This is a genomic window from Bradyrhizobium sp. USDA 4504 (assembly GCF_054063995.1).
The window spans coordinates 6999739-7111028 of the sequence record NZ_JBSSGV010000001.1 but is presented as its reverse complement, the minus strand read 5'-3'; the positions used below and the strand labels follow the sequence as shown (position 1 = coordinate 7111028).

The window sequence follows — 111290 nt, the reverse complement described above, 5'->3', positions numbered from 1 at the left end:
CGGGTGTTGCTGAGTATCCCGGCCGTCAGTCGGGCGCCATTTACAGTCCCGCCCAAGGTCAAGTCAAGAACGGTGAAGGCGCGGTTTTCGGCCCGTCCCGCAGGGAACTTCCCTTGTTTGCGGGGGGATGAACCGATATCTAGGGCGTGATCCCGACCCGGCGGACCGCGCGAGCGCCCAGCGCATAGCGGTTTTCCGAAACGATCCCGCTCAAACAAGAAGCGCGATGGCGGCTCAGTCCGGTCTCGTTGCGCCTCAATCGGTTGTCTTACCCGCGAGCCCCCCTCATATGCGCGCTGTTCTCGACATCGTCATCATCATCCTCGACCTCTATGTCTGGCTGCTGATCGCCTCCGCCATCCTGTCCTGGCTGGTCGCCTTCAATGTGGTCAACACGCGCAACCAGTTCGTTTCCGCGGTGGCCGAGTTCCTCTACCGGATCACCGAGCCGGTGCTGCGGCCGATCCGCAACGTGATGCCGAATCTGGGCGGGCTCGATATTTCACCGATCATCGTGATCCTGATCATCATGTTCATCCAGCGGGTGATCGCCTATTACATCTATCCCAACGTGATCTGACCCTTTCTCGACGGGGCCTTGATGGATCCGTGGCGCTATTCCACCGAGGGCATCAGCATCGCGCTGCGCGTGACGCCGCGCGGCGGCCGCGACGACATCGACGGGATCGAAACGCTGGCCAACGGCCGTTCGGTGGTGAAGGTGCGGGTGCGCGCCATCGCCGAGGGCGGCGAGGCCAACCGTGCGGTGACTGAGCTGCTGGCCAAGGCGCTCGGCGTGCCGAAGGCCAGGGTTAAGCTGCTGTCCGGGGCCACCTCGCGGCTCAAGCAGGTCGCGGTGGACGGCGATCCGAAAGGGCTCGGCGATACATTGAGGAAGCTGACGGCGGCCAAGCCGAACCAGCAGACAAGGGACTGACATGACTGCCCGCATCATCGACGGAAAAGCCATCGCCGCCGAGCTTCGCGCCCGCGTCGCCGACGAGGTCGCCCGCGTCAAGCGCGACCACCAGCTCACGCCGGGGCTCGCCGTCGTGCTCGTCGGCCATGATCCCGCGAGCGAGGTCTATGTCCGCAGCAAGCACACCCAGACCCAGGCCGCCGGCATGGCCTCGTTCGAGCACAAGCTGCCGGATGATGTGTCGCAGGCCGATCTGCTGGCGCTGATCGCGCGGCTCAACCGCGATCCCATGGTGCATGGCATCCTGGTGCAGCTGCCGCTGCCGAAGTCGCTGCACACCGAGACCATCATCAACGCGATCGATCCGGCCAAGGACGTCGATGGCCTGCACCCCAACAATGCCGGCCGGCTCGCCGGGGGCTTGGCGGCGCTGTCGCCCTGCACGCCGCTCGGCTGCATCATCCTGACCAAGAGCGTGCACGCCTCGCTGGAGGGCATGAACGCGATCGTGATCGGCCGCTCCAATCTGGTCGGTCGTCCGCTGGTGCAATTGCTGCTGAACGAGAACGCGACGGTGACGATCGCGCATTCGCGCTCGCGCGATCTGCCAAAGCTCTGCGCCCAGGCCGATCTGGTCTATGCCGCGGTCGGCCGGCCCGAGATGGTGCGGGGCGACTGGCTGAAGCCGGGCGCGACGGTGATCGATGTCGGCATCAACCGCATTCCGGTGCCCGGCGGCAAGCCGAAACTGGTCGGCGATGTCGCGTTCCAGGAAGCCCTCAATGTCGCCGGCGCAATCACGCCGGTGCCCGGCGGCGTCGGGCAGATGACGGTGGCGTGCCTCCTGGTCAACACGCTGCGCGCCGCCTGTGCGATTGCCGGCTTGGCGGCGCCGGCGGTGTGAAATGCTCCCTCGCCCCGCTCTTGCGGGGAGAGGGTTGGGGTGAGGGGCCCCTCTCCGAGATGGGACTGTCGAAAGACCTGTACCCCCTCACCCGGATCGCATTCCGCTCCGCTACATGCGATCCGACCTCTCCCCGCAAGCGGGGCGAGGATAGTCACTTCTTCTTCGCGCGCTCGATGCCTTCGAGGATCAGCCTGCGGGCTTCGTCGGCGTCGCCCCAGCGTAGCACCTTCACCCACTTGCCCTTCTCGAGGTCCTTGTAGTGCTCGAAGAAGTGCTGGATTTGCTGCAGCGTGATGTCGGGCAGGTCGCTGTAGTTCTGCACCTTGTCGTAGCGCTGGGTCAGCTTCGATGACGGCACCGCGATGATCTTCTCGTCGCCGCCGGCCTCGTCCTCCATCAGGAGCACGCCGACCACGCGGACGCTCATCACCGCGCCCGGCACGATCGCGCGGGTGTTGACGATCAGCACGTCGCAGGGATCGCCGTCGCCGGACAGCGTGTGCGGGATGAAGCCGTAATTGCCGGGATAGCGCATCGGCGTGTAGAGGAAGCGGTCCACCACGAGCGTGCCGGCTTCCTTGTCCATTTCGTACTTGATTGGCTCGCCGCCGACGGCAACCTCGATGATGACGTTGACGTCGTGGGGCGGATTTTTTCCGATCGATATGGCGTCGATACGCATGGATTGCTCCGCGTGGCCTTTGGAAGTTGAGAACGATGTGATTTTTTGGTTGGCGCCGCCGGGCCGCGAAACGGCTCCCGGCCCGGCCTTGGGGCCGGGCTGGCCGACGCGCGCAGCGCTGGAGGCTGGTTTAGCCTTGCTGCAGCTGCGAGAGAAGCAGGATTTTCAGTTGGCCCAGGCGAAAGCGACCTTGTCGAGCGACTTGGGCCCGAACCGCTCCGAAGAGCGCGCCACCATCCGGCCGCCCAGCGCACGGTAAAACTCGGTCGCCGGCTCGTTGTCGGAGAGCGCCCAGATCACCATGCTCTTGAGGCCGCTCTGCATCAGGTCGCGGCGGGCGGAGGCGAACAGGCGCCGGCCGAAGCCAAGCCCCTGGAATTCCGGCCGCAAATAGAGCTCGTAGATCTCGCCTTCGAAATGCAGGCTGCGGGCGCGGTTGCGGCCGTAATTGGCGTAGCCTGCGATCCGGTCGCCGAACACCAGCACGCTGACGCGGCTGCCCTTGCGGATGGCGCTGTCCCACCACTGCGGGCCGCGGCGATTGATCAGCTTTTCGAGTTCGGCGCCGGGGATGATTCCCTGATACGCCGAGCGCCAGGCTTCGTCATGGGTAGACGCCACCGCCGCCGCGTCTGCAGCTTTGGCCGGCCGGACCTCGATTAGCGTTGTGCTCATGCCTGTAATCAAAGCAAGTCGGCGGGCCGCCTTCAAGGTCCATCGTTAATTATCGGTTAATCTGTGGATTTTTTGCATCAGTGTCGTGAGAACTTGTTCCGAAAGAGGACACTTGCCGGAGTTCAAGCGGCCAACCGCCGATCCGGAGCTGTGCAAAGCGTGGATCGCGAGCGCAGTATGACACTGCCATAGTTGGAAAAAGCTCATTCGGGGGCTGATTCGCGGCCAGGATTCTGCGAGCGAATCCAGACGCGATGTGGGTACTCCGACCGCGCCACGCCTGCCCCGCCGCAGTGGATTTTCGCGCCCGACCGGCCTATGGCAGCGGCGGTATTTGTGCGCGCCGAAGTTGGCCTGATCACGAGCGGACTGCGATGACGCTCTACTTCCTGATCAAATATCTGCACGTGCTCGGGGCCATCGTGATCCTGGGCACCGGGACCGGCATCGCCTTCTTCATGCTGGCGGCGCATCGCACGCAGGATGTGGCGTTCATCGCGCGCACGGCGGCGACCGTCGTGATCGCGGACATGATCTTCACGCTGAGTGCCGTGCTGCTTCAGCCGGTGAGCGGCGGACTGCTGATGCTGTTGTCGGCAACGAGCATCACCGAGCGCTGGCTGGCGATTTCGCTTGCGCTCTATGTGCTGGCCGGCGTGTTCTGGGTTCCCGTCGTCTTCATGCAGATGGAGATGCGCAATCTTGCGCAGGCGGCCGTCGAAAAAGGTCTTCCGCTGCCGCCGCGTTATTTTGCGCTGTTTCGCCGCTGGATCCTGTTCGGTATTCCCGGCTTCGGCTCGGTGATGATCATCCTCTGGCTGATGATCGCGAAACCATTTTAGCGCAGTGTCGTCATTCCGGGGCGATGCGAAGCATCGAACCGCAGATGCGCAATTGCGCATCGAGGAATCTCGAGATTCCGGGTTCGCTTCGCACCCCGGAATGACGCCAAATAGTCTGGGGCCTCATGAGTGACGACGCATCACACAACATCCTCGTGCTCGGCGCCTCGGGCCTGATCGGGCGCACCATCACCGACGATCTGAGGGCGCGCGGCTTTCACGTGATCGGGGTCGCGCGGCATTTCACGCCGGCGCAGAAAATCAGCGCGACCGACATCGAGCTGCCTGTCATGTCGATGGATGCCGCGGCGCTGACGCAGCTGCTTCGCACGCACGAGGTCAACATCGTCGTGAACTGCCTCGGCGTGCTGCAGGATGGTCCGGGCAGCGACACAAGCGCGGTGCATTGCGACCTCGTCGCGCGGCTGTTGCAGGCGATCCGTGACAGCCACCGCGTCATCCGTCTCGTCCACATCTCGATTCCCGGCACGGCCGAGGCGGACCGCACCGCCTTCAGCACCACCAAGCGCGAGGCCGAGCGGCTGATCGCGGCGTCCGGGATTCCCCATGCGATCCTGCGTCCGGGCTTCGTCATCGCGCCGTCGGCTTATGGCGGCAGCGCCATGCTGCGCGCGCTGGCGGCGCTGCCGGTCGATCTGCCGGCCGAGGAGGCGGCGACGCCGTTCCAGCCGGTCGCAGTCGAGGATATCGCCGCCACCATCGCCTGGCTTGCGGCGCGCGATGTCGCCGATGAAGCGGTGCGATCGGTGACATGGGACCTGATGCAGGAGCAGCCGATTTCGCTCGGCGGCGTCATCGCCCAGTTCCGCCGGTCGTTCGGCACGGCAAAGCATGTCCGCATCGCGACGCCGCCGGTCCTGATCGATCTCGGCGCCCGCCTCGGCGATCTCGCGAGCCGGCTCGGCTGGATGCCGCCGCTGCGCTCCACCGCGATCGCCGAACTGCGCCGCGGCGTCACCGGCGATCCCGCAGGCTGGATGCAAGCGACCGGCATCGTGCCGACGACAATCGCGCAAGCGGTCGGCGGCCGCCCCGCGACCATTCAGGATAAATGGTTCGCGCGGCTGTTCCTGATCAAGGCGCTGATCTTCGCAAGCCTCGTGCTGTTCTGGGTCGCATCCGGCTTCATCGCGCTGGTGATCTCCTATGACGCCGCGGCGGGCATTTTGCGTGCGCACCATTTCCCGGCGGCGCTGGTCGGGCCGGTGACGGTGTTGACCAGCCTGATGGACATGAGCATCGGGGTGCTGATCGCGATCCGTCGCACCGCGGCGTTCGGTCTGATCGCAGGCATCGTCGCCTCGCTCGGCTACATGGCGGGATCGGCGATCCTGACGCCGGATCTCTGGATCGAGCCGCTCGGCGCGCTGGTGAAGACGGGACCTGCGATCGTGCTGATGCTGGTCGCGCTGTTGATCCTGGATAACCGGTAGCGTTTTCGAGCGAAGTGGGAACCGGTTCGCGTGAAGAAAACGCGTTGAGGGAATCGAGATGAGCAGTTGGCCCGACGACGACGTGATCCTCTATGACGGCGTCTGCATCTTCTGCTCGCGCTGGGTCCGCTTCGTCATCGCCCGCGACACGGCACGCCGCTTTCGCTTCACGCCGATCCAGTCCGGCTACGGCACGCGGCTGGCGAAGAGCTTCGGCATCGATCCTGACGACCCCGACACCAACGCCGTCGTCCATGGCGGCGTCGCCTACATGAAGTCCGACGCGGCGCTGACGGTGCTGAGCCATCTGCCCGGCTGGCGCTGGACCCGCACACTGTTCGCGGTCCCCAAGCCGCTGCGCGATGCCGTCTACAGCCTGATCGCCCGCAACCGCTATCGCATCTTCGGGAAGTACGAGACGTGCTTCGTGCCCGACGCGGATATGCGGGCGAGGGTGCTGGAGTGAAGTCTGGTCGTTCGGACCATCCCGGAATGACCAATCTGACGGCTACCCCTTATGCGGAAATCCATCCGCCACTTCCCTCGCCGCCCGCTCGCCCGAGTCCCGCGCGCCGTGCGCCGTCGAGAAAAACTCCGGCGACGTCGCTTCGCCGGCGAAGAACAGCCGCCCGTCGACCGGCGCGGCCAGCACGGCGCGCTTGTCGGCGTGGCCGGGCAGTGCGTGCGAGTAGGAGCCGCGGGCGAACGGGTCATGGGCCCAGCGGGATTCGCTGAGCGGCTTCAGCTTGCGGCGGAAATCGCTGCCGAGAAAGGAGACGATCTCGTCGATACTGTGCGCGGCGATGGCGCCGTCGCCGGCATCTTCAAGCTGTCGCGCAAAACGGCCGCCGAAGAAACCTTCGATGCAGGGCTGGCCGAACGGGCGGATGTGATAGGTGCCCATCTCGGTGCGCATGGTGGCGCCGCGCAGATTGCCTTCCTTCGGCAGCGCCTCGGGCTCGGCGAGCGCCAGCGTCACCTTGTCGGCAAGGCCGAGCGGCAGGCCGCGCGCGGCGTCGAGCTTGTCCGGCAGCGCAGGTAAAAAGCGGATCGTCTGATCGGCGATCAGGTTGGTCGGCACGGTGACGATCACCTTGTCCGCCTCAAGCGCGCCGCGCGAGGTCTCGATGCGGATCCGCTTGCCGGAGTGATCGATCAGGCTGACCTCGCAGTTCAGCGCCACCGGCACCTGCGCGCCATAGGCCGCGACCAGCGCGCCATAGCCGCGCCGCACCCGCCAATTGACGTCGGTGTCCTCATAGGCGTCGACGTCGAGGATCGAGACCTGGTCGAGCTCGCAACCGTTCACATAGGTGGAGATCGCATCGATCATCGGGTTCCAGCGGTTGCCAGGCTCGAGGTACAGGCTGGCCGGGCAGTCCTTGCCGTGCCGCGCCGCCTGCTCGATGCGGTCGTAGAATTGGTCGAGTGCGTGCGTGAAGTCGTCGCGAGCGGCCTGCGGGAACGCCTCGCCGTAGGCGCGCTCGCGCCACGGCGGCAAGTCCTTGTTGAGCTCGAAGTTGAGTTGCCGGGCGATGCCGACAAAGCTGTTCCGGTCGGCCGAGTGCAGCCAGCCGCAGCCGACGTCGAACACCACGTCAGGCGCGGCCTGAATCGTATGCGCGCGGCCGCCGAGGCGGTCGCGGGCTTCCAGCACGATCGTGGAGAGGCCGGAGTCCTTCAGCGCATTCGCGGCACCGAGGCCGGCGGCGCCGGCGCCGATGATGGCAACATCGACCGTGGAGGGAGGGGAAGTCATGTCCCGGCTCTAGCACGTCCGCCGCCGGGCCTGAAGCCGCCACATGCATGACTGTCATCACCCGCGCAGGCGAAGGCGGGTGATCCAGTATTCCAGAGACAGTAGCGATTGAACTGATGGGCCGCGGCGTACTGGATGCCCCGGTCGAACCGGGGCATGACAGCTTACGCCACCGCTTCCTTGGCCTTTTCGGCGCGCTTGCGGTCGTTCGGGTCGAGGTGCTTCTTGCGCAGTCGGATCGACTTCGGCGTCACCTCGACGAGCTCGTCGTCCTCGATATAGGCGAGCGCCTTTTCCAGCGTCATCCGGATCGGCGGCGTCAGGCGCACCGCCTCGTCCTTCGAGGTGGTGCGGATGTTGGTGAGCTGCTTGCCCTTCAGCACGTTGATCTCGAGGTCGTTGTCGCGGGTGTGCTCGCCGACGATCATGCCCTTGTAGACCTTCCAGCCCGGCTCGATCATCATCGGGCCGCGGTCTTCCAGCTTGAACATCGCATAGGCCACCGCTTCGCCCTGGTCGTTGGAGATCAGGACGCCGTTGCGGCGGCCCTGGATCTCGCCCTTGTAGGCGGCATAGCCGTGGAAGATGCGGTTCATGATCGCGGTGCCGCGGGTGTCGGTCAGCAATTCGCCCTGGTAGCCGATCAGGCCGCGGGTCGGCGCGTAGAACACCAGCCGCAGGCGGTTGCCGCCGGAGGGGCGCATCTCGATCATCTCGGCCTTGCGCTCGCTCATCTTCTGCACGACGACGCCGGAATGCTCCTCGTCGACGTCGATCACGACTTCCTCGATCGGCTCCTGCCAGGCGCCGGTCGCCTCGTCCTTCTGCAGCACGACGCGCGGGCGCGACACCGAGAGCTCAAAGCCCTCGCGGCGCATGGTCTCGATCAGGATCGCGAGCTGCAATTCGCCGCGTCCGGAGACTTCCATGGAATCCTTGTCGGCGGCCTCGACGACGCGCAGCGCGACATTGCCCTCGGCCTCGCGCATCAGGCGGTCGCGGATCATGCGCGAGGTCACCTTGTCGCCCTCGGTGCCGGCGAGCGGCGAGTTGTTGACGATGAACGACATCGACACCGTCGGCGGATCGATCGGCTGCGCCGGCAGCGGCGTCTCGACGGTGGGATCGCAGAAGGTGTCGGCAACGGTGCCCTTGGTGAGGCCCGCGATCGCGACGATGTCGCCGGCCTCGGCCTCCTCGAGCGGGGTGCGCTCAAGGCCGCGGAAGGCGAGGATCTTGGTCAGGCGGCCGCTCTCGATCAGCTTGCCGTCGGCGGACAGCACCTTGACCTGCTGGTTCGGCTTGATCGAGCCCGAGGAGATGCGGCCGGTGATGATGCGGCCGAGATAGGGGTTGGCCTCGAGGATGGTGCCGATCATGCGGAACGGACCTTCCTCGACCTTCGGCGGCTCGACGTGGCGCACGATCAGGTCGAACAGCGGCTGCATGCCGAGGTCCTTCGGACCCTCCGGGCTCTCCGCCATCCAGCCCTGCTTGGCCGATCCGTACAGGATCGGGAAGTCGAGCTGCTCCTCGCTGGCGTCGAGCGCCGCGAACAGGTCGAACACCTCGTTGATGACCTCGGTCGGGCGTGCGTCGGGACGGTCGACCTTGTTGATCACGACGATCGGCTTCAGCCCGATCTTGAGCGCCTTCGACACCACGAACTTGGTCTGCGGCAGCGGGCCCTCGGCGGCGTCGACCAGCACCAGCGCGCCGTCCACCATGTTGAGGATGCGCTCGACCTCACCGCCGAAGTCGGCATGGCCGGGGGTGTCGACGATGTTGACGCGGATGTCCTTCCACTGCACCGAGGCGGCCTTGGCCAGGATGGTGATGCCGCGCTCGCGCTCCAGGTCGTTGGAGTCCATGGCGCGCTCGGTGACCTTCTGGTTCTCGCGGAAGGTGCCGGATTGCTGCAGCAGGCGGTCGACGAGGGTGGTCTTGCCGTGGTCGACGTGGGCGATGATGGCGACGTTGCGAAGGTTCATGGCTCTTCTTCTGGTCGTGCAATGGTCAGATGCGCGATCTCGCCGGACCAGTTTGGCCGGCCGCTCGCTCGCGTGGCCCATTCGGGCCCGGATCACGCTCATACCCAAGAAATTTGACGGGGACGCATCACCCCAAAAAGGAAGCCCGGTCAGAGGACCGGGCACCTTGCGCGTTGCGGCGCAATATAGTCAGAAAACGCCAAAAAACAATGATTTATTGGCTGTTTGGAGGGCTGATTTTGGTTCCAAAGGCGGGTTTTGAGGGGCTTTCAGGTCCTACTTCCGGGTAATCGCGAACACGATCAGGCCAAGCCCACCCAGCGCCACCATCATCACGAACATGGTGATGGGGTCGCCGCCGGCCCCGGCGCCCATCTTGGCGTTGAGAATGGCGCACAGGACGCCAGGGATCAGCAGGATCACCCCTACCACCAGCATGAGGGCGGTCAGGCAGCCGTTGCGCTGTCTCTGTTCCGGGTTTTGCAGAAAACTGCTCACGATACCCCGGACTAGCGTCCCTTAATCGCGGCGCGGATCAGCATCACGCCGGCGAAGCAGACCGCGAGCCCGAGCAGGATCAGGAAGAGAATGGAGGGATCGGTTTTCGACTCGCTCAGGACGCCGAACCCGAACAGCAGGGCGCAGAGCCCCGGCAGCAGCAGGACCAGCCCGAACAGCACCATGAACGCGGTGGCGCAGCCGCTGCGTGGTGACGGTGGCGGCGGGACGTATTGGTAGGGTGGCTCCGGTGGTGCAGGCGGGATGGGCGGTGGATTGGTCTCGCTCATCGCGGCGCCTCCTCGCTTTGCCGGGCTTCACGATAGGTCTGGCCGGCCAGCGCGGCGCGGATGCCGTCGATCTTTCCGTCACGGTAGAACAGATTGTAGGTGTCGAACGGGATGATCGCGCCGCTTTCGGTGACGAAGTGGATGCAGCTTCGCTTGACGTTGCCGACACAGAAATTGAAGCGGTCGAGAAACTGCACGATGGTGACGCGGAACACGTTCTCGTAGGTCAGCCCCTCCGGCACCTCGAAGCTCGGCAGGCAGCACAGCAATTCGCAGACCCGCTCCGATGTGTTCAGCGGCCCCGACGACAGCGAGAACAGGTCGACAAACTTCTCCCGCAACACCGGATACTTCTCCGGGCTGATGGTGTTGGGCATCACGGCGATGAGCTGCTCCTGCGGGATCAGCGAGGTCAATGGCAGCACCTTGTCGCCGTTGCGCAGGCCGTAGCCGATCGAGATGCTCTCGGGATTGCAGGGCAACGGGATCATGTCGTCAGCGCCGAACACCCCGGTCTCGATCACGCGCCGGCGGATCTCCGACAGCATGATGCGGTCGGTGTCCTTGTTGAAATGCTCGTTGCGGCCGGCATCCTGCACCGGCTGCAGCGTGACGCCGCGGACGCACTTCCAGGTCAGCGCGTGGCGGACGATGTCGCCGGTCTCGCCGTCGTTGATGCCGCGCTTGATGGTCGCGACCAGCGTGGTCGAGACGCCCTCGCGCTCGAGACTCTCCAGTGCCTGTTGGCGGATCTTGCGTAAGTCCGCGCCGCGCAGATTGACCAGCGCCTCGCGCTGCAGCGAATCGAACTGCAGATAGACCTCAAGCCCGCGCTTGTTCTCGGCGAGCTTCGCCACGAAGTCGGGCTCGCGCGCGATCCTGAGGCCGTTGGTATTGATCATGACATGGCGGATCGGGCGGGCACGCACCGCATCCAGAATGGCGAAGAAATCCGGATGCAGCGTCGGCTCGCCGCCGGAGATCTGCACCAGGTCGGGCTCGCCCTCGCTCGCGACCAGCGCGTCCAGCATCTTCTCGATCTTCGCCAGCGGCGTGAAGCTGGTGCGCGCCGGCGAGGAATCCGCAAAGCACACCGGGCAGGTTAAATTGCAATGCTCGGTAATCTCGATCAGCGCCAGGCAGGAGTGCTGCTCGTGGTCGGGGCACAGCCCGCAATCATAGGGGCAGCCGAATTCGGTGTGGCGCTGGAACGCGAGCGGCCGGTCGCCGGGCTTGATGAAATCCTTGCACAGTCGCCAATAGGCCGCATCCGTCGAGACCAGCGTCGACTGCACGCCATGCTGCTTGCAGCGCTTCTCGTACCAGACCTCGTTGCCTGATATCTGGATCTTGGTCGGCACCAGGGTGAGGCAAGTTTCGCATAGCGACTGGGTCTGGCCCCAGAAGATGTAAGGGCGGGCCTTACGCAGCGGCGCGTTCATGCTTCAAGCTCACATTCGGCGCCGTCGCCAGCATGACGGCGGCGTAAATCATGACAAACAGCGACAGCAGGTGAAACAGCGAGAATGGTCCGATCAGCGCGCCATAGGGCTTGATGAATTCCCACAGGAAGCGCTGCAGCCCGTAGTAGAACAGCACGAGGTAGAATCCGTTGGTGATGACGGCGGCATTTCGGTTCAATACGGCCCAGACATAGAATGCCGCGAACCCCGCCATCGCCAGGCTTTCATAGAGCTGCACCGGATGGCGCAGCACGCCGTCGCCGAAATCATGGCCCCAGGGCAGCATGGTCGGCGTGCCATAGGTGAAGTCCTCGAGCCCCGCGAAATAGCAGCCGAGACGGCCGACCGCGACGCCGATCGCAAGCGGCAGCGCGAACCGCGCGCCGGTGCGCAACGAAATCCCGTGTCGCCATTTGTAGAGCTCGATCGCGACGATGCCGCCGGCCAGCGCGCCCTCGACCGAGCGGGCGATGCCGGACATGCCGGAGAACCACAGGTTCAGCGTGCCGAGGATGTAGGCGCCGATGCCGGCGCCGAATACCAGCGCGGCGATGTAGGTGAGCTCGAAGGATTGCCGCGGGAATTGCAGCCCCCGCACCCGGGACAGCCACCACATCGCGATGGCCGCCGCGCCCCATGCTGCGACGTCGAAAACGGCGTGAAGTTCAGCCCCACTCATGAGGCGAGTGTAGCGCGGTTTTCGCGGTCCGCGATAGCGGCTTCCCGATTGCAATGGCGGAACGAGGTTATAACCCGTCCGCCTGGGAGCGGCGGGCTGATGGACCACACCGGCGACGCCAGCCCGCAAAACGACAAAGGCTGTAACCGCGCCAGAACGGATATAGCCGATGTTACGGCGTCCATCCGAAGCGCTATATCCGAACTGACGGCTGGGCTTTCGACCTTACCAAGATGACATTCTGTCCGGAGTGCAAAACCCGTCCCGATTGCGCGGAGCGATTGCGATGAGGAAGGCTACGATGGATTTTTCGCGGATGTCGGACGGGATCCGGCTGCATCACGCCTTTCATCGCGACGATGGGCACGATGGTGACGACGAGTCGGGTCCGGCACCGAGCAGCCCGTTTGCAGGGCTCTATGCGCATCCCGCGACGTCGAATTCCCCGCCCTATGACTCTGGCCCAGGCCAATCCGACCATCCCACCGCGTCGGGGGTCGACACGTACGGCCACGTCGGCAACCACACTGCGGCGAGCCTGGATGCTTCGGCAACGAAGCCTGCTGCCGGCGCATCCCATTCCGCGACGGGCATCGTTTCGATCGAGAGCGGGGCGAACACCGCCGGGAACGGCGGAGACGGTTACTTTTACGGAGGTATCATTCACGCGTCCCTGTTGATCTATGAACCGATCAACATTTCGGTGAGTTTGGGATACGGCTCGGCCGCCGTGGCCAACCAGTCCAACGATTTGAATGTCGATCAATCCGCCTTTCAGATCGCCGGCGTCGGCGGACATGGTGGGAATGACAACCTTGCATCGGGGGGCAGCATCAGTGCTTCCCTGGGCCCCGGCGTGATCGGGAGCGGCGACAACGGCGCCGGAAATGGCGGCAGCGGCCATTTCTCGGGTGCGTTGGTGGACGCTCCCGTGGTGATCTATCATCCGATCAATATTGCGGTGGCGAGCTCAGGCGGCACGGCCCATGCAAGTCAATCGAACACAGTCGACATCGATCAATCGGCTACGCAGGTCGCGGGCGTCGGCGGCAGTGGCGGAAATGGCAATGTGGCCGTCGGCGGCAGCATCATCACGCTCGACCCCAGCTGGGGATCAAGCAACGGAGGGAGTGTCTGGGACGTTCAAACGGGCGGGAGTCAGGCCGGCAATGGCGGCGACGGCGCGTTCCACGGGAGTCTCGTGCATTCCTCGATCTTGGTGTACGACCCGATCAACATCGCAGTCGCGGGCTATGGCTCCAACGTTCATTCAGTCCAGACGAATGACGCTAACGTGGATCAATCCGTAGTTCAGATCGCCGCTATGGGCGGGCACGGCGGCAATGGCAACGCCGCGACGGGCGGCCATGCAAGCCTTCTTTCCCACGGCTTGTGGGGCGGCTCCGACACGATTGCGACCGGCTCGAACGGCGCAGGCAACGGCGGCAACGGCTATTTTGCCGGCAGCCTGATCGATGTCAGCGTCGCGATCTATGCACCCATCAATATCGCAATCGCGGGGCCCCATTCGACGGCCGTGGCCGATCAGGTCAACAATGTGCACATCGACCAGAGTGCGGTCCAGATTGCCGGACTTGGTGGGGACGGCGGCTACGGCAATCTCGCGCTGGGTGGCGATCTTTCCGCCCATCTTCTGTCCGATCTTCACCTGTTGGCATAGCGAAACATCGCACCGCTCGCGCAGGCCGGTCGCAAGGTAGCGGACTCCCTGCGCATGCAAATCTCGCGCAGGGGCGCCTCCCGATGTTTCGAGCTCCGATGTTGCGCGACGAATGTCATACTTTCGTACGTAGGTCGACCAAGCCGGATGGTGTCCGATTTGACATCTATCGGCAGCGCGCATCGCCGGATCAGACTCGCCCGTGCGCGTCCGCCTGATCGGGATGGATGATGCACGACAGCCAACACAAGGACGGAGGCTCAAATGTTGCCCAAGGCGATCAGCATCTCGGATTCGATCGAATTCAAATCGATCAACACCGGTGGTCAAAGTGTCGGAAATGGCGGCGACGGTACCTTCAAGGGAGCTATCATCAGCAAGCCGACCCTCAACTTCGATCCAACCAACAAGGCAGAAGGCGCCGATGTGCATGTGAACACCGGCGACCACGTCACTCAGACCGCAGATTGGGACGCCGGCGGCGCAAACGCGACGGCCTCGGTGTTTGCGAAGGCCCATGGCGGAAGCGCCGAGTCGAACGGAAGCCAGAAATCCTACAGCGGCCACGATACCTCCAAGGTATATGCCAATACGGATGCCACTCAGATCAACAAGCTCGCGGTGGACCAGCACCAGGAGGTCCTGGCCGGCATCGGCGGCAATGGCGGAGACGGCAACGCCGCGCTGGGTGGAGAAGTGAGCTTCCACCTCGATACATTCTGACCATCGGCTCGTCCGACCACGGCGGGACCGGCGGCCATTGCTGCCGGTCCCGCAGTTCAAGCCGATGCCCGCCGATGCCCTGCCGATGCGCTTCTTGGCAGATCGCGTTGGCCGTCGGGCAAGTGCGCCGGACTCCGATTTCAGGCGGTGACGATCATGCTGATGCCGCCCATTCGGTTGCCTGTCCTGCCGCAGATCTCGACGCCACTGCACGCGGCCCTTTGGTCCTGTGCGGGACCGCTTGGTCTCGTATTCGCGTATAGCTGCAGCTACAACCTGCTTTTGTTTGCGCCCTCCATCTACCTTCTTCAGATCTATGACAGGGTGTTGTCGAGCCGGAGCGGCGACACGCTGCTCCTGCTCACGCTCATTGTCGCGATCACGGTCGTGGTCGGCGGCGTGTTCGATGCCTTGCGGCGCGCTGTCCTGGGTCGCCTTGGCGCCTGGCTCGACGATCGGCTCCGTCCTTGCGTGCTTTCGGCCAGCCTCGAATCCGCGTTTCGCAGCGATTGGACGCGGGCTTCGGACGCATATCGGGATCTCACCGCGCTGCGCCAGTTCATCGATTCCGGCGCATGTCCGATGCTGTTCGACGCACTCTGGGCGCCCCTGTTCCTCCTGGTCCTCTTTCTCATCCATCCCCTGCTTGGCGTGGTAGGCGCCTGCTGTGTGGCTTTCCTCTTCGCTCTCACGGTTGCCGGAGATCTGGTTACCGAGGACGTTCTGCTCAGATCCGGCGCCGCGCTGTCCAGAAGCTACGGCCGCCTCCAGGCCGCCGCAGGCAACATCCATATGATCCGCGCCATGGGAATGCTCGATAGCGCTGCGCGCGCGATCTATCATGACGCGCAGCAGGCACGCATAGAGCACGATGTGGCAGTCCGGCGAAGCGAGATCGTGATGCTGGTCACCAAGCCGGTCCGCGCGCTGTCGCAGGTGTTGATAATGGGGGCTGCCGCGTGGCTTGTCCTCGAGCACGGAAAGAGTCCGGCGATCATTTTTGCTTCGACACTGATGTTCAGCCGCGCGCTCGCGCCGGTCGAAAGTGCGATCGCAGGCTGGAAGTCACTCAGGACGGCCGTGCGTGCCTGTCAGCGGCTCGACGCGGTTCTCGCCGCGTCCCCCGCCGCCGGACAGCAGGATCCGGAGGTTTCGCAGCGGCAGGCGTCGAGCGGTCTCGTTGTCGACAACGTCGGCGTGAGGCTATCGGGGACCAATCACCTGCTGCTGAACGGTGTCTCGTTCACGCTCGCGAGCGGAGAATGTCTTGGCATTATCGGTGCGTCCGGGTCAGGCAAGTCCCTGCTTGGCCGGGTGATTGCCGGGCTGTCGACGCCAACTCATGGCTGTGTCCTGCTCGACAATACCGACGTCTCGCTGCTTCGCGAGGGCCTAAGCGGTCACCGTCTCGGTTATCTCCCCCAGGACATCGACCTGCTCGGCGATACGATAAGCGATATCATCGCACGGCTTGATGATGCCGATCGGCGGAAGGTCGTGGAAGCGGCCAAGCTGGTCGGAATTCATGAGGCGATCATGCGCCTGCCGAACGGGTACGACACGGTGATTCACCGTGAAAAATCCTTCTCGCGCGGATATCGGCAGCGCCTCGGTCTTGCCCGGGCCTTTTTCGGCGGTCCACGCCTGATCGTTCTCGACGAACCGAATGCCAGTCTCGATTACGGGGGCGAGCGAATGCTGCTGGACGCTATCGAGCGCATGAAGCTCGCCGGTGTCATCCTGGTCGTCGTCACTCATCGTATGGGTCTCCTCGCAGCCACAGACAAGATTGCCATTATGGAAGAGGGGGCGGTCGTCGCTTTCGGCGACAGCGAGGAAATCTTTGAGCGGCACCTGAACCGACCCCAGGTTACATCGCGGATTGCGCCATGATCCGCAATCCTCTCACCATCTGGAAGCTTCCCACGATATCGAGGCTACCCACGATCTGGGACCGGCTCGTGCGAGCGCCGGCAAGCCCCCCGCTCGCCGGACGGCTCGGAGTCGTGGTTACCGCGATCGACGATTTCGAGCCCCTCGAATATCCATGGTGTGCGACCCCGACACCCATCTCTCCGCGTAGACGGCTTCGCGGTATCACGCTGGCGGGCAACCTGCTGGTGCTCTGCTTCATGCTGGGGCTTGGCACATGGGCGTGCCTCGCGCCTCTCGAGAGCGCCGCGATCGCTTCCGGCGTCGTGGAATCAGAATCGAGCCGCAAGACGATTCAGCACCTGGAAGGCGGGATCGTCAGGAAGATCCTGGTTGCGGACGGCGATATCGTGCGAAGCGGACAGACGCTGATCGCGCTGGACGACACACGGCCCGGTTCGGAGGTGCAAAGCCTTCAAGGCCAGTTGTGGGATGCAATTGCTCGTGCCGCACGGCTTCAGGCCGAGCAGCAGAACTTCGAGAGCATCGCAATCCCGAGCGCGCTGGAGCAGGACAGCAAGCGAAATGGGGTGGCCGCCGCCGCGGTATCGGCGCAGCAGTTCATTTTTCTGGCGCGCCGGCAGGTTCATGAGTCGCAGCTTGCGGTCGTTCGCGAACGGAGGCTTCAAGTCGAGAGGGAGATCGAAGGTCTCAAGGCTCAGCAGAACGCTACCGGGCAGCGGGTCGACATCGTCCGGGAAGAACTGGATATGGTCACGACGCTCGTGAACAAGGGACTCGAACGGCGGCCGCGGCTTCTGAACCTGCAACGTGAACTGGCCGACGTTGAGGGGCGCCGCGGCGAGATCACCGCGCAGATTTCTCGCGCCGGGCAGGTCATCAGCGAGCAGCAGGCCACATTGTTCAAGCTCGAGAGCGACAGGCAGAGCGAGATCGCACAGTCGCTTCGTGAAGCACAGAACCAGATGTTCCAGCTCCGCGAACGGTTGCTTGCGGCCAGGGACCAGCTATCGCGAACGGAGGTGAAGGCGCCTGAGGACGGCGCGATAACCGACTTGCGGATCCATACGACGGGCGGCGTCATCGGGGCGGGTGCTCCGCTCATGGAGCTGGTGCCGCGGCAAGACCGCCTCATCGTGACCGCCCGCCTGAGGCCCGAGGACATTGATGTGGTTCATCCCGGCCTCAATGCCGAGGTGCATCTCGTGCCGTACAATCAGCGTCGCGTACCGCGCCTGAAGGGAATCGTCGTGCACGTATCGGCAGACCGGCTACTCGACAAGCGTACCGACCAGCCATACTACGCGACCAAGATCCGGATCGACGATGCGCAGATCGCCGCAAACGACTTCCAGATCGTCCCCGGTATGCCGGTTCAAGTGTTCATCACCACGGGGCGCGGTACCGTCGCACTTTACGCGCTCAGGCCCCTGCTCGACAGCTTCCGCGGTGCATTCAGAGAGGATTGATCCCGCTCAGCGTGACTAGGTCTCCGGCATTGGGGCTGTGCCCGGGTCGTGATCGCGATTCTGCGCGAGCGACCGGCCGCGCCAGCGGAGGACCGCTTCCGTGCGATTGTGAGCGGCACATTTCCTCATGATGTGCTGAATGTGCATTTTGACGGTGCTTTCCGAGAGCTTCAATTTGGCTGCGATCAGCTTGTTGGGCAGGCCGAGCTCCAATTCCGCGAGAACGTGCTGCTCTCGAGGCGTGAGACCGCTCCTGTCGATGGCCGCCCTGGCTGCCTCGTTCATCAGATATGCGGACGCAAGCCCGCGCGCGTCCGGCGGATCGAAACCCGGCATCCTGTTCATCTCGGCGACCGGCAACGGCCTGTAGACGCCGCCGACAAGAACAAGGCGCAGGCCGGCTATGACGACCTCGATTGGTAGCGAGGTGGGAAGAAAGCCGCGAACACCCCGCTGCATCGCGGCTTGCGCGGTCGGCTCGTCGTCATGGTTTGACAGGATTGCGACGGCGGCATTGGGACAGTGCTCGGCCACGAAGGCGAGATCGTCCTCGACCGAGGGATCGCCGATGGGCTTGTCCGCGATGCTCAGCAGCACCAGACGAACGTCGCGGGTTGACATGCAGTCCAGGCCTCGGACTGTTGCCATGTCGAGGATCTCGAAGTCGGCCAATTCCCGCCTGAGGACGTTAAGAATACATGTGCGGGGCAACAGGTGCGGCTCGATGATCACCAGAACCGGTACGTGAAGCGCTCCATTGAGCCGTTTTGAGGTTATGTCGTCCATGATTTCCTCGGAATGAAAAGAATTTCTGCGACAGTCCCATCGATCCGTATTGCGCATTTACCGTTGCGGCATTCATCCTGAATGCATCATCACGCGCAGCCCCGACATCAGGATCGCATCCATTGCGGGATAGCCTGGCGCCTCGGTGGGAAATTCTTTCCGCTCAAATCATTTGGACGCGCGCCGTGGCGCGGTCGACGCATCCCCTATTTGCAGATATTTCGATACGCCGTTGACGCCGCCGACCCCGACTTGCCGTCGACGACATACGCTTCATCCTCCTTCACAAGATACAGAAACGGCCTCCCTCCAGTCTCTCCGCCCGACGCACTTCTTCCTTTCACGCGCCCGCAAATCGTATCCACGGCGCGTCCGAACGTGTTCTTTCGCATGGCGCGCTTCATGTCGCTGAATTCGGCCGATCCCGGATCCTCTATCTGCGCTGCAATCGTGACCTTCGCTTTGGTGAGGACAGGATCTGCCATGTCCGCGGCGTGTTCGGGTGTCGGGACGTTGATCCTCGTCCGCGGGGACGCCGCCTTGGCGAGGTCGGGCGGTCCGTGTTTCTTCGATGATGGTCTCCTGCCGGATTTTGCCGGGGTTGCAGAATTCGATTTGACGATCGCAGGCGCGGGCGCTAACGCCGCCGGCACTGGCTCCGTGGGTCGGGCGACTGCAACCTTGTCGAAACAGGGTCTTGACTCACACCCAAGGAAATCCCCTCGGGAAGGCGCGAACCAGCCAAAGCCGATCAGGATTCCTGCCAGCGCTCCGACAAAAAGCAGTCCCATCCGATTCCCCTCCTCGGGAGCTCGGTTCGCACTCATAACTAGGACTAATTCCGCGCTGGTGATCCTATCTGTTGCGCAAAAGCGTTAAGCGCTCATTAAGCGCGCGGGGTTGGGGCGATAGGACGAACCCCTACGGCGATATCGGGTTCAGCGTCGGCTTCCGGAAGCATGGCGGATGCGACGAATAATGAGTACACACCCTAGTTCTGCGGGTTGTCCTCGCTTGGATACACGCCGCGCAGCACTTCCTCGAAATGATCCTTGACGGCGTCGTTGCACAGGCAAGAGCGCTGCCGCAGCTTGTCCGCGTCGCGGATCACGATCGCGCCGCGACGCGTCTCGAGCACGCCTTCCGCCTTGAAGTTCTGGATCACGCGGCTGGTGTAGCTGCGGCCGACGCCGAGCAAAGTCGAGAGCTGTTCATGCGTGAGTGGCACCATGCCGTTGCCATTGGTGCGCTCCATCGCCGAGATGATCCATTTCGCCGCGCGCTGCTCGATCGAGTGGATCGCATTGCAGGCGGTCGACTGAAAGATCTGCGCCAGCATACAATCGGCATAGCGCGCGAAGATGTTGCGCACGGAGATCGACGTCAGCTTGGCGGCGTCGAGCTTGCTGACCGGCAGCCGCGCGAACGGGCCGCCGAACTTGACGGTGATGCGGGTGTAGGCCGGCAGGAAGCCCTGGCTGACGATGCCGCCGACCGCGCCCTCGCGACCGACCAGGATGGTCTCGACATCGCGGCCGTCCTCATTGGGCACCATGTAGGACGCAAGGCTTGGCCCGCATGGAAAATGCACGGTCTGGACGTCGTCGCCGGGATTGTAGAGCAGATCGCCGGCCGCGGCCTCGACCAAGGCAAGGTGCGGCGCGATCAGTTCGTAATCGGCGGCGTTCAGCCGGCGCAAAAGATTGTTGAACGGCCGGTCACTCGTCCCGGCCAACTCGGTCCGTTTCGTGATCATTGGAAATCCTGAGAACCCAACGCGGACCATAATCGGAAAGTTCCCAGATTTATGTTCACTAGTGAACAGACGCGGCAGCCCGCGATGTGATGGGTTTCACCTCGGGAACAGCCGGCGTGCTTTCAGGCGCCGGTCGCGGGCCAATCCGGCCGGACTGATCCGGTCTTTCATCCATGCTTTAAAAACGGAAACTGGCACGCCATGGACTTCACCCCCAATGCCGGCATGCCCGGTGACGTCCTCGTGGTTGAGGACGATCCGATCATCTCGCTCTATTTCGAGGACACCATCCTCGGCTTCGGCGCCCGGACGGTGCGCACCGCCACGAACGTCGCCCGGGCGCTCGAGCTGATCGCCGAACGCGCGCCGGATTTCGCGCTGCTCGACGTCGGCCTCGTCAGGGGCGAGAAGACGTTCGCCATCGCCGAGCGGCTGGATGCGCTGAAGGTGCCGTTCGCGTTCGTCACGGGCTATGGTGCGGACATCCGGCTGCCGGCATCGCTCGCCGACAAACCGCGGCTGACCAAGCCGTGCTCGGGCGAGGCGCTGGAGGCGGCGCTGCGAAACGGACGTTGACGCATTGCCGGCTTCGGCCTCGCCGTCGGCGCGTTCGTCGTCTACCATCCAGCCTGTCGGATTCGGTGACGCAAGCGCTTCGGGAAAGCGTCATGGTGGTCAGGATTTTTGCCGCGCCCGCAGCCGCGCTCGCTCTCGGGCTGCTGCCAGCGCCGCCGTTCGGCTCGGCCGTCGTCGGTCGCTTCGTGTCGCCAGCTCTCGCTACGCCGGCCGCACTTTCGAGCGAGCAATCGGCCGCGCTTGAGACCTATGACAAAGCCTTGAAGGGCTTCGAGTCGATCCTGCGCCAGCGCCGCGCGCAGATCGATGCCAATCAGCCGCTGCCCGACTTGCCGGGCCAGGCGATCTATCTGGCCCGTGTCGAGATGATGAGCGCCTACAAGGACCTCACCGATGCGCTTCCGTCCAGGATTGGCAGACCCAACAGATTCGGAATCCCCCCGGCCTACTTCAACGCCGACGATGAGCCGCTGCTCGATGAGTACAGGAAGCTCTTCGACGTCATGGAGGCGCCGCCCGCCGGTGCGCAAACATCCGATACGCCATTCAAGGACGTGGTCGATCTGGCGACGGTGATCGCGCGCGCCAAGGGTCTGGATGCCGCCGACGCCGCCGTCGCGGGCCGTATCAGCCTCGGCCTCTTCTTTGCCGAGACGAACGGCAAGCAGAATGCGGGCAATGCACGATCGAACACCTATAAAGGAAGCCTGCAGACCGGCCCGTCCGAGGATCGCGACGGCCGAAGGAAATGGGCTGCCATCAAGGGGTCGATCGCGACGCTCGATCCTGCGCTGAGCCGTCGCGACGACCGGGAAGAGGCGCGGGTCGGCAACCTCGACCACAGGTTCAATCACTGGACCGCCGTGCGGGACGGCCTCATGAACGCACACGCCGAACTTTTCCCGCAGGTCGCGGCGATCCAGAAAGCGCTGCCGGACCCGATCGATCAGATGAAGGTCTTTGAGCTGATCCAGATCATTCCCACGCCGACCAGGGCAGCGCTCAAATCGGGCAACCTCGTCGGCTACAGAATTTCCGATCCCAGGATCATGCGATATCTGCGCAACAACAGCGTCTTCGCGTTCGGCCGGGCCGACCGGGTAAGAACATCCGCGACCTTCCGCGAGATCCTCGATGCGATGTGGCTGTTCAACGCCAAGTTCGAGCAGGCGCTTGCCAAGTTCAAGGAGATCAAGTCGGGCAAGCCGGGCTGAGGAGGAGTCGATCGCTCGGCCGTCAGGGTGGACCGAGCAGCGCCCATCGCGGCTCGCAGAATTCCTTCACGGCGGAAGCAACGCTGCTGCTGATGAGGTTTTGGCGCTCGGGCGAGTCCATCTCGCGTTCCTCGTCCCGGTTGATGATCGAGCCCGCCTCCAGCAGGATCGCGGGCATCGCGGTCTTTCTCAGCACGATGAGTTCATCATTGCTGTAGACGCCGGTATCCTTGTTCAGCAACGGGTGCTGGTAACGACCCATGATGGCCTGGCTGTATTGCTCGGCATAATGCAGGCCCTGGGCCTTCATTTCCCCGGCGACCAGTTCGGCGAACCGGAGGCTGGTCTTGAAGTCCGGATTGTCCCGGGAGACGAACACGGAGTAGCCGCTGAAGCGGTCGCTGAAGTGGCTTTTCTTCCCCTCGAACTCCCAGTCCTCGAGCATCTTGTTGGGCACGGAGTCATGGTGGATCGACATCAGCAGATCCGCGTGCAGATTGTTGGCGGCGGCGACCCGCTTGAAGAGGCTCGGTCTCGCTTTGCCTTCGGTCAGTAGCAGCCTGGTTTCGGTAAAGCCTTCGGCCTTCAACCTCTCCTCGATCAGCCGCGCAAGGCGCAGGTTGAAGGTGAACTCGGCGACATTCCGCGCGCTGATCGCGCCTTCCGATTGCGCGGTATGTCCGACATCCAGCACGATCCGGAACGTCGCGGGATCGCATTTGGCAGCGGCCGGCTTGAGAGCCGAAAGCGGCAGGGTGACTGGCCCAAGGGCGGCCAGCCGCATAGCGCGGTGCCTGGGCGGAGCGCGGTGCCTTGCCAATTTGGCAGCCCTTGTCGCCTTCGCGCGCTTCGGCGACTTGGCATGCTTGGGTGAGCTCCTGAAGAGATCGGGCAGCCAGCCGGCATCGCTGACTTCGATCGGCAGCAGCGCGAACACTGCGATCGCGACGACCAACAAGCGGCGAGGCCGAAACCTCGCAACGCTACCACTGAGCACGCGAAAGAATTCGCAGCGCCTCATGCTCCGCCCCTCCGGGCCCCCAGCATAACGGCTCTGACATCGGTACCGGAAGATGCCGGGGAGGTCCATCCCCGGCAATCGCGTTGCCTCGCCTTGGCGGCAAGGCCGTCAAGACCAAGAGTCCGGTTCCGTCGTGGCTGTGACCGAACTAGTGTCCCGAATCCGAAGTTCGCATCATTTGCCGCACCTTCGGAGCGAACCTCGGATTCGATAAGGACACTAGCAAACTTATAATTCTAGTGTGCTTTATGAATGCGAAGTTCGTGAAAGTGGCTGCCGCGAAATCGCACGAACTTCGCATTCAGCACACTAGACCGGCTTCGGGTCGAGCGTGATCGCCCACAGCTCGGCGTCGACGCGGTCGCGCAGGCTTACCGTCATCTGCCCGCTCTTGCCGTCGATCTTGACGTGGCCGAAGAACTGCATGCCGGCCGACGGCGGCAGGTTCTGGTTGCCTTCGCCCGGCGCCTTGATGAACTTCACCTCGGGGCCGAAGGTGTTGTCGAGCTCGTTCGGACCGAACGTGCCGGCATGCAGCGGGCCGGAGACGAATTCCCAGAACGGATCGAACTCCTGGAACTGGGCCTTGTTCGGGTTGTAGTAGTGCGCGGCGGCGTAATGCACGTCGGCGGTCAGCCACACCGTGTTGACGATTCCCGCGGTCTTGATGAAACGCAGGATGTCGGCGATTTCGAGCTCGCGGCCGCGCGCCGGGCCATCGCCCTGCGCAAAGGCTTCCGAGCCCTTCTTGTTGGCGGCATCGTCATAGACGATCAGCGAGAGCGGCATGTCGGAGGCGATCACCTTCCAGGTGGCGCGCGAGTTGAGCAGCGCGCGCTTCAGCCAGGCCATCTGATCCGGGCCGATGAAATAGGCGTCGGGGCCGTACTGCTCCTGCAGGTTCGGGCCGTTGGGGCCGCGATAGCTGCGCTCATCGAGCATGAAGACGTCGAGATGCGGACCGTAGCTCAGCGTGCGATAGACGCGGCCCGGCTCGACGATGCTCTCGCGCATCGGATACATCTCGTGGAAGGCCTTTGCCGCGCGCGCCGCGAGCACGGTGATGTCGCGCTCCTTGTAGGCCGCCGGCAGCTGTTTCGACAGCGACCAATTGTTGGTCACCTCGTGATCGTCCCACTGCACGAAGATCGGCACCTCGGCATTGAAGGCGCGGACGTTGTTGTCGAGGAAGTTATACTTGTGGGCGGCCGCGGTATTCGTCGAGCGTCTCGGCCACCTTCGCCTTCTCGGGTATAGTGACGTTCTTCCAGATCTTGCCGTCGGGAAGCTTCACCTCGGACGGGATCACGCCGTCGGCGTAGATCGTGTCGCCGGAGTGCAGAAGGAAATCCGGAGCGTGCTTCTTCATCGCGGCGAAGGTGATCATGCCGCCGTCGTCGGGATTGATGCCCCAGCCCTGGCCGGCGACATCGCCGCCCCACACGAAGGAGACGTCGCGGCGGTCGCTCGGCGCGGTGCGGAAGCGTCCGACCACCGGCTCGCCGACGATGTCGATATGGGCGAGGTCGCGGAAGCGGACGCGGTAGAAGATGTCCTGGCCGGAGGGCAGGTTCTCCAGCAGCATCTTGGCGGTGAAGTCGCTCTCGGGCAGCGCCGTGATCGGCGGCAGTGTATGGGCGTCCTTGAACGATTCAGTGGTCGCGACCTCGACCATCATCTGCGCCGGCCGGTCCGCACGCGCCCACACCACGCCGCCGTCGACGCCGACATCGCCGGACTGCACGCCATGGGTGATCACGGGACGGTCGGCGGCGCGCGACAGATAGGGCATCGCAATCACGCCGGCGCCGGCCGCAGCCGCCGTGGAGAGAAAGCGTCGGCGGGTGAGATTTCGCGAGAACCGGATCGTCATAGGGAGCCTCCTCAGGTCACAGCGACAATGCGCCGCAGGCGCGCCAAGACCTAGAAAAATTCCATGACGGAGAGATTACAGCGGCGGGAGTGCGGGACGTAAGGGAAGCGCATCTGTCAGGCTCCCTCTCCCGAGTGCGGGGGAGGCAAGGGGGATTTGCGGATAAAGATTGGCGGCGCCCCTACGCCGTGCCCGCCGCCCTGAACTGCGTCGCAGCCCGTTGCAAATTCTGCGGCATGCTGAACAACAGCGCCTTGCGGTCGGCGACGGCGTTATGAAGCTGCTCGAGCGCGATGTTGAACGCGGTCAGCGTGCCTTCCTCGATCGCGCCGTGCTCGAAGCAGTCCAGCGTGTGGCGCAGGATGTCGTCGGCCTCCGCCTGCATCTGGTCGAGTTCCTCGATCGAATCGCTGTGCCGCGCGGCTTTCAGCATCTCCAGCAGGCGTTCGCGCTGCGAGGTGTTGGTGTTGCGCTCGTCCTGCTTGAGATAGCCGGCGAACCACGCACCGGCCGAGCCCATCGCCGAGAACGCCATCAGACTCCACCAGATGTAGTCGCTGTAGCGGTCGAGGAAGGTTTTTTCCTCGCCGTCGACAAACGCGGCGGCGCCCGGATGCACCGGAATGGTGGCATCCTTGTCGGTGTCCGGCGTCTCGATCTTGGCGGCGAGCGGGAAATCGGTCTTGAGCGACTGCCGGATCGCGAACAATTGCCGCGTGAATGCCGCGACCGTCGAGTCCGACAGGCCCTTCCGCGCAACGATGTGGTGCGAGAAGCTGATCGTCTTCACCTCATCATCGGGCCGGTCAGCGGAGCCGAGCGAGCCGGCGGGGATTTCCGCGGCCTCATAGGCCGGATGGTTCTGCGCGATCGCCTCGGAGGCGTCGATCGCAAGGAAGCTGGGCTCGCCGCCGTCGCGGACCGACGCCGTGATCGCATCGATCGTGATCTTGCTGTTGGCCGGGCCGACGGCGAGATAGGCGTCGGCCTTGAGGTTCTTGATCGCTTCCGCCGCCTCATTGGCCGGGAATTGAACGATCTCGACCTTCATCGGGTCGACGCCGTATTGCGTCAGGATCAGCTTCAGCAGATTGACATTGGCCGGGGTGCGGCCGACGACGCCGATCTTGCGGCCGGCAAGCTGCGCGATCTTGGTGATCCGCGCGGATTTCCGAACCTTGCCCTTGGCGGGCGGAACCCACATCACCACGACATTCTTGCGCAGGGTCGCGACCGCCTGGGCATTCTTCGGCACCTCGAGATCGCCGCGGATGATGGCGAGATCGGCCTTGCCGTCGGCCAGCGTCTGGGCGCTGGCAGTGGCGCCCTCGGTCTGCACCGGCCTCAGCTTGACCTGGGTGTTCTGCTGGTTGTTGAAGGCCTGCGCCAGCGCCTGCACGACCTTGACGTCATCGCTGTTGGCAGGACCGACCGCGATCCGCAGCGTCACCGGACGCACGGCGAAATAATAGCCGGCCAGCAACGTGCCGATGATGGCCAGCGCACCCGCGATCAAAACGAACATCAGCCGCCGCTTTGCCGAACGCAGCGGCTTGGGCGACATGCTGGCGGAGCCGTCTGTCATCGATCTCGCAAACAATCGTCGGGGCTCAATCTCGCAAAACTACCAACGCGCATACATCCTCTATGTGTAGCAAATTACTGAACGGACAGATGTTACAACTCCGTCATGGTTACCAGCGGCGATAGGACGCGATTTCGGCCTTAATTTGGGCGTGGATCCCATCCCGGAGGCCGGTTGTTAGGCTAAAGTCGGCGTCAAACGGGAGGGTTACCATGGTCGAACGGCTGTCAGCGGAAGCAAAGAAGGCCGCCCTTTGGGAACTGGCCGGCTGGTCGGAGATGTCCGGTCGCGAGGCGATCGCCAGGACTTTCGTGTTCAAGGACTTCAACGAGGCCTTCGGGTTCATGGCCCGCGCCGCCCTGGTCGCCGAGAAGAGCGACCATCACCCCGAGTGGAAAAACGTCTACAAGACCGTCGAGGTGGTGCTGTCGACCCACGATGTCGGCGGGGTGACCAAGCGCGATATCGACCTCGCCAAGGCCATGAACGCGATCGCAAGGCAGCTTGGGGTCAATTGACTCTGGCGCGTGGAACCTTGCGCGGGTCCGCCGATGTCCCCAGATTCGCATCGTCCGCCGCCGAACTGGCGCGGCGTCGAGGAACCTTGCGATGACATCGAGCGAACCCGGCGTGGGATTTGGGCCTGCCGATCGGCTGGCGCAGGACCCCGAAAGCGTGCGCCGCCGTTTCTGGATCAAGTTCAAGAAGGTGGTGGCGAGCCTGCCCTTCGCGGAGGACCTGCTGGCCGCCTATTACTGCGCCTTTGACCGGCAGACGCCGCGCCATGTCCAGGCGGCGCTGCTCGGGGCAATCGCCTATTTCATCCTGCCGTTCGATTTCGTGCCCGACATGCTGCCGATCCTCGGCTTCACCGATGACGCCGCAGTGCTCGCAACTGCGCTCCGCATGGTGGCAAGCCACATCACGCCGGAGCATCGCGATGCCGCCCGCGCCGCGCTGAAGCGCGGGGTGCCGGAAGAGGAGTGAGATCTGCCTTCTCCTTCCCCCTGAAAGGGGGAAGGTCGGGAAGGGGGTCAGCAACAGGCGACGCTGCAAGCCGGCAGATTTGGTCCCCACCCGCTTTGCTCTCGCGAGCAAAGCGACCTCCTCTTTTCAAGGGAAGGTTATGATGCATCCCGGATTTCGCTGCGCTCCATCCGGGCTACGAAACTTTCGATCCGTCATCCTGAGGAGCGCGAAGCGCGTCTCGAAGGATGTACGGCCACCAGCGGGGCCGTCGACCCGTCGAGACGCGCGCAAGAGCGCGCTCCTCAGGGTGACGGAGACGGTAGGGAGCGCCATGGTAGTCCGTTCGGCTCCTTCCGGGCTGCGCAATCTCGGTTCAGCTTCCCGGATGCAGGATCACCTTGCCCATCGCCTTGCGGCCGGCGAGCACCTTCAGGGCTTCTGATGTCTGCGACAGCGGGAAGGTGCGGTCGACATGCGAGGAGATCTTACCTTCCGCGGTCCACTGCACGAGCTTCTCGAGGTTCTTGCGGTTCTTGTCCGGATTCTGCCGCGCCCAGGCGCCCCAGAACACGCCGCGGATATCGCAGCCCTTCAGCAGTGCGAGGTTGAGCGGGATCTTCGGAATCTCGCCGGCGGCAAAGCCGATGACCAGGAAGCGGCCTTCCCACGCGGTCGAGCGCAACGCGGCTTCGGCATAGGCGCCGCCGACCGGATCGAACACGATGTCGGCGCCCTTGCCGTCGGTCAGCTTGCGCAGGCCCTCTTTGAGATCTTCCTTCGCATAGTTCAGCGTCAGCTCGGCGCCGTGTTGCTTGGCGAATGCCAGCTTCTCGTCCGACGAGGCGCAGGCAATCACCTTCAACCCCATCAGTTTGCCGAGCTCGCACGCAGCAAGGCCGGTGCCACCGGCGGCCCCCAGCACCGCGAGCGTCTCGCCCGGCTTCGGGCTCGCGCGATCTTCCAGCGCATGCAGCGCGGTGCCGTAGATGATGATGATGCCGGCGGCGCGGTCGTAGTCGAGATTGTCGGGAATCTTCACGATCGAATTCGCCGGCAGCGCGATCTTGTCGCGCGCGCCGTTGTGGCCGCAGGACGCGACGACGCGATCGCCTACCTTCAGGTCAGTAACGCCGGCGCCGACGCTTTCGATCACGCCGGCAACTTCGGCAGCCGGCGAGAACGGGAACGGCGGCTTGATCTGGTACTTGCCCTGGATCATCAGGATGTCGAAGAAATTCAGCGCCGCCGCCTTGATCGCGATTACGGCTTCGCCGGGAGCCGCCACCGGATCGGGCACATCAGCCAGCACGAGATCGTCGGGTTGACAGTATTGCGAGCAGAGGATGGCTTTCATGGACACACCTGAGTTTCGGACGCAGAAAGAGCTGCAAGATCTTGGACTACAAGCTTCATGCCGGATTTGCGGCGGAGCGACAATACAAAGCGGAGGGATCAAACTATGTTTGAAAAAGGCCTGCTAGCAAAAAAGCGCATCCTGATCACCGGCGGCGGCTCCGGCCTTGGTGCTGCGATGGGCTACCGCTTCGCCGAACTCGGCGCCGAATTGATCATCTGCGGGCGGCGCGAGGGGCTGCTGGAGGAAACCGCAGCAAAATTCCGTAGCGAGCTCGACGCCAAGGTTTCCATCGCGCGCTGCGATATCCGCGACGGCGCAGCGGTCGAAGCGATGATGGATCAGGTCTGGCAGGACGCGCCGATCGACGTGCTCGTCAACAATGCTGCCGCAACCTTTATTGCGCAGAGCGAACATTTGTCGTTCCGTGCGGCGGACGCGATCCTCGCGCCGACACTGCATGGCACGATGTACTGCACGCTCGCCGCCGGCCGCCGCTGGATCGACGGCAAGCACAAGGGCGTGGTGCTCTCGATCCTGTCGACCTCGACCATCACCGGCCGCGCGTTCACGGTGCCGTCCGCGATGGCGAAGACCGCCGTGCTGGCGATGACCAAGAGCCTGGCGGTGGAGTGGGGCCCGAAGGGCATCCGCACCGTCGCGATCGCGCCCGGCGCGTTCCCGACCGCAGGCGCGACCGGACAGTTGCGCCCCGAAGGGCGCGGCGAGAGCTGGGCGCATCGCAATCCGCTCGGCCGCGCCGGCGAGCATTCGGAGCTCGCCAATCTCGCGACCTTTCTGATCTCGGATCAGGCCGGCTACATCAACGGCGAGATGGTGGTGCAGGATGGCGGCTCGCACTTACGGAGTTCCGGTGCCGAGGACCTGCTGCAATGGACCGATGCGCAGTGGGAGAAGCAGCGCGCTGCGCGCGCCAAGTGATAACGCGTCGCGATTACGCGCCCGACGGTGAGCGGCGTTCGCCTTTCGGCCTAACTGCCTTCCCAAAAAAGCGTTTCCCGGTTATCCATCCGAGCCGGCGGAGGGGAATCGCCGGGCCATCTTGCAGTCACAATGATGGGGGAACCAGTTGGCCGTGCGGCAGATTCTGACATCACTGGTTGCTTGTATCCTGGGCGGGTTCATCACCCTCGCGCCGGCGCAGGCCGCGCCCAAGAAGGATACGGCCAAGGAAGCAGCCAAGCCGGCGCCTTCGGCCGCGGCGGCTGCGGCCGGCGGCGCGGAGCCGACGCTGATCGGCCAATTCGGGACCTGGGGCGCGTACACGGCATCGCCCAACGGCAAGAAGGTGTGCTTTGCGCTCGCCAAGCCGTCGTCGTCGAAGACCAATCCGGCGAACCGGCCGCGCGATCCGGCCTATGCCTTCATCTCCACCCGTCCGGCGGAGAAGGTCGTCAACGAAGTCTCGATCATGATCGGCTACACGGTGAAGCCGGGCTCCGAATCGACGCTTCAGGTCGGCGGCGGGACCTATGCGATGTACACGCAGGGCGACGGCCTCTGGATCAAGAATGCGGCCGAGGAGGAGCGGATGGTGGAATCCATGCGCAAATCGGCCGAACTGACGGTAAAAGCCGTCTCGGCCAAGGGCACCGAGACGACAGACACCTTCTCGCTGAAGGGCCTGGCGCAGGCGCTCGACCGGCTCGGGCAGGACTGCCGGCGCTAGAGCATGATCCGGAAAAGTGTGAAGCGGTTTTCCGGAAAGATCATGCTCTAAAAATCGACTTAAGGCCTGAAATCGAGGTATTCGGTGGCTTTGCAGCACCGGCTGGAAGGCCTATTTGAGGTTTCATGACCGACACCGTGACCACCCATGCCGTCTCCGGCGCCAGCGCGCTGGTCGAGAAGGTTCCGCTCGAGACCTACGTGCCGCCGGCCAAGCCGTCGCTGATCGGGCTGTCGCGCGCCGAGATCGCCGATCGCCTAGGCGAGATCGGGGTGCAGGCCGGCCAGCGCAAGATGCGCACCCAGCAGCTCTGGAACTGGATGTATTTCCGCGGCGCCAAGAGCTTTGCCGAGATGACCAACGTCTCGAAGGACATGCGCGCCGAGCTCGAGAAGCATTTTACCGTCGATCGTCCCGAGGTGGTCGCCGAGCAGATCTCCAACGACGGCACCCGCAAATGGCTGCTGCGGCTGCCGAGCGGCGACAAGGTCGAGCGGCCGCACGAGGTCGAGTGCGTCTACATCCCCGAGACCGATCGTGGCACGCTGTGCGTTTCCTCGCAGGTCGGCTGCACGCTGAACTGCGCGTTCTGCCACACCGGCACGCAGCGGCTGGTGCGCAACCTCACCGCCGGCGAGATCGTCGGCCAGGTTATGGTGGCGCGCGACCGGCTGAATGACTGGGCCGACCGCGAGGACGGCACGCGCCGCGTCACCAACATCGTGATGATGGGGATGGGCGAGCCGCTCTACAATTTCGACGCGGTGCGCGATGCGCTGCTGATCGTCGCCGACAATGAAGGCATCGGCATTTCGCGCCGGCGCATCACGCTGTCGACCTCGGGCGTGGTGCCGAACATCCAGCGCACCGGTGACGAGATCGGCGTGATGCTCGCGATCTCCTTGCATGCGGTGCGCGACGAGCTGCGCAACGAGCTGGTGCCGCTGAACCGCAAATATCCGATCAAGGAATTGCTGCAGGCCTGCCGCGATTATCCCGGCGCCTCCAACGCCCGGCGCATCACCTTCGAATATGTGATGCTCAAGGGGGTCAACGATTCGCTCGATGACGCCAAGCTCCTGGTGAAGCTGCTCAAGGGCATTCCGGCGAAGATCAACCTGATCCCGTTCAATCCGTGGCCGGGCACTGCCTACGAATGCTCGGACTGGGAGCAGATCGAAAAATTCTCCGAATACATCTTCAACGCCGGCTATTCCTCGCCGGTGCGCACGCCGCGCGGCCGCGACATCCTCGCCGCCTGCGGCCAGCTCAAGTCGGAGACCGAAAAGCTCTCGGCCCGCGAGCGCCAGGCGCTGCGCGCGATGGCGATGACCGATTGAGTGTGACGCCCTCCATGCAATCCGTCATTGCGAGGAGCGAAGCGACGAAGCAATCCATGCCTCGGCGAGCTGCGAGATGGATTGCTTCGCTCCGCTCGCAATGACGGGGAGGTCGTAGCATGGCCCTGATCGGCCGCCTGTTCGTCGTCGCCTTCGGCTTCCTGATGGCCTGCTTCGTGGCAGGGATCATCGTGGTCGTCGCGGTGCTGTATCCCGAGATCAGCGATTTCGGCGGGCAGATCGACCAGAGCGCGATCAACGTTGTGCTCGGCTTCGGGTTCATCTTTATCTCAGGCTTTGCGCTGCTGCCGGCGTTGATCGTGGTGCTGATCACCGAGGCGTTCTTCATCCGGAGCGTGCTGGCCTATGCCGTCGGCGGAGCGATCGTCGGCGCGGCGTGCTATCTCGGCCTGGTTCCGTTCGATCCCGACATGATGCAATTCCATGGCATCGTGCGCCGGCACATGGAGATCATGACCGGGGCCGGCATCGTCGCGGGCCTGGTCTACTGGCTGATCGCCGGCCGCACCGCCGGCGCCTGGCGCGAGCCGGCGCGACCGTTGCCGCCGCCCCCGCCATTGCCGTCGCAACGGCGGCCGCAAACACCGCCGTCATCCTGAGGAACCGTGCGCAGCACGGTGTCTCGAAGGATGGGCCGCAGCAAGACCGCATCCTTCGGGGCTCGCAAGAGCTCGCACCTCCAGCGACAACGGCGAAGCCGTTGCGCGGGGATGACGTCACTTCCCATGCTCATCCGCCTCGGCTAAACCGCGCGCCATGAACCGGACCGGACTTTTCATTGCGCTGGGGCTGGCGCTCATCATCGGCATCCTGTTCGGGATCTATCCCGAGCTCGACCTGAAGCTGGCGGCGCTGTTCTACGATGTGGCGCAGAAAACCTTCCCGCTGAAGCTCGACGCGGTGGCGTCGTTCGCGCGCGATGCGGCGATGTGGATCGCCTGGGCGCTGGTGCTGCCGGCGATCGTGACCATCGTCTGGAAATTCATCCGCCCGGACCGGCCGATGCTGATGTCCGGCCGCGCCGCGGTGTTCCTGCTCACCACGATGCTGCTCTCGGCCGGCGTGCTCACCAATTTCACCTTCAAGAATTATTGGGGCCGGCCGCGGCCGGTGTTCGTGACGCAGTTCGGCGGCGACCTGCAATTCATGCCGTGGTGGGACCCGCGCGGCGGCTGCCCGCGCAACTGCTCGTTCTTCTCCGGCGAGGGCGCCACCGCGTTCTGGACCTATGCACCGGCGGCGCTGACGCCGCCCGCGTGGCGGCCGCTGGCCTTTGCCGGGGCCACCGTGTTCGGCATCGTCACCAGCGGGCTTCGCATGGCCTTTGGCGGCCATTTCTTCACCGATGTGGCGATCGCGGGCCTGGTGTCGTTCTTCACGGTCTGGCTGTTCTACGCGCTGATCTACCGCTGGGCAGCGACCCGGCTGACTGACGCCCAGGTCGATGCCGCGCTGACGCGCCTTGCGATGCCCGGCTACCGGTGGATGCAGCGCTGGCGCCGGGGCGGCAAGGCGGCGTCCAGCCAGACCGAGGCCTGATTTGGGCCTGATTAAAGGCGTGCTCAGCGTTCGGAAATTTGATATCGCCACCCCGGAAACATCATTGATTTCGACCGATTGGACCGTCCCATGAGTACGATTCTGAAAAGCCTGCCCACTGGCGAAAAAGTCGGCATCGCGTTCTCGGGCGGGCTCGACACGTCGGCGGCGCTGCTCTGGATGAAGCTGAAAGGCGCCAAGGTCTTCGCCTATACCGCCAATCTCGGCCAGCCCGACGAGGCCGACTACGACGCGATCCCGCGCAAGGCGGTGGATTTCGGCGCCGAGAAGGCCCGCCTCGTCGATTGCCGCACCCAGCTGGTCCATGAGGGCATCGCCGCGATCCAGTCCGGCGCGTTCCACATCTCGACCGGCGGCATCACCTATTTCAACACCACGCCGCTCGGCCGCGCGGTGACCGGCACGATGCTGGTCGCGGCGATGCAGGAGGACGGCGTCAACATCTGGGGCGACGGCTCGACCTTCAAGGGCAACGACATCGAGCGCTTCTATCGCTACGGCCTGCTGACCAACCCGAGCCTGCGCATCTACAAGCCCTGGCTCGACCAGCAGTTCATCGACGAGCTCGGCGGCCGCGCCGAGATGTCGGCGTTCATGACCGCGCAAGGCTTCGCCTACAAGATGAGCGCGGAGAAGGCCTATTCGACCGACAGCAATCTGCTCGGCGCGACGCATGAGGCCAAGGATCTCGAGAGCCTTGCGAGCGGCATCACCATCGTCAACCCGATCATGGGCGTGCCGTTCTGGCGCGCCGATTGCGACGTCAAGGCCGAGAAGGTCGTGGTGCGCTTCGAGGAGGGGCAGCCGGTCGCGCTGAACGGCAAGACGTTTGCAGATCCGGTCGCGCTGTTCCTCGAGGCCAATGCGATCGGCGGCCGCCACGGCCTCGGCATGAGTGACCAGATCGAGAACCGCATCATCGAAGCGAAGAGCCGCGGCATCTATGAGGCGCCCGGCATGGCACTCTTGCACATCGCCTATGAGCGCCTCGTCACCGGCATCCACAACGAGGATACGATCGAGCAGTACCGCATCAGCGGCATGCGGCTCGGCCGCTTGCTCTATCAGGGCCGCTGGTTCGATTCGCAGGCCTTGATGCTGCGCGAGACCGCGCAGCGCTGGGTGGCACGCGCCGTCACCGGCGAGGTGACGCTCGAGCTGCGCCGCGGCAACGACTACTCGATATCAAACACCGAGAGCCCGAACCTCACCTATGCGCCGGAGCGGCTCAGCATGGAGAAGGTCGAGGACGCCGCCTTCACGCCGGCCGACCGCATCGGCCAGCTGACGATGCGCAACCTCGACATTGCTGACACCCGCGCCAAGCTCGGCCTGTACAACAAGACCGGCCTCATCTCGAGCGACGAAGGCTCGCAGATCTTCCAGCTCGAGAACGACAAGGACTGAGGCGGCACCCTCTCGCCTTGTCGTCCCGGGCAAGCGAAGCGCGACCCGGGACCCATAACCACCGGCCATGGTTATGAAGCACGCTGGTGCTCCAGCGCGCTTCCACGACTCCTCCCTGTGGTTATGGGTCCCCTGAGTTCACAAACGAAGTGCAACACTTCCTTGAGGAGGTGTTGCCATGGGGCGGACTTACAAGCAGCTCTCTCTGGACGACCGATGCGAGATTGCCTGCCGATCGGCCAATGGCAGCTCGGTCCGGCAAATCGCGGCAGCTCTGGATCGCTCGCCATCAACGATCTCTCGGGAACTGAGGCGCAATCGGGGGAGCCAGGTCGGCTACAAGCCGAGCTATGCCCAGCACCAGATGCGAGCGCGGCGCTGGACGGGCGGACGCCTCGAACGGGAGCCCGGCCTGCGCCGCGCGGTGTTGCAACGCCTTCGCCGCGGCTGGTCGCCCGAGCAGGTCGCTGGCCGGCTGGCCCGCGAGTACGGGCGCAAGGTGATCTCCCACGAGACCATCTACCGCTTCATCTATCGCCAACTCAGGCGCACCACGGACTTCAACTGGCGGCGCTATCTGCCGCGCGCCAAGAGCAAGCGCGGCTGCCGCGGCAAGCGGGGCGGCAGCCCCGCAAGCTTCATCGAAGGCCGTGTATCCTTGGCAAATCGGCCGCTCGAAGCGGCCGACCGCAGCGTGCCCGGACACTGGGAGGCCGACCTGATGATGTTCTCGAAATACGGTCAGGCCGTGCTGACCGTGCACGAACGCACCTCGCGGCTGCTGCTCGGCATCCGCCTTGCCAGCAAGGTCGCGCGCGGTGTCGCCCGCCATCTCGTGGGCTTCTTCGCGCCCCTTCCACAAGAGCTGCGCCAGAGCGTTACCTTCGACAACGGCACCGAGTTCGCCGGTCACCTGGCGCTGCACCGCCTCTCGATCGCGACCTTCTTCTGCGATCCCCATGCCCCCTGGCAGAAGGGTGGCATCGAGAACGCCATCGGCAGGATGCGCCGCTTTATTCCCCGCAAGACGGATCTTCTAACCCTCTCGACCGCCAAGTTCCGCCAGTTCATCGCCGCCTACAACAACACCCCGCGCAAATGCCTTGACTACCGCACGCCTGCCGAGTCCTTTGCTCAAGTGTTGCACTTCGAATGTGAATCCACCTCCCGGCCTTCGCCGGGACGACGTGGGGAGAGAGGCCTGCCTACTTCACCCTGAGCGCATCCAGCAGCGAGCGGAACGCGCGCGCGTAATCGGTGCCGGTCTTGCCGATATCCGGCCCCGCGGAGACCGCAACCGCGGCTTCCGTCACCGCGCCGAGCAGCAGCCGCGCCAGCGGCTCGATCGGCTGCTTGGCGATCACGCCGGCATCCATCGCGGCGGCCAGCGCGCGCGGAAACTTGCCGCCGAAATGCTTGGCGTCGATCTCGCGCCAGCGTTCCCAGCCGAGCACGGCGGGGCCGTCGCGCAAGATGATCTGGCCGGTCGGGCCTTTCGAGCACGCCGCGAAATAGCCCTGCGTGCCCGCCGCCATCGCCGCCAGCGGATCGTTCTCGGCGCGCGAGATGCGGTCGAGATCGGCAACAAGGTCGATCGACACCTGCTCGAACACCGCCTCGAACACCGCCTCCTTGGTCGCGAAGTGATGATAGACCGCGCCCTTGGCGACACGCGCGCCGGCGGCGATGTCGTCCATCGTCGCAGCGGCGAAGCCGCGCTCGCCAAAAATGCGCCGCGCCGCCTTGACGATGGCGGCTCTGGTTTTCTCGCGCCGTTCGGCCTGGGTTGCCATGGCGCATCTCTAGCCCAGTTCCAGACGCAAGCCAATTGACTTACCGACTACCAGTCGATAAATACCGACTATAAGTCGGTAAATGGAGAATGCTCGATGCCCTCGCTTAGGACGTTGCAAGCCTTCGCTGACACGGTCGAGTCCAACGACCATGTCGGCGCGATCAGGAACTTCTATTCAGTCGATGCCCGCACCCAGGAGAACGACGGCGAGTGGCGGGTCGGCCGCGAGGCGCTGGCGGCGCGCGAGGCGGCGGTGCTGGCCGCGGTCGCCGGCGTCAAGACCACGCGGCTCGGGCCGCTCCTGCTTGACGGCGATCATTCGGCGATCTGCTGGCGCTTCGAATTCACCGGCAAGGACGGCAGGGTCCGCAGCATGGAGGAGGTCGCCTGGCAGACCTGGCGCGGCGATGAACTCGTCGAAGAGCGCTTCTTCTACGATCCGCAGCAGATGGCGCGCTGAAATCGCGCCGGCCCTTGCGGCAATACGCCCCGGCGCCGCCTCATTGCGCCGTCATCCGCCGCCACTAGCCTCCGCCCCGATGCGCATGATGCGCAAGGGCGGAGCATCGATCATGATCAAGGGAGTTGCCGGCGTGGCCGTCACGCTGGTGTTGTCGGCAGCGCCGGCGTTCGCCCAGACGATCTATCCGATCGATCGCGCCGATATCCTCGTCGGCGCCAAATTCGACTTCAAGGTCGAGCTTCCGGAATTGGTCGATCAAGCAAAGCTCAAGGTCACGCTGAACGGCGCGGACTATGCCGCGGTGTTCGGCCAGGGCGGCACATTCACCGCGCACGAGGCCGGCCGGGAGCAGTCGGCGCTGTTGCTGCGCGATGTCTCGCTCGTCAAGCCTGGGCAGGTCGCCGTCGAAGTCAGTGACGGCACGCAGAGCCGGACCGTGAGCTGGACCGTCTACGACACCGGGGCACGCAAGGCCAGGAACGTGATCCTGTTCATCGGCGACGGGATGTCGCCGTCGCATCGCGTCGCCGCGCGAATCCTCTCCAAGGGAATCGCGAAGGGCAAGAGCCGCGGCAAGCTCGCGATCGACGACATGCCGCATATGGCGCTGGTCGCGACCGCCGGCTCGGACTCGATCATCACCGATTCGGCGAATGCCGCGAGCGCCTACGCCACCGGCCACAAGGCCGCGGTCAATGCGCTCGGCGTCTACGCCGATCGCACGCCCGATCCGCTCGACGATCCCAGGGTCGAGACCATCGCGAGTCTTGCCAAGCGGCGGGCGGGCCTCGCCGTCGGCATCGTCACCAACACCGAGGTCGAGGACGCGACCCCGGCGGCGATGGTTGCGCATACCCGCCGCCGCGCCGCCTATGACGCGATCGTCGCGCAATATTTCGACGCGAAGCCCGACGTGCTGATGGGCGGCGGCTCCGCGAACTTCCTGCCGCAATCCGCGTCCGGATCGAAACGCAAGGACGATGTCGACTATCTCGCGCGCTTCCGCGACGCCGGCTATCCGGTCGCGACGACCGCAGGCGAACTCGCCACGCTCGCGGCCAAACCGGACACCCGCCAACTGCTCGGCCTGTTCGCCGCCGGCAACATGGACGGCGCGCTCGACCGCAAGTTCCTGAGGGGCGGCGGCGTCAGGAAATTCCCCGAGCAGCCGGACCTGACCGAGCAGGTCCAGGCCGCGCTCACGGTGCTGTCGAAACACGAGGCCGGTTTCTTCCTGATGGTCGAGTCCGGCCTGATCGACAAATACGCCCATCTGCTCGACATGGAGCGCGCGGTCTACGACACCATCATGCTCGACAATGCGGTGCGGCTGGCAAAGGACTGGGCGAAAGCGCGCAACGACGACACGCTGATCCTGGTCGTGGCCGACCACAACCATCCGAACAGCCTGGTCGGCACCATCAATGACGACATGGCGGCGACACCCAACGTGCCGCTGCGCGAGCGCGTCGGTGTCTACGAGAAAGCCGGGTTCCCGAATTATCCGGCGCCGGACGCCGAAGGTTATCCGTCACGCGTCGATGTCAGCCGGCGGCTTGCAATCTTCTCCGCCAGCCTGCCAGATCACTACGAGACGTTCCGCCCGAAACTCGACGATCCGAACGAGCCGACCGTGAAGGCCGACCAGCCCGACACGTTCAAGGCCAATGACAAGTACAAGGATGTCCCCGGCGTCGTGCTGCGCTTCGGCAATCTGCCGGCGATGATCGGCGCCAGCGTGCATTCCGGCGAGGACGTCATTCTCACCGCGACGGGCCCGGGCAGCGAGCGCGTCCACGGCTCGATGGACAACACCGAAGTGTTCCGCGTGATGGTCGAGGCGCTGGGACTGGGCGAGGGGAAGTAACGAATGATGAGATTGGGTCGATCAGCATGCCCGCTGTACCTCTCCCGCTTGCGGGGGCGACGCTTCTCCAACCTCCCCTTGAAAAGGGGAGGTCGCTTTGCTCGCCAGAGCAAAGCGGGTGGGGATCTGCTCTCTCCGCAGCCACCGTCACCTGCGGCTGACCCCCATCCCGACCTTCCCCTTTCAGGGGGAAGGAGAGCAAACAAAAATGGCCGGGATCGCTCCCGGCCATTCCGTCATGTCGCGCCGGCTCAGCGCGGCGGCGCGGCCGAGGCGGTGCCGCCGTTGAGCAGCGGGGTGATGCGGCGGACGGTGACGCGCCGGTTGATGCGGCTCGGTCCGTCGGTCTGCTCCTTCGGATATTGAGAGCCATAGCCCTGCGAGGTCAGGTTCTCAGCCGGCACACCGAACTGCTGCGTCAAGAGCTCGGCGGCGGATTGCGCACGGCGGTCCGACAGTGACAGATTGTCGGTGTCGTTGCCGGTCGCATCCGTGTGGCCCTCGATCAGGAACACCTCGCGCGGGTTGCGCTGGATGGCTCGGTTGAGGCCGTCGGCGATCACCTGCAGCCTCGCCGCCTGGTCCGGTGGGATGGTCCACGATCCGGAGTCGAAGTTGATCGTGTTGACGTCGATGCTCGGCATCTGCATGCGGACATTGGGGCTGTAGCGGATCTCGTCCAGCGAGTAGCGCCGTTCGATCCGCTGCACCGGCGGTGCCTCCATGGTCTCGTAGATCACGTCGGGCGACGCGTCCTGCGCGTCGACGATGTAGCGATCGTAGGGAATGTTGACCACGGGCGGCGGGGCGTCGACATAGAAACCACCGACTGCGCGCGGATCGCGATAGCTGTTGTCGATGATGACGACCTCGCGGCCGCCAGTATCCCTGCGGATTCGGCGCAACATCTGGCCGTCGGAGCCGACCACGGTGATGATCTCGCTGCCGTCGGGACGAACCACGACCGTCCGCGTCTCGCCGCCGATCGTCTCGGTGCGGATGTCGCGCGCGCCATAGCGGAAGCGATAGACGTCGTCGCCGCGCACATAGGCCTGGCCGCCGGGATCGCGGATGATGACGCGGTCCGGCTCGGTGTAGATGGTGCGGCCGCCTTCGACCACCTCCTGGCGCTGGCTGTGCAGGTCGGCGATGCTGCCGCCGATGATGGCGCCGGCGACCACGCCGGCACCGACGGCGGCACCGATCGCGAGCGGCTTGATGTTGTCATGGCGCGGTGGCGGCGGCAGCGGCGCTGCGACGGCAGGCGCGGCGCGGAAGGCGGGCGCAACCGTCGGCGGCGCATATTGCGCGCGGCCGGGCGGCGGCGTTGCGGCGGCCGAGCCGGGGACGACCGATGGCGCGGGCGCGCCCATCGCGGCGCCCTGGGCTGGCGATACGCCGGGCGCGACGCCCGGACGTGCTGCCGGCTGACCCGGAGCCGGGGTCGCGCCGGGCGCGCCCATTGCCGCGCCCGGGGTCGCCGGCGTTCCGGGCGGTGTCGCCGGACGTCCCTGCTGACCTGGCGCCGGTGGCGTCGGCGTCGCGCCGGGTGCCGGAGGCGTTGTTGCGGCAGGCGGGGTGCCTGGACGCGCGGGCTGTGCGCCGGCTGCCGGAGGTGTCGGCGTCGGTGTCGCACCGGGAGCTGTCGCGGCGGGCGGCGTGCCCGGTCGTGCCCCTGCTGCCGGAGGCGTTGTCGTTGCCGAAGGCGCGGGCGTTGACGTCGCCGCGGGCGGCGTGCCCGGCGGTTGCTTGGCGCCGCCAGGACGTTCACCGCGTTCGCCACCCGGACGATCGCCGGGACGGCGTTCGGCCGGCGCCGTTGTCGGAGCTCCCGGCGTTGCGGGCGTCGGTGTCGGCGTTGCCGCCGTGGGCGGGGTGCCGGGACGTGCTGCGGGCGCGGCATTCGGCGTGGCGCCGGGCGCCGGCGTCGGCGGTGTGTGCGCGGGTCCTGCGCCGGGCGGCGGCGTGCCGGGTCGCTGCGGTGCTGCGGCCGGCGGCGGTGGCGTCGGATGTGCGGGGGCGGCCGCCGGCGGTGGCGGGGTCGGCTTCGCAGGCGCTGCTGCGGGCGGCTCCGGCCGTGCCGGTGACGGCGATGGCTTCGCGGGTGCGGCCGCGGGCGGCGGCGGTGTGGGATGTGCGGGAGCAGCCGACGGCGGAGGCGTCGTCGGGCGCGCGGCAGGCGGCTCGGGCCGTGCGGGAGCCGGCGGCGGTGCCGGATGCGGTGCGGCTGCCGGAGGCGGCGTCGGCTTTGCCGGTGCAGCTGCGGGCGGCTCGGGCCGGGCAGGGGCTGGAGGCGGGGTCGGCTTCGCGGGTGCTGCGGCCGGCGGAGCGGGATGCGCGGGTGCCGCGGCGGGAGGTGGCGCCTGCGGATGCGGTGCTGCGGCCGGCGGTGCGGGACGTGCGGGAGCACCCGGCGCACCCGGCGCGCCCGGCGCCGGCCGCGCCTTCGGCTTTCCGTCAGGTCCGGTTTCTTCCTTCTGCGCCTGTGCGACGACCAGCGGCGAAGTTTGGGCGTGCGACGCTGAGGTGGCGAATTGCATCACCGTCAGCGCAGTCGTGGCAAGCAGCACGAGACGAAGCTTTGTCATTGTCTAGGAGTCCCCGGCGGAAAGTCTGGGCAGGAAAGCAAAGTGAGAACCGAACAATTCGGCAGGACGATGAACCGCCAGCCGTTAGGCCGGATTGTGGCGAGCCACGAATCATCGGCGAAGTTTATTTCGACATTATAACGGGTTGCGTGTGTGGTTGTTCACCGCGCGTTCAGAAGAAACGCGCCTACACATTTGCAATCGACGTGGAACTTGGGCGCAAGGGCGACTCACCGGCGGCGAGTCGATCTGTCGCAGGCGGCGGGCCGGACGGTCCAGGCGGTCCGCGCACCGGTGATTCGTCAGGTGTCTTGCCGGGCAACTCGTCCGGTCGCGGCGGCTCGCCGGGTTCGCGCACCGGCTCCGGAATCTCGGGGCGCGGACTGCCGGGCGGAATTCCCGGCGGCGGTTCGCTCGGTGTGCCCGGCGTCGTCGGCGGAATCTCGGGAGGCTCGATCGGCATCATATCGAGGCCCCGCGGCTGCCGCCGCCAGATCGCGTCGCGCGCATTGATCGCTCCATCGAAGTTCGAAGCGACAACGGATCGCGCGCCGCGGCGTTCCGATGTTTCACCCGGGCGTGTGGCAGACCGCCTCGATATTGTGGCCGTCGGGATCGAGCACGAATGCGCCGTAATAGTTCGGGTGGTAATGCGCACGGATGCCGGGCGCGCCGTTGTCACGGCCGCCGGCCGCCATCGCGGCCTTGTAGAAGGCGTCGACGGTAGCGCGGTCCCTGGCCGTGATGGCGATATGCACCGGCTTGTTCATTGCGCCTTCGCCGCCGATCCAGAAGTCCGGCTTGCCGTCGGCGCCGAAGCCCGCGGCGGGCGCGTGCCCGGTCACCTCCGCGGGCACTTCCATGATCAGGCCGTAGCCGAGCGGCGCCAGCGCCGTCTGGTAGAAAGCCTTCGCGCGTTGATAGTCGGAGACGGAAAAGCCGATATGGTCGATCATCGCGAGCCTCCCTTGTTGTGTGACGCTACAGACTCGTTGCACCTCCTCCGCAAGCGGGAGAGGGAGCAGATCTCAGAAGCGTAGCCCGGATGAAGCGAAGCGCAATCCGGGGCTGCTCTAGCCGCGGATGGTCTGGTCCCGGATTTCGCTGCGCTTCATCCGGGCAACCTCAGCCGCGGCCAGGTCTCAACTCCGCACCAGCAGCGTGTTGCTGCGCGTCCGGCCGTGCTCGACGTAACCGCGCGCATGCATGTCCGCAATGCAGTCGTCGGTCCACTCGTCCTTCGACAGATGCTCGATCACCACCGCGCCGGGCCACAGCGACTGCGGCGCGTCGCGGAAGAAGCCGATCAGCACGCGGTCCTCGAAACCCTCGACGTCGATCTTGAGCGCATCGACCTTGCTCGCGCCGGCCTCGTCGAGGATGCGTTGCAGCCGCAGCGACGGCACCTTGAACGCCTTGCCCGTCGGCGTGCCGGTGACGATGTGGCTGGCGCCGAGATTGTCGCCGTCGGTCTCGATCATCAGTTCGCCATCGGTCGGGCCGGCGGCCGCCGCAACCAGGCGCACCTGCGGAAAGCCGGAGGCCTGGGTGTTGAACTTGAGCCGCGCATGCGTCACCGGATGCGGCTCGATCGCGATCACCTTGCCACCGGGCCCGACGTCGCGCGCCAGCGCCAGCGCATAGGTGCCGACATTGGCGCCGAGATCGACGAAGGTGCCATCCGCGCCGACATGCGCCCGCAGGAAGGCGAGTTCTTCAAGGTTGTAATCGGGATTGAACAGCGCGCCGCGCTCGGTCGCGCTTTGCTGATGATAAAAGCGGAACGATGCGCCCTGATAGGTCACGTCCAGCGGCCCCGCGCCGAACAGATTGACCAGTTTTGACAGCCAGGGCCGGAACGCGCCGCGCTTCAATCCTGAGCCATGAGCCAGGCGGATGATGGCGGCCTGCGCCGCATTGGGCGCGAAGGCGCCGAACGGCGCCGGCGATATGTCGTTGCTCGGGATCACGCATGGCCTCGTCGAAAGCGCGGCATGCATAGCCGGTTTTGCCGGCAGCGCCAACGCCCGTTACGCCGCCCTGCCCGCTGCCTGCCGTTACCGCAGGAAGCGGCCGAGCAGCCTTCGCTTGCCCTTGCGCGGGATCAGATCGACGTCGCTGACCAGTTTGGCGCCGCCCTTGCGGCGCTCCAGCACGATCTTGCGGCTATGGAACGCTTCGAGCTCGACGCGGTGGGCGACGCTGACGATAGTCGCCTTCGGCAGTTCCGTCGTCACTGTCTCCATCATCTTGTCCTGGCTCTTCTCGTCGAGCGCGGACGTCGCCTCGTCGAGCACGACGATGTCGGGGGCATGCAGCAGCAGTCGGGCAAAGGCGAGCCGCTGCTTCTCACCGCCGGACAGGGTCTGGTCCCACGGCGCGTCCTCCTCGATCTTGTCCTTGAGATGGTCGAGGCCGACCTTGTGCAGGGCACGGCTGATCTCATCGATGGTCCAGTCTTCCGCCGCGCCGGGATAGGCCACCGCGCGCCGCAGCGTGCCCGAGGGCACGTAGGGCTTTTGCGGCAGCATGAACAATCGGCGGTCCGCGTGCAGGCCGATACTGCCGCCGCCCCACGGCCACAGCCCGGCGATGGCGCGCACCAGCGTGCTCTTGCCGGTGCCGGATTCGCCGGCGACCAATAGCCGCTCCCCCGGTTCGATCACCACTTCGGTCTCGCCGACCACGGCGGTGCCGTCGTCCAGTGTGACGGAGAGATCGTTGAGGCTCAGCATGGCCTCGCCCGCGGTCTCGCCGCGCTCGATGCGGCCGAAGCCGTCGCCGGTCTCGGCGCGTTCGAGCCCGTCAAGCGACGTCATCAGCGAGGCGATGCGCCGGGCGCAGGCGTTCCAGTCGGCGAGCCGCGGATAGTTGTCGACCAGCCAGCCGAACGCGGTCTGCACGATGGTGAAGGCCGAGGCCGCCTGCATCACCTGGCCGAGCGACATGCTGCCGTCGAGGAATTTTGGCGCGCACAGCAGCAAGGGTACCACCGGCGCAATGAGGTTAGATCCCTGCGACACCAGCGTCGTGCGCATGTGCTGCCCAGCGAGCCGCGCCCATTGCCGCAACACATTCGAGAACGTCTTGTCGATGCCGTCGCGCTCCTCGGTTTCGCCGCCGAGCAGCGCGATGCTTTCGCCATTCTCCCGCACGCGGGTCAGTATGTAGCGGAATTCCGCTTCCGCCTGGTTCTTGTCCTCGGAGATCTGCACGAAGCTGCGGCCGATCGCCGTGATCGAGCCCGACGCGATCGCAGCATAGATGATCGCGGCAATAACCAGGAAGCCCGGGATGCTGATCGACGAGCCGCCGAGCGTCACCGTCAGCGCGCCGCCGATGGTCCAGAGCACGACGATGAAGGTAACGGCCGAGAGCAGCGCCGACGTCACGCCGGCGATGAAGTCGACCGGAGAATCGGTCGCGATCCGCAGATCCTCCGCGATCCGGTACTCCGGATTCTTGTGATCGCCGTCGACGAGGTTGAGCTGGTAGTAGCGGCCGTTCGTCAGCCAGCGCGACACGACGGCGTTGGTCAGCCAGGCGCGCCAGCGCCGCTGGATACCCATGCGGCCGAACACCTGGGCGACCCCCAGCAGCACGCTGCCGATCGCCAGCGGAAAGAAGATGGCCGTCAGGTGGAAGACACTGGCCGCGTCGCGCTTTTCGATCGCATCGAAGATCGCGCGATTCCAGACATTGATGCCGTACTGAACGGCGACATTGGCGACGATCAGCAGCAGCAGGCCGATCGTGAACAGCCACGCCAGCCGGTCGCCGCTCCGGCCCCAATAGCCGCGCGCGCTGATCCAGAACCGAGTCAGCAAATAGTCCTTGCGCGCCTGTTCGGCTTCTTCGGCCGACAATTCGGGATCGGGTTCGACGATTTCCGGCGGCGGCGGTTCGACATCCTCGCCGCCTTCGGCAATCACCTCGACGAATTCCGACTTCTCATCCCCTTCGCTTGCCGCGGGATCCTTGCGCTCTTGACCGGCCGCCTTTGCGCTCGCTTTCCGAGACGATGAAGTCCTGGCCGACGACGGCCCGTCCGACGATTTGGATTTTGCCTCAGCTTTGCCCATGGCACGATAACGCCAGGCAAATTACCCGGTTCCGCACTGGGACCGGCGGTCAGTCGCGCGGATTGCAACGACTTCAGGGACTGAGGCCCGCGCATGCGGGCGATCCAGTACGCCGCGACCTCTTGATTCAAGCACAGCCGTCTCTGGGACACTGGATCACCCGCGGGTGATGACACCGATATTCGATATCTTGAAACGAGACCTATCCTCATCGTCGTCCTGGCTTTCGCCAGGACGACAACGTGCTTGAGATGTGCCGCGCAACTCACTCCGCCGGCGCCTGATCGCGCTTCAGCCGGCGCGAGCGCGTTGCTTTGTGCAGCACGCGCGCGAGCTGCTCGGCCGAATAGGGCTTCTGCAGCAGCTCGAAGCCGCCGCTGCCCTGCTGCGACAGCACCTGGCTGTAGCCGGAGGCGAGCACGATCGGCAGATCGAGGCGCTGCCGGCGGATCTCTTCCGCAAGCTCGATGCCGCTCATGCCGGGCATCACGACGTCGGTGAACACCAGGTCGAACCGGTCGGCGTCGACGGCGAGCTCCTCCAGCGCGTGGGTGGCGTTGTCCACCAGCACGCAGGTGCAGCCGAGCTGGGTCAGCGTGTCGGCGGCAAACTTTCCGACCTCGGCATTGTCCTCGACGATCAGGACCGATGCGTTGGTCCGATCGACCGAGGGCGCGTCCTCGGTGCGCTGCGCTCGCGCGCCATGCCCGCCGACGACGCGCGGCAGATACAGCGTGAATGTCGCACCCTTGCCGACTTCGCTGGTGACGGTCACCTCGCCGCCGGACTGCTTGGCGAAGCCGAACACCTGCGACAGGCCAAGGCCGGTGCCGTGACCGACCTCCTTGGTGGTGTAAAACGGCTCGAAGATGCGGCCGAACAGCTCCTGTGGAATTCCGACGCCGGTGTCGGTCACCGACACCGCGACGTGGCCGGGCGAGTTCGGCGGCGTGCTGGTCGCGGACGGCAGTCTGTCCACGGCGCGGACCGCGATCGTGAGCCGGCCGACGCCGTCCATGGCGTCGCGCGCGTTCACCGCCATGTTGATGATGGCGGTCTCGAACTGGCCGGCATCGGCGTTGACGAGACAGGTCTCGTCCGGCACCTGCGCTGTGATCTCGATGCGCGCGCCGATCAGGGTTGCGATCATCTCGCTCAGGGTGCGGACATTCTGGCAGGCGTCGAACACCTCGGGCTTGAGGGTTTGCCGCCGCGCGAATGCAAGCAGCTGGTTGGTCAGCTTGGCGGCACGGTTCACGGTGTTGGAGATCGCATCGATGTAGCGCTGCCGCCGCGGCTCCGGCAGGTCCGGCCGCCGCAACATGTCGACCGACGCGCGGATCACGGTGAGCAGGTTGTTGAAGTCGTGCGCGACGCCGCCGGTGAGCTGCCCGAGTGCCTCGAGCCGCTGGCCATGCCGCAATGCCTCCTCGGCCTCGATGCGCCGGTTGGCCTCCTCCTGCAGGCGCTGGGTTCGTCGGAAGGCGAGTGCGAGCAGGCCGAACAGCAGGGCGGTGGCCGGGATCCCGAAGATCAGGTGCTGGGCCATGGTCGACATCCAGCGCGACTGGATCGCCGAGGTTTCAAGGCCGGCACTGACATAGACCGGGTATTCCGCCAGCCGCTGATAGCGCATGCGCCGCTCGATGCCGTCGGCTGGGGATTGGATCGTCATCGTCCCGGCCTCGGGACTGGCTACGATCTGCCGCCCGAGCGGGCCGCTCGGCTGGAACCGGACATCGTGGCCAACGGCAGGGAAATGCGCCAGCACGGCGCCGTCGGTCCGGATCAGCGCCAGGAAGCTGCCCGGCTCGCGGCCGATCCTGGCGTAGAAATTCTCGAAATATTCCGGAAGCACGGAGGCCTGGATCACGCCGGCAAAGCTGCCGTCGTCGCCGTTGCGGCGCCGGCCGACGCTGAAGAACCGCGAGCCCTGATAGGGCGGCCGCGGCGTCAGCACCTCGCCGATATAGGTGCCGATGTCGCCCTGGGCATGGATCCGGAAGTAATCCCGGTCCGAGAAGTCGACGTCGGGGGCCGGCTGCACCAGGCTGTTGACGAGGGCACGGCCGTTGGCATCGAACACCCAGACCGATTTCACCTGGGGAAGCGCCATGGCGACCTGCCGCAGCCGCTCGTGCAGGCTCTTCTCGCGCGCGCCGATATCGGCATCGCCCATGCCGCGGACGACCTCGGTGACCTCGGCTAGGCCCCGATCGATGGTCTCGAACACCTTCAGCGCATGCTCATGGGCGACATCGAGCGTGCGCTGGATCTCCCGGTCGGCGGCCTCGCTGATCGAGATCCAGGACATTGCGGAGGCAAAAACGAACAGCGCCAGCGGAAGGGCCAGCGCGGCGGCCATCATCCATTGCAGCAGTCTCAGCGAATTGCGTTGTGCGGTCTGCACGGGCGCTCCGGCTCCGCGCGGACCATAACGCAAACCGTTGCACGGGAGGAAGCGAAACGGCGCCGCCGGGCGCGGCGCGGACGCCCGTTCGCCATTCCGCGACCCGTCAAGGTTACCGGAGGCCAACCCGGATCGATCAACTCGCAGCCGGCTCGCGTCCGGGGCAGCACGGGGCGGCTGCGGCGCGGCGGCATCACGACCTCGTTAGCGCCTCGCCGGCAGTCAAGCGGAAAATCGGCCTGGATGGCGCTTCCGGGCGCTGTTTTTAGGAGTTCTAAAACCTCTCACGGGCAAACGCTTGACCCTGTGACTACCTGCTGAAAAACAGGCCGCATGACAGGCGATCCAAACAGCTCCCGGGATGATTTGCAGGACGTCCGGCTCGGACATGCGGATCGCGGTTTTGTCGGAAAGATCATCAGGCTCGATGCGCTCGTGACGGGCTCATCGCTGTCTCCGCAGGAGCTGGAGCAGCGCCTGGTCGAGATGGGATTTGTCGAGGGCGCGCGCGTGGAAATCCTGCATGAAGGCACGATACGAAAGGACCCGATCGCGGTGCGCGTCGACAACATCACGATCGCGCTGCGCCGGAGCGAAGCCATGGCTGTGATCGTCGAATGACCGCTGCATCCCTGCGCCTGGCGCTGGTCGGCGCGCCGAACACCGGCAAGACGTCGCTGTTCAACAGCCTGACTGGCAGCCGTCAGAAGGTCGCCAACTATCCGGGCGTCACCGTCGAGCGCAAGTCCGGCGGCTTCGTCACGCCCGAGGGCCGCAGCGTGACCGTGCTCGACCTGCCCGGCACCTATTCGTTGCGCGGCCGCAGCCCGGACGAGGAGATCACCCGCGACATCGTGCTGGGCCGCTTCGACGGCGAGGCGGTGCCCGACCTCGTGCTCTGCGTCGCGGACGCCACCAATCTGCGGCTGACCCTGCGGCTGGTGCTCGAGCTGAAGCGCGTCGGCCGGCCGATGATGCTCGTGCTCAACATGATCGATATCGCCAAGCGCCGCGGCGTCACGATCGACATCGACCGGATGTCGCAGGAGCTGGGACTGCCGATCGTGACCTCGGTCGCGGTCCGCAAGGGCGGCATCGACGAGCTCCTGAAGCGGACCGACGAATTCCTCTCCAAGTCGCATGAGGCGGCGGCCAGCGAATGGACGACGCCGACGATTGCCGACCTCAAGGCGGCGCAGCGCGAGGCGGACCGCATCATCGCGGCGGCGGTGACGCTGCCGACCAAGCCCGACACGCTGACCAACCGGATCGATTCGGTCGTGCTGCATCCGGTCTGGGGTCTCGTGATCCTGGCCGTGATCCTGTTCGTGATGTTCCAGGCGGTGTTCACCTGGGCGCAGCCCGCGATGGAGTTCCTGTCGGACAGCTTCGCCGCGCTCGGGCAGCTGATCCACAATTTGCTGCCCGAAAGCTGGAGCCTGTTGCAGAGCTTCCTGCAGAATGGCGTGATCTCCGGCGTCGGCAGCGTGATCGTGTTCCTGCCGCAGATCATCATCATCTTCCTGTTCATCCTGCTGTTGGAAGATTTCGGCTACATGGCGCGCGCCGCGTTCCTGATGGACCGCATCATGGGCGGCGCCGGGCTGCATGGCCGCGCCTTCATTCCGCTGTTGTCGAGCTTTGCCTGCGCCATTCCCGGCATCATGGCGACGCGCGTCATCGACAATCGCCGCGACCGCCTGACCACGATCCTGATCGCGCCGCTGATGACGTGCTCGGCGCGCATTCCGGTCTACACGCTGATTATCTCCGCTTTCGTTCCAGCGACCACGCTGTGGGGTTTCGTCAATCTGCAGGGACTCGTGATGTTCGGCCTCTACGCCGCCGGCATCACCAGCGCGCTGACGGTGTCGGCGATCGCGAAATTCTTCTTGTGGCGCGATCACGCGCCGGCACCGTTCATGCTGGAATTGCCCGACTACAAGATGCCGCGGCCGAAGAGCATCGCGATCGGCGTGTTCACCCGCGCCAAGATGTTCCTGTACCGGGCCGGCACCACGATCCTCTCGATGATGGTGCTGATCTGGTTCCTGGCCTCGTTCCCGCAGGCGCCGGCCGGCGCCGAGGGGCCGGCGATCAACTACAGCTTTGCCGCGATGATCGGCCATGCGCTCGAGCCGCTGCTGCGGCCGATCGGCTTCAACTGGCAGATCGCGGTGGCGCTGATCCCCGGCATGGCCGCGCGCGAGGTCGCGGTTGCAGCCCTCGGCACGGTCTATTCGATCGAGGGCGGCAAGGAGGCGGCGGACCAGATCGGCCAGGTGCTGGCGCAGAAATGGACGCTGGCGACCGCGCTCTCGCTGCTGGTCTGGTACATCTTCGCCCCGCAATGCGCCTCGACGCTCGCGGTGATCCGCCGCGAGACCGGCGGCGCGAAGTGGATGGTGGTGACGTTCGTCTACATGCTCGCGCTGGCCTATGTCGCGAGCTTCCTGACTTTCACCCTCGCGCAGGCGCTCGGCCTGCATTGATCGGCAACACAGTTTCATCATCTCGACTCGAAACTGCGATAGGTGCATGCAACCAAGCGAAGCAGTAGAGTTGATCGAGGGCGCATGAAGCGGGCGCCTCCGCGTGTTCCCTGCGAGACCATGCAATGTCGACGTACGGCCTGGAGCGGCTATTTTCGCCTCGAAGCATCGCAATCGTCGGCGGCAGCCCGCGTCCGTCGTCGCTCGGCGCGGCGGTGCTCAGGAACATCAGAGCGAGCGGCTTCACCGGCCGCGTCGGCGTCGTCAATCGGAACTATGCCGACGTCGATGGTGCGCCGACCGTTCCCGACCTGAAATCGCTGCCATTCGTTCCGGACCTCCTCGTCATCAGCGCACCGGCGGCTGCGGTTCCGGAGATCGTCGCGGAGGCGGCTTCAGCCGGCGTTGTCGGCGCGGCGATCCTGTCGGCCGGTCTCGGCCATGGCCCGGGCTCGCTCGCGGAGACCGCGGGGCAGACGGCGCGACGGCATGGTATGCGCCTGATCGGGCCGAACTGCCTCGGCGTCATGGTGCCGCGCGCCAAGCTCAATGCGAGCTTCGCCTCGCATCAGCCGTCCGACGGACACGTTGCTCTGATCTCGCAGTCCGGCGCGGTCGCGTCGGCGATGATCGAATGGGCGGCGGAGCGGCGGCTCGGCTTCTCCGGCATCGCGTCGATCGGCGACCAGCTCGATGTCGACGTCGCCGACCTCCTGGATTATTTCGCGCTCGACGACCACACCAGCGCGATCCTGATCTATCTCGAAGCCGTCAAGGACGCGCGCAAGTTCATGTCGGCGGCGCGCGCCGCGGCGCGGCTGAAGCCGGTCGTCATCGTCAAGTCGGGACGGATGGCGCAGGGCGCCAAGGCCGCCGCGACCCACACCGGCGCGCTGGCCGGCTCCGATGCGGTCTACGACGCCGCATTCCGTCGCGCCGGCATGCTGCGCGTCTACGACCTGCGTCAGCTGTTCGATTGCGCCGAACTGCTTGGCCGCGGCTTCGTTCCGCGCGGCAACCGACTGGCGATCCTGACCAATGGCGGCGGGCTCGGCATCCTCGCGACCGACCGGCTGGCCGAGCTCGGCGCGGTTCCTGCGACACTGACGGCGGAGACCATCGAACGGCTCGACAAGGTGCTGCCGCCGGGCTGGTCCTGCGCCAATCCGGTCGACATCGCGGGCGATGCCGATGCCGATCGCTACGTGGTGGCGCTCAGCGCACTGCTCGATGATGCGAACAGCGATGCGGTGCTGGTCGCGAATGTGGAAACCGCGGTTGCGCCGGCCCAGGGGATTGCAGAGGCGGTGGCGCAATGCGTCCGCGACCGCAGGACGAAGCGGAGTGCGGTCGCCGCACTGGTGCTCGCGGCCTGGGTCGGCGCCGACGAGCGCACCGGCGCGATCTTCGAGGCGGCACGGATTCCGCACTTCCCGACCGAGGACGATGCGGTGCGCGCCTTCATGTATCTGGTGCGCTATCGCGAGGCCTCGACCGCGCTCGCCGCAACCCCGCCTGGCGTCGCATCGGTGTTCACGCCGGAGACGGCGGCGGCGCGCCATGTCGTCGTGAACGCGCTGTCGGAAGGGCGCGCCTGGCTCGATCCGGCCGAGATCGTCGCCCTGTTCGCGGCCTATCGTATTCCGATCGCGACGACGCTCGTCGCCAACAGTGCCGAGGACGCTGCCGAGAAGGCGGCGCCGTTCCTCGCCGAGGGACATGCGATCGTGGTCAGGGTGTTCTCGCGCGACATCCGGCACGCCTCCGATGTCGGCGGCGTGATCCTCGACCTGCGCACGAAAGACAGCGTCGTTGAAGCTGCCCGGACCGTCATGGCGCGGGCACGAAGTGCCCGGCCCGATGCCATCCTGCAAGGCGTGACGATCCAGCCGATGATCGTGCGGCGCGCGGCGCGCGAACTGATCCTCGGCATCGCCGAAGATCCGACCTTCGGTCCGGTGATCGTGTTCGGGCGTGGCGGCCCCGCGGTCGAGGTGATCAACGACAAGGCGCTGGCGCTGCCGCCGCTCGACATGAATCTCGCTCGCGAACTGATCGGGCGCACCCGCGTCTCGCGGCTGCTCGGCGGCTATGGCGATGTGCCGGCGGTCCCGGCGGACGTCGTGCCGCTCACCCTCGTCAAGCTGGCGCAGATGGCGGCCGACATTCCCGAGGTCGCCGAGCTCGACATCAACCCGATGCTGGCGGACGAGAGCGGCGTGCTCGCGCTCGATGCGCGGGTCGCGATCCGCAAGCCGGCGCGGCTGTTTGCCGGCCAAACGCGGCTCGCGGTGCGGCCCTATCCGTCGCAATGGGAAGGTGAGCTTGCGCTGCGCGACGGCTCGCGTGTCACGGTACGCCCGATGCGGCCGGAAGACGAGCCGATGGTCAGCGAGTTCTTCAAGCGCGTCACCGCCGAAGACCTCAGGCTGCGCTTCTTCCATGCGATGAAGGAATTCTCGCACGCCTTCATCGCGCGCCTGACCCAGCTCGACTATGCGCGGGCGATGGCGTTTGTGGCGCTCGATCCGAACACCGGCGAGATGATGGGTGCGGTCCGGCTGCATTCGGACTCGCTGTACGAGAATGCCGAATACGCGATCCTGCTGCAGTCCGATCTCAAGGGCAAAGGGCTCGGCTGGGCGCTGATGCAGCTCCTGATCCACTATGCGCGGTCGGAGGGATTGAAGCGTCTGTCCGGCCAGGTGCTGACCGAGAACACCACGATGATCGGGATGTGCCGCGATCTCGGCTTCACCGTGACGATGGATCCGGACGATCACAGCATCGTCGATGTCGTACTCGACCTCGATCGATCCGGCGTCGATGCGGTCGGCGCCGATATCCTGATCCGGCCTGCTGCGGCTGGCCGCTGATAACAGCGCCAGCCGCGGCTGCAACGGATCAGATCTGGCGTTCGACCAGCTTGAACTTGAGCTCGGCGATCGCTTCGGAGGGGTTGAGGCCCTTCGGACACGCCTTGGCGCAGTTCATGATGGTGTGGCAGCGATAGAGGCGGAACGGATCCTCGAGATTGTCGAGCCGCTCGCCGGTCGCTTCGTCGCGGGAATCGGTGACCCAGCGGTTTGCCTGCAGCAGCGCGGCGGGGCCGAGGAAGCGCTCGCTGTTCCACCAGTAGCTCGGGCATGAGGTCGAGCAGCAGGCGCACAGGATGCACTCGTAGAGGCCGTCGAGCTTCTCGCGGTCCTCGTGGCTCTGCCTCCACTCCTTCTGCGGCGTCGGCGTCGTGGTCTTCAACCACGGCTCGATCGAGGCATATTGGGCGTAGAAATTGGTCAGGTCCGGGACCAGGTCCTTCACCACCGGCTGGTGCGGCAGCGGATTGACCTTCACCGCGCCGCCGGCGCCGACGTCGTGCATCGACTTGGTGCAGGCCAGCGTGTTCTGGCCGTCGATGTTCATCGCGCAGGAGCCGCAGACGCCTTCGCGGCAGGAGCGGCGGAAGGTCAGCGTCGGGTCGATGTGGTTCTTGATCCAGATCAGGCCGTCCAGCACCATCGGACCGCAATCATTGGTGTCGACATGATAGGTGTCGACGCTCGGATTCTTGCCGTCGTCCGGGTTCCAGCGATACACCCGAAATTCGCGCGTCTCGGTGGCGCCGGCCGGCTTCGGCCAGGTCTTGCCGCCGGAAATCTTCGAATTCTTCGGAAGTGCGAATTCAACCATGCTTGCTCGCCTTCGTTCTCAGTAGACCCGCGCCTTCGGCGGGATGTACTGCACGTCATTGGTCATCGTGTAGCTGTGCACCGGACGGTACTCGATCGCAGTCTTGCCGGCCGGATCGATCCAGGTCAGCGTGTGCTTCATCCAGTCCTTGTCGTTGCGGTCCGGGAAGTCCTCGCGCGCATGCGCGCCGCGGCTTTCGGTGCGGTTCGCCGCCGAATCCATAGTCACGACCGCCTGCACGATCAGATTGTCGAATTCCAGCGTCTCAACCAGGTCGGAATTCCACACCAGCGAGCGGTCCGACACCGAGATGTCGCCGACGCCGCCATAGACCTTGTGGATCAGGTTCTGGCCTTCCTGCAGCACGTCGCCGGTGCGGAACACCGCGCAATTGTTCTGCATCACATGCTGCATGCTGTCGCGCAGCTTGGCGGTCGGCGTGCCGCCGGAGGCATGGCGGAAGTGATCGAGCCGGCCGAGCGCGAGATCGGCGGAATCCTTCGGCAGCTCCGGCTGCTTGGCGTTCGCGGTCAGCTTGTCGGCAAGGCGCAGCGCCGCGGCGCGGCCGAACACCACGAGGTCGATCAGCGAGTTGGAGCCGAGGCGGTTGGCGCCGTGCACCGAGACGCAGGCCGCTTCGCCGATCGCCATCAGGCCCGGCACCACCGAATTGTCGTCGCCATTGCGCTTGGTCAGCACCTCGGCGTGATAGTTGGTGGCGATGCCGCCCATGTTGTAGTGCACGGTCGGCACGATCGGGATCGGCTCGCGGGTGACGTCGACATTGGCGAAGATCTTGGCCGATTCGGAGATGCCCGGCAGCCGCTCATGCAGCACCTTCGGATCGAGGTGGTCGAGGTGCAGGAAGATGTGGTCCTTCTTCTTGCCGACGCCGCGGCCTTCGCGGATTTCGATCGTCATCGCGCGCGAGACGACGTCGCGCGAGGCGAGGTCCTTGGCCGACGGCGCATAGCGCTCCATGAAGCGCTCGCCCTCGGAGTTGACGAGATAGCCGCCTTCGCCGCGGGCGCCTTCGGTGACGAGGCAGCCCGAGCCGTAGATGCCGGTCGGATGGAACTGGACGAATTCCATGTCCTGCAGCGGCAGGCCGGCGCGCAGCACCATGCCGCCGCCGTCGCCGGTGCAGGTGTGCGCCGAGGTGCAGGAGGCATAGGCGCGGCCATAGCCGCCGGTCGCCAGGATCGTGGTCTGGGCGCGGAAGCGATGCAGCGTGCCGTCATCGAGCTTGAGCGCGATGACGCCGCGGCAGACGCCCTGATCGTCCATGATCAGGTCGATGGCGAAGAACTCGATGAAGAACTCGGCCGAGTGGCGCAGCGACTGGCCGTACATCGTGTGCAGCATGGCGTGGCCGGTGCGGTCGGCGGCGGCGCAGGTGCGCTGTGCCTGGCTCTTGCCGAAGTCGATGGTCATGCCGCCGAACGGGCGCTGATAGATCTTGCCGTCCTCGGTGCGCGAGAACGGAACGCCCCAGTGCTCGAGCTCGTAGACCGCGTCGGGCGCGTTGCGCACCATGTATTCGATCGCGTCCTGGTCGCCGAGCCAGTCCGACCCCTTCACGGTGTCGTACATGTGCCAGCGCCAGTCGTCCTGATGCATGTTGCCGAGCGAGGCCGAGATGCCGCCCTGCGCCGCCACCGTGTGCGAGCGGGTCGGGAACACCTTGGTGATGCATGCGGTGCGCAGCCCGGCTTCCGAACAGCCGACCACTGCGCGCAGGCCCGCGCCGCCGGCGCCGACCACAACGACGTCGTAGGTGTGGTCCTGGATCGGGTAGGCCTTGCCGTTCGTGGCCGGGCCACCGTTGGTGGCCTTGCCGTTTCCTTCACCGGCCATGGATCAAACTCCCGACGACAATTTGAGGATTGCGTAGATCGAGGCCAATGCGACCGCGACGCAGAAGAAGTTGTTCGCCATCACGCTGGCGATCTTCAGCTTCTCGTTATGGATGTAGTCCTCGATCACGACCTGCATGCCGATCTTCATGTGCCAGGTGCTGGCGACGATGAAGAGCAGCAGGATGATGGCGATTGGGATCGAGCCGAGGATCTGCGCCGCGCCGGCATGGTTGCGGCCGATCAGCGTGATCACCACGACGATCACGGGAACGATCAGCAGCGTCATCGCAACCGCGGTGAGGCGCTGGCGCCAGAAATCGCCCGTGCCGGTGTGCGCGGAGCCGAGGCCGCGGACGCGCTCCAGCGGCGTGCGCATCGAGGAGGGGCCGCTCATCGTCCACCTCCCACGGCGTAGGCAATGATCCAGACCAAAACGGTCAACGCGATGCCGGCGACCAGCGCGCCCCAGGTCAGGGCTTCGCGCTCATTGGCCTTGAAGCCGTAGCCGAGGTCCCAGACGAAATGCCGGATGCCGCTGCAGAGATGGTGCATCAGCGCCCATGTGTAGCCGAACACGATCAGCTTGCCGATCGCGCTGCCGGTGAAGGCCTGGACGTTGGCGTAAGCCGAGGGGCCGGAAGCGGCGGCGATCAGCCACCAGGCCAGCAGCAGCGTGCCGAAATAGAGGGCCAGACCCGTGGCGCGGTGGACGATGGACAGCGCCATCGTCAGCGTCCACCGGTAGGTCTGCAAATGGGGTGAAAGCGGTCGTTCGATCCTGGCGGTCATCGGCGGGCTTTATGTTGTGAGGGACCGCGGCCGGCCCATCGGGGAACGCGGTAGAGGAGTTCTATTTACGGAGTCGGATCACCCCGCGCAACGGCCAAATAGCCTTCGGTCGAACCGAAGTTCATTGTTAGAGTTGCCGAATTCTGGTTGATCCGCAGTGTGGTATACCAGATGCAAGGCCGAGCGAACAAAGTAATGAATCGGGATGCTCGTGGATCGGTTGGCGCGCTCAACTGCCCGCAAACGGGGGTCGCAAGGCGTCGATTTTGCCCCACCGTTCCACCAGATAATCGACAAATGCCCTGATCTTAGGCGATGCGAGACGTGACGGCTGAAGCATCAGATGTAGCGGCGTCGGCGCCGGCTCATGGTCGATCAACAGGCGCGTCAGGCGACCGTCGGCGAGCTCGGACTGCACTTGCCAGGACGGCACGCGGACGATGCCGGCGCCCTCCCGCGCCGCGCTGACCAGCGCGTCAAGGCTATTCATCCAGAGCCGACCGGATATGCGGATTTTGCGACCCGTCTTGCTGCCGTCGGCAAAGCGCCACTCCGCGCTGCCGGGCGAATCGGAAAACACCAGGCAGTCATGCCCGGCAAGATCAACCGGTGTCTGCGGCGCGCCGCGCCGGGCCAGATAGTCCGGCGACGCGCACACAATCATCTGCAGATCGGTGAGCTTGCGCGCTACCAGCTGCGAGTCGCGCAAGCGGCCGATGCGTATAGCCAGATGGATATCCTCCTCGACTATGTCGACGGCGCGGTCGACCAGCAGAAGGTCGACGGACAGCGCCGGATAGCGGCGCAGAAACTCGACCAGCAGCGGCGCGATCACGAGCCGACCGATCAGACTCGGCGAGCTGACGCGGATCCGTCCCGATGGCTGATGCGGGTCGCGCGCCAGCGCCGCCTCGATCTCCCTGATCTCGCCGAGGATCGATTTCGCGCGCTCGTAGAGGATGCGTCCGTCGTCGGTCAGCGCGAGCTGGCGGGTGGTACGCAGTAGCAGGCGGGTGCCGAATTGCTCCTCGAGCGCGCTGATCTGCCGGCTCACCGAGGTCAGCGAGCTCGGCAGCGAGCGCGCGGCCGCCGACAGGCTGCCGCTCTCGACCGCGCGGACAAAGGCCGCCATCGCCGCAAGCCGGTCCAAGCCCGATCCTTCCGCATTTCGCAAGAGAGCCTGCTCATCTGCAGCAATACCCCCGTCTTTCAGAAGGGTCTAGCCTGACGGCTCCACGATTTGAGGAGTTCGACATGGCCTCAACGTCCATCCGTCCAAATTCGCTCGAGCGGCGCGGACGTGCCGGCGCCGACGATCCGGCCATCCTGCTTGTTTTCTCCTGCGTCGGACTGTTAATCGACGTGCTGACGTTGCCGATGCAGGGCGCGACGTCCTCGATCCCACTCCGCTTTGCCTTGATTGCGGTCGCTGCTCCCGTGGCAGCGCTGGTCGCACTGTGGTTGGCCGACCGCACCGAGGCAGGCGCCTCCTGACGATGCGAAGGACATGATGGCCGGCCTCGATCCCAAGGAATTGCTCGAACTTGCGCTGCTGCTGATTGCGGTCGGGGCGCTGTCCGGCTTTCTCGCCGGCCTGTTCGGCATCGGCGGCGGCGCGATCCTGGTGCCGGTGTTCTACGAATGCTTCCGGCTGGCGGGCGTGCCGCTCGAGGTGCGGATGCCGCTGTGTATCGGCACCTCGCTCGCGATCATCATCCCGACCTCGCTGAGCTCGTTCCGCGCCCATTATCGCCGCGGCGCGGTCGATATGGAGATCCTGAAGCGCTGGTGGCTGCCGATCGTGATCGGCGTCGCCGCCGGCAGCGTCACCGCGCGGTTCGCGCCGGAGCGGCTGTTCAAGATCGTGTTCGTGATGGTGGCGTGGTCGGCGGCCGCGCGCCTGCTGCTGGCGCGCGAGACCTGGAAGTTCGGCGACGACGTGCCGAAGGGCTTCCTGATGCGCGCCTATGGCTTCTTCGTCGGCCTGTTGTCGACGTTGATGGGCATCGGCGGCGGCCTGTTCGCCAACCTCTTGATGACCTTCTACGGCCGGCCGATCCATCAGGCGGTCGCGACCTCTTCCGCGCTTGCGGTGCTGATCTCGATCCCCGGCGCGCTGGGCTACGTCTATGCCGGCTGGCCCGCGGCCGCGCGCTTCCCCGACGTCGCCGCGCTGCAATTGCCGTTCGCGCTCGGTTACGTCTCACTGATCGGGGCGCTGCTGGTGATGCCGACCACGCTCGTCACCGCGCCGCTCGGCGTCAAGGTTGCGCACGCGCTGTCGAAGCGGGCGCTGGAGGTGGCGTTCGGGGCCTATCTCTTCATCGTCGGCGGACGGTTCGTGATCAGCCTGCTGGGCGGGCACTGATCGGCTCGTCCTTCAGCCGTACTTCGCTGTGACCCCACGGTCGGAGGTCTCCGACGCCCTCGATCCGATCAGCGTGGGACAGGAATCGCAAGCGTGCTCCGATCATTTCAGGAGCTATCGGCAATTTCAGTTTCTCGCAGTCTGCCATCGCGACCCCTATAATCATCGCGACCTTCTGCCATCGCGATGTCAGGGCCGACATGATGACGTCGTCGAGCGCAGCTTCCGTAGCGCCACGGGGAAGACGCACGTCACTCCACTTCAGTTCGGAGGTCGGGGGAGGCAGTTCTTCGTGAAGCTCCAGCTTCATCAGGTCGCGAAACTGTTCGTAGAGCGGTAGCATCACCTGCCATTCCAGTTCGAGCAGGAGGTCATAAAGCCGGCCATCCAATTCAAGCCGCTCCTGCTTTCCGAGCTCCGCAATCGCGATTCGAGCCTTCTTCATCGCCTCGTGCGCGATGACGAGTTGATCGTTAATCTGGATAGCCTGCTCCCGCTCCATCTACCCCTCACGACGTTCTTGCGGCTTCATCCCTTCGCGTAAATATTCTTATACGTATCCCGCAGAATATTCTTTTGCACCTTGCCCATCGCGTTGCGCGGCAATTCCTCGACGACGAAGACGCGCTTCGGCATCTTGAACTTCGCCAGCCGTCCGTCGAGCGCCTTCAGCACCGCGGCCTCGCTGACATCGGCGCCCTTGGCGCAGACCAGAACGGCGGTGACGCCTTCGCCGAAATCGGCATGCGGCACGCCGATCACGGCTGACTCGATCACGCCGGGCATGGCGTCGATCTCGCTCTCGATCTCCTTCGGATAGACATTGAAGCCGCCCGAGATCACAAGATCCTTGCCGCGGCCGAGGATGTGGACATAGCCCTTGTCGTCGATCTTGCCGAGGTCGCCGGTGATGAAGAAGCCGTCGGCGCGGAATTCGGCCTTGGTCTTCTCCGGCATGCGCCAGTAGCCCTGGAACACGTTCGGGCCCTTGACCTCGATCATGCCGATGGTCTCGCGCGCGAGCTCCTTGCCGGTCTCGGGATCGGTCACCCGCACCGAGACGCCGGGCAGCGCGAAGCCGACCGCGCCGGGCACGCGGTCGCCGTCATAGGGGTTGCTCGTGTTCATGTTGGTCTCGGTCATGCCGTAGCGCTCGAGCACGGCGTGGCCGGTGCGATCAGACCATTCGCGATGGGTGTCGGCGAGCAGCGGCGCCGAGCCCGAGATGAACAGCCGCATGTGCCCGGTGGCGTCCTTGTTCAGGCCGGGATTCTGCAGCAGGCGGGTATAGAAGGTAGGCACGCCCATCATCACGGTGGCGCGCGCCATCAGCTTGATGATCACGTCCGGATCGAACTTCGGCAGGAAGATCATCGAGGCGCGCGCAAACAGCGTCACGTTGCTGGCCACGAACAGGCCGTGGGTGTGATAGATCGGCAGCGCGTGGATCAGCACGTCCTTGTCGGTGAAGCGCCAGTAGTCGACCAGCGAGTACGAGTTCGAGGCCAGATTGTCGTGCGACAGCATCGCGCCCTTGGAGCGGCCGGTGGTGCCCGACGTGTAGAGGATCGCGGCGAGATCATTGTTGCCGCGCGGCACGGTGGCGAATTCCTTCGCCGCCTGGTCGGCGGCCTCGGTCAGCGAGCCGTTGCCGTTGGCACCGAGCGTCTCGACCTTGGCGCCTACCTTGGCGGCGATCGCCTTGATGCCGTCCTGCTTGGAAGGATCGCAGACCACCAGCGCCGGCTCGGCGTCGGTGATGAAGTATTCGAGCTCGTTCAGCGTATAGGCGGTGTTGAGCGGCAGGTAGACGCCGCCGGCGCGCACAGTGGCGAGATACAGCACCAGGGCCGAAACCGACTTCTCGGTCTGCGCCGCGACGCGGTCACCCGGCTTGACGCCGCGCTCAACCAGCACGTTCGCCATCTGGCCTGCGCGCGCGATCAAATCGCCATAGGAGATGCGGCTGCCGTCGAGCTGCTCGATCGCGAGCCGGCTGGGGTCGTCGAGGCCGTCGAACAGGCGGGAAAACAGATTGGCGTTGGTGGTCGTGTTCATGCAAACATTCCCCGAGGGGCGAAGGGCCGGAAGATTTCGGCTGGATTAGCAAAAACGCCCTTCGGAAAGCAACGGAGACAGTTTGCATGACAAATAATGGGAAACGCGTGGCCTGGGTTACCGGCGGCGGTACTGGAATCGGCGAATCCGGGGCGGAATTCCTGGCTGCGGACGGCTGGACGGTGGTGGTCTCCGGCCGCCGCAAGGAAGAGCTCGACCGCGTGGTGGCCAACATCACCAAAAAGGGCGGCAAGGCCGAGGCGATCCCGCTCGATGTCAGCAACAAGGCCGACGTCAACAAGGCCGCCGAGGCGATCGTCGGCAGGCACGACCGCATCGACCTCCTGGTCAACAGCGCCGGCATCAACGTGCCGAAGCGCAGCTGGGCCGACATGGAACTGGAAGGCTGGGACAAGCTCGTCGAGGTCAACCTCAACGGCGTGCTCTACTGCATGCGCGCGGTGCTGCCGACGATGCGCAAGCAGAAGGACGGCTGCATCATCAACGTCGCCTCCTGGGCCGGCCGCCACGTCTCGAAGATGCCGGGCCCGGCCTACACCACGACCAAGCACGCCGTGCTGGCGCTGACCCATTCCTTCAACATGGACGAATGCGTCAACGGCCTGCGCGCTTGCTGCCTGTCGCCGGGCGAGGTCGCGACCCCAATCCTGAAGCAGCGGCCGGTGGTGCCGAGCGAAGCCGAGCAGGCCAAGATGCTGCAGCCCGAGGATTGCGGCCGCACCATCGCCTTCGTCGCCAGCATGCCGGCACGGGTGTGCATGAACGAGATCCTGATCAGCCCGACCCACAACCGCGGCTTCATCCAGACGCCGGCGAACCGGGATTAGATGAGGACCGTCTTCTCCTTCCCCCTGAAAGGGGGAAGGCCGGGATGGGGGTCAGCCGCAGGCTATGCTGTATGCGGAGAGCGCTGATCCCCACCCGCTTTGCTCTGCGAGCAAAGCGACCTCCCCTTTTCAAGGGGAGGTTGGAGCTCCGTAGCCCGGATGGAGCGAAGCGTAATCCGACGGTCTGCCCGCGGAGAGGCTGGTTCCGGATCTCGCTGCGCTTGATCCGGGCTACAAACGACGGAGTCCCGCGCGACTCACTCGATGATCTCGTTCAGCTCTTTCCCGGTATGCTCCGGCACGAACAGGAACACGCCGATCGCCATCGCGATCATCAGCACCGGGATGCAGAGGAACGACAGCGCGAACGAGCCGGTGTGCTGCTGAAGCGCGATCGAGACGAAGGGAAACAGCACGAAGCCGACGAAATAGGCGATCGCCCAGACCACGCCGTTGGCGGCGCCGCGGATGCGGGTCGGGAAGATCTCCGCGGTCAGCGTCGTGCTCGGCCCCCAGAAGCCGAGGAAGCCGAGACACCAGGCGAGCCCGAACGTCCATAGCAGCACGCGGTCTTCGGAATAGACCCAGAGCGTCATGAAGATCGCACCCTCGATCAGGGTGATGATGAAGGTGCGGCGGCGGCCGATCTTGTCGATCAGCCAGCCCACCAAGCACAGTCCAAGGAAGCCGCAGAGCCCGTAGAACACGTAGAACAGGCTGTACTCGGCGGTCGACCAGTGCTTCTCGGTCGACAGATACAGCGGCATCCAGGCGCCGACCGTGCCGTAGATGCAGGTCGAGGCGCAGGCGACGAACAGCGCAACAAGCGTGGCGGGCAGCACGTCGGGCATGAACACCTGGCGGATGCCGACCGACTTGGCCTTGCCGAACCAGGCGCTGTCCTCGGCGCTGACCGTGCCGCCGCGCGCCAGCGTCTCCGAGATGCGCCGCTTGCGGTCCTGCGCGCGCACCCAATAGGGCGATTCCGGGCAGGTGGAGCGGATATAGATCGCAAGCAGCGCGATCACGCCGGGCACCATCACTGCGATGCGCCAGCCGAAATTGGCAGCCACGAGCCCGGTGATTGCGCCGGCGAGCGTGGCGCCGAGGCACCAGGCCGAGCGGGTGATGCTGATGACGCGGCCGCGCAGCCGGGCCGGCCAGGTCTCCGCGACCAGCATCGAGCCCAGCGACCATTCGCCGTTGAGCGCGAAGAACAACAGCGAGCGCGCGATCACGAACACCGCGAAGGTCGGCGACATCGCCGCGACCGGCATCAGGAGCGAGAACAGCGCGATATTGACGGCGAGCAGCGTGCGGCGACCGTAGCGGTCGGCGAGCCATGGCCAGAAGTAAAGCCCCGCGATGCCGACGAACAGCGCGATCTGCATGCCGGAGCGGTACTCCGGCAGGCTCAGCGAAAATTCCTTGATCACCATCGGCGAGATCAGCGCGAAGATCACGCCGTCCATGCCGTCGAAGCCCCAGCCGAGCGCGTTGGCGGTGGCGATATGCCAATGCGTTTTCGTGATCTCGGTTGTGTCCGCAACCGCGCGGTAGTTGGCGTATTGCAGGTGCTTCTGCTCGAGCGGACCGATGTCGATACTTGCATCGTTCACCGCAGGTGCGGCGTGGCCGTCAGCCGTGATGCTGCTCATGATGCCTCCCCGCGGCCGCTTTCTGCGAAGCTGTGCCGCAACCTCAAGCTGAACCAATCAGCTGACTGCGGCAAGCAAATTGCTCGCGGCAGCGCACGCGTCCATTCCGCTGAATGGAATGCATGCCGGGCAGCGCGAGGCGTCGCGTGTACGCAGCGCGCGCCGGCCGGTTTCAACAATCACAAAGAATTATTTCCGGAAACCGTCCGGAAAGCCTGCCGTAGCTCAGCCAACGACGACGCACTGATCAACCAGCACGCGCCGTTGTTGCCCCTTCAACGCCGGCGAAGCCTCGCCGGTCGGCCTACTCATCGGGAGATGAAACCATGTCGAAGCGTATTGCCTATCTCGCCGCCGCCGCCTTCAGCGCGCTTGCGATCACCGCCACTGTCGTGGCGCCGGTCCGTGCCGAGGAAAAGACCGTGATGGTCGGCGGCGCCGCGATGTTCCCGTCGAAGAACATCGTGCAGAACGCCGTCAACTCGAAGGATCACACCACGCTCGTCGCCGCAGTGAAGGCTGCGGGCCTGGTCGGCACGCTGGAAGGCAAGGGCCCGTTCACGGTGTTCGCGCCGACCAATGCCGCGTTCGGCAAGCTGCCGGCCGGAACCGTCGACACCCTCGTCAAGCCCGAGAACAAGGCGACGCTGACCAAGATCCTCACCTACCATGTGGTGCCGGGCAAGCTCGAGGCCTCCGACCTCACCGACGGCAAGAAGCTGAAGACCGCCGAGGGCGAGGAGCTGACCGTCAAGAAGCAGGACGGCAAGGTCTGGATCGTCGATGCCAAGGGCGGCAGCTCGATGGTGACGATTTCCAACGTCAACCAGTCGAACGGCGTCATCCATGTGGTCGATACCGTGCTGATGCCGGCGACGTAACACCTGGCGGCCTGCTTTAGTCCCTCAAAGGACCCGCGACATAGCGAGCCGGCGCCTCGCCGGGCTCGCATTTTTGTGACCATGTGAAGCAGCCTATATCAAACTGATGATGCCTGACCCCGTAACGGAACGCCGGTTCCGGGCGTATAACCTGGTAACGATCACGAGCAGAGACATCCCATGACGAGCCTTGCCGTCAGCGACCACCAGGCAGAGACCGCGACGCCCGCGAAGGCGATCCAGCCGGTCTGGGTGCGCATGGTGCACTGGATCAACGCCTTCGCGATGATCCTGATGATCATGTCCGGCTGGCAGATCTACAACGCCTCGCCGCTATTTAGCTTCACCTTCTCGCGGAGCATTACGCTCGGCGGCTGGCTCGGCGGTGCGCTGCTCTGGCATTTCGCCGCGATGTGGCTGTTGATGGCCAACGGCTTGGTCTATCTGGCGCTGGGTTTCGCCACCGGCCGCTTCCGCAAGAAGCTGCTGCCGATCACCCCCGGCGGCGTGATTGCCGACACCAAGGCGGCGCTGGCCTTCAAGCTGTCGCATGACGATCTCAGCAAATACAATTCGGTGCAGAAGCTGCTCTATGCCGGCATCATCGTGGTCGGCGTCGTCATCGTGCTGTCCGGCCTGTCGATGTGGAAGCCGGTGCAGCTGCATTGGCTGGTGTCGCTGTTCGGCGGCTACGATTTCGCCCGCTACGTTCACTTCACCTGCATGGCGCTGATCGTCGCCTTCCTGGTGATCCATGTCGCGCTCGCGCTGCTGGTGCCGAAGAGCCTGCGCGCCATGATCATCGGACGCTAGGGAGGTAGTCATGGGTCGTCTCCGCAAGCTCCTGATCCCCGGTGTCGACAAGAAGCTGCTCGTGCGCGATGCGGTGAAGACGATGCCGGAGCTGACGCGCCGCCGCTTCATCACGGCGGGCACCAGCCTCGGCGCGCTGACGCTGCTCACCGGCTGCGATGTGGTCGATTCGTCGTCAGCCGAGGAAATGCTGAAGCAGGTGTCGAAGTTCAACGATGCGGTGCAGGCCTGGATGTTCAATCCGGATGCGCTGGCGCCGACCTTCCCCGAGAGCATGATCACCAAGCCGTTCCCGTTCAACGCCTATTACGATCTCGACGACGCGCCTGAGATTGCGGCAGCGGACTGGAAGCTCGAGGTGCGCGGGCTGGTCGAGAACAAGAAGTCGTGGACGCTCGACGAATTGTACAAGCTGCCGCAGGTCAAGCAGGTGACGCGGCATATCTGCGTCGAAGGCTGGAGCGCGATCGGCAGCTGGACCGGTACACCCTTGCGCGATTTCCTCAAGCTGGTCGGCGCCGACACCCGTGCCAGATATGTCTGGTTCCAGTGCGCCGACAAGGACGGCTACAACTCGCCGCTCGACATGCGCTCGGCGCTGCACCCGCAGACCCAGATGACGTTCAAATTCGGCGACGAGATCCTGCCGCGCGCCTACGGCTTTCCGATGAAGATCCGGGTCCCGACCAAGCTCGGCTTCAAGAACCCGAAATACGTGCTCTCGATGGAAGTCACCAACGACTACAAGGGCGGCTACTGGGAAGACCAGGGCTACAATTCGTTCAGCGGGAGCTAACTCGCTGTCGTCCCGGCCTAATGCGCAATTGCGCACGGGAGCCGGGACCCATACCCCGCGGCCGCGGGAATAGGTACGAGGGGAGACGTTCCCTTCCATCGCAACCGCTTGTGGTTATGGGTCCCGGCCTTCGCCGGGACGACGCTGGGAGGGGACCTTCCTCTGAAACGCCGACAGCAGCGCGCCGAGCGCGAGCATCGCGGCCGAGACATTCAACGCGAATGACAGGCTGCCGACCGCGTCGGTGATGGCGCCGACCACGATCGGTCCGAGCGTCTGGCCGATGCCGAAGGCGATGGTCATCGCCGCGATCGCGGTCGGCCAGGCTTGCGGCGGGTAGTTGAAACGCACGAAGGCGGTGGTCGAGCCGACCACGGCGAAGAAGGCGACGCCGAACACCAGCGCCGAGATCGCCAGCAGCAGCGGCGAATGCCCGAAGATCGGCAGGCTGGCGCCGAGGGCGTTGACGCCGAGGATGATGGTGGTGGCGAGCCCGCCGCGGTCGAGCGCCAGCACCCGCCCCCAGACCCAGGGCGTCACGAATGCGCTGACGCCGATCAGGCTCCAGAACGCGCTCTGTGCAGCTGCGCCGCCGCCGCCGTCCCGGACATAGGCGATCATGAAAGTCATGTAGGCGATGTAGCCGGCGCCGAACAGGAAGTAGGCGGCGAGGTAGATCAGGACCGGCATGACAGCGAATTGGGTCCGCACGATGCCGCCGGCGGCGGTGTTGGCGTGGAGCGGCGCCAGCATCAGCGGCACGGTCATGATCGCGGAAAGTAGCGTCATCGCCCACCACACGATCGACCACGAGCCGGCGCCGAAGCCCTGCAGCACGAAGGGCGCGATCAAGCCCGATGCGAGGATGCCGACGCCCGGCCCGGCATAGAACAGGCTGAGCAGGAAATTCGCGCGTTCGGGTCGCGATTGCGCGATGGTTGCCGCGAGCGCGCCGCCGCCGACGAAGCCGATCGCGGCGGCGAAGCCCACCAGCAGGCGGGCAAAGCTCAGCACCACGAAATTGCCCGTGAGGGCGCAAAGCGCCAGCGACAGCGCGCAGGCCAGCGTCGACCAGCGCACCGATGCGGCAAGTCCGAAGCGTTCGATCAGGCGTGAGGCGAGCAGCGCGCCGACCAGATAGCCGGCGGCGTTGATCGTGTTCATGAAGCCGGCGGCCGAATAGGACCAGGCCAGCTGCTCGCGCATGTCGGGCAGCACCAGCGAATAGGCAAACCGGCCGATGCCGAGACCGACCGTCGGTGCGAGCGACAGAATAAGGATCAGCCGCGCGGCATGCGGGTAGGACGGGGCGGGGGCTCTCACAATTCACTCCGGCAATGCCGCCATTGTGACAGGCCGCGGCGGCGCTGCCCAGCGCCGATGCCCGCAACACTGTCTTGCGTATCAGGCAATCAGGCGATCAGGACCAGCGCGACGCCGATCACGGTCAGCAGGGTTCCGCCGACGATCCGCGCGGTGATCTCGACATGCTTGAGCACCACCGCGCTCATCGCCACGGTGACCAGCGGGTAGATCGCGGCGAGCGGCGCCACCAGCGTGATCGGGCCGTTGCGGACCGCGGCGAACAGGCTGAGCGCGCTGAGCCCGTTGCTGATCCCGGTCAGCGCGAACCAGAACCGGCCCTCGCGCGGCGCCTGCACCATGAAGCTGCCCTTGCGGACCCGTTGCACGGTCAGCACCACCAGCGAGGACATGACGTAGCCGACCAGGCAGGCCCATAGCGGGCTCGGCCAGATCGCAAGGCCGAGCTTGGCGATCGGCGGCACGATGCCGCGCACCAGCGCGCTGGTAAGCGGCAGCAGCAGCGCCCAGCTGCGCCAATGGCCGAGGTCGCGCGGCCTCGTCACGGTGATGATGGCGGCGCCCGCGACCGCGACGACGAGGCCGATGAGCTGCTGCGGCAGCAAGGGCTCGTGCAGCAGCACCACGGCGGCGGTGACCGCAAACAGCGGCGCCAGATTGCCCAGCGTCGAGGTGATGACCGGTCCCAGCGCCCGGTTTGACGCAAAGGTCAGGAGCGTCAGCGAGGCCGGGAAGAACAGCCCGATCGCCATGAAGATCGGCAGCGCACGCCAGACCACCGGCTCGCCATGCAGGATCAGCGGCGACAGCACCAGGAATAGCAGGGTGAAAGTGGGCACGCTGATCGCGGCGCCCGACAGCGGCTCGACGGTGCGCAGGCCAAGCTGCGCCAGCACCACCCCGGCGCCGAGGAAAATCGCCGAGGCGAAGGCGTAGACGATGGCTGCGGTCATGAGGTCCGTCTTGTTGGCTTCTAGAGGCGCGGGTTGCCCGTTGGGACCATTCTGGGCCGATCCGAGGTGCCTTGCCAATCCGGCTCCGGCGCTTTAGCACTCCGGCCGGATTTCCCCCGCTCGTCATGCCCGGGCTCGACCCGGGCATCCATCCATCTTCAGAGGCCTTTCGAAGCGGGATGGATTGCCGGGTCATCTGTGCGAGGACGCGCTTCGCGCTCTTGCCCGGCAACGACAACAACGATTAGCTCGAGGTAACACCATGGCGACCCATAAACTGCTGCTTCTCCCCGGCGACGGCATCGGCCCCGAAGTGATGGCCGAGGTGCAGCGCCTGATCGACTGGCTGAATGCGCAGGGCATCGCGAAGTTCGAGACCGAGCAGGGCCTGGTCGGCGGCTCCGCCTATGACGCCCACAAGGTGTCGATCTCCGAGGGCGACATGGCCAAGGCGACGGCGGCGGACGCCGTGGTCTTCGGCGCGGTCGGCGGCCCGAAGTGGGACAGCGTGCCCTATGAGGTGCGTCCCGAGGCCGGCCTGCTGCGGCTGCGCAAGGATCTCGGCCTGTTCGCCAATCTGCGCCCGGCGGTGTGCTACCCGGCGCTCGCCGAGGCCTCGAGCCTGAAGCGCGACGTGGTCGAGGGGCTCGATATCATGATCGTCCGCGAGCTCACCGGCGGCGTCTATTTCGGCGAACCGAAGACCATCACCGATCTCGGCAACGGCCAGAAGCGCGCGGTCGACACCCAGGTCTATGACACCTACGAGATCGAGCGCATCGGCCGCGTCGCCTTCGACTTGGCGCGCAAGCGCCGCAACAAGGTGACGTCGATGGAGAAGCGCAACGTCATGAAGTCGGGCGTGCTCTGGAACGAGGTCATGACCCAGGTCCACGCGCGCGAATACAAGGACGTCACGCTCGAGCACCAGCTCGCCGATTCCGGCGGTATGAACCTCGTCAAGGCGCCGAAGCAGTTCGACGTCATCGTGACCGACAATCTGTTCGGCGATATGCTGTCGGACATCGCGGCGATGCTGACCGGCTCGCTCGGCATGCTGCCGTCGGCCTCGCTCGGCGAAGTCGATTCGAAGACGAAGAAGCGGCGCTCGCTGTTCGAGCCGGTGCACGGCTCGGCGCCCGATATCGCAGGCCGAGGCCTCGCCAATCCGATCGCGATGATCTCGTCGTTCGGCATGGCGCTGCGCTATTCCTTCGACATGGGCGAGCTCGCCGACAAGGTCGATGCGGCGATCGCGGCCGTGCTCGCCAGCGGCCTGCGCACCGCCGACATCAAGTCGGAAGGCACCACGCCGGCCAGCACGAGCCAGATGGGCGAGGCGATCCTGAAGGAATTGCAGAAGCTGCACGCGTGACGGCTCTGCCGTCATTCCGGGGCGATGCGTAGCATCGAACTATGGTGTGCGCTTGCGCACCTTAGAATCTCGAGATTCCGGGTTCATCGCTGCGCGATGCCCCGGAATGACAGCACCAAAAATGAAAATGCCCGGCCGGAGCCGGGCATTTTCGTATCGGCTGCTCGCCGAAATTCTCAGTACAGCGGGAAATTCCGCGGATAGCCGCCGAGATCGGCCGGCGGGCTGAGCGGCTGGCGATCGATCGGGCGGTTGTTGTTCTCACGCGCGAACGAGGGATAACCGATCTCCGGCGGATAGGCGTAGTCGTTGAACTTGCGGTCGCCCGGCAGCACTTCGGTGCCGGCGTCGAGCCACGAGCGCGTGGTGACGTAAACGCGGGTGCGCGGACCCTGCTGATAGACCCGGTTCGGACCCTGCGCGCCGTAGTAGCGGCGGCCATCGCGGTCATACTGCTCCTGCTGCTTGCGTGTGCTCGGGCTCTGCGCGCTGGCTGCGGTCATGCCGAACGCGGTTGCGGTGACGGCAGCCGCGGCAAGCAACACCACGAGCTTGTTCGCGGCAGGGAATTCTAGGGTCATCGCATCCTCGTCATTACGGCCCCGTCGGGGCTGGCGCGTCCGCCGAAATCACTCGGAACACATTGTAGCCATGGTGGGGAGGCCGTCACTAGGTCAATTGCGCCACACCGGCCGAGATAATGCGTGTCCAAGTCCAAAAGTTTCATGAAAACCAGTGCCTTGCCACGGTCTCGCCATCAAAGGGCGCCGCGCAGGCGCGGGTTCTCGCTGCCCATGACCCAGTCGGCCGACAGGGCCGGCGCGCCGGAGGTAACGCAGTCGGTGCGCTTGAGCTCGGCATGCGCGAACAGGGCGGCGAGCCGCGGATCGTTGCCCGCGGCCAGCAGGGTCAGGCGGTTCAGCATGCAGATGATCGCGGCGCGCCGGGCCGGCAGGCTGGCGCCCTGGCAGGTCCAGCCGGAGATCCGGAGGTCAGGCGCGTCGGCCTGCTTGAGGAAGCCGAGGCAGGCGCGGTCGCCGTCCTGCCGCGCCGGGCGCAGCAAGGTGACGCTGCCGAACTTGCTGTCGACGATGCCGGCAGCCTCGAACTCGCGGACGCCGCCCGGGTGGAGCCGCCCGACAATCTCGGTGACCGCAGGCCCCATGGCCTCGCCGCCGGGGCGATAGATTTCCAGCTCGGCGACTGTTGCACCGTTGGCATCGGCCCAACGGAAGGCGTCCTTGCGGCCGCCCTCGGGGTGCCGGAAGATCTCGTAAGTCTCTGTTTTATCTCGCAGATCGAGCCGGCTTACGGCAAAGGCCGGCGCCGTGCGGCCGGCCGGGCTCCAGCCTGCGGCGGCAGGGGCCGCCATCGCCGTTGCGTCGGGCAGTTGCTTCCATAGATAGTTGCCGAGGACGACGAACAGCGCGAGCACGGCGACATAGGCGAACAGCCGGGAGAGCGTCGCGTACACCTCGTCGACGAAGCTCGTCAGTGCTGACGGATTTCTCGTATGATGGGGCGCGGCCGGATCGGCCCGAAATAAACGCATCAAAACGCTCAAAAGCTACGCAACGTTGTCTTGACGGGGTTTCTCGCATAGAAGCGCTGCCTCTTCCCTTTCCGCAGCTTGCGGGGGAACGGGCATTTTTCGTCGGAGAGTGAACGATGGGTTACAAAGTCGCGGTGGTCGGAGCGACCGGCAATGTCGGGCGCGAAATGCTCAACATTCTCGACGAGCGCAAATTCCCCGCCGACGAGGTCATCGTGCTGGCCTCGCGCCGCAGCGTCGGCATCGAGGTCTCCTATGGCGACCGCACGCTGAAGGTGAAGGCGCTCGAGCACTATGACTTCTCCGACATCGACATCTGCCTGATGTCGGCCGGCGGCTCGGTCTCCAAGGAATGGTCACCCAAGATCGGCGCCGCCGGCGCCGTCGTGATCGACAACTCCTCGGCCTGGCGCATGGACCCCGACGTGCCGCTGATCGTGCCCGAAGTGAACGCGGATGCGACCGCCGGCTTCACCAAGAAGAACATCATAGCCAACCCGAACTGCTCGACCGCGCAGCTCGTCGTCGCGCTGAAGCCGCTGCACGACAAGGCGACGATCACGCGCGTCGTGGTCTCGACCTATCAATCGGTGTCGGGCGCCGGCAAGGACGCAATGGACGAATTGTTCTCGCAGACCAAGGCCGTCTACACCAATGACGAGCTGGTCAATAAGAAGTTTCCGAAGCGCATCGCCTTCAACGTCATTCCTCAGATCGACGTCTTCATGGAAGACGGCTACACCAAGGAAGAGTGGAAGATGATGGCGGAGACCAAGAAGATCCTCGATCCGAAGATCAAGCTCGCCGCCACCTGCGTACGCGTGCCGGTCTTCGTCGGTCACTCCGAAGCCGTCAATGTCGAGTTCGCCAATCCGATCACGGCGGACGAGGCGCGCGACATCCTGCGCCGCGCGCCGGGCTGCCTCGTGATCGACAAGCACGAGCCGGGCGGCTACGTCACGCCCTATGAGGCTGCCGGGGAGGACGCGACCTATATCAGCCGCATCCGCGAGGACGCGACGGTGGAGAACGGCCTGTCTTTCTGGTGCGTGTCGGACAACCTGCGCAAGGGCGCGGCGCTCAATGCCGTGCAGATCGCCGAAGTCCTGATCAACCGCAAGCTGATCACCGCCAAGCAGAAGGCGGCATAAAAGCTGCCGCGGGAATACGGCGTCAGGAAGCGCGTGGCATGGCGGAAGCGGAACAACCGGGGACCTATCGGCCCAATCCGACGCTGAAGCGGGTTGAACGTCGTTTCGAGAACCTGCTGTTCAACAGCCGCTGGCTGATGGCGCCGTTCTATTTCGGTCTCGTCATCAGCCTCGCGGCATTGCTGTTCAAGTTCTGCATGGAGCTGTGGCACTTCATCCTGCATGTGCCGGATGCCAAGGAATCCGACATCATTCTCGGCGTGCTGGCGCTGATCGACATCTCGCTGACCGGCAATCTGATCCTGATCGTGGTGTTCTCAGGCTACGAGAACTTCGTCTCGAAGATCGATCCGGAAGGGCATCCGGATTGGCCGGACTGGATGACCAAGGTCGATTTCGGCGGCCTGAAGCAAAAACTGCTGGCGTCGATCGTCGCGATCTCGGCGATTCAGGTGCTGAAGGCGTTCATGAACCTCGATACCGCGTTCGATCCCAGCAAGCTCGCCTGGCTGGTCGGCGTGCACCTGGTATTCGTGGTGTCGTCCTTCATGCTCGCGATCTCCGACCGCTGGGGCAGCGGCCATCACGGCAGCGAGTAGATTACTGGTCTGATTTCAGCTCGTCGCGGACGCTGATGAATTCCTTCGCGACCCGGTCGAGCACGAACAGCGAGCCCTCGGCGACGCCGAAATAGGCACCGTGCAGCTGCATCTCGCCGCTCTCGACGCGTTCGCGCACGAATGGGAACGTCATCAGGTTCTCCAGCGAGCGGAACACCGCGGCCTTCTCGATGCGGACGACGAAGTCCTGCATGGTCTCATGCTCGCGTTGCTCGACGATTTCGCCGGGCTTGATGAACATCTGCATCCATTTGCCGATGAAGTCGCCGGGCGTGAGCGGCTTGATCTTGTCGACGAAGGCGCGGATGCCGCCGCACTGCGCGTGGCCCAGCACCACGATGTTCTTCACCTTCAAAACGGTCACGGCATATTCCAGCGCGGCCGAGACGCCGTGGGCGTTGCTGTCGGGCTGATAGACCGGAACCAGATTGGCGATGTTGCGGACCACGAACAACTCGCCGGGGCCGGCGTCGAAGATCACCTCCGGCGAAACGCGGGAGTCGCAGCAGCCGATCACCATGGTCTCGGGAAACTGGCCGCGCTCCGACAGGTCGCGGTAGCGGGACTGTTCAGTCGGCAGCCGCTGGGTGGCGAACGTCCGGTAGCCGTCGATCAACTGCTTCGGAAAGAATTTCATGGCCTCTGGCTAACCACATGCGGGTAACGGGAACAAGACTTTCGGCGTGTGGCCTGAGATGATACGGCAGCGTCGAAGAATGGTTCCGTCCGATGCCTAAACAATGGACAGTGGCGGAGCCCAAGCCCCCAGGAGAATGTCGATGACCCGTCCGCGCCGCAGCCTGTTGTTCATGCCGGGATCGAATGCACGGGCGCTGGAAAAGGCCCGGACGCTGCCGGCGGACGGCATTATCCTCGACCTGGAGGATTCCGTTGCCCCCGACGCCAAGGCCACAGCCCGGGAGCAGATCGCCAAGGCGGTCGCCGCCAAGGGCTTCGGCAAGCGCGAGATGCTGATCCGCATCAACGCGCTCGACACGCCCTGGTGGGTCGACGACATCGGCATGGCCGGCAAGGCGCAGCCGGACGGGATCCTGGTTCCCAAGATTTCGACCGTCGACGATCTCAACGCCGTCGCCGATCGCCTCAGCGACATCAATGCGCCTGCCTCGATCCGGGTCTGGGCGATGATCGAGACCGCGCGCGCGGTGCTCGACGCCGACAAGCTGGCCGCGGCATCGAAGGATTCCGAAACCCGGCTCGCCGGCTTCGTGTTCGGGCCGAACGACATTGCCCGCGAAACCCGGATCCGGATGAAGCCGGGCCGCGCGGCGATGATTCCGATGATCACGCATTGCATCCTGGCGACCCGCGCGCACGGGCTCGAGATCCTCGACGGGCCCTACAGTGACATCAGCAATGTCGACGGCTTCGCGGAGGAATGCGCGCAGGGCCGCGATCTCGGCTTCGACGGCAAGACGCTGATCCATCCGAGCCACATCGATGCCTGCAACGCGATCTTCACGCCGCCCGAGGCCGAGGTCGCCGAGGCGCGCAAGATCATTGCCGCTTTCGAGAAGCCGGAGAACGCCTCGCGCGGCGCGATCCAGCTCGACGGCCGCATGGTCGAGCGCCTGCACGCCGAGATGGCCAGGCGCACGATCGCGATCGCCGATGCGGTCGCCGCGATGGGGCATTAGCCCAGCGAAGCGTCTTCCTTCTCCCCCCTGTGGGAGAAGGTGGCGCGAAGCGCCGGATGAGGGGTTATCTCCGCTTCCGGGATTCTCCCGTGGGAGAGAACCCCTCACCCGGCTTCGCTTCGCGAAGCCACCCTCTCCCACAAGGGGAGAGGGTGCAGCGGTGTTTGCGTTACGCTCCAAACCTCTCCGCCGCCCACGCGTAGAGGCTGCCCGGGATCGGCGCCTCCTTGCCGCGCCCTTTCGGCGAGATGTGCAGGCCGATGATCCCGGGATCGTTCAGGTAGCGCGAAAAATCCGACGGCTCGAAGAACAGCTTCGGCTCGGCATGCACGGCGTAGAATGATCGCTTCGGCAGCGCGTGCTGCAATTCGCCTGCGCGGCGCGCCAGCGCGGTGAGCGCCGCCGGGCCGTAGATCGCGACACGGATGTCGGCGAGGCGATTGGACTTGCCGCGCAGCCGGCGCATCGCAAAGGTCAGGCGATGGCGCAGCGCCAGCCAGTCCGGGATCAGCTCGTCCTGCTGCATCAGCGCCTCGAACGCGCGCACGATTGGATCGTCGGTCGGCAGATACAGCACGGAGTTGCCGAGCTGCCGCGGCCGCTCCCAGGCAAAATAGGGCTTGGCCGGATCGAGCTCGACGCCCTTCAGCAGCAGCACGTCAGCGTCGAGCCAGAGACCGGCGCGCCGCGCCATCAGCCGCATGCGGAAGAAGTCGCTGAACTGCAGCATGGTCCAGTCGCGCCACGAGCCGTCGGGCTCCGCCGGGCGCAGCTTCTCCGCGAACGAATGCGGCAGCACGGCTTCGGCTCCGGCATTGCCGATTACCGTCGGGCAGGCCGGGAATCGGATCGAAACTGTAGACGGTGACCTTGTGCCCCGCCGCCGCCTGCGAGCGCAGGCAGGTCTGGCGCAGCGCGTCCATCGAGCCGTGCCAGAAGGTGACGATGTCAGGCAGCATGCGCGTCAGCTATCAGCGGGTTTGCGGCGAGCGAATTCGGCAAAGAAAAGCCCCGGCGCCTGACGGCACCGGGGCACGATGATGCGCTGAGCCTCAAGCCCAGGCGCGTTCCTTGAGCTTCGTCTCGTAGCTGTCGATCGACGATTTCTTTTCCATCGTCAGGCCGATGTCGTCGAGGCCGTTGATCAGGCAGTGCTTGCGGAACGGGTCGATCTCGAACTTGACCTTGCCGCCGTCGGGACCGCGGATCTCCTGGTTGGGGAGGTCGATGGTCAGCGTCGCGTTGGCGCCGCGCTCGGCGTCGTCGAATAGCTTGTCGAGGTCCTCCTGCGACACGCGGATCGGCAGGATGCCATTCTTGAAGCAGTTGTTGTAGAAGATGTCGCCAAACGAGGTCGAGATCACGCAGCGGATGCCGAAGTCGAGCAGTGCCCAGGGCGCGTGCTCGCGGCTCGAGCCGCAGCCGAAATTGTCGCCGGCGACCAGCACCTTCGCGTTGCGATAGGCGGGCTGGTTGAGGACGAAATCCGGGTTCTCGCTGCCGTCATCCTTGTAGCGCTGCTCGGAGAAAAGCCCCTTGCCAAGGCCGGTGCGCTTGATGGTCTTGAGGTATTGCTTCGGAATGATCATGTCGGTGTCGACATTGATGATCTTCAGCGGCGCCGCGACGCCTTCCAGCGTGGTGAACTTATCCATCGGTGCTCTTCCCGGGCAAAAAATAGCGGATATCGGCCGGATGTTTATCGCGAATGTGACAGCGGTAAAAGGGCCATTTCTGCAGGGCTAGCCCGCATCGGCCTCAATCGCCTCCATATCGGCGTCGGAGAGGCCGAAATGGTGCCCGATCTCATGGATCAGCACGTGGCGAACGATGTGGCCGAGGGTCTCGTCGTGCTCCGCCCAGTAATCCAGGATCGGCCGGCGGTACAGCCAGACCAGGTTGGGCAGCCGGGCCACGTCGCTATGGCTCTGCTGCGGCAGGCCGATGCCCTGAAACAGGCCGAGCAGGTCGAACTCGCTCTCGGCCTGCATCTCGTCGAGCACCTCGTCGGTCGGAAAGTCGTCGACGCGGATGATCAGGCCCTCGCAGAGGGCCCGGAACGTCTTGGGCAGGCGCTCGAAAACCTCGTGCGCCATGGCCTCCATCTCGGCCAGCGAGGGGGCTTTTTCTGTGGTCCACATGACACTCCTTTAGCGCGAGTGCTATCGGCGGCGCCAGCGCAGTTGACCTTGGCGGCGCAATGGGAGACCGTGCCGCCCACGAATGGGGCTCAAGAATCGAGCTTGGGTGGGCGTAATGAAACGGATCGTGGCGACAGCGCTGTTGGCTGTAGCAGTCGGGCTCTCGCTCCCGGCGACAAAGGCGCAGGCACAGAGCGCGGCGGCTGAGGCGCGCGTCGGCGAGGCGGCACCGGTCGCGCGCACGCGCGTCGTCGAGCGCCGCCGGCTGAAGCGCGTGCCGATCTACCGGTCCCGGCCCGATCATTGGGAACCCGATGTCATCCCGCGCTACAACCCCGGTCCGAACGCCGTGCGCGACTGCACCGCGACCTATGTGCAGGAGCACCGGCCGAGCGGTACCGTGATCACGCCGCGCATGAACTGCTTCTGGCGGCCGGGCTAGTTACGCGTATGTCGGCGCGTTGCGCCGATCATCGCAACAGCCGCGATCAAACCTGTCGCCCATAAACCGCCGCCGCCATCAGCATCCGCGTGCGATGGCTTGCGGTGCCGATGTCGTCGCCCGGTCCTTGGCGGCGAGCGCGACATCGCCGAGCATGATGGAACAGCTGAGCGCCGCGAGGGCTGTTCGAAGCAGCCACCTGCGTGCGCGTTTGTGTCATGGCAATCCTGCAACGGACAGAACGCGAGATACGACCATCGTCTATGTCGTTTGCACACCAACGCGAAAAATCGCGCGCAGTGCCGGAACCTGAAGCGCGCCGGCAGCATTCATGTTCGTGGCGCAGTCATTCACTTCCCATTCACGTCGTCCGCATTCTGCTAGCGATCTGCGTCGCGGCAACGGCGTCGATTCGAAAGCTGAAGCGTTTTCCAGCGGAGCCTGTCCCGCGCGTGATGCGGGACGGACACCGGTTCGCGTGAGGAAAACGCGTCAAGCAGAAGTTCAAGTCGTCGCTGCAAGACGTGACATCAAAGGATCAAGGAGACAATTCATGAAGGCGATGAAGGTTCTGGGGCTCGCGGCTGTCGGTGCCGTGTTGGTGTTGGCGGCGCCGGCCGAGCGTGCAAGCGCGATGTCGCTCGCCACGCCGGGCACAGCCGCCACGGTTCAGGACAACGCGAACCAGGCGACCACGCAGGTACGCTGGGGTGGGCGCGGCTGGCATCGTGGCTGGCATCGCGGACATCACCGCGGCTGGGGGCATCGTCGCCACTGGCGCCGTTGATCGCGCGGCGTATTAGCGCAGTTGAGACACAGGCCCGTGAGCAGCGGGCCTGTTGTCGTTCTCAGCCATCAAACCGGCAGATTCGCGCACGCGAGATGATATCCATCGCAATCTGCAGGAGTTGATCATGATGAGATGGATCGGTGTCGCGGCTGTCGCTTGTACATTCGCGTTGACGGCGCCGGCATCGGCAACCGCCGCGGCATCAGCCCAGCCGCAGGCCGCGGCACCGCAGCGGCAAGTAGGCAAGGCAACGGATATCAGCGCGCAGCGCTATCATCATTACCATCGTCGCCACTATCACTACGGCTACCGTCCTTATTACCGGCCGTACTACCGGCCCTATTCCTATTATCGGCAGTACGGCTCCTATTATTACGGGCGGCCCTATTACTATCGGCCGTACCCCTATGCTGCGCCGGCGCCATTCACCTTCGGCTTCGGGTTCGGCCCGTTCTGGTGATGCACGCAGTCGCGCCGTGCGCGACATCAGCCGTGCAACAAGAGAGCAGCTCTCCGATCGGAGCCGCTCCGTCCGCCTCAGGGCGCGAAGCCCTTCGCCAGCAGCACAATGCCCTGCGCACCCGCCTTGCGATCCCTGGAGATCTCGACATATTCGGGCGACTCCGACCAGGCGCGGAATGCGGCTTCGTCAGGGAATGACATCAGCACCAGCTTGTCGCGATCCCAGCTGCCCTCGAGCACCGCGGGCTGTTCGTCGGCCGACAGCAGGCGTCCGTTGAACTTCTTGAATACGTCGAAGAAGCGCGCCTGATACCGATCATAGGCGGCGCGATCGGTCATCTTGAGTTGCACGATCACATAGACAGTCACTGACGTTTCTCCCGGACGTTTCGCCGCAGCGTTTTGCGCGTTCATGGCGCATTCACTCAGCGATTTCTAGCGTCATGCCGGGAGCGACTGCAATGAACGCAATGAAACCGGCTGCCATGCAGCTTGGTGCTCGTTGCCGTTGTCAGGGAGGTTCAGAGATGAGGGAGAGCTATTTGCGGCGCGGATTGGTGCGCCGTCTCGGCGTTGCGGCGGCCGCTGTCTTCGCATTGTCGGTTGCTTCGCAGCAGCGCGCCGAAGCGCTGTCGCTGGCGAGCCCGGCCGCCGCGCCCGCGGCAAGGTCTGCGGCCGATGCCATGACGACCCAGGTCCGGCACGGCGGTGGCGGCCACGGCGGCGGAGGTTTTCATGGTGGCGGCTTCCGCGGTGGTGGATTCCACGGCGGCGGATTTCACGGCCGCGGCTTCCGTGGTGGCGGCTTCCGCGCCGCGCCGGCGTTCCATGGCGGCTATCGCTATGGCGGCTTCCATCGCCATTATGGTGGCTACCACCGCTTCTACGGCGGCGGTTACCGCTACGGCTATCGGCCCTATTACCGCCGGCACTTCCATCACCGGCGCTTCTTCTACGGATCGTCCTACTATTACCCGGCCTATTATCATCACCGCCGTTGCCGGGTGGTCTGGACCTATTACGGACCGCGCCGGATCTGCCGGCCGTGGTGGCACCACCGTCACTACTGGCGGCCGTATCGCGTCTATTGGTAAAGTTTGAAATGACAGCGGGCGCCTCACGGCGCCCGTCTTGTTGGGTCCCTCTCTTTGCGCGCTGGAGCGTGTTCGAACGAAGTGGGCGCCGCTTCGCGTGAAGAAAACGCGTCAAGAAAGGGGCGTTAGTCCCAGTTCTTCAGCTTCCAGGACTTTATCTTCCACGGCGTCAGGTTTTCCATCCGCCATTGCGTCCAGCGCTCCGGCGGCCAGTGGCTGAGGCGCGAGGTTTCCTTCACCTCGGGAAGCGGATCGATGATGCGCGCCACGGCACGACGGCGCTTCTGGCGCGTCGCGTCGCTGATCATGTCGACGAATTCGGGTTTATCGGCCACGGCACGCGCTCCTTGCGAAGGCTTGTTTTCGCAAGGAGGCAGTGTGCGTGCGCCCCGTTAACGAGCCGTTTCCGAAACGGCTCGAGCTTGAGACGAAGCAATAGCGTTTTCGAGCGAAGTGGCCCCGGTTCGCGTGAAGAAAACGCGTCAAAAAAGAATCTGGCGCGTACCTTACCGCCAGTCGCGGACGTCGACGAAGTGTCCGGCGATCGCGGCGGCCGCGGCCATCGCGGGCGACACCAGATGAGTGCGGCCCTTGAAGCCCTGGCGGCCCTCGAAATTGCGGTTCGAGGTCGAGGCGCAGCGCTCTTCCGGCTTCAGCTTGTCCGGGTTCATCGCAAGGCACATCGAGCAGCCTGGCTCGCGCCAGTCGAAGCCGGCCGCAATGAAGATCTTGTCGAGGCCTTCGGCTTCCGCCTGCTCCTTCACGATGCCGGAGCCCGGCACGATCATCGCGTTGACATTGCCGTTGACAGTCTTGCCCTCGGCGATCTTCGCGGCAGCGCGCAGGTCCTCGATGCGGCCGTTGGTGCAGGAGCCGATGAAGACGCGGTCGAGCTTGATGTCGGTGATCTTCGTGCCGGCGATCAGGCCCATATATTTCAGCGCGCGATGCTTGGAGATGCGCTTGGCCTCATCGGCGATCTTGTCGGGATCGGGCACGAAGCCGGTCACCGAGATCACGTCCTCAGGGCTCGTGCCCCAGGTGACGATCGGCGGCAGCTTGGCCGCATCGAGCCGGATCTCGTGGTCGAAATGCGCGCCCTCGTCGGAGCGCAGCGTCTCCCAGTAGCGCATCGCGGCGTCCCAGGCGGCGCCCTTCGGCGCCTTCGGGCGGCCGCGCAGGAAGTCGAACGCCTTCTGGTCGGGCGCAACCAGGCCGGCGCGCGCGCCGCCTTCGATCGACATGTTGCAGACCGTCATGCGGCCTTCCATCGAGAGCGCACGGATCGCCTCGCCGGCATATTCCAGCACATAGCCGGTGCCGCCGGCGGTGCCGATCTCGCCGATGATCGCCAAGATGATGTCCTTGCCGGTCACGCCTTCGGGCAACTTGCCGTCGACGATCGCGCGCATGTTCTTGGCCTTCTTCTGGATCAGCGTCTGCGTCGCCAGCACGTGCTCGACTTCGGAGGTGCCGATGCCGTGCGCGAGCGCGCCGAACGCGCCATGCGTCGAGGTGTGGCTGTCACCGCAGACGATGGTGGTGCCGGGCAGCGTAAAACCCTGCTCCGGGCCGATGACGTGAACGATGCCCTGGCGCTTGTCGAACTCGTTGTAATACTCGATGCCGAATTCCTTGGCGTTCTCGGCCATCACCCGCATCTGCTCGATGCTTTCAGGGTCGGGGTTCGGCTTCGAACGGTCGGTGGTCGGGATGTTGTGGTCGACGACGGCGAGCGTCTTCTCGGGCGCGTGCACCTTGCGGCCGGCGGCGCGCAGCCCTTCGAACGCCTGCGGCGAGGTCACCTCGTGCACCAGGTGGCGATCGATATAGAGCAGGCAGGTGCCGTCGTCGGCCTCGTGGACCAGATGGTCGTTCCAGATCTTGTCGTACAGCGTGGTCGGTTTGGACATGAGCTTCAGCTCCAGAAGAAATTCAGTGGTGGGATGGCATGAGCGCGTCTTAAGCGCGCGAGCAGGCGAAAGCGTCCAGGCAGCGTTACGCTGCGCGTCTAAGCTCGGACGTTGCCGACGTCGCAAAGCGACCGAAGAAGCGGCCGGGCAGCCGCGAGCGATCGTCGATCACGACGCGCTGGCAGGTCTGGCTTGCTTGATCCGGAACCATTCTAAATTTCTAACACAGGGCTCATAGCGGCGACAATCGATCGATTGCGCGGGCCTGCAAGTCAGATAGGCGCGCCGCAACAAAAAAGCGCGGGGCAGGCCCCGCGCTTTCGGTCACATCCCCTGAGGGAAACGTTACTCGCCAACGGCGGTCTGGCGGTCCTGCTTCTCGACGATGCGGGCCGACTTGCCGCGCAGGTTGCGCAGATAATAAAGCTTGGCGCGACGAACCTTGCCGCGACGCACGACCTTGATCGAGTCGATCATCGGCGACATCACCGGGAAGACGCGCTCGACGCCTTCGCCGTAGGAGATCTTGCGCACGGTGAAGCTCTCGTTGAGGCCCTGACCGGAACGACCGATGCAAACGCCCTCATAGGCCTGCACGCGGGTACGCTCGCCTTCGACCACCTTCACGTTGACGATGACGGTGTCGCCGGGGCCGAATTCCGGGATATCCTTGGTGGCGGCGAGCTTGTCGAACTGCTCTTTTTCGAGCTGCTGAATAAGGTTCATCGAAATCTCCATCGGCGGCGCGCCCAGCCTTTCGCGGGCTGCGCAAACGTCCATCTATCCTGCGCGGGTGCGGATTTGGCCGCCCGTATAAGGCAAAGCGCAGGGTTTGTCACCCGTCTGTCGTGTTTTTTGTCCCTCGCCGAGCGGCTTTTTGGCCGGCCTTGCGGGCCCAGAGATCGGGCCGCCGGGCCGCCGTCAGGGCCTCGGATTGGGCCAGCCGCCAGGCCGCGACCTTGGCGTGATCGCCGGAAATCAGGATTTCCGGGATCTGCCTGCCCTCGAACTCCTGCGGGCGGGTGTATTGCGGGTATTCCAGTAGTCCTTCGGAAAAGCTTTCCTCGGTTCCCGAGGCCTGCTTGCCCATCACCCCCGGCAACAGGCGGACGCAGGCGTCGATCAGGGCCATCGCGGCGATTTCGCCGCCGGACAGCACATAATCGCCGATCGAGACCTCCTCGAGGCCCCGCGCCTCGATCACCCGCTGGTCGATGCCCTCGAAGCGGCCGCAGACGATCAGGGGCCCGGGCCCGGCCGCCAGCTCCGCGACCTGGGTCTGGGTCAATGGCCGACCGCGCGGGCTCATCAAGAGGCGCGGACGGTCAGGCGCGATATCAGCGGCGTCGATCGCCGCCGCCAGCACATCGGCCCGCAGCACCATGCCGGGGCCGCCGCCGGCCGGCGTGTCGTCGACGCTGCGGTGCTTGTCGGTGGCCGAGGCCCGGATGTCGCGCGCTTCCAGCGCCCAGAGTCCGCCAGCCAGCGCCTTGCCGGCGAGGCTCACGCCGAGCGGCCCCGGAAACATGTCCGGGAAAAGGGTCAGCACGGTGGCGCGCCATGGTGTCGCCTGGGCTGTGGTGTCTTGCGATGTCATGGCCTCTGGTTACGGCACCACGGCCGTGAGGTCGAGGCTCTGCATCATCGCGGCCGCGTCCACCGCGCGTCGGAAGTCGGCAAGCTTGAAGGTCGCGACATTGATCTTGCGCAGGTCCAGCAGGCCTTCGGCGGCGAGGCCGGCGATCTGGCCTGGTGCCGTGCGGTCGTACATGAACTGCCCGACCACCTCCCAGTCGTTGGCCAGCATCTCGCGGAACGAGAGTTCGAGCGGCACCTCGGCGCTGCCCATCAGCACCATCCGGCCGCCACGCCTGAGCGCGCGCAGGGAGGACAGTGTGGTCGAGGTGCTCTTGGCGGTGCCGAGCAGATCGAGCGCGACATCGGCGCTGCCGCCAGCGGCGCGGCGGATGACCGCAAGGTCGGCTGCGGCATCGCCGCTGACGACGGCGGGAATGACGCGCGGGCCGAACGCGTCGCGCAACTGCTCGAGCGCGGCCTCCTTGCGGCCGACGGCGACGACGCGGCCCGCGCCCATCGCGACCGCGAGCATCACGCCGCCCGAACCGAAATAGCCGGTCGCGCCGTTGACAATGATGGTCTGCCCGCCGCGCAGGCCGGAGCGCTGCAAGCCGCCGAACGGCACGATCAGTTTTGCGAGCCCGATCAGCTCGGTCGCCGGCTTGTCGTCGAGATTGGCAAGTGGCGTAACGCAGGCGGCCGGCCAGTGCGCGATCTCCGCGAATACGCCGTCGCGCCAGCGCGCCTGCAATGCGAGCGCCTCCGGCGTCGTCACCGTGGCGGTGAGGCCGATCAGGATCTGCGGCGGATCGCGATCCGGCACGTCGCCGCGCAGATGCGGGCTCAGGAACACGCGGTCACCGCTTTGCACGTGCGTGACGTTGTCGCCGGCGGCGACGACGCGCGCGATCGCGTTGGTGCCCGGCACGAACGGCATCGGTGGCAGGCTGTAGGGCAGTGCGCCGGACAGCAGCCTGTTGGTGTAGGACAGCACCATGCCGGCTTCGATCCGCACCACGACGCCATCGGGCGCGGGCATCGGCGTCGTGACATCCTCGAAGCGCAGATCGTTGTGGGCGTGCAGCCGCCAGGCCTTGTGCGTGCTTGTCATTGGGATGCTCCGTGAGACCATTGCTTAAGTAGCCCGGATGGAGCGAAGCGCAATCCGGGAATCACGCAAGCAATGACGAGCGGCCCCGGATTGCGCTGCGCTTTATCCGGGCTACGGGCTAACCCACGTTATGGTCACGCCGTCGTCGGATCGTCAGCGAGATGCCGCGCGAGCGCGACGGCAAGCGGACAAATCGCCAGCGCCGTGAGCGCGGTTGCTGCGGTCGCGAGCGACGGGCCGAGCGCGTCGCCAAGCAGGCCGTAGATAACAGGCGCGATCGCGCCCGATCCGATCGTTCCGGTATAGAACAGCGCGAAGGCGCGCTCGGTCTGATGCGCGGGGGTGAGTTCGGGCACCGTGCCGTAGAGAACCGAGGAGGTGCCGTTGAGCATCACGCCGAGCAGCGGCAGCAGCACGATGGCCGGCGCCAGCGGCAACACCAGCACGGCCACGATCAGCGCCGCCGTACCACCTTCGGTGATCAGCACCGTGCGCAGCGTCCCGACCCGCGCGCCGAGCCATCCGCAGGTGAATTTTCCCGCCGCGCCGCCGATGAAGACCAGCGCCAGCGCAAGGCCGTTGGTCGGCAGCGAGGCGCCCTTGTCGCGCAACAGGAACGGCAGGAAGGTGAGAAAGCCCATCCTGACCGCGGTGTCGAGAATTCCGATCGCGAGCAGCCAATGAAAGCCGCAGCCTGTGCTGGCGCCGCGCGATGCTGATGCCGCCTTGTGCTCGGCGCCCTTGCCGACGGCCGGCATCCAGAGCGCAATGCAGACCGCGACGAGCAAGCCTGCGAGAGCGAGCACGAGCAGCGCGTGCCGCCACGACATGATCACCAGCAGGATCGAGGTCAGGGCCGGGATCGCCGCCTTGCCGAGATCGCCCGAGAAATTGTAGATACCGAGCGGCCCGCGCGCCGCTGCGCCATAGGCGCGCGACACCGCGGCGGAAGCGATCGGATGCTGCGTGCTCGATCCCGCGCCGGAGAGCGCGAGCGCCAGGCCGAGGCCAATGACACCGCCGGAGCATCCAGCAAACGCGTAGCCGACTGCGGACAGCGCCGTGCCCGCGATCAGGATCACCTTGCCGTCGATCCGCTCCGCGATGCGTCCGACCGGAATCTGCAGCCCGGCCATGGCGCCGGCATAGAGCCCGCGCAGCAGCGCCAGCAGGCCGTAGCTCAGCGCGAATTCGGCCTGCCAGACCGGCAGCAGCACGTAGATGACGTCGGTGTAGCCGTCGTGGAGGGCGTGGTTGAGCCCGGTCACGGTCAGGGTGCGGGTTGACCGGGCACGGTCGGGCCGCGTCGTGCCGGTTTCGGCCGACACGCTCATTGCCGCCCTCCAATGCAAGAAAATCTAAAGATTGCGCGGGCGAGCACCAGGAGGGGACCTCAGAAAAGAAAGCTATACAAGGAGCTTGCATGGCAGCATGCGCCGCCAAGGCGCTTGTCACAAATCAGTAATAATCGGATCATACGTTAGAAAATCTTGTATTGAGGGATCATGTTCGTCCCACGCCGCAGCCTGCCGCCGCTCAATGCGGTGCGTGCCTTCGAGGCCGCCGCACGGCTAGGCAGCTTCAAGGAAGCCGCCGCCGAGCTCAGCGTGACCCATGGCGCGGTCAGTCAGCAGATCCGCCTGCTCGAGGAATGGCTGGGCGCGCCGTCGCTGTTTCGGCGATCGGTGCGGCGCGTGGTGCTGACGCCGGCAGGCGCGGCATTGCTGGCAGAGTTCGCGCCCGCGCTCGACCGGATTTCCGCCGCCGTGCAGCAGCATCGCGAGCGGCGCGGCGATCTGGCGGTCGCGGTGTTGCGCGTCAATGCACTCGCGACCTTCAGCCTGCGCTGGCTGCTGCCGCGGATGAGCCGGTTTCGCGCCGAGCATCCCGATATCGAGGTACGCTTGAGCACGTCGAACGATCCGGTGGATGCGTTGTCTGAATCATTCGACGTCGTGATCCGCGGTGGCCCCGACACCTTCCACGGCTTCTCGTCACGCTTCCTGGTGTCGGAGCGGAGATTGCCGGTATGCAGTCCGTCGCTATTGGGGCAGCTGCCGCTCAATGAGATCGCGGACCTCTCCAGGCACACGCTGCTGCATGTCACGTCGATGCCGCGGCTGTGGCGCGACTGGCTCACCGAGGCCGGGCAATCCGCGCTGGAGCCGGCGGCCGCGCTGACCTTCGATCACTTCTATCTGACGATCCAGGCCGCGCTCGATGGTCTCGGCGTCGCGATGGGACCGACCGCGCTGATCGCGGACGATCTCGCGGCCGGGCGCCTGGTGACGCCGTTTCCGGATGTCAGCCTGCCGGCGCGGAGCTACTTCGCTTACTTCCCGGCGGGGCGCAGCAACGATCCGCACAGCGCGGTGTTCTGCGACTGGCTCGAGCAGCAGGGCCGGATGACGGGTTGAAGATTATTTTCGATCAGGCCGCCGACGGATCGTCGCCGTCGATTTCCTTGGGCAGGTCGATCACCACGCGGCCGCCGTCGAGATCGACAGTCGGCACCACGGCATTGGTGAACGGCAGCAGCATCGTCGCGCCCTGCGGCGGGGCGATCTCGATGATGTCGCCGGCGCCGAAATTATGGATCGCGATCACCTTGCCGAGCGGCTGCTCCGTCGTCGTCACCGCGGCGAGCCCGATCAGATCGGTGTGGTAGTATTCGCCGTCGTCGGTGTCCGGCAGCCGGTCGCGCGGAACGTAGAGCTCGAGCCCGTTGAGCCGTTCGGCATCATCGCGGCTGGCGACGCCCTTCAGCGTCACCACCAGATGGTCCTTGGCCTCACGCACATGCGTGACCTCGAACTGGCGCGTGCCGTCCCTGGTCATCAGCGGACCGTAGTCCTTCACGGCCAGCGGATCTTCGGTGAAGGTCCAAAGCCTGACGGCGCCGCGCACGCCATGCGCAGCGCCGATACGGGCGACACAGACCGGTGCAGCCACCGTGGTCGCCGTTCAGCCTTAAGCCTTGGCGGCGGCTTCGGCCTGCGCCTTGCGCTCCTTGCGCGGCACGGCCTTTTCCGGGTTGTTGCGCGGCGCGCGCTTCTTGACGCCGGCGGCGTCGAGGAAGCGGGTCACGCGATCCGACGGCTGCGCGCCCTTGGCGAGCCAGGCCTTCACCTTGTCCATGTCGAGCTTCAGGCGCGACTCGTTGTCCTTCGGCAGCAACGGGTTGAAGTGGCCGAGACGCTCGATGAAGCGGCCATCGCGCGGGAAGCGCGAGTCGGCGACGACGACGTGATAGACGGGACGCTTCTTGGTGCCTGCGCGAGCGAGGCGGATAACAACGGACATTCAGTTCTCCTTCAAAGGTCGATGTGTTCGATTGATTGGCATTCCGCGTCGCGCCGGCCGTATACGAGCCGTCGCGACGAATTCCTCATTTCTTCTTGCCCGGGAAACCGCCGAGGCCCGGCAGCATCGGCTTGCCGGAAAGGCCGGTTAGGCCCGGCACGTTCGGCAAGCCGCCGCGCAGCCCGGCCGGCAAATCCTTCGGCAGATTGGGCAGGCCGCCGCCGGCGCCGCCCTGCATCTTCTCGGCGAGCGCCTTCATCTCCTCGGCCGAGGGCGGCTTCATGCCGCCGCCGAATCCCATCGCCTGCGCGATGCCGGCGAGCGGGCCGCGTTTGCCGCTGCCCATGGCCTTCATCATGTCGGCCATGTTCCGGTGCATCTTCAGCAGCTTGTTGACGTGCTCGACGCTCTGGCCAGCGCCTGCCGCGATGCGCTTCTTGCGGCTCGCCTTCAGGATGTCCGGGTTCTTGCGCTCCTGCCGCGTCATCGAGTCGATGATCGCGACCTGGCGCTTCAGGATCTTGTCGTCGATGCCGGCCGCCGCGATCTGGTTCTTCATCTTGGAGATGCCGGGCATCATGCCCATCAGGCCGCCGATGCCGCCCATATTCGCCATCTGCTGCAGCTGCTCGCGCATGTCGTTGAGGTCGAACTGACCCTTGCGCATGCGTTCGGCGGTGCGCGCGGCCTTCTCGGCGTCGATATTGGCGGCGGCCTTCTCGACCAGCGAGACCACGTCGCCCATGCCGAGGATGCGGCCGGCGATGCGGTTCGGATGGAAGTCTTCCAGCGCGTCGGTCTTTTCGCCGGTGCCGATCAGCTTGATCGGCTTGCCGGTGACCGCGCGCATCGACAGCGCGGCGCCGCCGCGGCCGTCGCCGTCAACGCGCGTCAGCACGATGCCGGTGAGGCCGACGCGCTCGTCGAACGAGCGCGCGAGGTTGACCGCGTCCTGGCCGGTGAGGCTATCCGCGACCAGCAGCACTTCGTGCGGGTTGGCGGCGGCTTTGATCTCGGCCGCCTCCTTCATCATGTCTTCGTCGAGCGTGGTGCGGCCGGCGGTGTCGAGCAGCACGACGTCGTAGCCGCCGAGCTTGCCGGCCTCCAACGCGCGCCTTGCGATCTGCGGCGGCATCTGGCCGGCGACGATCGGCAGCGTCGGAATGTCGAGGTCGCGGCCGAGCACCGCGAGCTGTTCCATCGCCGCCGGGCGGTAGACGTCGAGCGAGGCCATCAGCACCTTGCGCTTGTCGCGCTGGACCATGCGGCGCGCGAGCTTTGCGGTGGTGGTGGTCTTACCGGAGCCTTGCAGACCGACCATCATGATCGGCACCGGCGGCACGGAGTTGATATCGATGGTCTGGCCGTCGGAGCCGAGCGTGGCGACGAGCTCGTCATGGACGATCTTCACCACCATCTGGCCCGGCGTCACCGACTTGACGACGGTGGCGCCGATCGCCTGCTCGCGGACCCGGTCGATGAAGCTACGGACCACCTCGAGCGCGACGTCGGCCTCGAGCAGCGCGCGGCGCACCTCGCGCATTGCGGCATCGACGTCCTTTTCGGTCAGCGCACCGCGCCCCGTCAGACGATCGAGAATGCCACCAAGCCGTTCCGACAGATTGTCGAACAATGCCGTTGTCCTCTTTTACCTCTCCCCGCCTGCGGGGAGAGGTCGCCGCGCATTTGCGCGGCGGGTGAGGGGGTACAGGGCTATCCACACGCACAGTGCGCGGAGAGAGCTCCTCACCCCGACCCTCTCCCCGCAAGAGCGGGGCGAGGGAGAAGGAAATCCAAACACTTTCGCGCCCGAGGGCGCATCGCGCTGTCGGGCGTTGGCCTCTGGCCTCCAGGACCAGTCGGCGGGTCGAAAAGACGGAGCTTTCCGAGAAAGTGGCCGGGTTAAACGCTGCCGGGGCGGCAAAGTCAAGGAAAGTTTCGCTGAAATCCGCTCAGTCTGGACAGTAAGGTACTGAAATCACGTCGATTTGCCCTATTGGTTCCGAATTCGCCGCTGCCACCCATATAACCGGAGCCTGCCTCCTATTCCGGAACCCGCGTGCTGATCACCCGCCGCCGCCTTCTCGCAACCTTGACCGGAGCCGCCGCAGCGATCGGTGTGCCCTCGATCTGGATGACGACCATGAAAACCTACGACGGCCCCGTGTCCGATCATTTCGACGGCCTGCACTTCTTCGATCCGGACGGCTCGCCGCCGAAATCGCTTGGTGAGGTGCTGCGCTGGCAGTTCGGGGGCGGCCGGAAGCGCGCAGTCTGGCCGGAATGGGCGCCGAGCCCCCATGCCGATACGCCGCCGCCCCGCGTCGAGGGCGACAAGGTGCGGCTCTGTTTCGTCGGTCATGCCAGCTGGCTGATCCAGACCGCGGGCCTCAACATCCTGTTCGATCCGGTGTGGTCGATGCGGGCCTCGCCGTTCAGCTTCGCCGGGCCGAAGCGGCACAACGATCCCGGCATCGCATTCGATAAACTGCCCAGGATCGATGTCGTGCTGGTGTCGCACGGCCACTACGACCATCTCGACGTCGCGACGCTGTCGAAACTTGCGGGTGCATTTGGTCCTCGCGTGATCACGCCGCTCGGCAACGACGTCACGATGCGTACGTCCGATGCCGCGATCAAAGCCGAGGCGTTCGACTGGCATCAGCGCGCCGAGCTCGGCAATGGCCTTGCCGCGACACTGGTGCCGACGCGGCACTGGTCGGCGCGCGGCCTGTTCGATCGCAACAAGGCGCTGTGGGCGAGTTTTGTTTTGGAGACGCCGGCCGGCAAGCTCTACATCGTCGGCGATTCCGGCTACGGCGACGGGGGACATTTCCGCCGGGTGGCCGAGGCGCATGGACCGTTGCGGCTCGCGATCCTGCCGATCGGCGCCTATGAGCCGCGCTGGTTCATGCGCGACCAGCACATGAACCCGGAGGATGCGGTGAAGGCGCTGGCCGATTGTGGCGCCGCCCAGGCGCTGGCGCATCACCACGGCACATTCCAGTTGACCGACGAGGCGATCGACGCGCCCGCGATCGCGCTTGGCGAAGCGCTCGACGCCGCCAAGGTGCCGCGCGGGAAGTTTGTCGCGTTGAAGCCCGGGCAGGTGTTCGAAATCTAAATGCTGTCGTCCCGGCGAAGGCCGGGACCCATTACCCCAAATATTAATTGTTGCGCGACGCTGGGGCCACGATTCCGTTCACAACTAAACTCGGTGGTAATGGGTCCCGGCCTTCGCCGGGACGACGTCAATTGGCTGCCTTGAATTACTTCTCCTTGATCGCCCAGGAGACGCTGACATTGACCGTCAGTGTTTCCTCGCCTTGCGCCACCGGCGTCGGCGCGGCGAAGCCTGCCGTCGCCATCTTGGGACGGAACACCGGGACCGGCGCCGAGCCGACCTCCGCAATATTCACGGGTGCGCCGAGCGTGACGCCGGCGGCCTTGGCGTAGATCTCGGCCTTGCGGCGGGCGTCGGCGATCGCCTTTTCGCGCGCCTCGTCGAGCAGCTTCGAGGCCTGCGACACCGAGAAATTGAGCCCGCCGATATCGTTGGCGCCGGCGCCGACCAGCACGTCGATGACGCTGGCGACCTTGCTTACATCGTGCAGCCTGATCGTGACGCGATTGCTCGCATGGTAGCCGACGATGCTGGGCGGGGCGTTCGGCGACGACGGCCCACGATTGGCGAATTGCGGCTGCAGCGACAGCCGCGAGGTCTGAAAGTCCTTCTCCGCGATCCCGGCGCCCTTCAGCGCGGCCAGCACCTTGCCCATCGTCACATTGTTGGCTTCGGCGGCTTCGCGTGCGGTCTTGGCGTCGGTGGTGACGCCGGCGTCGAGCTGCGCCTGGTCGGGCGGCGCCGACAAGGTCGCCTCGCCGGTGACCGAAACCGCCGGCGGAAAGTCGTCATTCGCCAGTACGGGCGCAGCCAGCAGCGTGGTCGCGATCAGGGTGGCGGCGAAGGAGAGGCCAACGGGGAGGCCAAGCGGTAGGCGATGGGTCATCTGGCTCACTTCAGGGGTACGTAGACGTTGATCACAAGCTTGTCCTCCGCGGTCTTCAGCGGATCGGTGATGTATTCCTCGATAAAGGTGTCCTTGGCTTCGAGCTTCTTGTCGTCGAGGTGGTTGGTGATCGCCTCATAGGTGTTGTCCATGTTGTCGTAGGAACCGCGATGGACGAACTTCAGCGCCTTGCCGTCGGGCGAATTGCCCATGCTCATGTTCTTGCCGAGGTTCTTGACGTCCTGATCGACCGGGATCTCGGCGATGAAGGTGAAGCCGGTGTCGTCGGTCGAGGTGTAGACGATCATCGGATTGCCCGATGCCTTGACGCCGTCCTTGTCGAGCAGCGCGGTGAGCTGCTTGAACGCCTCGATCAGGGCGTCGAAGGCGGAATCCCAATTGGCCGTGCCCTTCAGCATCACGACCTTTTTCGGCTCCAGCGTGAACGGCTCGCCGAAGGGATCGGCGGTCTGCACCGGGGCGGCCGGCGCCGGCGCCGGGGTCTGCGCTGCGGCCGGGCTGTCGGCCGGCGACTTGGTCTCGGCCGGCGGGGGCACCGGTGTCGCCGACGGTGCAGGGGCAGGGGTCGGGCTCGCTGCGGGAGCGGGCGAGGCTGACGGCGACTGGGCAGGGGCCGGGCTTGCCAGTGCGATCGCGGCCAAGGGCAGCAGCGCGACCAGGGCCGCGCGGAGCGTGTTGATACGGTTCATTGGTTTTTCTCCATCCCCTGCCTCGAACGGCCGCTCGATCTGTCCCGGCGCGCGGTCCGCGAGGTGCGATATTCCTAACACGCAAGTTCTGCATTCGTCCCATGACAGATGTGTCATGGGGCCATTCAGGCTGGCTAACTGGCCACCACTCGCCATATAACCGGGCAGAATTTGGGAAAATCGATGAGCGCGCTCGCCAATCACGCATTCGCCAAGATGAACGGCATCGGCAACGAGATCGTCGTCGTCGACCTGCGCGATTCAGCGGTACAAGGTCGGGCACAGGTGTCGGCAGCGGAGGCGCGCGCCGTGGCTTCGCCGGCGGGCGGCGTGCCCTATGACCAGCTGATGGTGCTGCAGCCGCCGCGGCTCGACGGCACCGAAGCGTTCATCTCGATCTACAACAATGACGGCTCGGAGGCCGGGGCCTGCGGCAACGGCATGCGCTGCGTGGTGCGGCGGATTTTCGAGAAGACCGGCCAGACATCAGCGACGTTCCAGACCCGCGCCGGCCTGCTCAATTGCTGGCAGGGGCCGGCGCCCGATCTCTATACCGTCGACATGGGCGCGCCGAAGTTCGGCTGGCAGGACATTCCGCTGGCTGAGGAGTTTCGCGACACCCGCTACATCGAGCTGCAGGTCGGGCCGATCGACAATCCGGTCTTGCATTCGCCCTCGGTGGTCTCGATGGGCAATCCGCATGCGATCTTCTGGGTCGACGACGTCAATGCCTACGACCTCGAACGTTTCGGGCCGCTTTTGGAACACCACCCGATCTTTCCGGAGCGCGCCAACATCACCCTCGCCCATATCGTCGATCGCGACCACATCACGATCCGCACCTGGGAGCGCGGCGCCGGTCTCACCAAAGCGTGCGGCTCGGCGGCCTGCGCGACGGCGGTTGCGGCGGCGCGGCTGAAGCGTGCCAATCGCAGCGTCGAGATCACGCTGCCCGGCGGCAAGCTCGGCATCGAGTGGCGCGAGCGCGACGATCACGTGCTGATGACCGGCACCGCCGATTTCGAATATGAGGGCCGCTTCGATCCGGCGCTATTCGCCAGCGTCGCTTGATCGGGCGTGAGATCGGTTATGGGCGTCGATGTCGTCACCTTTGGCTGCCGCCTCAATTCATTTGAATCCGAGGTGATCAGGCGCGAGGCGGAGCAGGCCGGGCTTACCGATGCCATCGTCATCAACAGTTGCGCCGTCACCAACGAGGCGGTGGCGCAGGCGCGGCAGTCGATCCGCAAGTTGAAACGCCAACGCCCGCATGCGCGCATCGTCGTCACCGGTTGTGCGGCGCAGACGCAAAGCCAGATGTTCGCCGAGATGGCCGAGGTCGATCGCGTCGTCGGCAATGACGAGAAGATGCGCGGCGAGGCGTGGCGCGTGACACGTTCAGCATTCGAGGCGCCGTTCGGCATCGATGCGAGCGAAAAGGTCGCGGTCGCCGACATCATGGCGGTGACCGAGATGGCGCCGCATCTGCTCGGCGGCTTCGAGCGCGGCCTGCCTCGCGTATTCGTGCAGGTGCAGAACGGCTGCGATCATCGCTGCACCTTCTGCATCATCCCCTACGGCCGCGGCAATTCGCGCTCGGTGCCGATGGGCGCGGTGGTCGATCAGGTCCGCGCGCTGGTCGAGCGCGGCCATGCCGAGATCGTGCTGACCGGCGTCGATCTCACGAGCTATGGCGCCGACCTGCCGGGCGCGCCAAAACTCGGCCAGTTGACCCGGCAGATCCTGCGCCATGTGCCCGAGCTGAAGCGGCTGCGCATCTCGTCGATCGATTCGATCGAGGCGGATCGCGACCTGCTCGATGTCATCGCCGACGATGCGCGGCTGATGCCGCATCTGCATCTGTCGTTGCAGTCCGGCGACGACATGATCCTGAAGCGGATGAAGCGCCGGCATTCACGAAAGGACGCGATCGATTTCTGTGCGCAGGTCCGCCGGCTGCGGCCGGACATCGCTCTCGGCGCCGACATCATCGCGGGCTTCCCGACCGAGTCTGAAGCGATGTTCGCGCGTTCGCTCGATCTGGTCGCGGAATGCGATCTTACCTTCCTGCACGTGTTTCCCTATTCGAAGCGCCCCGGAACGCCCGCCGCACGGATGCCGCAGGTCGATGGCGGCGCGATCAAGGAGCGCGCCAGGCGGCTGCGCGCGGCAGGCGAAGCCGCGCTGCTGCGCCGGCTTGACGCGGAAGTCGGCGCGATGCGCGAGGTGCTGACCGAGAGCGAGCGGCAAGGCCGCACCGAGCACTTCCTTCCTGCCGGTCGCGATCGAGAGAGATGTGCCGGGCATGGTACGCGCGATGACTATCCGCGGCCATGACGGTGCGCGGCTCATTGCATCGGGCCGCTGAGAAAGTTCGCTCCCATTGTTCTCCCGGCGCAGGCCGGGGCCCATTACCCCAGATCTCAATTGCTGCGCGACGCTGGGGCCGCGATCTCGCACGGTCACAGAATGCGGTGGTTATGGGTCCAGGCTTTCGCCACGACGACGAATGTGGGGAGCCGCGCATGGCGCGTCCGGAGCAGCGGATCACCTGCATTTCGCATGTGATGATACTGAACCAGCTATTTGACAGGTTGAATCTCTACATGCGCATCGTGCATGACGCACTCAGTGCGTGCGCCCGCCCAGCCTTGCCGGCTGCGACGCGCGAACCTGCCAGAACCGCAGCAGGCGATCGGCGTTTTCGCGGGTCAATTTCGTGAACTGGCTCTTCGCACGGGCGAGCTCGACCGGTCCCATGGAGCCGGTGGTATAGCGACATTCCATCACCGCGGCGGCGGTATCCCAACTCAGGCCTGCCGCCCGGCACGGCACCAGCAGGCCCTCACTGCGCAGGCTTTGCATCAGGGAGCGGATCACCTCGATGTTCGACTGCGCAAGATACGCCAGCGCAACGATGGTCTCTTCATATTTTCGCTGCCTGGCGAAACCGAGCAGTGAGGCTTCGTTGAGCTCGCCGTCGTCCTTCAGCTTCGCGACGTGGTGCTTGGCCGCGGTGAAGTCGCGGACTTGCGACATGTCGCGCTCGACGCCGGCGGCGACCGCTGCGATCGCATGCCGGATTTCTTCGAACAGATAGGGCGGGGCGCGTTCCAGCAGACGGCCGCGAACCTCTTCCGTCGCGCGGCGCAGGAGCTGAAGGCGGAGCTCCGACTGCAGGTCGGCGCGAATGCCGGTCTCGACCGCAAGCACCGGATCGTGCTCGGCCTGCGCGAGGATGACGGCAAATCCGCCCGGCGATACTTTGGCGCCGGGATTGGTGACCAGGCGGTGGCTCACGCTCGCAAAGCGACGCGCCAGAAGCGCGTCAGTGACGACCTCCTTTAGCCACCAGCGGCCGGCGACGGCGAGCAGATGCTGCTCGCTCTTGGTCCGTGCGATCTCGACCAAATCGTCCGCGCTGAGCCGCGACGATTCCTGCAGGATCGGCCGCGCGATCCTGATCTCGTCATTGCTGGCGAGACGGCGAATGATCGCGGGCGGTGCCTGGGCGACCGGTGCGAGCTGCTCGCTGATGTCGGTGAGCGCCATCCGGGCGCTGATGTCGGCGAGCGCGCGCAACTCGATGGTCTTCACCAGACGCTCGAGCACGTTGTCGAACAGCTCGATCTGTTCGCTGTTGAACTTGCCGGCGGATGCGAGGAAAAGGCCGGTGACGCGCCTTGCCGTGGCCAGGCATTTATCGGCGGAGCCGGCGCGTATCGCAGCCTCGACCTCGTCGACAATTGCTTGTCCATCATTCAGCATTGCTCGTCCTGAGCCGTCGCAGCGCGCTTTTCTAAGCTGCCTTCAGGACTAGCGGATGGGCCTGAATGTTCCGTAAAGGATAATTGTCCGTAAAATCACGGAGGCTAAAGCGCGATGAGGTTGGGCTGGATCGTCATCGCGCTTTAGCTCTTTGTTTGAGCATAATCTTTTCGGAAAACCGCTTCGCACTTTTCCGGATCATGCTTAGTCGCCGTTCCAGCCGCAGGCCCTGAGCCGCTCCCGCATGTGTTCGGGTGCCGGCGCGACCACATGCACCGGGTCCTTGTTCCTGGAGATCGGGATGCCGATCTCGCGGGAATGCAGATGCAGGGTCGGCTCACCGAAGCGCGGACCATTGCCATAGATATTGTCGCCGACGATCGGCCAGCCCATCGCCGCCGAATGCACCCGCAGCTGATGGGTGCGGCCGGTGACCGGCTCCATCGCGAGCCAGGTGAGGCCATCGCCACGCCCCAGCACCTTCCAGTTGGTGATCGCCTTCTGGCCATCCGGGTCCGGCTTCTGCCACCAGCCGCGCTCGGCGTTGAGCCGGCCGAGCGGCATGTCGATGGTGCCTTCATCCTCGGCAGGGCCGCCCTCGACCACGGTCCAATAGGTCTTCGAGATCTTGCTGTGCTTGAACAACAGCCCGAGCGAGGCGGTTGCCTTGCGGTGACGTCCCAGGACGAGGCAGCCCGAGGTGTCCTTGTCCAGCCGATGCGCCAGCACCGGCGGCCGCGGCAGGCCGAACCGCAGCGCTTCGAACGAGGCCTCCAGATTGGGGCCGCCCTTGGGACCGCGATGCACCGGCAGGCCGGCCGGCTTGTCGATCACCAGCATCAGGCCGTCGCGGTGGAGCACCCGGCCCAGGATTTCTTCCGCGGTTAGTTGGGGAACATCGATCAATTCGTCGAGACTTTCGTTTATGGGCCGAAACGGCTAACACGTCCGCGCCATGAACGATACCACTGCGGGAACTCCAAAACAGAGCTGGTGGCAGCGGCTGAAGGGCGGCCTGAAGCGGACCTCGAGTTCGATCGGGACCGCGGTCGCCGACCTCGTCACCAAGCGCAAGCTCGATTCGGCCATGCTCGATGACATCGAGGATGTGCTGCTGCGCGCCGATCTCGGTACCGATGTCGCGGTCCGCATTGCGGAGGCTGTCGGCAAGGGGCGCTACGACAAGGCGATCTCGGCCGACGAGGTCAAGGACGTCGTCGCGACCGAGGTCGAGAAGGTGCTGTCGCCGGTGGCGAAGCCGCTCGAGATCGATACCGCGAAGCAGCCGTTCGTCATCTTGGTGGTCGGCGTCAACGGCTCCGGCAAGACCACGACGATCGGCAAGCTGGCCGCGAAATTCTCCGCCGAGGGCCGCAAGGTCATGCTGGCCGCCGGCGACACCTTCCGCGCCGCGGCGATCGAGCAGCTCAAGGTCTGGGGCGAGCGCACCAAGTCGCCGGTCATATCAGGCGCCCAGGGCTCGGATTCGGCGAGCCTTGCCTTCAGCGCGCTGACCGCGGCCAAGGAGCAGCAGCGCGACGTGCTGCTGATCGACACCGCCGGCCGCCTGCAGAACAAGTCCGAACTGATGAACGAGCTGGAAAAGGTCGTGCGCGTCATCAGGAAGGTCGATGCGTCGGCGCCGCACGCGGTGCTGCTCGTGCTCGACGCCACGGTGGGACAAAATGCGTTGTCGCAAGTCGAGGCGTTTCATCGTACGGCAGGCGTCACGGGGCTCGTGATGACCAAGCTTGACGGCACGGCGCGCGGCGGCATCCTTGTCGCGCTGTCGGAGAAGCACAAGCTGCCGGTGCATTTCATCGGCGTCGGCGAAGGCGTCGAGGACCTCGCGCCCTTCGCGGCGAAGGATTTTGCCAAGGCAATTGCTGGAATCGAGGCATGACCCCGACCCGAAGGGCCGCGTTAGCGCAAAGTGGACACCGGTTTTCGGATCGGGTCATGCCTCAAATCAAAGTAGAGAGTTGATGGACAAGACCCAGCCGCATCCGCTGTTCAAGCTGGCGACCGAACTCGGGCCACTGCTCGTGTTCTTTATCGCCAACGCCAAGTACCATCTGTTCGTCGCGACCGGCGCGTTCATGGTGGCGATCGTGGCCGCGATGATCGCATCCTATGTGGTGACCAGGCACGTGCCGATCATGGCGCTGGTGACCGGCGCGATCGTCTTGGTGTTCGGCACGCTGACGCTGGTGCTGCACGACGAGACCTTCATCAAGGTCAAGCCGACCATCATCTACGGGCTGTTCGCGGCCGTGCTCGGCGGCGGGCTGTTGTTCGGCCGGTCCTTCATCGCCATCATGTTCGACCAGGTGTTCAACCTGACGCCGCAGGGCTGGCGCATCCTCACCCTGCGCTGGGCGCTGTTCTTCGCCGGCATGGCGGTGCTCAACGAGCTTGTCTGGCGCACGCAGACCACGGATTTCTGGGTGAACTTCAAGGTGTTCGGCGTGACGCCGCTGACCATGATCTTCGCCATCGCCCAGATGCCGCTGACCAAGCGCTATCACCTTGAGCCGGTCTCGCTGGAGGCGAGTGAGGCCGACGCGGGCGACGTGCGGAAGGGGTGATCAGCACTCTGCTCCCTCGCCCCGCTCTCTTGTCCGCCGAAGCCCGCCTTCGGGCGAAGGCGGATGCGGGGAGAGGGTGGGGTGAGGGTCTCTCCACGGATAGGCTCGGAGTTTATTACAAACACCGTCCAAAGCCCCTCGCCGTAAAGGACGGGGAGAGGTGAGCGCAAGTAACGGCTATCAACTGCCCGCCGCGAGCGCCTTCTCGATCTCGGCCTTGAGCACGCGGTTGACGTTGTCCGGAGTCACCGGGCCGACCAGCTTGTAGACGATGGTGCCCTCGCGCCCGACCAGGAAGGTCTCGGGCACGCCATAGACGCCCCATTCGATCGAGGCGCGGCCGTTGCCGTCGACGCCGACGATGCCGAACGGATTGCCGTAGCGGCCGAGGAAGCGCCGGGCATTCTCGGGCGAGTCCTTGTAGTTGATGCCGATGATCTGGAAGCGCTTGTCCTTGCCGAGCTCGGTCAGCAGCGGCGCCTCGTCGTGACAAGGCACGCACCACGACGCCCAGACATTGACGACCGAGACCTTGCCCTTGAAGGCGGCGGGATCGAGACCGGGGACAGGCGCGCCGTCCCGCACCAGGCCGTCGAGCGCGGGCAGCGCGGTCTGCGGCGCCGGCCGGCCGATCAGCGCCGACGGGATTTTCGAGGGATCGCCACCATAGAGCCGCAGCAGGAACAGCCCGGCAAGGCCGAGGAAGATCAGCAGCGGCAGCACCACCAGCAGGCGGCGGGCTTGCGGCGGGCTGTTGGTCGCCTGATCGCTCATCTTATATCCGCCGCGCTGCGGCCCGAGCGGCGCGTCACGCCGCTGGCCTCGATCTCCCTGAGGCGCGCCTGTTGCCGGCGATAGTCGGCGATGATCCAGACGATCAGCAGCAGCACGACCGCCGCGACCAGCGCATAGGAGGTCACGATAAAGGAGGCGTAGGGACCAAGCGCCATCGTATCACGCCGCTCCAATTTCGTTTGACGCGGTTGCCTGCGAACCGCCGCCCACCTCGCTCGTGAACGAGACGCGGCTCGCCTGCATCATCTGCAGGCTGCGAACGCGCCGGCGCAGGATCTCGTTGCGCATCGCCGCTAGGTGCAAGGTGATGAACAGCAGCGAGAACGCGATCGCCATCACCAGCAGCGGCCACAGGAACGCCTTGTCGAGCGTCGGCCCGCCCGCGCGAAACACCGAGGCCGGCTGATGCAGCGTGTTCCACCAGTCGACCGAGAACTTGATGATCGGGATGTTGATCGCGCCTACCAGCGTGAGCACCGCCGCCGCCCGCGCCGCACGCGACGGGTCCTCCACCGCGCGCCACAGCGCCATCAGGCCGAGATACATCAGGAACAGGATCAAGACCGAGGTCAGGCGTGCATCCCACTCCCAATAGGTGCCCCACATCGGCCGGCCCCACAGCGAGCCGGTGACGAGCGCAAGCAAGGTGAAGGCGGCGCCGATCGGAGCTGCGGCTTTCGCGGCGACGTCGGCGAGCGGATGCCGCCACACGAGGGTGCCGAGCGCGGCCACGCTCATGACGCCCCAGACGAACATCGACAGCCACGCATTCGGCACGTGGATGAACATGATCTTGACCGTCGCGCCCTGCTGGTAGTCGTCGGGCGCCATCGCCGACTGGTAGAGCCCGATCGCGAGCAGGATAGCGGTCACGCCCGCGAGCCACGGCAGCATGCGCGCGGTCAGCGCCAGAAACTTGGTCGGATTGGCGAGGTCGGTCAGCGTCATGGCACCCTGATAATCGTCCGATGTGTCGCAGGCAATCGGCCGATCTCCTCCCGGCGAGATTTGATCGGGCTCATTTCAGTCCAGCCCGTGCCGCAGGCTCGCGGCGGCGGCAAAGGGGCCGATCACGAGGCTGGCAAGTGACAGCGCGCAGAGGATCGAGAATGGTGTTCCAAAGGGCGGGGGGCCCGATATCGCCGCCTGCGAGGCCGCAACCCCGAAGATCAGCACCGGGATCGACAGCGGCAGCACCAGCACCGCCAGCAATAGCCCGCCGCGATGCAGCGTCACCGCCAGGGCCGCGCCGATCATGCCGGTGAAGGTCAGCGCCGGTGTTCCCGCCAGCAGCGTTGCGGCGACCGCGAGCGTCGCGGTGCCGTCGAGATTGAGCAGCAGGCCGAGCACCGGGGTTGCGATGATCAGCGGCAGGCCGGCGGCGATCCAGTGCGCCAGCGCCTTGGCGGCGCAGGCGAGTTCCAGCGGCGTCCGGCTCATCACGATGAGGTCGAGCGAGCCGTCCTCGTGGTCGGCCGTGAACAGGCGGTCGAGCGTGAGCAGGCTCGCCAGCAACGCGCCGAGCCAGAGGATGGCGGGGCCGAGCCGCGACAGCAGCGCGAGATCCGGGCCCACCGCGAACGGCATCAGCACCGTGACGGTGAGGAAGAACAGCACGCCGATCAGCGCGCCGCCGCCGACGCGCAGCGCGATGCGGATGTCGCGCCGGATCAAGGCGCCAAGCGCGCTCATGCCGCGCCTCCCATCCGCAGATCGCGCGCGTCGATGCCGAGCGGCAGGTGCGTCGCCGCGACGATCAGGCCGCCCTGTGCGAGATGGTCACGCATCAGCCCGACGAACAGCGCCTGTCCGGCCGCGTCGAGCGCCGATGTCGGCTCGTCCAGCAGCCACACCAGCCGCCGCACCGAGAGCAGGCGCGCGATCGACAGGCGGCGGCGCTGGCCGGCGGAAAGATAGGCCGCCGGCAGGTGCGCGGCGTGGTCGAGCGCCACGGCGGCAAGGCACTGCCCGGCATCCTTGGTCTCGCCGCCGAGAAATTCCCGCCAGAAGGACAGATTTTCCGCAACGCTCAGCGCCGGCTTCAGGGCGTCGCGGTGGCCGAGATAGTGGGCCTGCTCAGGCAGGCTGAGCTCGGCGTCGCCGCCTTCGAGCGCGACCACACCCTCGGCGGGAACCAATAGCCCGGCGAGGACGCGCAGCAGCGAGGTCTTGCCGGCGCCATTGGGGCCGGTGATGGCGAGTGCCTCGCCTGACGTGGCCGACAGATCGAGGCCGGAAAACACCTCGCGTCCGCCGCGCACGCATTTCAGATTTCGTCCCGAGAGCCGCATGGTTCGTCTTGTCACAGCCCTCTGAAATCTTTCGCTACCGCGTGAGAATTTTTGGGTCGCGCAACGCTGTCGCACGCTTGTCGGTGTGGCGGCGCTTCTAGAAAGGTTCTATAAGCCCGGAACTTGATGCAGCACACACAGTCGGCGGCCGCAACCCACCCCAGGCCATCCCTTGGCCAGTGTCGATCGCCGGTGTTTAGTTACCCTTGCCGGGTATAACTGAGAATTGGGATTCCTCGCATGACCTCGCTCGACAGCTTCAAATGCCGCAAGACCCTGAAGGTCGGCGGCAAGTCCTACGTCTATTACAGCCTGCCCCAGGCAGAGAAGAACGGACTGAAGGGGATTTCGAAGCTGCCGTATTCGATGAAGGTTCTGCTGGAGAACCTGCTGCGCAACGAGGACGGCCGCACCGTCAAGAAGGAAGACATCGTTGCGGTGTCGAAGTGGCTGAAGAAGCGCCAGCTCGAGCACGAAATCGCGTTCCGCCCGGCGCGCGTCCTGATGCAGGATTTCACCGGCGTCCCGGCCGTGGTCGACCTCGCGGCGATGCGCAACGCGATGCAGAACCTCGGCGGCGATGCCGAGAAGATCAACCCGCTGGTGCCGGTCGATCTCGTCATCGACCACTCGGTGATCGTCAACTTCTTCGGTGACAACAAGGCGTTCGCGAAGAACGTCACCGAGGAATACAAGCAGAACCAGGAGCGCTACGAGTTCCTGAAGTGGGGCCAGAAGGCGTTCTCGAACTTCTCGGTGGTGCCGCCCGGCACCGGCATCTGCCACCAGGTCAACCTCGAATATCTCGCGCAGACGGTGTGGACCAAGAAGGAGAAGATGACGGTCGGCCGGAAGACCGGCACCTTCGAGGTCGCCTATCCCGACTCGCTGGTCGGCACCGACTCGCACACCACGATGGTCAACGGCCTCGCTGTGCTCGGCTGGGGCGTGGGCGGCATCGAGGCGGAGGCCTGCATGCTCGGCCAGCCGCTGTCGATGCTGCTGCCCGAAGTGGTCGGCTTCAAGCTCAAGGGCCAGCTCAAGGAAGGCGTCACCGCGACCGACCTCGTGCTGACCGTCACCCAGATGCTGCGCAAGCTCGGCGTGGTCGGCAAGTTCGTTGAATTCTTCGGCCCGGGCCTCGACTATCTCTCGGTCGCGGACAAGGCGACCATCGGCAACATGGCGCCCGAATATGGCGCGACCTGCGGCTTCTTCCCGGTCGACGCCGCGACCATCGATTACCTGAAGACCTCGGGCCGCAAGGCCGATCGCGTCAAGCTGGTGCAGTCCTACGCCAAGGCGCAGGGCCTGTTCCGCACCGCCAAGTCGACTGACCCGGTGTTCACTACCACGCTGACGCTCGACCTCGGCGACGTCGTGCCGTCGATGGCCGGGCCGAAGCGCCCCGAAGGCCGCATCGCGCTGCCGGCGGTGTCGACCGGTTTCGCGACCGCGCTGGTCGGCGAATACAAGAAGCCCGAGGGCGAGCAGAAGCGTTATGCGGTCGAGGGCCGTGACTTCGATCTCGGCCATGGCGACGTCGTGATCGCGGCGATCACCTCCTGCACCAACACCTCCAATCCGAGCGTGCTGATCGGCGCCGGCCTGCTGGCGCGCAAGGCGGCCGCCAAGGGCCTCAAGGCCAAGCCGTGGGTGAAGACCTCGCTCGCGCCGGGCAGCCAGGTGGTGGCGGAGTATCTCGCCAATTCTGGCCTGCAGGCCGATCTCGACAAGGTCGGCTTCAACCTCGTCGGCTTCGGCTGCACGACCTGCATCGGCAATTCCGGCCCGCTGCCGGAAGACATCTCGAAGTCAATCAACGAAAACGGCATCGTCGCCGCCGCCGTGCTGTCGGGCAACCGCAACTTCGAAGGCCGCGTCTCGCCCGACGTGCAGGCGAACTACCTCGCCTCGCCGCCGCTCGTCGTCGCGCATGCGATCGCCGGCACCGTGACCAAGGATCTCGCGGTCGAGCCGCTCGGCATCGGCAAGGACGGCAAGCCGGTGTTCCTCAAGGACATTTGGCCGACCGCCAAGGAGATCAACGCCTTCATGAAGAAGTACGTCACCGCGACGATCTTCAAGAAGAAGTACGCCGACGTGTTCAAGGGCGATACCAACTGGCGCAAGATCAAGACCACGGAAAGCGAGACCTATCGCTGGAACATGAGCTCGACCTATGTGCAGAACCCGCCCTATTTCGAGGGCATGAAGAAGCAGCCGGATCCGGTCACCGACGTGGTCGACGCGCGGATCCTCGCGATGTTCGGCGACAAGATCACCACCGACCACATCTCGCCGGCCGGTTCGATCAAGCTGACCTCACCCGCCGGCAAGTTCCTCAGCGAGCACCAGGTGCGTCCCGCCGACTTCAACCAGTACGGCACGAGGCGCGGCAACCATGAAGTGATGATGCGCGGCACCTTCGCCAACATCCGCATCAAGAACTTCATGCTGAAGGGTGCCGACGGCAATATTCCGGAAGGCGGTTTGACCAAGCACTGGCCCGACGGCGAGCAGATGTCGATCTACGACGCCGCGATGAAGTACCAGCAGGAGAGCGTGCCGCTGGTGGTGTTCGCCGGCGCCGAATACGGCAACGGCTCGTCGCGCGACTGGGCCGCAAAGGGCACGCGCCTGCTCGGCGTGCGCGCGGTGATCTGCCAGAGCTTCGAGCGCATCCATCGCTCCAACCTGGTCGGCATGGGTGTGCTTCCGCTCACCTTCCAGGACGGCACGTCGTGGTCCTCGCTCGGCCTCAAGGGCGACGAGAAGGTCACGATCCGCGGGCTGCAGGGCGACCTGAAGCCGCGCCAGACGCTAACGGCCGAGATCGTCTCCGCTGACGGCGGCAAAAAGGATGTCCCGCTGCTCTGCCGGATCGATACGCTGGACGAGCTCGACTACTATCGCAACGGCGGCATCCTGCATTATGTGCTGCGCAAACTCGCGGCCTAAGGCCCCTTTGTTTGAGCATGGTCTGTCCGGAAAACCGTTTCACACTTTTCCGGACCATGCTCCAACGCGGATTTGTGATCGGTGCCTCACTGCTTAGTGAGTAGCGGCTAAAAAGAAGGCGGCCTATGAAAAGGCCGCTTTCTCGCGTTTTGGGGCACGCAAGTTCAGGGACAGACTTCATGCTCCGTACAATTACGGATGGAAATCATCACGACTGGTTCGCAGTATGACAGCGATGATGGCCTATAACTGTATCTCGCGATGGTCCAGCGCCCTTGGTATCTGCGCAATCGTCGCGATCATCCGCCCCGCCCACGCCGATCCGCGTGCCGTCGTCGAACTCTTCACCTCGCAGGGATGCTCGTCCTGTCCGCCCGCGGACAAGATCATCGGTGACCTCGCGAAGGACCCCAACGTCATCGCGCTGAGCATGCCGATCGACTATTGGGACTATCTCGGCTGGAAGGACACGCTGGCCGATTCCCGTTTCAGCGCGCGCCAGAAGGCCTATTCGCATGTTCGCGGCGACCGCGACGTCTACACGCCGCAAGCCGTGATCAATGGCTCCGCGCATGTGATCGGCAGCGATCGCGCCAGTATCGAGGACGCCATCAAGGACACCGAAAGGAGCGGCAGCGTGATGTCGGTGCCCGTGACGATGACGCTGAGCGGAAAGCAGATCAACGTGTCGGTCGCCGCATCGAAGTCGCCGGCCGTGTCGCGCGGCGAGGTCTGGATCTGCTCGATCTCGAAGTCGGTGCCGATCTCGATCGCGCGCGGCGAGAACCGCGGCCGCGAGATCACCTACCACAACGTCGTGCGCAATCTCCTCAAGGTCGGTGACTGGAACGGTTCGTCCGGGAGCTGGACCGTGCCGCTGGAGAACATCACGCGTGACGGTGTCGATGCTGCGGCGGTGTACGTCCAGGACGGCAACCGCGACAAGCCGGGCCCGATGCTCGGCGCTGCCTTCACCTCACTTCACTAGCGCCTCGCTGCGGTAAGGCGCGATGCGCTGGCTTCCGCCGGTCGCACGCATGTTTTCGTGCAGCCGCATGGCGACAAACCTGCATTCAGTGATCTGCCGAAAGGAAGGCGCCGGTGCTTGGCGCGCGCGTCTCGCTTGCGCAGGCCCCAAAACAAAAAGGACCAACTTTCGTTGGCCCAGTGTTGGGATTTGACTCCCCTGCGAACAGGCCCGATCCCGACGGCCCCGGGGGGCTGGGGGCTGAGGAATCCGGAACCGAAAGGACCGGGCCAACGCAGGGTTTCCTTTTCGCAGGGCAGCGGGGCGGGCGATGGGCGGAAGTGGGGCAGCAATATGATTCCGCTAACGTTCCCGTGACTCTGCGGTTTTTCGGACAATCCGCCGCGCGCGGCGGTGGTTAAGGCCCGGTTGCATTGCGATTGGCCCCTTGCGGGCCCGCGCGCTTAGCGCGATCATGTCACTCTCGTGACGATCCCGAAGAGGGGCCTTCGGAACCCGATCGCCACCGAGGTGACAGGAGGCGCTCGATGAGTTTGATCTCGGAGGACACTGATCCGAGCGGGAGTCGTGCCGCGGCGCGCACCGCCGCCGCGACCCCTCAGCCCAATCGCGTGACTTTCAATCGACTTGAACTCAACCGCATTCTCAATCTCTACGGCCGCATGGTCGCCGACGGCGAGTGGCGCGATTATGCGATCGACTTCCTGAAGGATCGGGCCGTGTTCTCGGTGTTCCGGCGCGCGTCGGAAGTGCCGATCTACCGGATCGAGAAGGACCCCCGGCTTGCGCGCAAGCAGGGCATGTACAGCGTGATTTCCGCGACCGGCCTGATCCTGCGCCGCGGCCATGAACTCGAACGCGTGCTGTTCGTGATCGACCGCAAGCTGTCGCTGGTCTAAGCGCGTCAGGTCAGTCTGCTTGCAGCCCGGATGGAGCCAACGGGCCGCGCGAACGCGCTCGATGGCAGGCTCCGCTCAATCCGGGGCCGTTGAAGCCGCGGATGAGCCTATCCCGGATTTCGCTTGCGCTTCATCCGGGCTACATCACATCTCGCCTCGCCCAAAAGAAAAGCCCCGGCGGAATGGCCGGGGCTTGGATTTGATCGGCTCGCTCGAGGCGCTTAGTCGCGCTGGCCGAGCAGCTGCAGGAGCAGCGTGAACAGGTTGATGAAGTTCAGGTAGAGCGACAGCGCACCAGTGATTGCCGCACGCTCTGCCATCACGCCACCCTGCGAGGCGTAGCCGTAGATGTAGTCGTTCTTCAGCCGCTGGGTGTCCCAGGCGGTGAGGCCCGCGAACACCAGCACGCCGACCACCGACACGATGAACTGCAGCGCCGAGCTCGCCAGGAACAGGTTGACCAGGCTCGCGATGATGATGCCGATCAGACCCATGAACAGGAACGAGCCCATGCCGCTCATGTCACGCTTGGTGGTGTAGCCGTAGAGGCTCAGCGCACCGAACGTTGCCGCGGTGATGAAGAACACGCGCACGATCGAGGTGTGCGTGTACACCAGGAAGATCGACGACAGCGACAGACCCATCAGCGCCGAGAACACCCAGAACAGGAGTTGGGCGGTCGCGGGCTGCAGGCGGTTGATGCCGGCCGAGATGACGAACACCATCGCCAGAGGGGCGAGGATGAACAGCCACTTCAGCGGGCTCACGAACATCGCGTAGCCGAACTGCGTCAGATAGGCGTTGCCGAACTTGGCGACGGCGGCCGACTGGTCGGTCGTCACCGCACCCATGTAGACGCCGAGCGCGGCGAGGCCGGTGATGGCCAGGCCGATGCTCATGTAGTTGTAGATGCGCAGCATGTAGGCGCGCAGACCGGCGTCGACGGCCGCAGCGTCAATGCGCCCGGCGGCCCGGCCGAAAGGAGAAGCGTAGTTGCGGTCTAGGTCCGACATGGTCGAATTCCCGTGGTTGGTCCCGGTGGAGCGCAAGGGATTTGCGGCGCCGGTCGTAAATCTATCTCAGATGGCTCGGTTTGCGGAACATTAATTCCGTGTCATTCAAACCGACTATCCGACCCGATTGGTATGTGGGAAATTAACACATCCGACGCAAGCTTCCACGCGCGGCCGAATGTCGCTCTGCCCTAGCATCATAGGCAAAAACGGCGCTCGCGCCGCTACATTTTGTCACAAATTCCGCAACACTGAGGCCGGCTTCTGGTTTAGCGCGAGCAGCGTCCCGGCGAGCCCCAGTCCGACCGTGACGACCAGCGCGGCGACCACGACCAGCGCGGCGCTGCCGGCCTGCCAGATAAAACTCAGCGTCATCAGCCTAGTCACGATCAGCCAGGCCGCGATCGAGCCGGCGATCACCCCGAACACCGCGGTTGCAAAACCGATCATCAGATACTCCAGCGCGTAGGCGCCGAGCAGTCGCACCCGCGTGGCGCCGAGCGTCTTGAGAATCACGGCGTCATAGACGCGGTGGCGGTGTCCGGCGGCGAGCGCGCCGCCGAGCACCAGGATCGCGGAGATCAGCGTCACGGCGCTGGCGCCGCGGATCGCCAGCACCAGATTGCTGACCACGCTGCCGACCGTCTCCAGCGCCTCGCGGACCCGCACGCTGGTCACCATCGGGAACGCGTCGGCGACCTGCTTGATGATGCGCGCGTCGTCGGCGGAATCGGCGTGTGGTTCCGTCAGGGTCGCGACATGGCTGTGCGGCGCACCCCTGAAGGCATTCGGCGAGAACACCAGCACGAAATTGATGCCGAGGCCCTGCCAGTCGATGTTGCGCAGGTTGGCGATTTTCGCCGGCACGTCGCGTCCGAGCACGTTGACGACGATCTCGTCGCCGATCTTCAACGACAGGCCGTCGGCGATCTTCTTCTCCATCGAGACCAGCGGCGGCCCGCTGTAGTCCGGCCCCCACCATTCGCCCTCGACGATCTTCGAGCCCTTGGGAATTTCGCCGGTGTAGGTCAGGCCCCGGTCGCTCTGCAGCACCCACTCCGAATCGACCGACGGCTTGAGCTGGTCGGCCTTGACGCCGCGCGCGGCCACGATCCGTCCGCGCAGCATCGGTACATCCTCGACGGTCGAGCCGGCGGCGACCTTCGCCAGGAAGGCATTGAAGCGGTCGGCCTCGGTGGAGGGGATGTCGATGAAGAAGAACGACGGCGCCCGCTCCGGCAGGGCGGCCAGGAATTGCCGGCGCAGATTGCCGTCGATCTGGGTGATGGTGACGAGCACCGCCAGCCCGAGCCCCAGCGACAGCACCACCGACGGCGTCAGCGCGCCCGGCCGGTGGATGTTGGCGATCGCGAGCCGCAGCATGGTCATGCGGCTGCGCGGCAGCCGCCGCGCCACCGCCATCAGGAGCTCGGCGATTCCGCGCAGCAGCAGGAACACCGCGATCGACGAGGCGACGAACACGGCAGCGACCCGCTTGTCATAGGCAAGCCCGATCGCGACTCCGATCAGGAGCGCGATCACCACGGCCATCAGCGCCAGATAGCTCCAGCGCGGGCGATGCCACTCGCTGGCGACGGTCTCGCGGAACAGCGCCGCGACCGGCACGTCATGCACCCGGCCGAGTGGCCACAGCCCGAACGCCAGCGCGGTGAGCTGGCCGTAGAGGAAGGACAGCGCGAGCTCGTCGGGATGCAGCGCGGGCACTACCGGCAGCGGCAGCAGCTTGCCGAACAGGCCGACGATGACGAAGGGGAGCGCGGCGCCGAGCACGAGCCCGATCGCCGAGCCGATCCCGGCCAGCACCACCACCTGCGTGCAGTAGATCGTGAAGACGTCGCGGCCGGTGGCGCCGAGCGCCTTGAACGAAGCGATGACGTCGCGGCGCCGGTCGATATGGCTCTTCACCGCGTTGGCGACGCCGACACCGCCGACCAGTAGCGCCGCGAGGCCGACCAGGGTCAGGAACTGGGTGAAGCGGTTGATGGTGCGCTCGAGCTGCGGCGAGGCATTGCTGCGGCTGCGGAGCTCCCAGCCGGCCTCCGGCGCGGCGGTCCGCGCGCCGTCGATCAGCGCGGTGGTGGCGCGATCGTCGTTGGCGCCGTCAGGCAGCTTCACGCGGTAGATCCAGCGCACCAGGCTGCCCGGTTGCAGCAGGTCGGTGGCGTGCAGGCTGGCTTCGCTGACCAGGAAGCGCGGCCCGAGGCCGACGCCGCCGGCAAGCTTGTCGGGCTCGGCCACCACCACGCTGCGGATCTGGTAGGTCGCACTGCCGATGGTGACGCGGTCACCGAGCTTCAGGTCGAGCCGCGCCAGCAACGTCGAATCGGCGGCCGCGCCGTAGACGCCGTCGCGTTCGGCAAGCAGATCGGCGACCGGCATGTTCGGCTCGAGCGTCAGCTCGCCGAGCATCGGATATTTGCCGTCGACGGCCTTCAGCTCGACCAGCGCCAGCTTGCCGTCATTGCTGCGGGCCATCGCGCGCAGCGTGGCCGCGATCGAAACCTCGCCGCGCGTGCGCAGATAGGCGACCTCGTTGGGTTTGGCCTCGCGCGAGATCAGCGAGAATGCGACGTCGCCGCCGAGCAGCGTACGTCCCTCGCGGGACAGGCCGTCGCCAAGGCTCGCGGCGACCGAGCCGACGCCGGCAATCGCCATCACGCCGAGCGCGATGCAGGCGATGAACACGTAGAAGCCGCGCAGGCCGCCGCGCAATTCGCGCAGCGCATAACGGAAGGCAAGCGACGACGCGCGGCCCTGCACCGCGGCTTCGGACGCGATGCTCATGTCGTGGATTGTCCGTCGATGCGGCCGGAGCGCAGCCGCACGACGCGGTCGCAGCGCTGCGCGAGCGCGAGATCGTGCGTCACCAGCACCAGCGTCATGCCGCGCTCGGCGTGCTTGGTGAACAGCAGGTCGACGATCTGCTTGCCTGTCGTCTCGTCGAGATTCCCGGTCGGCTCGTCGGCAACGAGGATCGCGGGATCGGGCGCGAGCGCGCGCGCGATCGCGACGCGCTGCTGCTCGCCGCCGGAGAGTTGCGTCGGATAATGATGCAGCCGCTCGCCGAGCCCGACCGATTGCAGCTCCTGCGCGGCGCGCGCAGCGGCATCGGGATTGCCGGCGAGCTCGAGCGGCACCGCCACGTTCTCCAGCGCCGTCATGGTCGGGATCAGATGGAATGACTGGAAGACGATGCCGACCTGGCGGCCGCGGAAGCGCGCCAGCGCATCTTCGTCGAGGGCATTG

At 65.3% G+C, this 111290-nt stretch carries 106 protein-coding genes and 3 pseudogenes (1 of these 109 running past the window's edge); 49 read left to right on the top strand and 60 right to left on the bottom strand.

Annotated elements, in window-relative coordinates:
* The first annotated feature begins 289 nt into the window (after nucleotides 1-289).
* From ACVMB1_RS33310 to folD, 3 genes are read left to right on the top strand one after another with little or no spacing between them, the layout of a single operon-like run.
* Nucleotides 290-580 (top strand): YggT family protein, encoded by a 291-nt coding sequence (locus tag ACVMB1_RS33310; RefSeq protein WP_016847252.1) that lies wholly within the window; start codon nucleotides 290-292, stop codon nucleotides 578-580.
* A gap of 21 nt (nucleotides 581-601) precedes the next feature.
* Complete coding sequence (locus ACVMB1_RS33305; RefSeq protein WP_016847251.1) at nucleotides 602-937, top strand: DUF167 domain-containing protein; 336 nt, start codon at nucleotides 602-604, stop codon at nucleotides 935-937.
* Nucleotide 938: 1 nt separating this feature from the next.
* Nucleotides 939-1823 carry a bifunctional methylenetetrahydrofolate dehydrogenase/methenyltetrahydrofolate cyclohydrolase FolD gene (folD, locus tag ACVMB1_RS33300; protein WP_076834979.1) on the top strand — a complete coding sequence of 295 codons (885 nt, stop codon included), beginning with the start codon at nucleotides 939-941 and terminating at the stop codon, nucleotides 1821-1823.
* A 154-nt stretch (nucleotides 1824-1977) separates the two neighbouring features.
* Here the strand turns inward: folD and ppa are convergent, their stop codons facing one another.
* Nucleotides 1978-2508, bottom strand: a complete 531-nt coding sequence (ppa, locus tag ACVMB1_RS33295; protein ID WP_028337382.1) for an inorganic diphosphatase — start codon at nucleotides 2506-2508, stop codon at nucleotides 1978-1980.
* Between the two features lie 165 nt (nucleotides 2509-2673).
* Nucleotides 2674-3183 carry a GNAT family N-acetyltransferase gene (locus ACVMB1_RS33290; protein WP_016847248.1) on the bottom strand — a complete coding sequence of 170 codons (510 nt, stop codon included), beginning with the start codon at nucleotides 3181-3183 and terminating at the stop codon, nucleotides 2674-2676.
* Between the two features lie 374 nt (nucleotides 3184-3557).
* Between ACVMB1_RS33290 and ACVMB1_RS33285 the strand changes: the two genes are divergently transcribed.
* The 3 genes from ACVMB1_RS33285 (at nucleotide 3558) to ACVMB1_RS33275 (ending at nucleotide 5945) form a co-directional block, all read left to right on the top strand.
* Nucleotides 3558-4025, top strand: coding sequence for a DUF2269 family protein (locus ACVMB1_RS33285; RefSeq protein ID WP_076834978.1), 468 nt, complete (start codon nucleotides 3558-3560; stop codon nucleotides 4023-4025).
* 125 nt (nucleotides 4026-4150) lie between these two features.
* A complete protein-coding gene (locus ACVMB1_RS33280; protein WP_076834977.1) occupies nucleotides 4151-5479 on the top strand; it encodes an SDR family oxidoreductase in 1329 nt (442 codons plus the stop codon).
* 58 nt (nucleotides 5480-5537) lie between these two features.
* Nucleotides 5538-5945 carry a thiol-disulfide oxidoreductase DCC family protein gene (locus ACVMB1_RS33275; protein ID WP_076834976.1) on the top strand — a complete coding sequence of 136 codons (408 nt, stop codon included), beginning with the start codon at nucleotides 5538-5540 and terminating at the stop codon, nucleotides 5943-5945.
* Nucleotides 5946-5987: 42 nt separating this feature from the next.
* Here the strand turns inward: ACVMB1_RS33275 and ACVMB1_RS33270 are convergent, their stop codons facing one another.
* From ACVMB1_RS33270 to ACVMB1_RS33245, 6 genes are all read right to left on the bottom strand, one after another.
* Complete coding sequence (locus ACVMB1_RS33270) at nucleotides 5988-7238, bottom strand: flavin monoamine oxidase family protein (protein ID WP_076834975.1); 1251 nt, start codon at nucleotides 7236-7238, stop codon at nucleotides 5988-5990.
* A gap of 164 nt (nucleotides 7239-7402) precedes the next feature.
* A complete protein-coding gene (gene typA, locus ACVMB1_RS33265) occupies nucleotides 7403-9229 on the bottom strand; it encodes a translational GTPase TypA (RefSeq protein WP_016847242.1) in 1827 nt (608 codons plus the stop codon).
* A 276-nt stretch (nucleotides 9230-9505) separates the two neighbouring features.
* Nucleotides 9506-9727: a hypothetical protein gene (locus tag ACVMB1_RS33260; RefSeq protein ID WP_076834974.1), complete on the bottom strand. Its 222-nt coding sequence runs from the start codon at nucleotides 9725-9727 to the stop codon at nucleotides 9506-9508.
* 11 nt (nucleotides 9728-9738) lie between these two features.
* The gene (locus ACVMB1_RS33255) at nucleotides 9739-10017 is read right to left on the bottom strand and encodes a hypothetical protein (protein ID WP_076834973.1); all 279 of its coding nucleotides are present in this window, start codon (nucleotides 10015-10017) and stop codon (nucleotides 9739-9741) included.
* The gene (locus ACVMB1_RS33250; protein ID WP_076834972.1) at nucleotides 10014-11459 is read right to left on the bottom strand and encodes a radical SAM protein; all 1446 of its coding nucleotides are present in this window, start codon (nucleotides 11457-11459) and stop codon (nucleotides 10014-10016) included. Before ACVMB1_RS33250 ends, ACVMB1_RS33255 begins: the two co-directional genes overlap by 4 nt.
* Nucleotides 11440-12159 (bottom strand): prolipoprotein diacylglyceryl transferase, encoded by a 720-nt coding sequence (locus tag ACVMB1_RS33245; RefSeq protein ID WP_076834971.1) that lies wholly within the window; start codon nucleotides 12157-12159, stop codon nucleotides 11440-11442. The genes ACVMB1_RS33250 and ACVMB1_RS33245 overlap by 20 nt, the downstream gene beginning before the upstream one ends.
* Nucleotides 12160-12460: 301 nt before the next feature.
* On the opposite strand from ACVMB1_RS33245, the gene ACVMB1_RS33240 reads away from it, so the two are divergent.
* The 4 genes from ACVMB1_RS33240 (at nucleotide 12461) to ACVMB1_RS33225 (ending at nucleotide 17925) form a co-directional block, all read left to right on the top strand.
* Nucleotides 12461-13840: a hypothetical protein gene (locus ACVMB1_RS33240; protein ID WP_244559036.1), complete on the top strand. Its 1380-nt coding sequence runs from the start codon at nucleotides 12461-12463 to the stop codon at nucleotides 13838-13840.
* Between the two features lie 264 nt (nucleotides 13841-14104).
* Nucleotides 14105-14563, top strand: coding sequence for a hypothetical protein (locus ACVMB1_RS33235; protein ID WP_028343759.1), 459 nt, complete (start codon nucleotides 14105-14107; stop codon nucleotides 14561-14563).
* A gap of 156 nt (nucleotides 14564-14719) precedes the next feature.
* Nucleotides 14720-16456, top strand: a complete 1737-nt coding sequence (locus tag ACVMB1_RS33230) for a type I secretion system permease/ATPase (protein WP_083715240.1) — start codon at nucleotides 14720-14722, stop codon at nucleotides 16454-16456.
* Entirely contained in the window at nucleotides 16453-17925 is a 1473-nt protein-coding gene (locus ACVMB1_RS33225) for an HlyD family type I secretion periplasmic adaptor subunit (protein ID WP_076834968.1), read from the top strand. Before ACVMB1_RS33230 ends, ACVMB1_RS33225 begins: the two co-directional genes overlap by 4 nt.
* Before the next feature lie 15 nt (nucleotides 17926-17940).
* Here ACVMB1_RS33225 and ACVMB1_RS33220 read toward each other — a convergent pair whose 3' ends face one another.
* The 3 genes from ACVMB1_RS33220 to ACVMB1_RS33210 form a co-directional block, all read right to left on the bottom strand.
* On the bottom strand, nucleotides 17941-18711 hold the full coding sequence (locus ACVMB1_RS33220) for a response regulator transcription factor (RefSeq protein WP_057021302.1): 771 nt from the start codon (nucleotides 18709-18711) through the stop codon (nucleotides 17941-17943).
* 206 nt (nucleotides 18712-18917) lie between these two features.
* Nucleotides 18918-19502 carry a hypothetical protein gene (locus ACVMB1_RS33215; RefSeq protein WP_244559035.1) on the bottom strand — a complete coding sequence of 195 codons (585 nt, stop codon included), beginning with the start codon at nucleotides 19500-19502 and terminating at the stop codon, nucleotides 18918-18920.
* A 200-nt stretch (nucleotides 19503-19702) separates the two neighbouring features.
* Nucleotides 19703-20467, bottom strand: coding sequence for a Crp/Fnr family transcriptional regulator (locus ACVMB1_RS33210; RefSeq protein ID WP_057021301.1), 765 nt, complete (start codon nucleotides 20465-20467; stop codon nucleotides 19703-19705).
* A 201-nt stretch (nucleotides 20468-20668) separates the two neighbouring features.
* On the opposite strand from ACVMB1_RS33210, the gene ACVMB1_RS33205 reads away from it, so the two are divergent.
* Nucleotides 20669-21043, top strand: coding sequence for a response regulator (locus ACVMB1_RS33205; protein ID WP_076834966.1), 375 nt, complete (start codon nucleotides 20669-20671; stop codon nucleotides 21041-21043).
* 92 nt (nucleotides 21044-21135) lie between these two features.
* Nucleotides 21136-22257: a hypothetical protein gene (locus tag ACVMB1_RS33200; protein ID WP_076834965.1), complete on the top strand. Its 1122-nt coding sequence runs from the start codon at nucleotides 21136-21138 to the stop codon at nucleotides 22255-22257.
* 22 nt (nucleotides 22258-22279) lie between these two features.
* On the opposite strand, the gene ACVMB1_RS33195 is transcribed toward ACVMB1_RS33200, so the two are convergent.
* From ACVMB1_RS33195 to ACVMB1_RS33185, 3 genes and pseudogenes are all read right to left on the bottom strand, one after another.
* Nucleotides 22280-23347: an N-acetylmuramoyl-L-alanine amidase family protein gene (locus ACVMB1_RS33195; protein WP_309143556.1), complete on the bottom strand. Its 1068-nt coding sequence runs from the start codon at nucleotides 23345-23347 to the stop codon at nucleotides 22280-22282.
* Nucleotides 23348-23587: 240 nt separating this feature from the next.
* A pseudogene (locus ACVMB1_RS33190) lies at nucleotides 23588-25151 on the bottom strand (alkaline phosphatase D family protein).
* Between the two features lie 181 nt (nucleotides 25152-25332).
* Entirely contained in the window at nucleotides 25333-26736 is a 1404-nt protein-coding gene (locus ACVMB1_RS33185) for a TAXI family TRAP transporter solute-binding subunit (protein ID WP_229160558.1), read from the bottom strand.
* A gap of 212 nt (nucleotides 26737-26948) precedes the next feature.
* On the opposite strand from ACVMB1_RS33185, the gene ACVMB1_RS33180 reads away from it, so the two are divergent.
* Together ACVMB1_RS33180 and ACVMB1_RS33175 are read left to right on the top strand one after the other, a co-directional pair.
* Nucleotides 26949-27254 carry a 4a-hydroxytetrahydrobiopterin dehydratase gene (locus tag ACVMB1_RS33180; protein WP_076834964.1) on the top strand — a complete coding sequence of 102 codons (306 nt, stop codon included), beginning with the start codon at nucleotides 26949-26951 and terminating at the stop codon, nucleotides 27252-27254.
* Between the two features lie 91 nt (nucleotides 27255-27345).
* Entirely contained in the window at nucleotides 27346-27723 is a 378-nt protein-coding gene (locus ACVMB1_RS33175; protein ID WP_057021296.1) for a YkvA family protein, read from the top strand.
* Between the two features lie 355 nt (nucleotides 27724-28078).
* Here the strand turns inward: ACVMB1_RS33175 and ACVMB1_RS33170 are convergent, their stop codons facing one another.
* Complete coding sequence (locus ACVMB1_RS33170; RefSeq protein WP_057021295.1) at nucleotides 28079-29059, bottom strand: NADPH:quinone oxidoreductase family protein; 981 nt, start codon at nucleotides 29057-29059, stop codon at nucleotides 28079-28081.
* A gap of 105 nt (nucleotides 29060-29164) precedes the next feature.
* On the opposite strand from ACVMB1_RS33170, the gene ACVMB1_RS33165 reads away from it, so the two are divergent.
* The 7 genes from ACVMB1_RS33165 to ACVMB1_RS33135 all read left to right on the top strand — a co-directional run bounded on the left by ACVMB1_RS33165 (nucleotide 29165) and on the right by ACVMB1_RS33135 (nucleotide 36296).
* Nucleotides 29165-30001: an SDR family oxidoreductase gene (locus tag ACVMB1_RS33165; RefSeq protein WP_057021294.1), complete on the top strand. Its 837-nt coding sequence runs from the start codon at nucleotides 29165-29167 to the stop codon at nucleotides 29999-30001.
* Between the two features lie 154 nt (nucleotides 30002-30155).
* Nucleotides 30156-30749, top strand: a complete 594-nt coding sequence (locus ACVMB1_RS33160; RefSeq protein WP_057021355.1) for an invasion associated locus B family protein — start codon at nucleotides 30156-30158, stop codon at nucleotides 30747-30749.
* 125 nt (nucleotides 30750-30874) lie between these two features.
* Nucleotides 30875-32089, top strand: coding sequence for a 23S rRNA (adenine(2503)-C(2))-methyltransferase RlmN (rlmN, locus tag ACVMB1_RS33155; RefSeq protein WP_057021293.1), 1215 nt, complete (start codon nucleotides 30875-30877; stop codon nucleotides 32087-32089).
* Nucleotides 32090-32208: 119 nt separating this feature from the next.
* Entirely contained in the window at nucleotides 32209-32709 is a 501-nt protein-coding gene (locus ACVMB1_RS33150) for a hypothetical protein (RefSeq protein ID WP_076834963.1), read from the top strand.
* A 157-nt stretch (nucleotides 32710-32866) separates the two neighbouring features.
* On the top strand, nucleotides 32867-33649 hold the full coding sequence (locus tag ACVMB1_RS33145; protein WP_076834962.1) for a phosphatase PAP2 family protein: 783 nt from the start codon (nucleotides 32867-32869) through the stop codon (nucleotides 33647-33649).
* Nucleotides 33650-33739: 90 nt separating this feature from the next.
* A complete protein-coding gene (argG, locus tag ACVMB1_RS33140; protein ID WP_076834961.1) occupies nucleotides 33740-35077 on the top strand; it encodes an argininosuccinate synthase in 1338 nt (445 codons plus the stop codon).
* Nucleotides 35078-35255: 178 nt separating this feature from the next.
* Complete coding sequence (locus ACVMB1_RS33135) at nucleotides 35256-36296, top strand: IS30 family transposase (protein WP_253625284.1); 1041 nt, start codon at nucleotides 35256-35258, stop codon at nucleotides 36294-36296.
* Here ACVMB1_RS33135 and ACVMB1_RS33130 read toward each other — a convergent pair.
* Nucleotides 36283-36870: a TetR/AcrR family transcriptional regulator gene (locus ACVMB1_RS33130; protein ID WP_076834698.1), complete on the bottom strand. Its 588-nt coding sequence runs from the start codon at nucleotides 36868-36870 to the stop codon at nucleotides 36283-36285. The two genes, ACVMB1_RS33135 and ACVMB1_RS33130, sit on opposite strands and share 14 nt — an antisense overlap.
* 96 nt (nucleotides 36871-36966) lie before the next feature.
* Here ACVMB1_RS33130 and ACVMB1_RS33125 point away from each other — a divergent pair, with 96 nt between their 5' ends.
* Both ACVMB1_RS33125 and ACVMB1_RS33120 read left to right on the top strand, forming a co-directional pair.
* Entirely contained in the window at nucleotides 36967-37332 is a 366-nt protein-coding gene (locus ACVMB1_RS33125) for a polyketide cyclase (RefSeq protein WP_076834697.1), read from the top strand.
* Nucleotides 37333-37444: 112 nt separating this feature from the next.
* Complete coding sequence (locus tag ACVMB1_RS33120) at nucleotides 37445-39202, top strand: alkaline phosphatase (RefSeq protein WP_076834724.1); 1758 nt, start codon at nucleotides 37445-37447, stop codon at nucleotides 39200-39202.
* A 251-nt stretch (nucleotides 39203-39453) separates the two neighbouring features.
* Here ACVMB1_RS33120 and ACVMB1_RS33115 read toward each other — a convergent pair whose 3' ends face one another.
* The 6 genes from ACVMB1_RS33115 to ACVMB1_RS33090 all read right to left on the bottom strand — a co-directional run bounded on the left by ACVMB1_RS33115 (nucleotide 39454) and on the right by ACVMB1_RS33090 (nucleotide 48282).
* A complete protein-coding gene (locus tag ACVMB1_RS33115; RefSeq protein WP_253625286.1) occupies nucleotides 39454-41790 on the bottom strand; it encodes an OmpA family protein in 2337 nt (778 codons plus the stop codon).
* A gap of 187 nt (nucleotides 41791-41977) precedes the next feature.
* On the bottom strand, nucleotides 41978-42253 hold the full coding sequence (locus ACVMB1_RS33110) for a hypothetical protein (protein ID WP_076834722.1): 276 nt from the start codon (nucleotides 42251-42253) through the stop codon (nucleotides 41978-41980).
* A 106-nt stretch (nucleotides 42254-42359) separates the two neighbouring features.
* Nucleotides 42360-42746 carry a VOC family protein gene (locus ACVMB1_RS33105; protein WP_057021286.1) on the bottom strand — a complete coding sequence of 129 codons (387 nt, stop codon included), beginning with the start codon at nucleotides 42744-42746 and terminating at the stop codon, nucleotides 42360-42362.
* 186 nt (nucleotides 42747-42932) lie between these two features.
* A complete protein-coding gene (locus ACVMB1_RS33100) occupies nucleotides 42933-43790 on the bottom strand; it encodes an FkbM family methyltransferase (protein WP_141341395.1) in 858 nt (285 codons plus the stop codon).
* Between the two features lie 57 nt (nucleotides 43791-43847).
* Nucleotides 43848-45872, bottom strand: a complete 2025-nt coding sequence (locus tag ACVMB1_RS33095) for an ABC transporter ATP-binding protein/permease (protein ID WP_194295430.1) — start codon at nucleotides 45870-45872, stop codon at nucleotides 43848-43850.
* Between the two features lie 265 nt (nucleotides 45873-46137).
* Nucleotides 46138-48282 (bottom strand): hybrid sensor histidine kinase/response regulator, encoded by a 2145-nt coding sequence (locus ACVMB1_RS33090; protein ID WP_076834716.1) that lies wholly within the window; start codon nucleotides 48280-48282, stop codon nucleotides 46138-46140.
* A 333-nt stretch (nucleotides 48283-48615) separates the two neighbouring features.
* On the opposite strand from ACVMB1_RS33090, the gene ACVMB1_RS33085 reads away from it, so the two are divergent.
* From ACVMB1_RS33085 to ACVMB1_RS33075, 3 genes are all read left to right on the top strand, one after another.
* Complete coding sequence (locus ACVMB1_RS33085) at nucleotides 48616-48903, top strand: FeoA family protein (protein ID WP_057018132.1); 288 nt, start codon at nucleotides 48616-48618, stop codon at nucleotides 48901-48903.
* Nucleotides 48900-50774, top strand: coding sequence for a ferrous iron transporter B (feoB, locus tag ACVMB1_RS33080; protein ID WP_076834693.1), 1875 nt, complete (start codon nucleotides 48900-48902; stop codon nucleotides 50772-50774). Before ACVMB1_RS33085 ends, feoB begins: the two co-directional genes overlap by 4 nt.
* 125 nt (nucleotides 50775-50899) lie before the next feature.
* Entirely contained in the window at nucleotides 50900-53650 is a 2751-nt protein-coding gene (locus ACVMB1_RS33075; RefSeq protein WP_076834691.1) for a bifunctional acetate--CoA ligase family protein/GNAT family N-acetyltransferase, read from the top strand.
* 28 nt (nucleotides 53651-53678) lie between these two features.
* Here ACVMB1_RS33075 and ACVMB1_RS33070 read toward each other — a convergent pair whose 3' ends face one another.
* From ACVMB1_RS33070 to ACVMB1_RS33050, 5 genes are all read right to left on the bottom strand, one after another.
* Complete coding sequence (locus tag ACVMB1_RS33070) at nucleotides 53679-54464, bottom strand: succinate dehydrogenase iron-sulfur subunit (protein WP_028337893.1); 786 nt, start codon at nucleotides 54462-54464, stop codon at nucleotides 53679-53681.
* 18 nt (nucleotides 54465-54482) lie between these two features.
* Nucleotides 54483-56321: a succinate dehydrogenase flavoprotein subunit gene (sdhA, locus tag ACVMB1_RS33065; protein ID WP_057018135.1), complete on the bottom strand. Its 1839-nt coding sequence runs from the start codon at nucleotides 56319-56321 to the stop codon at nucleotides 54483-54485.
* Nucleotides 56322-56324: 3 nt separating this feature from the next.
* The gene (gene sdhD / locus ACVMB1_RS33060; protein WP_141341401.1) at nucleotides 56325-56699 is read right to left on the bottom strand and encodes a succinate dehydrogenase, hydrophobic membrane anchor protein; all 375 of its coding nucleotides are present in this window, start codon (nucleotides 56697-56699) and stop codon (nucleotides 56325-56327) included.
* A 14-nt stretch (nucleotides 56700-56713) separates the two neighbouring features.
* Entirely contained in the window at nucleotides 56714-57112 is a 399-nt protein-coding gene (sdhC, locus tag ACVMB1_RS33055; RefSeq protein WP_028337891.1) for a succinate dehydrogenase, cytochrome b556 subunit, read from the bottom strand.
* 229 nt (nucleotides 57113-57341) lie between these two features.
* On the bottom strand, nucleotides 57342-58244 hold the full coding sequence (locus ACVMB1_RS33050) for a LysR family transcriptional regulator (protein WP_246786655.1): 903 nt from the start codon (nucleotides 58242-58244) through the stop codon (nucleotides 57342-57344).
* A 122-nt stretch (nucleotides 58245-58366) separates the two neighbouring features.
* Between ACVMB1_RS33050 and ACVMB1_RS33045 the strand changes: the two genes are divergently transcribed.
* Together ACVMB1_RS33045 and ACVMB1_RS33040 are read left to right on the top strand one after the other, a co-directional pair.
* Nucleotides 58367-58606 carry a hypothetical protein gene (locus tag ACVMB1_RS33045; RefSeq protein ID WP_076834686.1) on the top strand — a complete coding sequence of 80 codons (240 nt, stop codon included), beginning with the start codon at nucleotides 58367-58369 and terminating at the stop codon, nucleotides 58604-58606.
* Between the two features lie 13 nt (nucleotides 58607-58619).
* Nucleotides 58620-59480 (top strand): sulfite exporter TauE/SafE family protein, encoded by an 861-nt coding sequence (locus tag ACVMB1_RS33040; RefSeq protein ID WP_076834685.1) that lies wholly within the window; start codon nucleotides 58620-58622, stop codon nucleotides 59478-59480.
* Here ACVMB1_RS33040 and ACVMB1_RS33035 read toward each other — a convergent pair.
* Together ACVMB1_RS33035 and ACVMB1_RS33030 are read right to left on the bottom strand one after the other, a co-directional pair.
* Nucleotides 59458-59982 (bottom strand): DUF3658 domain-containing protein, encoded by a 525-nt coding sequence (locus tag ACVMB1_RS33035; protein ID WP_083715232.1) that lies wholly within the window; start codon nucleotides 59980-59982, stop codon nucleotides 59458-59460. The two genes, ACVMB1_RS33040 and ACVMB1_RS33035, sit on opposite strands and share 23 nt — an antisense overlap.
* A 26-nt stretch (nucleotides 59983-60008) precedes the next feature.
* Nucleotides 60009-61538 carry a malonate--CoA ligase gene (locus ACVMB1_RS33030; RefSeq protein WP_076834683.1) on the bottom strand — a complete coding sequence of 510 codons (1530 nt, stop codon included), beginning with the start codon at nucleotides 61536-61538 and terminating at the stop codon, nucleotides 60009-60011.
* Nucleotides 61539-61624: 86 nt separating this feature from the next.
* Between ACVMB1_RS33030 and ACVMB1_RS33025 the strand changes: the two genes are divergently transcribed.
* Nucleotides 61625-62386 (top strand): SDR family oxidoreductase, encoded by a 762-nt coding sequence (locus ACVMB1_RS33025; RefSeq protein WP_057018142.1) that lies wholly within the window; start codon nucleotides 61625-61627, stop codon nucleotides 62384-62386.
* A 257-nt stretch (nucleotides 62387-62643) separates the two neighbouring features.
* On the opposite strand, the gene ACVMB1_RS33020 is transcribed toward ACVMB1_RS33025, so the two are convergent.
* The gene (locus ACVMB1_RS33020) at nucleotides 62644-64044 is read right to left on the bottom strand and encodes an MFS transporter (RefSeq protein ID WP_057020967.1); all 1401 of its coding nucleotides are present in this window, start codon (nucleotides 64042-64044) and stop codon (nucleotides 62644-62646) included.
* Between the two features lie 326 nt (nucleotides 64045-64370).
* Between ACVMB1_RS33020 and ACVMB1_RS33015 the strand changes: the two genes are divergently transcribed.
* From ACVMB1_RS33015 to ACVMB1_RS33005, 3 genes are all read left to right on the top strand, one after another.
* Complete coding sequence (locus ACVMB1_RS33015; RefSeq protein WP_057020966.1) at nucleotides 64371-64925, top strand: fasciclin domain-containing protein; 555 nt, start codon at nucleotides 64371-64373, stop codon at nucleotides 64923-64925.
* Between the two features lie 180 nt (nucleotides 64926-65105).
* On the top strand, nucleotides 65106-65738 hold the full coding sequence (locus tag ACVMB1_RS33010) for a cytochrome b/b6 domain-containing protein (protein ID WP_076834681.1): 633 nt from the start codon (nucleotides 65106-65108) through the stop codon (nucleotides 65736-65738).
* Between the two features lie 10 nt (nucleotides 65739-65748).
* Nucleotides 65749-66534: a molybdopterin-binding protein gene (locus tag ACVMB1_RS33005; protein WP_076834679.1), complete on the top strand. Its 786-nt coding sequence runs from the start codon at nucleotides 65749-65751 to the stop codon at nucleotides 66532-66534.
* Between the two features lie 114 nt (nucleotides 66535-66648).
* On the opposite strand, the gene ACVMB1_RS33000 is transcribed toward ACVMB1_RS33005, so the two are convergent.
* The gene (locus ACVMB1_RS33000; RefSeq protein WP_076834677.1) at nucleotides 66649-67857 is read right to left on the bottom strand and encodes a YbfB/YjiJ family MFS transporter; all 1209 of its coding nucleotides are present in this window, start codon (nucleotides 67855-67857) and stop codon (nucleotides 66649-66651) included.
* Nucleotides 67858-67946: 89 nt separating this feature from the next.
* Complete coding sequence (locus ACVMB1_RS32995; protein WP_076834675.1) at nucleotides 67947-68810, bottom strand: DMT family transporter; 864 nt, start codon at nucleotides 68808-68810, stop codon at nucleotides 67947-67949.
* Nucleotides 68811-69072: 262 nt separating this feature from the next.
* Between ACVMB1_RS32995 and leuB the strand changes: the two genes are divergently transcribed.
* Nucleotides 69073-70185, top strand: a complete 1113-nt coding sequence (gene leuB, locus ACVMB1_RS32990; protein ID WP_076834674.1) for a 3-isopropylmalate dehydrogenase — start codon at nucleotides 69073-69075, stop codon at nucleotides 70183-70185.
* Between the two features lie 176 nt (nucleotides 70186-70361).
* On the opposite strand, the gene ACVMB1_RS32985 is transcribed toward leuB, so the two are convergent.
* Together ACVMB1_RS32985 and ACVMB1_RS32980 are read right to left on the bottom strand one after the other, a co-directional pair.
* Entirely contained in the window at nucleotides 70362-70766 is a 405-nt protein-coding gene (locus ACVMB1_RS32985) for a hypothetical protein (protein WP_057020960.1), read from the bottom strand.
* Between the two features lie 176 nt (nucleotides 70767-70942).
* Complete coding sequence (locus ACVMB1_RS32980; protein WP_076834670.1) at nucleotides 70943-71737, bottom strand: hypothetical protein; 795 nt, start codon at nucleotides 71735-71737, stop codon at nucleotides 70943-70945.
* A 116-nt stretch (nucleotides 71738-71853) separates the two neighbouring features.
* Between ACVMB1_RS32980 and ACVMB1_RS32975 the strand changes: the two genes are divergently transcribed.
* Together ACVMB1_RS32975 and ACVMB1_RS32970 are read left to right on the top strand one after the other, a co-directional pair.
* Nucleotides 71854-72888, top strand: coding sequence for an aspartate-semialdehyde dehydrogenase (locus tag ACVMB1_RS32975; protein ID WP_076834668.1), 1035 nt, complete (start codon nucleotides 71854-71856; stop codon nucleotides 72886-72888).
* A gap of 38 nt (nucleotides 72889-72926) precedes the next feature.
* Nucleotides 72927-73487 carry a TIGR00645 family protein gene (locus tag ACVMB1_RS32970; RefSeq protein ID WP_076834665.1) on the top strand — a complete coding sequence of 187 codons (561 nt, stop codon included), beginning with the start codon at nucleotides 72927-72929 and terminating at the stop codon, nucleotides 73485-73487.
* A gap of 1 nt (nucleotide 73488) precedes the next feature.
* Here ACVMB1_RS32970 and ACVMB1_RS32965 read toward each other — a convergent pair whose 3' ends face one another.
* Nucleotides 73489-74145 (bottom strand): carbonic anhydrase, encoded by a 657-nt coding sequence (locus ACVMB1_RS32965; protein WP_057020957.1) that lies wholly within the window; start codon nucleotides 74143-74145, stop codon nucleotides 73489-73491.
* A 142-nt stretch (nucleotides 74146-74287) separates the two neighbouring features.
* On the opposite strand from ACVMB1_RS32965, the gene ACVMB1_RS32960 reads away from it, so the two are divergent.
* Nucleotides 74288-75166: an HpcH/HpaI aldolase/citrate lyase family protein gene (locus ACVMB1_RS32960; RefSeq protein WP_141341390.1), complete on the top strand. Its 879-nt coding sequence runs from the start codon at nucleotides 74288-74290 to the stop codon at nucleotides 75164-75166.
* A gap of 169 nt (nucleotides 75167-75335) precedes the next feature.
* On the opposite strand, the pseudogene ACVMB1_RS32955 reads toward ACVMB1_RS32960, so the two are convergent.
* The 3 genes and pseudogenes from ACVMB1_RS32955 to ACVMB1_RS32945 form a co-directional block, all read right to left on the bottom strand.
* A pseudogene (locus ACVMB1_RS32955) lies at nucleotides 75336-76125 on the bottom strand (hypothetical protein).
* Nucleotides 76126-76218: 93 nt separating this feature from the next.
* Nucleotides 76219-76821, bottom strand: a complete 603-nt coding sequence (leuD, locus tag ACVMB1_RS32950; RefSeq protein ID WP_057020954.1) for a 3-isopropylmalate dehydratase small subunit — start codon at nucleotides 76819-76821, stop codon at nucleotides 76219-76221.
* An 87-nt stretch (nucleotides 76822-76908) separates the two neighbouring features.
* A complete protein-coding gene (locus ACVMB1_RS32945) occupies nucleotides 76909-77307 on the bottom strand; it encodes a metallopeptidase family protein (RefSeq protein WP_016847635.1) in 399 nt (132 codons plus the stop codon).
* A gap of 115 nt (nucleotides 77308-77422) precedes the next feature.
* Between ACVMB1_RS32945 and ACVMB1_RS32940 the strand changes: the two genes are divergently transcribed.
* From ACVMB1_RS32940 to ACVMB1_RS32930, 3 genes are all read left to right on the top strand, one after another.
* Nucleotides 77423-77749, top strand: coding sequence for a hypothetical protein (locus ACVMB1_RS32940; RefSeq protein WP_057020952.1), 327 nt, complete (start codon nucleotides 77423-77425; stop codon nucleotides 77747-77749).
* Nucleotides 77750-78302: 553 nt separating this feature from the next.
* The gene (locus ACVMB1_RS32935; protein ID WP_057020951.1) at nucleotides 78303-78536 is read left to right on the top strand and encodes a hypothetical protein; all 234 of its coding nucleotides are present in this window, start codon (nucleotides 78303-78305) and stop codon (nucleotides 78534-78536) included.
* Between the two features lie 127 nt (nucleotides 78537-78663).
* Complete coding sequence (locus tag ACVMB1_RS32930; RefSeq protein ID WP_076834713.1) at nucleotides 78664-78999, top strand: hypothetical protein; 336 nt, start codon at nucleotides 78664-78666, stop codon at nucleotides 78997-78999.
* 77 nt (nucleotides 79000-79076) lie between these two features.
* On the opposite strand, the gene ACVMB1_RS32925 is transcribed toward ACVMB1_RS32930, so the two are convergent.
* The gene (locus ACVMB1_RS32925; RefSeq protein WP_076834711.1) at nucleotides 79077-79370 is read right to left on the bottom strand and encodes a DUF1330 domain-containing protein; all 294 of its coding nucleotides are present in this window, start codon (nucleotides 79368-79370) and stop codon (nucleotides 79077-79079) included.
* A gap of 158 nt (nucleotides 79371-79528) precedes the next feature.
* Here ACVMB1_RS32925 and ACVMB1_RS32920 point away from each other — a divergent pair, with 158 nt between their 5' ends.
* Nucleotides 79529-80095: a hypothetical protein gene (locus ACVMB1_RS32920; RefSeq protein ID WP_076834658.1), complete on the top strand. Its 567-nt coding sequence runs from the start codon at nucleotides 79529-79531 to the stop codon at nucleotides 80093-80095.
* A gap of 125 nt (nucleotides 80096-80220) precedes the next feature.
* Here ACVMB1_RS32920 and ACVMB1_RS32915 read toward each other — a convergent pair whose 3' ends face one another.
* The 6 genes from ACVMB1_RS32915 to ACVMB1_RS32890 all read right to left on the bottom strand — a co-directional run bounded on the left by ACVMB1_RS32915 (nucleotide 80221) and on the right by ACVMB1_RS32890 (nucleotide 86031).
* Entirely contained in the window at nucleotides 80221-80430 is a 210-nt protein-coding gene (locus ACVMB1_RS32915) for a hypothetical protein (RefSeq protein WP_016847629.1), read from the bottom strand.
* Between the two features lie 171 nt (nucleotides 80431-80601).
* Complete coding sequence (leuC, locus tag ACVMB1_RS32910; RefSeq protein WP_076834656.1) at nucleotides 80602-82008, bottom strand: 3-isopropylmalate dehydratase large subunit; 1407 nt, start codon at nucleotides 82006-82008, stop codon at nucleotides 80602-80604.
* A 345-nt stretch (nucleotides 82009-82353) separates the two neighbouring features.
* Nucleotides 82354-82734 (bottom strand): 50S ribosomal protein L19, encoded by a 381-nt coding sequence (gene rplS / locus ACVMB1_RS32905; RefSeq protein ID WP_018269387.1) that lies wholly within the window; start codon nucleotides 82732-82734, stop codon nucleotides 82354-82356.
* 109 nt (nucleotides 82735-82843) lie between these two features.
* Complete coding sequence (gene trmD / locus ACVMB1_RS32900) at nucleotides 82844-83605, bottom strand: tRNA (guanosine(37)-N1)-methyltransferase TrmD (protein ID WP_076834655.1); 762 nt, start codon at nucleotides 83603-83605, stop codon at nucleotides 82844-82846.
* Between the two features lie 9 nt (nucleotides 83606-83614).
* Complete coding sequence (locus ACVMB1_RS32895) at nucleotides 83615-84697, bottom strand: quinone oxidoreductase family protein (RefSeq protein WP_076834653.1); 1083 nt, start codon at nucleotides 84695-84697, stop codon at nucleotides 83615-83617.
* A 134-nt stretch (nucleotides 84698-84831) separates the two neighbouring features.
* Nucleotides 84832-86031: an MFS transporter gene (locus ACVMB1_RS32890; RefSeq protein ID WP_076834651.1), complete on the bottom strand. Its 1200-nt coding sequence runs from the start codon at nucleotides 86029-86031 to the stop codon at nucleotides 84832-84834.
* Nucleotides 86032-86202: 171 nt separating this feature from the next.
* Here ACVMB1_RS32890 and gcvA point away from each other — a divergent pair, with 171 nt between their 5' ends.
* Nucleotides 86203-87114 carry a transcriptional regulator GcvA gene (gene gcvA / locus ACVMB1_RS32885; RefSeq protein WP_057020944.1) on the top strand — a complete coding sequence of 304 codons (912 nt, stop codon included), beginning with the start codon at nucleotides 86203-86205 and terminating at the stop codon, nucleotides 87112-87114.
* Between the two features lie 13 nt (nucleotides 87115-87127).
* Here gcvA and rimM read toward each other — a convergent pair whose 3' ends face one another.
* The 3 genes from rimM to ffh form a co-directional block, all read right to left on the bottom strand.
* Nucleotides 87128-87649, bottom strand: coding sequence for a ribosome maturation factor RimM (rimM, locus tag ACVMB1_RS32880; RefSeq protein ID WP_076834650.1), 522 nt, complete (start codon nucleotides 87647-87649; stop codon nucleotides 87128-87130).
* Nucleotides 87650-87667: 18 nt separating this feature from the next.
* Nucleotides 87668-88000 (bottom strand): 30S ribosomal protein S16, encoded by a 333-nt coding sequence (gene rpsP / locus ACVMB1_RS32875; protein ID WP_016847621.1) that lies wholly within the window; start codon nucleotides 87998-88000, stop codon nucleotides 87668-87670.
* 85 nt (nucleotides 88001-88085) lie between these two features.
* On the bottom strand, nucleotides 88086-89633 hold the full coding sequence (ffh, locus tag ACVMB1_RS32870) for a signal recognition particle protein (protein ID WP_018269389.1): 1548 nt from the start codon (nucleotides 89631-89633) through the stop codon (nucleotides 88086-88088).
* A 426-nt stretch (nucleotides 89634-90059) separates the two neighbouring features.
* Between ffh and ACVMB1_RS32865 the strand changes: the two genes are divergently transcribed.
* Nucleotides 90060-91124, top strand: coding sequence for an MBL fold metallo-hydrolase (locus ACVMB1_RS32865; protein WP_076834648.1), 1065 nt, complete (start codon nucleotides 90060-90062; stop codon nucleotides 91122-91124).
* 145 nt (nucleotides 91125-91269) lie between these two features.
* Here the strand turns inward: ACVMB1_RS32865 and ACVMB1_RS32860 are convergent, their stop codons facing one another.
* Both ACVMB1_RS32860 and ACVMB1_RS32855 read right to left on the bottom strand, forming a co-directional pair.
* Nucleotides 91270-92010, bottom strand: a complete 741-nt coding sequence (locus tag ACVMB1_RS32860) for an SIMPL domain-containing protein (protein WP_076834709.1) — start codon at nucleotides 92008-92010, stop codon at nucleotides 91270-91272.
* A gap of 5 nt (nucleotides 92011-92015) precedes the next feature.
* A complete protein-coding gene (locus tag ACVMB1_RS32855; protein WP_057020941.1) occupies nucleotides 92016-92720 on the bottom strand; it encodes a GyrI-like domain-containing protein in 705 nt (234 codons plus the stop codon).
* A 183-nt stretch (nucleotides 92721-92903) separates the two neighbouring features.
* On the opposite strand from ACVMB1_RS32855, the gene dapF reads away from it, so the two are divergent.
* Together dapF and mtaB are read left to right on the top strand one after the other, a co-directional pair.
* A complete protein-coding gene (dapF, locus tag ACVMB1_RS32850) occupies nucleotides 92904-93791 on the top strand; it encodes a diaminopimelate epimerase (protein ID WP_076834644.1) in 888 nt (295 codons plus the stop codon).
* Nucleotides 93792-93809: 18 nt separating this feature from the next.
* Nucleotides 93810-95088: pseudogene (gene mtaB, locus ACVMB1_RS32845) on the top strand (tRNA (N(6)-L-threonylcarbamoyladenosine(37)-C(2))-methylthiotransferase MtaB).
* A gap of 260 nt (nucleotides 95089-95348) precedes the next feature.
* Here mtaB and ACVMB1_RS32840 read toward each other — a convergent pair.
* Both ACVMB1_RS32840 and ACVMB1_RS32835 read right to left on the bottom strand, forming a co-directional pair.
* Nucleotides 95349-96488, bottom strand: a complete 1140-nt coding sequence (locus ACVMB1_RS32840) for a DUF2336 domain-containing protein (protein WP_076834640.1) — start codon at nucleotides 96486-96488, stop codon at nucleotides 95349-95351.
* A 204-nt stretch (nucleotides 96489-96692) separates the two neighbouring features.
* The gene (locus tag ACVMB1_RS32835; protein ID WP_057020938.1) at nucleotides 96693-97394 is read right to left on the bottom strand and encodes an RluA family pseudouridine synthase; all 702 of its coding nucleotides are present in this window, start codon (nucleotides 97392-97394) and stop codon (nucleotides 96693-96695) included.
* Between the two features lie 49 nt (nucleotides 97395-97443).
* Between ACVMB1_RS32835 and ftsY the strand changes: the two genes are divergently transcribed.
* The gene (gene ftsY, locus ACVMB1_RS32830; protein WP_038384709.1) at nucleotides 97444-98391 is read left to right on the top strand and encodes a signal recognition particle-docking protein FtsY; all 948 of its coding nucleotides are present in this window, start codon (nucleotides 97444-97446) and stop codon (nucleotides 98389-98391) included.
* An 82-nt stretch (nucleotides 98392-98473) separates the two neighbouring features.
* Nucleotides 98474-99076, top strand: a complete 603-nt coding sequence (locus ACVMB1_RS32825; RefSeq protein ID WP_057020937.1) for a septation protein A — start codon at nucleotides 98474-98476, stop codon at nucleotides 99074-99076.
* Between the two features lie 180 nt (nucleotides 99077-99256).
* Here ACVMB1_RS32825 and ACVMB1_RS32820 read toward each other — a convergent pair whose 3' ends face one another.
* The 5 genes from ACVMB1_RS32820 to ccmA form a co-directional block, all read right to left on the bottom strand.
* Entirely contained in the window at nucleotides 99257-99850 is a 594-nt protein-coding gene (locus ACVMB1_RS32820) for a DsbE family thiol:disulfide interchange protein (RefSeq protein WP_057020936.1), read from the bottom strand.
* Complete coding sequence (ccmD, locus tag ACVMB1_RS32815; RefSeq protein ID WP_057020935.1) at nucleotides 99847-100026, bottom strand: heme exporter protein CcmD; 180 nt, start codon at nucleotides 100024-100026, stop codon at nucleotides 99847-99849. Before ccmD ends, ACVMB1_RS32820 begins: the two co-directional genes overlap by 4 nt.
* A gap of 4 nt (nucleotides 100027-100030) precedes the next feature.
* A complete protein-coding gene (locus ACVMB1_RS32810) occupies nucleotides 100031-100819 on the bottom strand; it encodes a heme ABC transporter permease (protein WP_076834639.1) in 789 nt (262 codons plus the stop codon).
* 75 nt (nucleotides 100820-100894) lie between these two features.
* Nucleotides 100895-101563 carry a heme exporter protein CcmB gene (ccmB, locus tag ACVMB1_RS32805; protein WP_076834637.1) on the bottom strand — a complete coding sequence of 223 codons (669 nt, stop codon included), beginning with the start codon at nucleotides 101561-101563 and terminating at the stop codon, nucleotides 100895-100897.
* On the bottom strand, nucleotides 101560-102162 hold the full coding sequence (gene ccmA, locus ACVMB1_RS32800) for a heme ABC exporter ATP-binding protein CcmA (protein ID WP_076834635.1): 603 nt from the start codon (nucleotides 102160-102162) through the stop codon (nucleotides 101560-101562). The genes ccmB and ccmA overlap by 4 nt, the downstream gene beginning before the upstream one ends.
* Before the next feature lie 240 nt (nucleotides 102163-102402).
* Between ccmA and acnA the strand changes: the two genes are divergently transcribed.
* From acnA to ACVMB1_RS32785, 3 genes are all read left to right on the top strand, one after another.
* Nucleotides 102403-105123 (top strand): aconitate hydratase AcnA, encoded by a 2721-nt coding sequence (gene acnA, locus ACVMB1_RS32795; protein WP_076834633.1) that lies wholly within the window; start codon nucleotides 102403-102405, stop codon nucleotides 105121-105123.
* A 226-nt stretch (nucleotides 105124-105349) separates the two neighbouring features.
* Complete coding sequence (locus tag ACVMB1_RS32790; RefSeq protein ID WP_057020930.1) at nucleotides 105350-106111, top strand: DUF1223 domain-containing protein; 762 nt, start codon at nucleotides 105350-105352, stop codon at nucleotides 106109-106111.
* Between the two features lie 527 nt (nucleotides 106112-106638).
* Nucleotides 106639-107010 (top strand): DUF2794 domain-containing protein, encoded by a 372-nt coding sequence (locus ACVMB1_RS32785; protein ID WP_028340822.1) that lies wholly within the window; start codon nucleotides 106639-106641, stop codon nucleotides 107008-107010.
* A 221-nt stretch (nucleotides 107011-107231) separates the two neighbouring features.
* On the opposite strand, the gene ACVMB1_RS32780 is transcribed toward ACVMB1_RS32785, so the two are convergent.
* The 3 genes from ACVMB1_RS32780 to ACVMB1_RS32770 all read right to left on the bottom strand — a co-directional run.
* Nucleotides 107232-108023, bottom strand: a complete 792-nt coding sequence (locus tag ACVMB1_RS32780; protein WP_021078796.1) for a Bax inhibitor-1/YccA family protein — start codon at nucleotides 108021-108023, stop codon at nucleotides 107232-107234.
* 234 nt (nucleotides 108024-108257) lie between these two features.
* Nucleotides 108258-110828: an ABC transporter permease gene (locus ACVMB1_RS32775; RefSeq protein ID WP_076834632.1), complete on the bottom strand. Its 2571-nt coding sequence runs from the start codon at nucleotides 110826-110828 to the stop codon at nucleotides 108258-108260.
* Nucleotides 110825-111290, bottom strand: the 3' portion of a protein-coding gene (locus ACVMB1_RS32770) for an ABC transporter ATP-binding protein (protein WP_028336302.1). It continues 254 nt past the right edge of the window; only the last 466 of its 720 coding nucleotides appear in the window; its start codon lies off the right edge, out of view — the gene reads right to left on this strand; its stop codon occupies nucleotides 110825-110827. The genes ACVMB1_RS32775 and ACVMB1_RS32770 overlap by 4 nt, the downstream gene beginning before the upstream one ends.

Excerpts from the sequence above, each read along its gene's own strand:
- rpsP (WP_016847621.1), bottom strand. The coding sequence starts at position 88,000 with ATGTCCGTTGTTATCCGCCTCGCTCGCGCAGGCACCAAGAAGCGTCCC.
- typA (WP_016847242.1), bottom strand. The coding sequence starts at position 9,229 with ATGAACCTTCGCAACGTCGCCATCATCGCCCACGTCGACCACGGCAAG.
- rlmN (WP_057021293.1), top strand. The coding sequence starts at position 30,875 with ATGACCGACACCGTGACCACCCATGCCGTCTCCGGCGCCAGCGCGCTG.
- ACVMB1_RS32890 (WP_076834651.1), bottom strand. The coding sequence starts at position 86,031 with ATGAGCGTGTCGGCCGAAACCGGCACGACGCGGCCCGACCGTGCCCGG.
- ftsY (WP_038384709.1), top strand. The coding sequence starts at position 97,444 with ATGAACGATACCACTGCGGGAACTCCAAAACAGAGCTGGTGGCAGCGG.
- ACVMB1_RS33020 (WP_057020967.1), bottom strand. The coding sequence starts at position 64,044 with ATGAGCAGCATCACGGCTGACGGCCACGCCGCACCTGCGGTGAACGAT.
- ACVMB1_RS33070 (WP_028337893.1), bottom strand. The coding sequence starts at position 54,464 with ATGGTTGAATTCGCACTTCCGAAGAATTCGAAGATTTCCGGCGGCAAG.
- ACVMB1_RS32920 (WP_076834658.1), top strand. The coding sequence starts at position 79,529 with ATGAGGGAGAGCTATTTGCGGCGCGGATTGGTGCGCCGTCTCGGCGTT.
- ACVMB1_RS33110 (WP_076834722.1), bottom strand. The coding sequence starts at position 42,253 with ATGCCGATCGAGCCTCCCGAGATTCCGCCGACGACGCCGGGCACACCG.
- ACVMB1_RS32975 (WP_076834668.1), top strand. The coding sequence starts at position 71,854 with ATGGGTTACAAAGTCGCGGTGGTCGGAGCGACCGGCAATGTCGGGCGC.
- rplS (WP_018269387.1), bottom strand. The coding sequence starts at position 82,734 with ATGAACCTTATTCAGCAGCTCGAAAAAGAGCAGTTCGACAAGCTCGCC.
- ACVMB1_RS32930 (WP_076834713.1), top strand. The coding sequence starts at position 78,664 with ATGATGAGATGGATCGGTGTCGCGGCTGTCGCTTGTACATTCGCGTTG.
- ACVMB1_RS32825 (WP_057020937.1), top strand. The coding sequence starts at position 98,474 with ATGGACAAGACCCAGCCGCATCCGCTGTTCAAGCTGGCGACCGAACTC.
- ACVMB1_RS33120 (WP_076834724.1), top strand. The coding sequence starts at position 37,445 with ATGATCAAGGGAGTTGCCGGCGTGGCCGTCACGCTGGTGTTGTCGGCA.
- ACVMB1_RS33045 (WP_076834686.1), top strand. The coding sequence starts at position 58,367 with ATGGCCTCAACGTCCATCCGTCCAAATTCGCTCGAGCGGCGCGGACGT.
- ccmA (WP_076834635.1), bottom strand. The coding sequence starts at position 102,162 with ATGCGGCTCTCGGGACGAAATCTGAAATGCGTGCGCGGCGGACGCGAG.
- leuB (WP_076834674.1), top strand. The coding sequence starts at position 69,073 with ATGGCGACCCATAAACTGCTGCTTCTCCCCGGCGACGGCATCGGCCCC.
- ACVMB1_RS32940 (WP_057020952.1), top strand. The coding sequence starts at position 77,423 with ATGAAACGGATCGTGGCGACAGCGCTGTTGGCTGTAGCAGTCGGGCTC.
- ACVMB1_RS33010 (WP_076834681.1), top strand. The coding sequence starts at position 65,106 with ATGACGAGCCTTGCCGTCAGCGACCACCAGGCAGAGACCGCGACGCCC.
- leuD (WP_057020954.1), bottom strand. The coding sequence starts at position 76,821 with ATGGATAAGTTCACCACGCTGGAAGGCGTCGCGGCGCCGCTGAAGATC.
- ACVMB1_RS32945 (WP_016847635.1), bottom strand. The coding sequence starts at position 77,307 with ATGTGGACCACAGAAAAAGCCCCCTCGCTGGCCGAGATGGAGGCCATG.
- ACVMB1_RS32980 (WP_076834670.1), bottom strand. The coding sequence starts at position 71,737 with ATGCGTTTATTTCGGGCCGATCCGGCCGCGCCCCATCATACGAGAAAT.
- ACVMB1_RS32840 (WP_076834640.1), bottom strand. The coding sequence starts at position 96,488 with ATGCTGAATGATGGACAAGCAATTGTCGACGAGGTCGAGGCTGCGATA.
- ACVMB1_RS33100 (WP_141341395.1), bottom strand. The coding sequence starts at position 43,790 with ATGCATGCCGCGCTTTCGACGAGGCCATGCGTGATCCCGAGCAACGAC.
- ACVMB1_RS32965 (WP_057020957.1), bottom strand. The coding sequence starts at position 74,145 with ATGAAATTCTTTCCGAAGCAGTTGATCGACGGCTACCGGACGTTCGCC.
- ACVMB1_RS33150 (WP_076834963.1), top strand. The coding sequence starts at position 32,209 with ATGGCCCTGATCGGCCGCCTGTTCGTCGTCGCCTTCGGCTTCCTGATG.
- ACVMB1_RS33035 (WP_083715232.1), bottom strand. The coding sequence starts at position 59,982 with ATGGAGCGGGAGCAGGCTATCCAGATTAACGATCAACTCGTCATCGCG.
- ACVMB1_RS32895 (WP_076834653.1), bottom strand. The coding sequence starts at position 84,697 with ATGACAAGCACGCACAAGGCCTGGCGGCTGCACGCCCACAACGATCTG.
- ACVMB1_RS33185 (WP_229160558.1), bottom strand. The coding sequence starts at position 26,736 with ATGACAGACGGCTCCGCCAGCATGTCGCCCAAGCCGCTGCGTTCGGCA.
- ACVMB1_RS33310 (WP_016847252.1), top strand. The coding sequence starts at position 290 with ATGCGCGCTGTTCTCGACATCGTCATCATCATCCTCGACCTCTATGTC.
- ACVMB1_RS33245 (WP_076834971.1), bottom strand. The coding sequence starts at position 12,159 with ATGAGTGGGGCTGAACTTCACGCCGTTTTCGACGTCGCAGCATGGGGC.
- argG (WP_076834961.1), top strand. The coding sequence starts at position 33,740 with ATGAGTACGATTCTGAAAAGCCTGCCCACTGGCGAAAAAGTCGGCATC.
- ACVMB1_RS33050 (WP_246786655.1), bottom strand. The coding sequence starts at position 58,244 with ATGGCGGCCTTTGTCCGCGCGGTCGAGAGCGGCAGCCTGTCGGCGGCC.
- ACVMB1_RS32780 (WP_021078796.1), bottom strand. The coding sequence starts at position 108,023 with ATGTCGGACCTAGACCGCAACTACGCTTCTCCTTTCGGCCGGGCCGCC.
- ACVMB1_RS32960 (WP_141341390.1), top strand. The coding sequence starts at position 74,288 with ATGACCCGTCCGCGCCGCAGCCTGTTGTTCATGCCGGGATCGAATGCA.
- ACVMB1_RS32995 (WP_076834675.1), bottom strand. The coding sequence starts at position 68,810 with ATGACCGCAGCCATCGTCTACGCCTTCGCCTCGGCGATTTTCCTCGGC.
- ACVMB1_RS32790 (WP_057020930.1), top strand. The coding sequence starts at position 105,350 with ATGACAGCGATGATGGCCTATAACTGTATCTCGCGATGGTCCAGCGCC.
- ACVMB1_RS33235 (WP_028343759.1), top strand. The coding sequence starts at position 14,105 with ATGTTGCCCAAGGCGATCAGCATCTCGGATTCGATCGAATTCAAATCG.
- ACVMB1_RS33305 (WP_016847251.1), top strand. The coding sequence starts at position 602 with ATGGATCCGTGGCGCTATTCCACCGAGGGCATCAGCATCGCGCTGCGC.
- ACVMB1_RS33015 (WP_057020966.1), top strand. The coding sequence starts at position 64,371 with ATGTCGAAGCGTATTGCCTATCTCGCCGCCGCCGCCTTCAGCGCGCTT.
- sdhA (WP_057018135.1), bottom strand. The coding sequence starts at position 56,321 with ATGGCCGGTGAAGGAAACGGCAAGGCCACCAACGGTGGCCCGGCCACG.
- ACVMB1_RS33025 (WP_057018142.1), top strand. The coding sequence starts at position 61,625 with ATGACAAATAATGGGAAACGCGTGGCCTGGGTTACCGGCGGCGGTACT.
- ACVMB1_RS33130 (WP_076834698.1), bottom strand. The coding sequence starts at position 36,870 with ATGGCAACCCAGGCCGAACGGCGCGAGAAAACCAGAGCCGCCATCGTC.
- ACVMB1_RS32860 (WP_076834709.1), bottom strand. The coding sequence starts at position 92,010 with ATGACCCATCGCCTACCGCTTGGCCTCCCCGTTGGCCTCTCCTTCGCC.
- ACVMB1_RS33195 (WP_309143556.1), bottom strand. The coding sequence starts at position 23,347 with ATGGACCTCCCCGGCATCTTCCGGTACCGATGTCAGAGCCGTTATGCT.
- ACVMB1_RS33270 (WP_076834975.1), bottom strand. The coding sequence starts at position 7,238 with ATGACTTCCCCTCCCTCCACGGTCGATGTTGCCATCATCGGCGCCGGC.
- ACVMB1_RS32775 (WP_076834632.1), bottom strand. The coding sequence starts at position 110,828 with ATGAGCATCGCGTCCGAAGCCGCGGTGCAGGGCCGCGCGTCGTCGCTT.
- ACVMB1_RS33170 (WP_057021295.1), bottom strand. The coding sequence starts at position 29,059 with ATGAAAGCCATCCTCTGCTCGCAATACTGTCAACCCGACGATCTCGTG.
- ACVMB1_RS33275 (WP_076834976.1), top strand. The coding sequence starts at position 5,538 with ATGAGCAGTTGGCCCGACGACGACGTGATCCTCTATGACGGCGTCTGC.
- ACVMB1_RS33075 (WP_076834691.1), top strand. The coding sequence starts at position 50,900 with ATGTCGACGTACGGCCTGGAGCGGCTATTTTCGCCTCGAAGCATCGCA.
- ACVMB1_RS33240 (WP_244559036.1), top strand. The coding sequence starts at position 12,461 with ATGGATTTTTCGCGGATGTCGGACGGGATCCGGCTGCATCACGCCTTT.
- ACVMB1_RS32855 (WP_057020941.1), bottom strand. The coding sequence starts at position 92,720 with ATGAACCGTATCAACACGCTCCGCGCGGCCCTGGTCGCGCTGCTGCCC.
- ACVMB1_RS33145 (WP_076834962.1), top strand. The coding sequence starts at position 32,867 with ATGAACCGGACCGGACTTTTCATTGCGCTGGGGCTGGCGCTCATCATC.
- ACVMB1_RS33175 (WP_057021296.1), top strand. The coding sequence starts at position 27,346 with ATGACATCGAGCGAACCCGGCGTGGGATTTGGGCCTGCCGATCGGCTG.
- ACVMB1_RS33205 (WP_076834966.1), top strand. The coding sequence starts at position 20,669 with ATGGACTTCACCCCCAATGCCGGCATGCCCGGTGACGTCCTCGTGGTT.
- ACVMB1_RS33085 (WP_057018132.1), top strand. The coding sequence starts at position 48,616 with ATGACAGGCGATCCAAACAGCTCCCGGGATGATTTGCAGGACGTCCGG.
- ACVMB1_RS33220 (WP_057021302.1), bottom strand. The coding sequence starts at position 18,711 with ATGGACGACATAACCTCAAAACGGCTCAATGGAGCGCTTCACGTACCG.
- dapF (WP_076834644.1), top strand. The coding sequence starts at position 92,904 with ATGAGCGCGCTCGCCAATCACGCATTCGCCAAGATGAACGGCATCGGC.
- leuC (WP_076834656.1), bottom strand. The coding sequence starts at position 82,008 with ATGTCCAAACCGACCACGCTGTACGACAAGATCTGGAACGACCATCTG.
- gcvA (WP_057020944.1), top strand. The coding sequence starts at position 86,203 with ATGTTCGTCCCACGCCGCAGCCTGCCGCCGCTCAATGCGGTGCGTGCC.
- feoB (WP_076834693.1), top strand. The coding sequence starts at position 48,900 with ATGACCGCTGCATCCCTGCGCCTGGCGCTGGTCGGCGCGCCGAACACC.
- ACVMB1_RS33115 (WP_253625286.1), bottom strand. The coding sequence starts at position 41,790 with ATGACAAAGCTTCGTCTCGTGCTGCTTGCCACGACTGCGCTGACGGTG.
- ACVMB1_RS33030 (WP_076834683.1), bottom strand. The coding sequence starts at position 61,538 with ATGAACACGACCACCAACGCCAATCTGTTTTCCCGCCTGTTCGACGGC.
- ACVMB1_RS33040 (WP_076834685.1), top strand. The coding sequence starts at position 58,620 with ATGATGGCCGGCCTCGATCCCAAGGAATTGCTCGAACTTGCGCTGCTG.
- sdhC (WP_028337891.1), bottom strand. The coding sequence starts at position 57,112 with ATGACCGCCAGGATCGAACGACCGCTTTCACCCCATTTGCAGACCTAC.
- ACVMB1_RS33225 (WP_076834968.1), top strand. The coding sequence starts at position 16,453 with ATGATCCGCAATCCTCTCACCATCTGGAAGCTTCCCACGATATCGAGG.
- ACVMB1_RS33250 (WP_076834972.1), bottom strand. The coding sequence starts at position 11,459 with ATGAACGCGCCGCTGCGTAAGGCCCGCCCTTACATCTTCTGGGGCCAG.
- ACVMB1_RS33280 (WP_076834977.1), top strand. The coding sequence starts at position 4,151 with ATGAGTGACGACGCATCACACAACATCCTCGTGCTCGGCGCCTCGGGC.
- ACVMB1_RS33095 (WP_194295430.1), bottom strand. The coding sequence starts at position 45,872 with ATGGGCAAAGCTGAGGCAAAATCCAAATCGTCGGACGGGCCGTCGTCG.
- ACVMB1_RS33230 (WP_083715240.1), top strand. The coding sequence starts at position 14,720 with ATGCTGATGCCGCCCATTCGGTTGCCTGTCCTGCCGCAGATCTCGACG.
- ACVMB1_RS33180 (WP_076834964.1), top strand. The coding sequence starts at position 26,949 with ATGGTCGAACGGCTGTCAGCGGAAGCAAAGAAGGCCGCCCTTTGGGAA.
- ACVMB1_RS33255 (WP_076834973.1), bottom strand. The coding sequence starts at position 10,017 with ATGAGCGAGACCAATCCACCGCCCATCCCGCCTGCACCACCGGAGCCA.
- ACVMB1_RS32970 (WP_076834665.1), top strand. The coding sequence starts at position 72,927 with ATGGCGGAAGCGGAACAACCGGGGACCTATCGGCCCAATCCGACGCTG.
- ACVMB1_RS33005 (WP_076834679.1), top strand. The coding sequence starts at position 65,749 with ATGGGTCGTCTCCGCAAGCTCCTGATCCCCGGTGTCGACAAGAAGCTG.
- ACVMB1_RS32785 (WP_028340822.1), top strand. The coding sequence starts at position 106,639 with ATGAGTTTGATCTCGGAGGACACTGATCCGAGCGGGAGTCGTGCCGCG.
- ACVMB1_RS33200 (WP_076834965.1), top strand. The coding sequence starts at position 21,136 with ATGGTGGTCAGGATTTTTGCCGCGCCCGCAGCCGCGCTCGCTCTCGGG.
- ACVMB1_RS32810 (WP_076834639.1), bottom strand. The coding sequence starts at position 100,819 with ATGACGCTGACCGACCTCGCCAATCCGACCAAGTTTCTGGCGCTGACC.
- ACVMB1_RS33285 (WP_076834978.1), top strand. The coding sequence starts at position 3,558 with ATGACGCTCTACTTCCTGATCAAATATCTGCACGTGCTCGGGGCCATC.
- ACVMB1_RS33165 (WP_057021294.1), top strand. The coding sequence starts at position 29,165 with ATGTTTGAAAAAGGCCTGCTAGCAAAAAAGCGCATCCTGATCACCGGC.
- ppa (WP_028337382.1), bottom strand. The coding sequence starts at position 2,508 with ATGCGTATCGACGCCATATCGATCGGAAAAAATCCGCCCCACGACGTC.
- ACVMB1_RS32985 (WP_057020960.1), bottom strand. The coding sequence starts at position 70,766 with ATGACCCTAGAATTCCCTGCCGCGAACAAGCTCGTGGTGTTGCTTGCC.
- ACVMB1_RS33135 (WP_253625284.1), top strand. The coding sequence starts at position 35,256 with ATGGGGCGGACTTACAAGCAGCTCTCTCTGGACGACCGATGCGAGATT.
- trmD (WP_076834655.1), bottom strand. The coding sequence starts at position 83,605 with ATGACATCGCAAGACACCACAGCCCAGGCGACACCATGGCGCGCCACC.
- ACVMB1_RS32820 (WP_057020936.1), bottom strand. The coding sequence starts at position 99,850 with ATGAGCGATCAGGCGACCAACAGCCCGCCGCAAGCCCGCCGCCTGCTG.
- sdhD (WP_141341401.1), bottom strand. The coding sequence starts at position 56,699 with ATGCGCACGCCGCTGGAGCGCGTCCGCGGCCTCGGCTCCGCGCACACC.
- ccmD (WP_057020935.1), bottom strand. The coding sequence starts at position 100,026 with ATGGCGCTTGGTCCCTACGCCTCCTTTATCGTGACCTCCTATGCGCTG.
- ccmB (WP_076834637.1), bottom strand. The coding sequence starts at position 101,563 with ATGAGCGCGCTTGGCGCCTTGATCCGGCGCGACATCCGCATCGCGCTG.
- ACVMB1_RS33290 (WP_016847248.1), bottom strand. The coding sequence starts at position 3,183 with ATGAGCACAACGCTAATCGAGGTCCGGCCGGCCAAAGCTGCAGACGCG.
- ACVMB1_RS33215 (WP_244559035.1), bottom strand. The coding sequence starts at position 19,502 with ATGGGACTGCTTTTTGTCGGAGCGCTGGCAGGAATCCTGATCGGCTTT.
- ACVMB1_RS33210 (WP_057021301.1), bottom strand. The coding sequence starts at position 20,467 with ATGATCACGAAACGGACCGAGTTGGCCGGGACGAGTGACCGGCCGTTC.
- ACVMB1_RS32935 (WP_057020951.1), top strand. The coding sequence starts at position 78,303 with ATGAAGGCGATGAAGGTTCTGGGGCTCGCGGCTGTCGGTGCCGTGTTG.
- ACVMB1_RS33125 (WP_076834697.1), top strand. The coding sequence starts at position 36,967 with ATGCCCTCGCTTAGGACGTTGCAAGCCTTCGCTGACACGGTCGAGTCC.
- folD (WP_076834979.1), top strand. The coding sequence starts at position 939 with ATGACTGCCCGCATCATCGACGGAAAAGCCATCGCCGCCGAGCTTCGC.
- acnA (WP_076834633.1), top strand. The coding sequence starts at position 102,403 with ATGACCTCGCTCGACAGCTTCAAATGCCGCAAGACCCTGAAGGTCGGC.
- ACVMB1_RS33105 (WP_057021286.1), bottom strand. The coding sequence starts at position 42,746 with ATGATCGACCATATCGGCTTTTCCGTCTCCGACTATCAACGCGCGAAG.